At 38.1% G+C, this 115,343-nt stretch carries 101 protein-coding genes, 12 tRNA genes, 10 pseudogenes and 1 riboswitch (2 of these 124 running past the window's edge); of the genes and pseudogenes, 48 read left to right on the forward strand and 75 right to left on the reverse strand.

Going from position 1 to position 115,343, the window contains the following annotated elements:
* A protein-coding gene (locus tag AAFX60_008590) for an efflux RND transporter periplasmic adaptor subunit (protein XDF76821.1) crosses the window boundary here: on the reverse strand, positions 1-212 show its 5' portion. It extends 835 nt beyond the left edge of the window; 212 of the gene's 1,047 nt are visible here — the first part of the coding sequence; its start codon is at positions 210-212; its stop codon lies off the left edge, out of view.
* Positions 213-516: 304 nt separating this feature from the next.
* Between AAFX60_008590 and AAFX60_008595 the strand changes: the two genes are divergently transcribed.
* The 7 genes from AAFX60_008595 (at position 517) to AAFX60_008625 (ending at position 1,821) form a co-directional block, all read left to right on the forward strand.
* Positions 517-600 (forward strand) — tRNA-Tyr (locus tag AAFX60_008595).
* Between the two features lie 82 nt (positions 601-682).
* Positions 683-766 (forward strand) — tRNA-Tyr (locus tag AAFX60_008600).
* Between the two features lie 82 nt (positions 767-848).
* A tRNA-Tyr gene (locus tag AAFX60_008605) sits at positions 849-932 on the forward strand.
* An 82-nt stretch (positions 933-1,014) separates the two neighbouring features.
* Positions 1,015-1,098, forward strand: a tRNA-Tyr gene (locus tag AAFX60_008610).
* A gap of 82 nt (positions 1,099-1,180) precedes the next feature.
* Positions 1,181-1,264 (forward strand) — tRNA-Tyr (locus tag AAFX60_008615).
* 82 nt (positions 1,265-1,346) lie between these two features.
* Positions 1,347-1,429 (forward strand) — tRNA-Tyr (locus AAFX60_008620).
* Positions 1,430-1,632: 203 nt separating this feature from the next.
* Positions 1,633-1,821 (forward strand): hypothetical protein, encoded by a 189-nt coding sequence (locus AAFX60_008625; protein ID XDF76822.1) that lies wholly within the window; start codon positions 1,633-1,635, stop codon positions 1,819-1,821.
* 378 nt (positions 1,822-2,199) lie between these two features.
* Here AAFX60_008625 and AAFX60_008630 read toward each other — a convergent pair whose 3' ends face one another.
* From AAFX60_008630 to AAFX60_008690, 13 genes are all read right to left on the reverse strand, one after another.
* The gene (locus AAFX60_008630; GenBank protein ID XDF76823.1) at positions 2,200-4,917 is read right to left on the reverse strand and encodes an NB-ARC domain-containing protein; all 2,718 of its coding nucleotides are present in this window, start codon (positions 4,915-4,917) and stop codon (positions 2,200-2,202) included.
* Between the two features lie 224 nt (positions 4,918-5,141).
* Positions 5,142-7,028, reverse strand: a complete 1,887-nt coding sequence (locus AAFX60_008635; GenBank protein ID XDF76824.1) for a hypothetical protein — start codon at positions 7,026-7,028, stop codon at positions 5,142-5,144.
* 35 nt (positions 7,029-7,063) lie between these two features.
* Positions 7,064-7,204, reverse strand: coding sequence for a GpE family phage tail protein (locus AAFX60_008640; protein XDF78908.1), 141 nt, complete (start codon positions 7,202-7,204; stop codon positions 7,064-7,066).
* On the reverse strand, positions 7,204-7,473 hold the full coding sequence (locus AAFX60_008645) for a phage tail assembly protein (protein ID XDF76825.1): 270 nt from the start codon (positions 7,471-7,473) through the stop codon (positions 7,204-7,206). Before AAFX60_008645 ends, AAFX60_008640 begins: the two co-directional genes overlap by 1 nt.
* A complete protein-coding gene (gene gpM / locus AAFX60_008650) occupies positions 7,466-8,170 on the reverse strand; it encodes a phage terminase small subunit (protein XDF76826.1) in 705 nt (234 codons plus the stop codon). Before gpM ends, AAFX60_008645 begins: the two co-directional genes overlap by 8 nt.
* A gap of 16 nt (positions 8,171-8,186) precedes the next feature.
* Positions 8,187-8,552 (reverse strand): phage tail tube protein, encoded by a 366-nt coding sequence (locus tag AAFX60_008655; protein XDF76827.1) that lies wholly within the window; start codon positions 8,550-8,552, stop codon positions 8,187-8,189.
* Positions 8,553-8,573: 21 nt separating this feature from the next.
* Positions 8,574-9,707, reverse strand: coding sequence for a phage tail sheath subtilisin-like domain-containing protein (locus AAFX60_008660; GenBank protein XDF76828.1), 1,134 nt, complete (start codon positions 9,705-9,707; stop codon positions 8,574-8,576).
* Positions 9,704-9,874, reverse strand: a complete 171-nt coding sequence (locus AAFX60_008665; protein ID XDF76829.1) for a DUF2635 domain-containing protein — start codon at positions 9,872-9,874, stop codon at positions 9,704-9,706. Before AAFX60_008665 ends, AAFX60_008660 begins: the two co-directional genes overlap by 4 nt.
* Positions 9,875-10,396, reverse strand: coding sequence for a phage virion morphogenesis protein (locus AAFX60_008670; protein ID XDF76830.1), 522 nt, complete (start codon positions 10,394-10,396; stop codon positions 9,875-9,877).
* Positions 10,387-10,860, reverse strand: a complete 474-nt coding sequence (locus AAFX60_008675; GenBank protein XDF76831.1) for a phage tail protein — start codon at positions 10,858-10,860, stop codon at positions 10,387-10,389. Before AAFX60_008675 ends, AAFX60_008670 begins: the two co-directional genes overlap by 10 nt.
* On the reverse strand, positions 10,860-11,309 hold the full coding sequence (locus tag AAFX60_008680; protein XDF76832.1) for a head completion/stabilization protein: 450 nt from the start codon (positions 11,307-11,309) through the stop codon (positions 10,860-10,862). Before AAFX60_008680 ends, AAFX60_008675 begins: the two co-directional genes overlap by 1 nt.
* Positions 11,310-11,411: 102 nt before the next feature.
* Positions 11,412-12,464, reverse strand: a complete 1,053-nt coding sequence (locus AAFX60_008685) for a phage major capsid protein, P2 family (protein ID XDF76833.1) — start codon at positions 12,462-12,464, stop codon at positions 11,412-11,414.
* A 58-nt stretch (positions 12,465-12,522) separates the two neighbouring features.
* Complete coding sequence (locus AAFX60_008690; GenBank protein XDF76834.1) at positions 12,523-13,341, reverse strand: GPO family capsid scaffolding protein; 819 nt, start codon at positions 13,339-13,341, stop codon at positions 12,523-12,525.
* Between the two features lie 133 nt (positions 13,342-13,474).
* Here AAFX60_008690 and AAFX60_008695 point away from each other — a divergent pair, with 133 nt between their 5' ends.
* Together AAFX60_008695 and AAFX60_008700 are read left to right on the forward strand one after the other, a co-directional pair.
* On the forward strand, positions 13,475-15,238 hold the full coding sequence (locus AAFX60_008695; GenBank protein ID XDF78909.1) for a terminase family protein: 1,764 nt from the start codon (positions 13,475-13,477) through the stop codon (positions 15,236-15,238).
* 41 nt (positions 15,239-15,279) lie between these two features.
* Entirely contained in the window at positions 15,280-16,221 is a 942-nt protein-coding gene (locus AAFX60_008700; protein ID XDF78910.1) for a phage portal protein, read from the forward strand.
* A gap of 29 nt (positions 16,222-16,250) precedes the next feature.
* Here AAFX60_008700 and AAFX60_008705 read toward each other — a convergent pair whose 3' ends face one another.
* On the reverse strand, positions 16,251-16,727 hold the full coding sequence (locus AAFX60_008705; protein XDF76835.1) for a hypothetical protein: 477 nt from the start codon (positions 16,725-16,727) through the stop codon (positions 16,251-16,253).
* A gap of 244 nt (positions 16,728-16,971) precedes the next feature.
* Between AAFX60_008705 and AAFX60_008710 the strand changes: the two genes are divergently transcribed.
* Complete coding sequence (locus AAFX60_008710; GenBank protein ID XDF76836.1) at positions 16,972-17,295, forward strand: hypothetical protein; 324 nt, start codon at positions 16,972-16,974, stop codon at positions 17,293-17,295.
* 59 nt (positions 17,296-17,354) lie between these two features.
* Here the strand turns inward: AAFX60_008710 and AAFX60_008715 are convergent, their stop codons facing one another.
* The 23 genes from AAFX60_008715 to AAFX60_008825 form a co-directional block, all read right to left on the reverse strand.
* A complete protein-coding gene (locus tag AAFX60_008715; GenBank protein ID XDF76837.1) occupies positions 17,355-18,116 on the reverse strand; it encodes a hypothetical protein in 762 nt (253 codons plus the stop codon).
* Between the two features lie 291 nt (positions 18,117-18,407).
* Positions 18,408-18,752, reverse strand: a complete 345-nt coding sequence (locus tag AAFX60_008720; protein XDF76838.1) for a hypothetical protein — start codon at positions 18,750-18,752, stop codon at positions 18,408-18,410.
* Positions 18,753-18,762: 10 nt separating this feature from the next.
* Positions 18,763-19,101, reverse strand: a complete 339-nt coding sequence (locus tag AAFX60_008725) for a M15 family peptidase (protein ID XDF76839.1) — start codon at positions 19,099-19,101, stop codon at positions 18,763-18,765.
* A 297-nt stretch (positions 19,102-19,398) separates the two neighbouring features.
* On the reverse strand, positions 19,399-20,094 hold the full coding sequence (locus tag AAFX60_008730; GenBank protein ID XDF76840.1) for a hypothetical protein: 696 nt from the start codon (positions 20,092-20,094) through the stop codon (positions 19,399-19,401).
* A complete protein-coding gene (locus AAFX60_008735; GenBank protein XDF76841.1) occupies positions 20,094-20,459 on the reverse strand; it encodes a hypothetical protein in 366 nt (121 codons plus the stop codon). The genes AAFX60_008730 and AAFX60_008735 overlap by 1 nt, the downstream gene beginning before the upstream one ends.
* Positions 20,459-21,217 (reverse strand): phage tail protein, encoded by a 759-nt coding sequence (locus AAFX60_008740; GenBank protein ID XDF76842.1) that lies wholly within the window; start codon positions 21,215-21,217, stop codon positions 20,459-20,461. The genes AAFX60_008735 and AAFX60_008740 overlap by 1 nt, the downstream gene beginning before the upstream one ends.
* A complete protein-coding gene (locus AAFX60_008745; GenBank protein ID XDF76843.1) occupies positions 21,214-21,681 on the reverse strand; it encodes a hypothetical protein in 468 nt (155 codons plus the stop codon). The genes AAFX60_008740 and AAFX60_008745 overlap by 4 nt, the downstream gene beginning before the upstream one ends.
* Positions 21,682-21,691: 10 nt before the next feature.
* Positions 21,692-22,714, reverse strand: a complete 1,023-nt coding sequence (locus AAFX60_008750; GenBank protein XDF76844.1) for a baseplate J/gp47 family protein — start codon at positions 22,712-22,714, stop codon at positions 21,692-21,694.
* Positions 22,711-23,097 carry a phage GP46 family protein gene (locus tag AAFX60_008755; GenBank protein XDF76845.1) on the reverse strand — a complete coding sequence of 129 codons (387 nt, stop codon included), beginning with the start codon at positions 23,095-23,097 and terminating at the stop codon, positions 22,711-22,713. The genes AAFX60_008750 and AAFX60_008755 overlap by 4 nt, the downstream gene beginning before the upstream one ends.
* Entirely contained in the window at positions 23,094-23,291 is a 198-nt protein-coding gene (locus AAFX60_008760) for a hypothetical protein (protein XDF76846.1), read from the reverse strand. The genes AAFX60_008755 and AAFX60_008760 overlap by 4 nt, the downstream gene beginning before the upstream one ends.
* 14 nt (positions 23,292-23,305) lie before the next feature.
* On the reverse strand, positions 23,306-23,803 hold the full coding sequence (locus tag AAFX60_008765) for a phage baseplate assembly protein (protein XDF76847.1): 498 nt from the start codon (positions 23,801-23,803) through the stop codon (positions 23,306-23,308).
* Positions 23,796-24,737, reverse strand: coding sequence for a phage tail protein (locus tag AAFX60_008770; GenBank protein XDF76848.1), 942 nt, complete (start codon positions 24,735-24,737; stop codon positions 23,796-23,798). Before AAFX60_008770 ends, AAFX60_008765 begins: the two co-directional genes overlap by 8 nt.
* The gene (locus AAFX60_008775; GenBank protein ID XDF76849.1) at positions 24,734-25,930 is read right to left on the reverse strand and encodes a DNA circularization N-terminal domain-containing protein; all 1,197 of its coding nucleotides are present in this window, start codon (positions 25,928-25,930) and stop codon (positions 24,734-24,736) included. Before AAFX60_008775 ends, AAFX60_008770 begins: the two co-directional genes overlap by 4 nt.
* Before the next feature lie 259 nt (positions 25,931-26,189).
* Entirely contained in the window at positions 26,190-26,426 is a 237-nt protein-coding gene (locus AAFX60_008780; GenBank protein XDF76850.1) for an ogr/Delta-like zinc finger family protein, read from the reverse strand.
* 121 nt (positions 26,427-26,547) lie between these two features.
* Positions 26,548-28,101 carry a hypothetical protein gene (locus AAFX60_008785; GenBank protein XDF76851.1) on the reverse strand — a complete coding sequence of 518 codons (1,554 nt, stop codon included), beginning with the start codon at positions 28,099-28,101 and terminating at the stop codon, positions 26,548-26,550.
* Positions 28,020-28,544 carry a hypothetical protein gene (locus tag AAFX60_008790; GenBank protein ID XDF76852.1) on the reverse strand — a complete coding sequence of 175 codons (525 nt, stop codon included), beginning with the start codon at positions 28,542-28,544 and terminating at the stop codon, positions 28,020-28,022. Before AAFX60_008790 ends, AAFX60_008785 begins: the two co-directional genes overlap by 82 nt.
* Positions 28,541-28,738 carry a hypothetical protein gene (locus tag AAFX60_008795; GenBank protein ID XDF76853.1) on the reverse strand — a complete coding sequence of 66 codons (198 nt, stop codon included), beginning with the start codon at positions 28,736-28,738 and terminating at the stop codon, positions 28,541-28,543. The genes AAFX60_008790 and AAFX60_008795 overlap by 4 nt, the downstream gene beginning before the upstream one ends.
* Positions 28,735-29,037 (reverse strand): hypothetical protein, encoded by a 303-nt coding sequence (locus tag AAFX60_008800; GenBank protein XDF76854.1) that lies wholly within the window; start codon positions 29,035-29,037, stop codon positions 28,735-28,737. Before AAFX60_008800 ends, AAFX60_008795 begins: the two co-directional genes overlap by 4 nt.
* The gene (locus AAFX60_008805; GenBank protein ID XDF76855.1) at positions 29,034-29,264 is read right to left on the reverse strand and encodes a hypothetical protein; all 231 of its coding nucleotides are present in this window, start codon (positions 29,262-29,264) and stop codon (positions 29,034-29,036) included. The genes AAFX60_008800 and AAFX60_008805 overlap by 4 nt, the downstream gene beginning before the upstream one ends.
* Before the next feature lie 2 nt (positions 29,265-29,266).
* Complete coding sequence (locus tag AAFX60_008810; protein XDF76856.1) at positions 29,267-29,404, reverse strand: hypothetical protein; 138 nt, start codon at positions 29,402-29,404, stop codon at positions 29,267-29,269.
* Positions 29,401-29,676, reverse strand: coding sequence for a hypothetical protein (locus AAFX60_008815; GenBank protein ID XDF76857.1), 276 nt, complete (start codon positions 29,674-29,676; stop codon positions 29,401-29,403). Before AAFX60_008815 ends, AAFX60_008810 begins: the two co-directional genes overlap by 4 nt.
* 10 nt (positions 29,677-29,686) lie before the next feature.
* Entirely contained in the window at positions 29,687-30,226 is a 540-nt protein-coding gene (locus tag AAFX60_008820) for a phage regulatory CII family protein (GenBank protein ID XDF76858.1), read from the reverse strand.
* 35 nt (positions 30,227-30,261) lie between these two features.
* Positions 30,262-30,663 carry a hypothetical protein gene (locus AAFX60_008825; GenBank protein XDF76859.1) on the reverse strand — a complete coding sequence of 134 codons (402 nt, stop codon included), beginning with the start codon at positions 30,661-30,663 and terminating at the stop codon, positions 30,262-30,264.
* A 289-nt stretch (positions 30,664-30,952) separates the two neighbouring features.
* On the opposite strand from AAFX60_008825, the gene AAFX60_008830 reads away from it, so the two are divergent.
* From AAFX60_008830 to grxB, 8 genes and pseudogenes are all read left to right on the forward strand, one after another.
* Positions 30,953-31,561 (forward strand): S24 family peptidase, encoded by a 609-nt coding sequence (locus AAFX60_008830; protein ID XDF76860.1) that lies wholly within the window; start codon positions 30,953-30,955, stop codon positions 31,559-31,561.
* Between the two features lie 52 nt (positions 31,562-31,613).
* Positions 31,614-32,504 carry a BRCT domain-containing protein gene (locus tag AAFX60_008835; GenBank protein XDF76861.1) on the forward strand — a complete coding sequence of 297 codons (891 nt, stop codon included), beginning with the start codon at positions 31,614-31,616 and terminating at the stop codon, positions 32,502-32,504.
* A gap of 2 nt (positions 32,505-32,506) precedes the next feature.
* The gene (locus AAFX60_008840; protein ID XDF76862.1) at positions 32,507-33,271 is read left to right on the forward strand and encodes an ion transporter; all 765 of its coding nucleotides are present in this window, start codon (positions 32,507-32,509) and stop codon (positions 33,269-33,271) included.
* Between the two features lie 479 nt (positions 33,272-33,750).
* Positions 33,751-34,791 (forward strand): tyrosine-type recombinase/integrase, encoded by a 1,041-nt coding sequence (locus tag AAFX60_008845; GenBank protein XDF76863.1) that lies wholly within the window; start codon positions 33,751-33,753, stop codon positions 34,789-34,791.
* Positions 34,792-35,518: 727 nt separating this feature from the next.
* Positions 35,519-36,573 (forward strand): annotated as a pseudogene (locus AAFX60_008850) (thiol-activated cytolysin family protein).
* Between the two features lie 72 nt (positions 36,574-36,645).
* Positions 36,646-36,987 (forward strand): thiol-activated cytolysin C-terminal domain-containing protein, encoded by a 342-nt coding sequence (locus AAFX60_008855; GenBank protein XDF78911.1) that lies wholly within the window; start codon positions 36,646-36,648, stop codon positions 36,985-36,987.
* 387 nt (positions 36,988-37,374) lie between these two features.
* A pseudogene (gene xthA / locus AAFX60_008860) lies at positions 37,375-38,180 on the forward strand (exodeoxyribonuclease III).
* A 74-nt stretch (positions 38,181-38,254) separates the two neighbouring features.
* Complete coding sequence (gene grxB / locus AAFX60_008865; protein XDF76864.1) at positions 38,255-38,905, forward strand: glutaredoxin 2; 651 nt, start codon at positions 38,255-38,257, stop codon at positions 38,903-38,905.
* A 330-nt stretch (positions 38,906-39,235) separates the two neighbouring features.
* Here grxB and AAFX60_008870 read toward each other — a convergent pair whose 3' ends face one another.
* The 4 genes from AAFX60_008870 to AAFX60_008885 form a co-directional block, all read right to left on the reverse strand.
* Entirely contained in the window at positions 39,236-39,913 is a 678-nt protein-coding gene (locus AAFX60_008870) for an ABC transporter permease (protein ID XDF76865.1), read from the reverse strand.
* Positions 39,914-39,915: 2 nt separating this feature from the next.
* Entirely contained in the window at positions 39,916-40,656 is a 741-nt protein-coding gene (locus tag AAFX60_008875) for an ABC transporter permease (protein XDF76866.1), read from the reverse strand.
* A gap of 126 nt (positions 40,657-40,782) precedes the next feature.
* A complete protein-coding gene (locus AAFX60_008880; GenBank protein XDF76867.1) occupies positions 40,783-41,559 on the reverse strand; it encodes an ABC transporter substrate-binding protein in 777 nt (258 codons plus the stop codon).
* A 73-nt stretch (positions 41,560-41,632) separates the two neighbouring features.
* The gene (locus AAFX60_008885; protein XDF76868.1) at positions 41,633-42,403 is read right to left on the reverse strand and encodes an ABC transporter ATP-binding protein; all 771 of its coding nucleotides are present in this window, start codon (positions 42,401-42,403) and stop codon (positions 41,633-41,635) included.
* A 615-nt stretch (positions 42,404-43,018) separates the two neighbouring features.
* On the opposite strand from AAFX60_008885, the gene AAFX60_008890 reads away from it, so the two are divergent.
* From AAFX60_008890 to AAFX60_008905, 4 genes are all read left to right on the forward strand, one after another.
* Positions 43,019-44,527 carry a DUF3360 family protein gene (locus tag AAFX60_008890; protein XDF76869.1) on the forward strand — a complete coding sequence of 503 codons (1,509 nt, stop codon included), beginning with the start codon at positions 43,019-43,021 and terminating at the stop codon, positions 44,525-44,527.
* A 286-nt stretch (positions 44,528-44,813) separates the two neighbouring features.
* Positions 44,814-47,090, forward strand: a complete 2,277-nt coding sequence (gene pflB / locus AAFX60_008895; GenBank protein ID XDF76870.1) for a formate C-acetyltransferase — start codon at positions 44,814-44,816, stop codon at positions 47,088-47,090.
* A 162-nt stretch (positions 47,091-47,252) separates the two neighbouring features.
* On the forward strand, positions 47,253-47,990 hold the full coding sequence (gene pflA, locus AAFX60_008900; GenBank protein ID XDF76871.1) for a pyruvate formate lyase 1-activating protein: 738 nt from the start codon (positions 47,253-47,255) through the stop codon (positions 47,988-47,990).
* Between the two features lie 65 nt (positions 47,991-48,055).
* The gene (locus AAFX60_008905; GenBank protein ID XDF76872.1) at positions 48,056-49,204 is read left to right on the forward strand and encodes a cupin domain-containing protein; all 1,149 of its coding nucleotides are present in this window, start codon (positions 48,056-48,058) and stop codon (positions 49,202-49,204) included.
* A gap of 104 nt (positions 49,205-49,308) precedes the next feature.
* On the opposite strand, the gene oppF is transcribed toward AAFX60_008905, so the two are convergent.
* From oppF to AAFX60_008930, 5 genes and pseudogenes are all read right to left on the reverse strand, one after another.
* The gene (gene oppF / locus AAFX60_008910) at positions 49,309-50,304 is read right to left on the reverse strand and encodes a murein tripeptide/oligopeptide ABC transporter ATP binding protein OppF (protein ID XDF76873.1); all 996 of its coding nucleotides are present in this window, start codon (positions 50,302-50,304) and stop codon (positions 49,309-49,311) included.
* Entirely contained in the window at positions 50,304-51,269 is a 966-nt protein-coding gene (locus AAFX60_008915) for an ABC transporter ATP-binding protein (protein XDF76874.1), read from the reverse strand. The genes oppF and AAFX60_008915 overlap by 1 nt, the downstream gene beginning before the upstream one ends.
* Before the next feature lie 50 nt (positions 51,270-51,319).
* Positions 51,320-52,222, reverse strand: a complete 903-nt coding sequence (gene oppC / locus AAFX60_008920) for an oligopeptide ABC transporter permease OppC (protein ID XDF76875.1) — start codon at positions 52,220-52,222, stop codon at positions 51,320-51,322.
* Positions 52,223-52,236: 14 nt separating this feature from the next.
* Positions 52,237-53,156 (reverse strand): annotated as a pseudogene (oppB, locus tag AAFX60_008925) (oligopeptide ABC transporter permease OppB).
* A 105-nt stretch (positions 53,157-53,261) separates the two neighbouring features.
* Entirely contained in the window at positions 53,262-54,926 is a 1,665-nt protein-coding gene (locus tag AAFX60_008930; protein ID XDF76876.1) for an ABC transporter substrate-binding protein, read from the reverse strand.
* Between the two features lie 614 nt (positions 54,927-55,540).
* Between AAFX60_008930 and AAFX60_008935 the strand changes: the two genes are divergently transcribed.
* Positions 55,541-58,078, forward strand: a complete 2,538-nt coding sequence (locus tag AAFX60_008935; GenBank protein XDF76877.1) for a glycosyl hydrolase family 18 protein — start codon at positions 55,541-55,543, stop codon at positions 58,076-58,078.
* Positions 58,079-58,164: 86 nt separating this feature from the next.
* On the opposite strand, the gene AAFX60_008940 is transcribed toward AAFX60_008935, so the two are convergent.
* Both AAFX60_008940 and cysS read right to left on the reverse strand, forming a co-directional pair.
* Positions 58,165-58,743, reverse strand: coding sequence for a thymidine kinase (locus AAFX60_008940; GenBank protein ID XDF76878.1), 579 nt, complete (start codon positions 58,741-58,743; stop codon positions 58,165-58,167).
* Between the two features lie 81 nt (positions 58,744-58,824).
* Positions 58,825-60,210 (reverse strand): cysteine--tRNA ligase, encoded by a 1,386-nt coding sequence (gene cysS / locus AAFX60_008945; GenBank protein XDF76879.1) that lies wholly within the window; start codon positions 60,208-60,210, stop codon positions 58,825-58,827.
* A gap of 148 nt (positions 60,211-60,358) precedes the next feature.
* On the opposite strand from cysS, the gene AAFX60_008950 reads away from it, so the two are divergent.
* From AAFX60_008950 to AAFX60_008965, 4 genes are all read left to right on the forward strand, one after another.
* The gene (locus tag AAFX60_008950; protein ID XDF76880.1) at positions 60,359-60,856 is read left to right on the forward strand and encodes a peptidylprolyl isomerase; all 498 of its coding nucleotides are present in this window, start codon (positions 60,359-60,361) and stop codon (positions 60,854-60,856) included.
* A gap of 59 nt (positions 60,857-60,915) precedes the next feature.
* Positions 60,916-61,641, forward strand: a complete 726-nt coding sequence (lpxH, locus tag AAFX60_008955) for a UDP-2,3-diacylglucosamine diphosphatase (GenBank protein XDF76881.1) — start codon at positions 60,916-60,918, stop codon at positions 61,639-61,641.
* A gap of 113 nt (positions 61,642-61,754) precedes the next feature.
* Positions 61,755-62,957 (forward strand): HDOD domain-containing protein, encoded by a 1,203-nt coding sequence (locus AAFX60_008960; GenBank protein ID XDF78912.1) that lies wholly within the window; start codon positions 61,755-61,757, stop codon positions 62,955-62,957.
* 12 nt (positions 62,958-62,969) lie between these two features.
* Entirely contained in the window at positions 62,970-63,368 is a 399-nt protein-coding gene (locus tag AAFX60_008965; GenBank protein XDF76882.1) for a YchJ family metal-binding protein, read from the forward strand.
* Between the two features lie 60 nt (positions 63,369-63,428).
* Here AAFX60_008965 and AAFX60_008970 read toward each other — a convergent pair whose 3' ends face one another.
* Positions 63,429-64,853 carry a sodium-dependent transporter gene (locus AAFX60_008970; GenBank protein XDF76883.1) on the reverse strand — a complete coding sequence of 475 codons (1,425 nt, stop codon included), beginning with the start codon at positions 64,851-64,853 and terminating at the stop codon, positions 63,429-63,431.
* A 305-nt stretch (positions 64,854-65,158) separates the two neighbouring features.
* On the opposite strand from AAFX60_008970, the pseudogene cls reads away from it, so the two are divergent.
* Positions 65,159-66,611, forward strand: a pseudogene (gene cls / locus AAFX60_008975) (cardiolipin synthase).
* Between the two features lie 92 nt (positions 66,612-66,703).
* Here the strand turns inward: cls and folE are convergent.
* Positions 66,704-67,356: pseudogene (gene folE / locus AAFX60_008980) on the reverse strand (GTP cyclohydrolase I FolE).
* 154 nt (positions 67,357-67,510) lie between these two features.
* On the opposite strand from folE, the gene moeA reads away from it, so the two are divergent.
* The 6 genes from moeA to pstB all read left to right on the forward strand — a co-directional run bounded on the left by moeA (position 67,511) and on the right by pstB (position 73,272).
* Entirely contained in the window at positions 67,511-68,755 is a 1,245-nt protein-coding gene (gene moeA, locus AAFX60_008985) for a molybdopterin molybdotransferase MoeA (protein XDF76884.1), read from the forward strand.
* Positions 68,756-68,765: 10 nt separating this feature from the next.
* Positions 68,766-69,515 (forward strand): molybdopterin-synthase adenylyltransferase MoeB, encoded by a 750-nt coding sequence (moeB, locus tag AAFX60_008990; GenBank protein ID XDF76885.1) that lies wholly within the window; start codon positions 68,766-68,768, stop codon positions 69,513-69,515.
* Positions 69,516-69,772: 257 nt separating this feature from the next.
* Complete coding sequence (locus tag AAFX60_008995; GenBank protein XDF76886.1) at positions 69,773-70,594, forward strand: phosphate ABC transporter substrate-binding protein; 822 nt, start codon at positions 69,773-69,775, stop codon at positions 70,592-70,594.
* A 75-nt stretch (positions 70,595-70,669) separates the two neighbouring features.
* Positions 70,670-71,596, forward strand: coding sequence for a phosphate ABC transporter permease subunit PstC (pstC, locus tag AAFX60_009000; GenBank protein XDF76887.1), 927 nt, complete (start codon positions 70,670-70,672; stop codon positions 71,594-71,596).
* Between the two features lie 4 nt (positions 71,597-71,600).
* The gene (gene pstA / locus AAFX60_009005) at positions 71,601-72,458 is read left to right on the forward strand and encodes a phosphate ABC transporter permease PstA (GenBank protein ID XDF76888.1); all 858 of its coding nucleotides are present in this window, start codon (positions 71,601-71,603) and stop codon (positions 72,456-72,458) included.
* Positions 72,459-72,522: 64 nt separating this feature from the next.
* A complete protein-coding gene (gene pstB, locus AAFX60_009010) occupies positions 72,523-73,272 on the forward strand; it encodes a phosphate ABC transporter ATP-binding protein PstB (GenBank protein XDF76889.1) in 750 nt (249 codons plus the stop codon).
* 124 nt (positions 73,273-73,396) lie between these two features.
* On the opposite strand, the gene AAFX60_009015 is transcribed toward pstB, so the two are convergent.
* Complete coding sequence (locus AAFX60_009015) at positions 73,397-74,224, reverse strand: hypothetical protein (protein XDF76890.1); 828 nt, start codon at positions 74,222-74,224, stop codon at positions 73,397-73,399.
* A 337-nt stretch (positions 74,225-74,561) separates the two neighbouring features.
* Here AAFX60_009015 and AAFX60_009020 point away from each other — a divergent pair, with 337 nt between their 5' ends.
* From AAFX60_009020 to AAFX60_009030, 3 genes are all read left to right on the forward strand, one after another.
* Positions 74,562-75,080 (forward strand): porin family protein, encoded by a 519-nt coding sequence (locus AAFX60_009020; GenBank protein XDF78913.1) that lies wholly within the window; start codon positions 74,562-74,564, stop codon positions 75,078-75,080.
* Positions 75,081-75,171: 91 nt separating this feature from the next.
* Positions 75,172-75,801, forward strand: coding sequence for a DUF2057 family protein (locus AAFX60_009025; protein XDF76891.1), 630 nt, complete (start codon positions 75,172-75,174; stop codon positions 75,799-75,801).
* Between the two features lie 24 nt (positions 75,802-75,825).
* The gene (locus AAFX60_009030; GenBank protein XDF76892.1) at positions 75,826-76,386 is read left to right on the forward strand and encodes a prepilin-type N-terminal cleavage/methylation domain-containing protein; all 561 of its coding nucleotides are present in this window, start codon (positions 75,826-75,828) and stop codon (positions 76,384-76,386) included.
* Between the two features lie 47 nt (positions 76,387-76,433).
* Here the strand turns inward: AAFX60_009030 and AAFX60_009035 are convergent, their stop codons facing one another.
* Together AAFX60_009035 and torS are read right to left on the reverse strand one after the other, a co-directional pair.
* Complete coding sequence (locus AAFX60_009035) at positions 76,434-78,074, reverse strand: methyl-accepting chemotaxis protein (GenBank protein ID XDF76893.1); 1,641 nt, start codon at positions 78,072-78,074, stop codon at positions 76,434-76,436.
* Positions 78,075-78,206: 132 nt separating this feature from the next.
* Positions 78,207-81,083: a TMAO reductase system sensor histidine kinase/response regulator TorS gene (torS, locus tag AAFX60_009040; GenBank protein ID XDF78914.1), complete on the reverse strand. Its 2,877-nt coding sequence runs from the start codon at positions 81,081-81,083 to the stop codon at positions 78,207-78,209.
* A gap of 73 nt (positions 81,084-81,156) precedes the next feature.
* Here torS and torT point away from each other — a divergent pair, with 73 nt between their 5' ends.
* Positions 81,157-82,158, forward strand: a complete 1,002-nt coding sequence (gene torT, locus AAFX60_009045) for a TMAO reductase system periplasmic protein TorT (protein XDF76894.1) — start codon at positions 81,157-81,159, stop codon at positions 82,156-82,158.
* A 92-nt stretch (positions 82,159-82,250) separates the two neighbouring features.
* Complete coding sequence (locus tag AAFX60_009050) at positions 82,251-82,706, forward strand: methylglyoxal synthase (GenBank protein XDF76895.1); 456 nt, start codon at positions 82,251-82,253, stop codon at positions 82,704-82,706.
* Positions 82,707-82,758: 52 nt separating this feature from the next.
* On the opposite strand, the gene helD is transcribed toward AAFX60_009050, so the two are convergent.
* Positions 82,759-84,822 carry a DNA helicase IV gene (helD, locus tag AAFX60_009055; protein ID XDF76896.1) on the reverse strand — a complete coding sequence of 688 codons (2,064 nt, stop codon included), beginning with the start codon at positions 84,820-84,822 and terminating at the stop codon, positions 82,759-82,761.
* 192 nt (positions 84,823-85,014) lie between these two features.
* On the opposite strand from helD, the pseudogene yccS reads away from it, so the two are divergent.
* A pseudogene (gene yccS / locus AAFX60_009060) lies at positions 85,015-87,223 on the forward strand (YccS family putative transporter).
* 102 nt (positions 87,224-87,325) lie between these two features.
* Complete coding sequence (locus tag AAFX60_009065; GenBank protein XDF76897.1) at positions 87,326-87,823, forward strand: ACT domain-containing protein; 498 nt, start codon at positions 87,326-87,328, stop codon at positions 87,821-87,823.
* A 417-nt stretch (positions 87,824-88,240) separates the two neighbouring features.
* Here the strand turns inward: AAFX60_009065 and AAFX60_009070 are convergent.
* The 12 genes and pseudogenes from AAFX60_009070 to AAFX60_009125 form a co-directional block, all read right to left on the reverse strand.
* Positions 88,241-88,316 (reverse strand) — tRNA-Gly (locus AAFX60_009070).
* Between the two features lie 33 nt (positions 88,317-88,349).
* Positions 88,350-88,436 (reverse strand) — tRNA-Leu (locus AAFX60_009075).
* A gap of 77 nt (positions 88,437-88,513) precedes the next feature.
* A tRNA-Gly gene (locus AAFX60_009080) sits at positions 88,514-88,589 on the reverse strand.
* Between the two features lie 33 nt (positions 88,590-88,622).
* Positions 88,623-88,709 (reverse strand) — tRNA-Leu (locus AAFX60_009085).
* 77 nt (positions 88,710-88,786) lie between these two features.
* A tRNA-Gly gene (locus AAFX60_009090) sits at positions 88,787-88,862 on the reverse strand.
* A gap of 18 nt (positions 88,863-88,880) precedes the next feature.
* A tRNA-Cys gene (locus AAFX60_009095) sits at positions 88,881-88,954 on the reverse strand.
* A 313-nt stretch (positions 88,955-89,267) separates the two neighbouring features.
* A complete protein-coding gene (pgsA, locus tag AAFX60_009100) occupies positions 89,268-89,822 on the reverse strand; it encodes a CDP-diacylglycerol--glycerol-3-phosphate 3-phosphatidyltransferase (protein ID XDF76898.1) in 555 nt (184 codons plus the stop codon).
* A 45-nt stretch (positions 89,823-89,867) separates the two neighbouring features.
* The gene (gene uvrC, locus AAFX60_009105; GenBank protein XDF76899.1) at positions 89,868-91,694 is read right to left on the reverse strand and encodes an excinuclease ABC subunit UvrC; all 1,827 of its coding nucleotides are present in this window, start codon (positions 91,692-91,694) and stop codon (positions 89,868-89,870) included.
* A complete protein-coding gene (gene uvrY / locus AAFX60_009110) occupies positions 91,694-92,338 on the reverse strand; it encodes a UvrY/SirA/GacA family response regulator transcription factor (protein XDF76900.1) in 645 nt (214 codons plus the stop codon). Before uvrY ends, uvrC begins: the two co-directional genes overlap by 1 nt.
* A gap of 175 nt (positions 92,339-92,513) precedes the next feature.
* Positions 92,514-94,881: pseudogene (locus AAFX60_009115) on the reverse strand (DNA polymerase II).
* Positions 94,882-94,885: 4 nt separating this feature from the next.
* On the reverse strand, positions 94,886-95,662 hold the full coding sequence (locus AAFX60_009120; protein XDF76901.1) for a nucleotidyltransferase domain-containing protein: 777 nt from the start codon (positions 95,660-95,662) through the stop codon (positions 94,886-94,888).
* Between the two features lie 108 nt (positions 95,663-95,770).
* Positions 95,771-97,356: pseudogene (locus tag AAFX60_009125) on the reverse strand (Na+/H+ antiporter NhaC family protein).
* An 81-nt stretch (positions 97,357-97,437) separates the two neighbouring features.
* A riboswitch (Lysine riboswitch) is annotated at positions 97,438-97,621 on the reverse strand.
* Positions 97,622-97,864: 243 nt separating this feature from the next.
* Between AAFX60_009125 and AAFX60_009130 the strand changes: the two are divergent.
* Positions 97,865-98,269 (forward strand): H-NS family nucleoid-associated regulatory protein, encoded by a 405-nt coding sequence (locus tag AAFX60_009130; GenBank protein ID XDF76902.1) that lies wholly within the window; start codon positions 97,865-97,867, stop codon positions 98,267-98,269.
* 276 nt (positions 98,270-98,545) lie between these two features.
* On the opposite strand, the pseudogene AAFX60_009135 reads toward AAFX60_009130, so the two are convergent.
* Both AAFX60_009135 and fadR read right to left on the reverse strand, forming a co-directional pair.
* Positions 98,546-99,297: pseudogene (locus tag AAFX60_009135) on the reverse strand (MipA/OmpV family protein).
* 149 nt (positions 99,298-99,446) lie between these two features.
* Positions 99,447-100,289: a fatty acid metabolism transcriptional regulator FadR gene (fadR, locus tag AAFX60_009140; GenBank protein ID XDF76903.1), complete on the reverse strand. Its 843-nt coding sequence runs from the start codon at positions 100,287-100,289 to the stop codon at positions 99,447-99,449.
* A 446-nt stretch (positions 100,290-100,735) separates the two neighbouring features.
* Here fadR and nhaB point away from each other — a divergent pair, with 446 nt between their 5' ends.
* Positions 100,736-102,328: a Na(+)/H(+) antiporter NhaB gene (gene nhaB / locus AAFX60_009145; GenBank protein XDF76904.1), complete on the forward strand. Its 1,593-nt coding sequence runs from the start codon at positions 100,736-100,738 to the stop codon at positions 102,326-102,328.
* A gap of 68 nt (positions 102,329-102,396) precedes the next feature.
* The gene (dsbB, locus tag AAFX60_009150; GenBank protein XDF76905.1) at positions 102,397-102,906 is read left to right on the forward strand and encodes a disulfide bond formation protein DsbB; all 510 of its coding nucleotides are present in this window, start codon (positions 102,397-102,399) and stop codon (positions 102,904-102,906) included.
* A gap of 71 nt (positions 102,907-102,977) precedes the next feature.
* Here the strand turns inward: dsbB and AAFX60_009155 are convergent, their stop codons facing one another.
* Positions 102,978-103,592, reverse strand: a complete 615-nt coding sequence (locus AAFX60_009155; protein ID XDF76906.1) for an SEC-C metal-binding domain-containing protein — start codon at positions 103,590-103,592, stop codon at positions 102,978-102,980.
* A 101-nt stretch (positions 103,593-103,693) separates the two neighbouring features.
* Here AAFX60_009155 and AAFX60_009160 point away from each other — a divergent pair, with 101 nt between their 5' ends.
* The gene (locus AAFX60_009160; GenBank protein XDF76907.1) at positions 103,694-104,251 is read left to right on the forward strand and encodes a type II secretion system protein; all 558 of its coding nucleotides are present in this window, start codon (positions 103,694-103,696) and stop codon (positions 104,249-104,251) included.
* A 50-nt stretch (positions 104,252-104,301) separates the two neighbouring features.
* Entirely contained in the window at positions 104,302-105,243 is a 942-nt protein-coding gene (dusC, locus tag AAFX60_009165; GenBank protein ID XDF76908.1) for a tRNA dihydrouridine(16) synthase DusC, read from the forward strand.
* 47 nt (positions 105,244-105,290) lie between these two features.
* Here the strand turns inward: dusC and AAFX60_009170 are convergent, their stop codons facing one another.
* The 4 genes from AAFX60_009170 to AAFX60_009185 all read right to left on the reverse strand — a co-directional run bounded on the left by AAFX60_009170 (position 105,291) and on the right by AAFX60_009185 (position 111,816).
* Positions 105,291-106,763 carry a diguanylate cyclase gene (locus AAFX60_009170; protein ID XDF76909.1) on the reverse strand — a complete coding sequence of 491 codons (1,473 nt, stop codon included), beginning with the start codon at positions 106,761-106,763 and terminating at the stop codon, positions 105,291-105,293.
* A gap of 124 nt (positions 106,764-106,887) precedes the next feature.
* Positions 106,888-107,709, reverse strand: a complete 822-nt coding sequence (locus AAFX60_009175; protein ID XDF76910.1) for a DUF5718 family protein — start codon at positions 107,707-107,709, stop codon at positions 106,888-106,890.
* A 79-nt stretch (positions 107,710-107,788) separates the two neighbouring features.
* On the reverse strand, positions 107,789-109,732 hold the full coding sequence (locus AAFX60_009180) for a DNA topoisomerase III (protein XDF76911.1): 1,944 nt from the start codon (positions 109,730-109,732) through the stop codon (positions 107,789-107,791).
* Positions 109,733-109,812: 80 nt separating this feature from the next.
* Complete coding sequence (locus AAFX60_009185; GenBank protein ID XDF76912.1) at positions 109,813-111,816, reverse strand: NADPH-dependent 2,4-dienoyl-CoA reductase; 2,004 nt, start codon at positions 111,814-111,816, stop codon at positions 109,813-109,815.
* A gap of 218 nt (positions 111,817-112,034) precedes the next feature.
* Here AAFX60_009185 and sppA point away from each other — a divergent pair, with 218 nt between their 5' ends.
* Positions 112,035-113,891, forward strand: coding sequence for a signal peptide peptidase SppA (gene sppA / locus AAFX60_009190; GenBank protein ID XDF76913.1), 1,857 nt, complete (start codon positions 112,035-112,037; stop codon positions 113,889-113,891).
* Between the two features lie 91 nt (positions 113,892-113,982).
* Positions 113,983-114,996, forward strand: a complete 1,014-nt coding sequence (gene ansA, locus AAFX60_009195; GenBank protein XDF76914.1) for an asparaginase — start codon at positions 113,983-113,985, stop codon at positions 114,994-114,996.
* A gap of 80 nt (positions 114,997-115,076) precedes the next feature.
* Here ansA and asd read toward each other — a convergent pair.
* Positions 115,077-115,343 (reverse strand): annotated as a pseudogene (asd, locus tag AAFX60_009200) (aspartate-semialdehyde dehydrogenase) (it continues 848 nt past the right edge of the window).

A 115,343-nucleotide genomic window follows, 5' to 3' on the forward strand; every position in this document is an offset into this window, starting at 1 on the left:
TCAATCTTTCCAGCAACCTCAGGAGAGATCACAACAGACTCAGAAGCCTTTAGTTTTCCGATTAATGATAATGATTGAGATATTTCATGAGTTGCCACTTCTTCAGAAAGAACAGCAACCGACTGATTTCCTCTTGTTTTCTTAGCATAAGAAGGAGTTGATAAAGTGCATGCTAATAAAACAACAAGAGCGATAGACTTAGTTTTATTCATATTGATACTTATAATCTAAATGATGGAATTAATTTCTGGTCATAGTTTACCAAGGTAAAGACCTTTTGTTCGTCAATGAATGTAAAGATGACGAAATAAACTGTAAAAACAACTGCTTCTATATGACTGATATTGAGTTATTTTGTTCCGATATGGCGAATTTTACTCCTTTTTGACGAAAAACCCATCATTCAAACCAAAAATCAAAGAAAAGTGCTTTACAGAAAAACGAAGTTTGCTATTATTCGCTCCGCACTTGGCAAGGTCGTTGGGAAAACTCTCGCTAAGTATAAAAATTCTCGTTGGAGGGGTTCCCGAGTGGCCAAAGGGAGCAGACTGTAAATCTGCCGCGAAAGCTTCGATGGTTCGAATCCGTCCCCCTCCACCATTATTCAGTTAATTGATACGTCAGTTAACACACTTGATTACTCCTTTGGGAAAAGAGTTAGTTAAGTATAAAAATACCCGCTGGAGGGGTTCCCGAGTGGCCAAAGGGAGCAGACTGTAAATCTGCCGCGAAAGCTTCGATGGTTCGAATCCGTCCCCCTCCACCATTATTCAGTTAATTGATACGTCAGTTAACACACTTGATTGCTCCTTTGGGAAAAGAGTTAATTAAGTATAAAAATACCCGCTGGAGGGGTTCCCGAGTGGCCAAAGGGAGCAGACTGTAAATCTGCCGCGAAAGCTTCGATGGTTCGAATCCGTCCCCCTCCACCATTATTCAGTTAATTGATACGTCAGTTAACACACTTGATTGCTCCTTTGGGAAAAGAGTTAATTAAGTATAAAAATACCCGCTGGAGGGGTTCCCGAGTGGCCAAAGGGAGCAGACTGTAAATCTGCCGCGAAAGCTTCGATGGTTCGAATCCGTCCCCCTCCACCATTATTCAGTTAATTGATACGTCAGTTAACACACTTGATTATTCCTTTGGGAAAAGAGTTAATTAAGTATAAAAATACCCGCTGGAGGGGTTCCCGAGTGGCCAAAGGGAGCAGACTGTAAATCTGCCGCGAAAGCTTCGATGGTTCGAATCCGTCCCCCTCCACCATTATTCAGTTAATTGATTCATCAGTTAACACACTTGATTACTCCTTTGGGAAAAGAGTTAATTAAGTATAAAAATACCCGCTGGAGGGGTTCCCGAGTGGCCAAAGGGAGCAGACTGTAAATCTGCCGCGAAAGCTTCGATGGTTCGAATCCGTCCCCTCCACCATTATTTATCTCGTAAGAGATCGGAAGGCCAATTCAGAAATGAGTTGGCTTTTTTTGTGCCTGTAATACCTACCTATCAATTATCCTCCGCAATTATCTGAATAGCTATTGGTATAAATTTTATCCCTAAATACCCCTTGCCAAAATAACTGTATAAATATACAGTTACTCTGTTTTATTAAATATAGAAATAGAGGCATTACAATGCACATTGCACAAGTTCAAAAGCAGCAAGAACCGTCACAATGGAAAACATGTAGCTTATGTAATAAAGAGGCTTTTTGTCATCCTTCTACTAGCGTCACAATGGCTTGGATAAAAGCAGGTTTAGGTCAACAAAAATGCACGTGGCGCTGTGAGACATGCCAGCCAAGCGCTAGATTATTAAACTAAACTTACATGATTTAATGCCAAATAATGTTAGTATCATTATATTAGAGATCCTTGCTCAACTAGGATTGATTATATTTATAAGGACTTGATAACCTAATGAAAGTAATAAGCTTTAATATAAACTACATATCAAAAACCAATACTTTCAATTAGTTAAAAAGGAAAACAAACAATATTGCCACAAGAATGACTACACCTTAAACTTCTTATACAAAAAAGCCCCTCAAATTAGGGGCTTTTTTATTTTATAACGTTATGTTTTTAATGAAGCAATAAAATTATAGTAAGACTGCATAAAAACACACTCAAAATACCAATAGCTATCAGCTGTAATTAGGGCTTATTATGTAGGTTCATAAGCCCTATTTTATTTCTCTACTAGTTTAAAATCTCAATATCTTCAGCAGTGAAGCCCTTATCATTTTTACCTGTTGTAAAACAGACTTCTATATTTTCTTCAACATTACGGTTGTCTAATATTGTTTTTGGCATCAAAGAGCTTCGGCTGAAAAAGTATCTAATGCTTTGAGAGTCTTCAGCAAAACCATATGATATTCCGCAATGACCTGGTACTAAGTTAACAATCTTACCATTGACTCTAGAACCAACTTCTTTAGTAAGAAGAGAATTAGATTTTATTAGAAATTGTTGTAACTTATATGAATTTTCTGTTTTATCTATATCTAATAAAATATTCAAGTGCTGCTTCAGCTCTCTTAAACAATCGATATTAAATTTTTCTATATGCGTATCAATAATGAATAAAATATTATTACTTACTGTATTGTCATCACTAAATTTGTAATACGATATGCTATCTTTGTAGGTTTTACATAATTTATCAATAATCGACTTATCGTAGTCATCTTCATCTAATGAACGTCCTATTATATCTACAGCTTTAGATAAGTTATTTTTTGCTTCAGTCCGATCTTTATGGCTTATATATTGTTCAGATGCTCTTCTTCGGCAATCAGATGATTGGTCGTATAAACTGATTCTGAATTTCTTATGTTTTGATATTTTTTTGTCAGATAGTATCTCATCATAAATTTTATTCGCTCCCTCATAGTTTCCCATGACTTTTAAAATAAATGCCAACTGGCTTTTACAAGGAATTGAATCTGGCTCAATTTTCAAAGCATACTGCAAATGTTCAATAGCATCTTCATACTGCTCTTCACTATTCAGAAATTTAGCATATGAATATCGAGCAATCATCGATTGTTCATTGTATTCAATGGCTGTATCGTACTCAGCTTGAGCTAACCATGGTTGGTCTTTTTGCAAAATATAACCATGTACACGGTAGCATTCGGAAAAATCAGGCATTAGAGCTTTGGCTTGTCTTACCTTTTCAATAGCATCTTCTATTTTTCTATTTGCATATAAAGTAAGTGCAGCACTTAAATAAGTAGCACAGATTTTTTGATCATTTGTATCCCATACAATATTTTTTGGATCAAACTCATAACTATGTTTTGATACGCCTTGCTCAGCTATGATGGTTCTTAAATTAGCTCGTCTTTCCTTAACAAGGTTATATATATCTTTCGTTATCGCGTTAATACTCTTTAAATAGCTTTCAGCTACGTTAGTTAGAATAAACTTTTGCTCATCAAATTTATCATCATCTGACGACATCAACATACTCGAATTTCGTAGTCTGTGAATAACTTCTTCTAGGGCAATATTGTGCATATCATCTAAAAAGAATCTCAACTCAACTAATGTTAAAGGCTTTCCGATACAAGCAACTACTAGTATTATTTTCTTTTCATCAACAGTTAACTTTTCATATAAGTTTTCAAAACAAAAACTTAAAGCATCTTTAAAGTTATCACTATTTTTATTTATGAGTTTTTTAGGATCAGCACCATAAGCATATGAACGAACATACCATCTAATTAACAATGGGTTATTAAATAGCCTCAAGCAAAGATCTTCTAGTTGTGCGTTATTCTTCTTAACTAAATCATTTACGTTCAATATTTTAGACATATTTCTAATTAGATTAATAGAAGATCGCTTGTCTAACTTATCTAATTTATAACGAAACTCTAATTCACCTAAAGCCATACGAGTGGTTATTAATACTTTAGAACCATCGGGAATATTAGCTAAAAAATGTCGAATTTTACTTGTAGAAATAGTTTCTAAGTTATCAATACAAAGTAAAACCTTAAACTCCCTCATATAAGATAAAATTTCATCTAGCATATCATCCATACTTTCAGTTTCAGTTTCATTCGCTAAAAAGTTACTGACGTGCTGAAATAACCCCATGCTGTCCGTAATGGCGTTATTTATTTGCCTTGCTCCATTTACTGTAAGTTCATTTGCTTTCAGTGTAACCCAAGTTATGATTTCAAACCTTGGCGAGTCATTTGAGTACTCTTCACATAAATCAAGCATGTCATACAAACATCGTTGAGATAATGCTGTTTTACCAATTCCTCCTTCTCCAACAATTGTGATAACTCTAGTATCAGAATGTAATAATTTATTGATAGAGTCTCTATCACTCACTCGCCCTAAAAATCCAGTATCATCGAATTCAACCATAGGTAAATTATGAAAAATTTGTTTCTTTTTTTCATCCCATGAATTTGGTGTACCAACAGTTGAAAGGTATGCTCGGTTATCTAGGTTATTTAAAACATTTTTAATTTGTCTAAATGTATTTGGAGGTGATTTTTTAAGTAATTCTGATGAAAACTGTCGTAATTCGAAAAAGTCTGTAGATTCTAGTGGCCTACTATGGCAAACCCGATTACGACAGGGAGATAGTAAATCAAGGTGTTCGCATATGAATACGATTATACTTTCACTTAATATTGCCTGATGTTTTTTTAGTTTATGCAGTATTTTTTGAGTATCTGAAAAATCAATATATTGGAGTAAATCTATTAACTCTGGTGAACTATTTTTTTCTTGTTCATGATCTCTGATATAGCGTTCAGATACTTTAACTTGTATATCTTGTGGGAGGCTTTCTACTTGCTCCGTTATCCTAAGTATAAAGTCACGTAAGTCTTGCTCAATAGAAGATATTAAACCAAAACATGATAGCCTGACGGTTGTTGTGTCACTCACATTTATTCCTTAATTTATCATAGTTAAGAATTATTATAACCACAAGATATCATACCATTAAGAATCATTCGCATTCCATATAAATATTATTATTTTAGGCGCGAGAATTTTTTATCATCGGCTGAATCTCCCTTCCCTCTTGTATACAGACAAATTCATTTATCACACTTCAAAACTCAACACCGAGGAGGGTCACACTCCTCGGCACTTTCAGCTTTGTTCTGTTAATAACTCATACTCATATTACCCACGTTCAAGCTTAAATCTGTGCCCTTCTCGCCTTTTGCTTTATCGATAGTGACTGGCTTATCTGATTTGATAGTAAGTGCCACTTCGGCTTGGCTTTTCACTGTTTGGTTGGTTAATGGAGTTGCTTTAGACATTGGGATTATGTTGCCTGATAAGCTTTGTTTTGGCTGATTATGATATGACGTTGCAATGGTTTGGTGTTGGCTTTCTGTGGTTGTGATACCTAGCTTCGTATTCTTATCCTTCATCTTACTCAGTTTGGTACTGAGCTTATCCACCTCTTTTCCGGCATCTTCCACTGAGGTTTTCCAACCATCAGGAATGAGTGCATCAGGCAGCATGTTTATCATGGATTTAATGCCATCCCATACCCAACCAATGGCTTGATTTACCGCTTTTAATATCACATCAAAACCAATGAACTTATCAATCAAGTAAGTAATAGCGACAGCTGCGGCACCAATGGCCGCCACCATTAACCCTATAGGGTTGGCCATGATGACCGCGTTTAATGCAATCAATGCCACTTTAAAAATGGCGACCGTCGCAATGATCCCTTTGAAGTGTTGAGAGGTGAACAAAATAATATTGCCTAAGAACTTAAAGCTCTCATAAAGGCCATTAACCGTTTTAATGATTTTCTCAATTAAGTCCGTGCGCCATTTGGCGTTCTTAAACTTAGTCGAGAACACGGTAAATGCTTCGGTAATTCTCTGCATCACAGGCGCCAGAGCGGCGAACTTGATAGAGCGAAGACTCTCTTGCACTTTTTGCAAAGCATCGTTATACGCTTCGGCCTTGGCAGCATCATCAGCTTTCGCTCCACCGCCAAGTGCATTGAACTCTTTTCGAGCTGCACCTAATCCTTCGGTCCCTTCACGAAGCATGATTAACATTTTACGACCATCTTGACCAAAGGCCGCATCCGCAAACGCCATTTGCTCTTGAGTGGTTTTTAGTTTTGAAAATGACACCAGTAATTTGTCGTATGCATCTTGAGTATCTTCGGCACTTTGCAACTCTCGATACAACGGGCTTTTCCCATTTTTCAAAAATGAGCCCATTGCACCTCGCCCTGTTTCTTGCAGCACACCAAGGCGTTTTGTAAATCGCACCATGGAAGCGCTCAAGGTATCAGAGCTCACCCCTGCGTGCTCTGCTTGTGATTGCATGGCTTGCAACTCTGAAATCGGTAGATTCAAGGTGTTTGAAGTTTTGGCCAACTTATCCATTTCAGAGGCAGTGCTGTTTATCTCATTAAATAGTCCGCCCATGCTCAAGCCACCAAGTAGCGCCGCCCCTTTGCCAACCGCTGCGGTGCGAAGGTTTGGCAACTTGATGGCTTTACTGAGTTTTTGGATCGGTGCCATAGCGGTTTTCAATCGCTTGTATTTTTTGCTCACCTCATCCACACGCTTTGCATGACGCATTTGGCTTTTCGATAAACGCTCAAACTCGTTATCCAGTTTATTAACGTTCACCCCTGCTTTTTGCATCTGCTTGCTTGTGCTTTTAAGTGTCTCTTCGTATTTATTTTGTTTCGCAGAGAGCGTGGCCACTTTCTCGGTTTGTTTTGCCAACCGATTCGTCAATGCGGCACTTGGCTCTTTTGTGCTCGCCATTTGTGCTTGGAGTTTATTTAATTTCTCAGTGGCTTCTTCACTTTCAAGCGCGTTCTTATCCAACTCTTTTTGAATTTTTTGATAAGAGGCGATCATCGCCATGGCGCTTGAGTCGTCTTTTTGTGCCTCTTGAATGCTTTTTATTTTCTTAGCGTAATGATCTGAATCGCTGCTCATCTCTTTTAATGGCTTGGTGGTTTTGTTCACCATGTCCATGACGACTGACAAATTCATTTTCATAAACAATCCCTTTCTTTGGGTATAAAAAAAGAGAGCTAAGGGCTCTCTTTCTCGGTTCGAACTCGCGCCTCTTCTCGAAATAAAAGTAAATCATCAAGGCTGAGTTCGTCGATTTCACTGGGTTGCCAATGAAACACTATAGCGAGATCGGCATAATAGGTTTCTACTCGCTCAATTAGTGTTTCGTATCCACGAAAAAAGAGGCGATTTCCGTCATGATGGGTGCAAAGTTTTCACTTTCCATATTCAAGATGTCACGCTCATTAAGTTTAGAAATACGAGGAAGTAACACAGTGGCCGCATCAAAGTGCATTTCACACACTTGAACCAAATTCAAACCACGTAAATCCCCAGCCGTTGGTTTGCGAAGCTCTAACTCTGCCACTTCTTTTCCATCCACTTCCATGGGTATGGCTAATTTCACTTTGAATAGTTGTTTATTCATAACCGAACTCTTCTCTTAATTCTTTCAATTTGATTTTACGACCGCCTTTTTTAGGGTCGATTTTCATGACCATTTCAAACAAAGCCAACGCCTCTTTGTTATTGCCTGCTTCCAACAATAAATCACCGGCAAGACGAAACATTTTCACTTTCAATGGGGCATTGGTGGCTAATCGCCCTTCAATCAAATCGGTGACAGCATCACGTAAAAACTGAGCATTAAATGATTGCTTGGTTTTATGTGCATCATGCGAGTATTTAAACACCACATCTAAAAACGCTGTTTGGCCATTTGAGTTCCAACTTAACGGCGTGGTGAGTCCTTTAAATATCGCCTGTTTAAATGCATCATGAACCGATAGCAATAAACCGCAATCCACTTGCCATTGATAAAACCACCAAACCACATCCAATCCATCAAGACTCTCATGTGACTTAAGCAGCTTTCTCACCAATGGGGTGTATTTTTTAACAAGCTCTTTTTTGTATGGTATTTTCTCTTGTGAGCCAGCTAAGGTTCGTGAGTATTTCAAATCGGTTTTTAAGATGTGTTGCACTTCATCCCATGATTTATGCTCAAGTACATCACGAGCACCAGTTGCAGCCATCACGGGAATATTAAGCGCACTCTCTTGTTCAATTTTCATCGCTTGCGCTTTTCTTACTTTGGCTTGTCGCTTTAATAATAACGTTAACATTCCAACCCCTTTTCACTTATTGTGGGATTAATTCGGTACCCAAAAACAGCACTTCAAGTTGGCCATCTTTGATATTAAGCTCTAACGATTCACTCACCCACGCATCCATCAAGGTGTAGCTTTTTCCACTATTGGTATTGAGTGTGATGTTTTCACCTGTAAAATTTTTGATGTTGGTTTCATCAGTGGTCTTAGCATGCGCGATGGTTGCCTTGATAAAAGGCGCACCTTCAAACTCTTCACTAAATCCAAGAACGCCTGAATCGCCCATGACCGCTTCACGTTTTACGCCACCAAAGTTAATGGTTGCTCCTTCTTTAGTCGGTAAGCGTCCCAATGAGCCGGCATCTAAAAAACCACGACTGGTTATTGTTGTACTCATAAATGACTCCCAATCATTCTGTTACTTTCTAAATTGAATTTTACCTGCCGTAATGATCAAGCCATTGACGAACTGCGGACTGTCTAGGTAGTTAATGCGTGTTTTGTTGTTTTCATCTAACTCAACAATCAAGGTTTTTTTATACCCTTCAAAATCTTGAACTATCCCTTGATACTCCAAACTTTTATACAAAGTGAGTAATTCCCCTTTGATAATGCTTGGGGTCACAATCGCTTGTCCTGGAGCAAAGCTCGTTCCCTCTTTGGCTAATTTATGGCGACCAAATTTGCTTTGAATGAGTGAGCGTTGCTTCTCACGAAAATACATGGCGGTAGCCGGTGTCATCACATCCAGATAACTGTCATCCGCCGCCCCTGCTGCATTTTCCGTATAAGCGGTAACTGGTCGCTCAACTTGCACTTCTTTGGTTGAGGTAACGGTGTAGGTTCCCATCCCTTCATGCAGCAATAAATTGCGCTCATTCCAATCAAACTCACTGGAGGCAATGGAATACACCCCATTCATTTTTAGGGTTTGAAGTGGTCGGCATGGATCATTTGCCAATGAAGGCGCGACTTGACCTGCCCATGCTGCCACCGCTTCTGCATCAGATAATGGCTTGTTTGATGAGTCCGCTAACTCATTAATCGACATGAAGCTTATCAATGGGCAATTGGACATTGCACCATAAGTAATAAGCTCGGCGTGCGTGCCTTTTTTTGGAAGATAAGCAATGCCCGGGATCATTTCTAATGCCTTATAGCGCTCATCTAAAAACGTTCCTAAATCACGCACGGTGGTTTCATCATTGAGTGAGCAAAGAATATGATGATATTGCGTATCCCCAAGAGCTGCCAACGCGCTTGCTGTATCGGCAGCTTCAACACTCACCGCATACACTGGCATGCTTTCATCTTGCTTTCGAAAATACTTCAGCATGCTTGTGATATCAGATTCACCAAACTGCTCACGTGCAGAGTCCTCATCCATACACAACACTACGGTGTTGGGCGACACCGCCGCACCAGTAATAGCATTACCAATCACAAGCAGTTTTTGCAGCTCTTCTGCACTATTAGCAAGACTGTTATCAATTTCAATGTACACACCCGGAACGCGAGCATTGTTCGGCACTTCTGAAAAACTGATACTCATGATGTTTGCTCCTTCTTCGGCTCAATAATAATGGCTGAGCCCTCTTTAATTCGGCGTAGCCAATAGGTGTTTCGAGGTTTCGTTTCACCGACCATTTTTAACGGTACTCGGGTTAATGGATCACGTACTAGCAATCCCTTTTTCGGTTTAATTTTGATAGTGCGCATTTAACTCTCCACGCCTGCTGTAAATTGCTCTGCCACCATGGCAAGCAACTCTCGCTCAAGGGCAGGTGTCCAACCAATAAACGTTCGTTTTGGCATTTGGTAAAACTGTTTAACTTTGGTTCCGCCTTCCCATCGACTGGTTCGAGAGTTGTAATACCCTTTCGCTCTTGTCGTAAATGAGAGCGTTCTCCCCTCATTGTGATCACGTGCCATGTTGCCAACCACACCAGCAAGCCCCACTTCAAAGCCCTTATCATTCACTTGGGTTTTCAATGCTCGGCTAAATCCCATCAACATGTTTTTGTTGTCTTTGGCTTTATGGGTTTTGCTATCTAATGTGATTTTTCTTCGAGCTCGTTTTTGATAACTTCGCCCTTCAATGTCTCGTTGCAGCCGTATTTGAGAGCGAAAGTATTGTCGTGAGCGATTGGCTAAACGTCGATTTAAATCAAACTGCTCAGCGTCGCTTAATAGCAAGCCATCAATGATGCTCGTGAGCTGCTCGGGACTACTTAACTGCATGATGGAAAGTCATGTTCATGGCCACCAATAAATTCTAATGGCGGTAATTCATCTTCACTTAATGTGCGAGTGAAATTGCTGACACACTCATACCGAGTTTCATTTTGTAGCCAATTGCCTTGTGCGTTTTCATTCAGCGAGTAGCTTTCCTGAATATCCACTTTGAGTTTGATGTCGCATTTGCCGTTATCCAGTAACTCAGCGGCAAAGGATGGCGGTGCCAAGCCTTTTTCTTCTCGTTGGATATCAAATTTGTTTAACCATGACACCAGATGCATCATCAATATCTGTGGCTCGATATCGACGCCCACCATATTGACGTTCACGGTGTAAGTAATATCAAAGCCATCCACGAGTTGGCCTTGCGTACAAACTAACTCCCCATCTTCTGCCCATACATCAAAACTATGAGCATTAAGCACATGATGAGAAAATAACTCCGTAATACTTTGCAACGCTTTCATCACACCACCTCAAAACGATAGGTTTCTTCACCATTAAGTAATAAATCCATGGCACGGCGATATTGCACTAAACAATTATCCGCTTTGGCTTGAATGGCTTCTTGTCGCTCTGCCGCTTCTTTGGTGGCGTTCATACTCAATTGATTTTCAACTAAGAAGTTCGCCGTCATCGCAAACACCGCTTGTTTATACAAGATGGCTCCCGTATCAGTTTCACCAAAGCGCTCCACTGACAACGCATCCAAGTTATCAAACTCTTCCATGGTATCGAGTAGCTCTCGATGAATAGTGACTCTGGCCACCGTGGCATGATGTAAAATTCCCGCCTCTGTTTCATTACTCAAAAAATGAAACACAAGCTGAAACTCTGAAATTTTAAGCTCGGGGTATTGCTCGGTTGCAGGCAATACCGCGTCATACACTTCATTTTTATTGCCAACAAATTCCATATTCGCCTCTTAGGTGCAGGCTTCACACTGACTAATAACAACCCATCAATAGGTTGATAAAGCAGTGATCGCCTGCATGGGTTGGTGTTCAGTTGTACGCGGTTATACCCACGCGCCATCAATCCACAGTTTCACGTTGTCAAACTCAAGCGCGGCCGCTTTTGGTAATTGTTCAACCACATAAGCCATGTTCATTGATTCAAAGTTTTCAATTTGATCAAGACGGTCGTTCTTCTTCGCCAATGAGCGACGAATGGAATCTTTTTGAATGTACAAAGATAGGTTTTTAAAGCTAGTAACCAAGATCCCCGTTGGTGGGAACGATGGTGGACAAAACGCCGCTAAACCGCCATACGTGCCAATCACTTGCATGTCTTCAATGTGTGCTTTCTCTGTTGGAGTATTACCATGCGCGGCATAGAATTTGGCTTTATCATAAGAAAGTAAATCAGAGCCAACCAACGCCACTAAATCCGAGGCATTGGCACACGCATCATGCAATAAACCTTTCACGTTCATTACGGCTAAATCAAGGTTAATAAAGTCCCCTTTGCCTGCTGTTTCATCGCCCTCACCCAAACGAATTTCACCCGTTGTTTTGCCTTCAACAAGCATGGCATCGGCGTTATTATCACGAATGGCTTGGAACCATCCTTTACACACATCTTCGCCATTTGGGTTCGTCTCAGGATCCGTATTCGCTTCACAAGATGTGCCATAGAAACCGATGGTCACTTTGTTCATATCAATCTGCTCACGAGTTTGAGAATTGATAAGTTTGTTGAAATTCTTCAAATGAGCAAAGGCATCCAATTGATCGTAACGAATGTGTGAATCAAAGTTCACTTGCTCACACAGGTACGGCATCGGTTCCATGTTATAAACGGCTTTGGTTTTACGCTCATTGCCTGTTTTGGTGTTGGTACGGCTGGCAATCATGCCGGTTACCCCAAGTCCAATTGCTTCACCTTTTTGGTTTGCCACAGGCACAATATTAATCTTGCCAAGAAACCAGTTACTCTCACGAATTTGAGCAACAATCTTTTGTGTGGCATTAGGGGTCACACTGAATTTTTCAGTGACATCCTCAACCCCATTTTGTTTTGCGGCGGCTTTTTTATAGCCCTCTATCGCCAGTTTTGTTTTTTCTTGCATAATAAAATCCAGTTAAATAAATAGATTAAGAAGAAGGAAAAGCGTGATAAGCCAATGCTTATAAATACATTTCTTCGCTGTCTTCCCCTGCCAATTGTCGAGGGGTTTCGTCCGTGATGGAGCTCAGTTTTGTCACCACATCATCAAGTTTGCTTGATAGGGCTTCGACCTGAGTGGCTAACTCGGTTTGCTCTTCTTGCTCGGGCTCAGTCTCTTGAGGAAGGGTTTCTTTAATCGTTGCAGTTAAGCTTGTCACTTGACCTGTTAACGCTGTTATCTGCGCGGTTTGTGCTTGTAATAGCGCTTTTAGTTCTTCATTCATGTCATCGTTCTCTTCTTCTGGTGGGTCGGATGGCTCATCATGCGAGCGAAATAATTGAATAAGTCGAGATAACAATTTTTTGTCATCTTGAGTGGTTGGCTCTTCGGCCTCGATGAGCTCTTTTCCTACGGTAGCCCCTGAGCTCAAATAGACCTTGTCCTTATTTTTCTCTTTCGAGTTGGCTGATAAATGCATTTCAGTGGTGCCAAGCGATGCGGGCTCATCCGTTAATGCCAAGCCGGTTAAATAACTTTTTCCCGTATTGGCAAAATTAGGCGTAATTTCACAAGAGGTATGCAGAAGTTGACCTTTCTCAACCGTGCTCAATAACAATGAATTGGGTTTTAAAACACCCCACAATTCATCCCCTCTTTTTTCCACCGATAGCACCGAGCCAAACTTTTCACCCCATGCCCAATGCTCTTCATTGATGCGTGCGTTATAGCGTTTTGGGTCATACAGCTCGACAATATCGTCAATCACCTTTTGCTCGATAAACCGACCATCGACGGTTTCACCTGCGGTTAAAATACAAATGGGCTCTGACTGAAACATGCTGCTCTCTCCTGTGATTTCTGATTTTAATTTATCGAAATCCTGCCTCTTTTTGTATTCATCCCAATCCTAGAATGTGCATCTAGAACATGGACTTACTGAGGGATTAATTTGGTTATTGCACACTGTAATAATGAAAATGAGTCCGACTGCACCACTTGAAAAACCACTCTATACCCAAGCGCAAACTCATGCGCTTGGGTATTACTTACGCCAGTACAAAACCGCAGAAATTGCCGAGGCACTGGAACTGGCTCCGCGCACTATCCAACAATGGATCTCAAAATTTAAATGGAAACAGATGCGCGATGACGCCCCTGTTGAATTGATACTCAGACAGCGCATTGCGTATTTGATGTGGGTAGACAAAAAGCACGAATCACAACTCAAAGAGCTTGAAATGCTGCTTGAGCAAAAATACAAACGTGACGCAGCTGAACGACGCAAAAACAAAAGTCCAAAATCAGAAAATGGCTCAGAGAAAAAACGCGGCAGACCAAGCAACAAAAGCAAAAATGATATTTCAGGCATCACCGCTGAAATGCTTTCTGAGTATTACGAGAAAAAATACTTCCAATATCAAAAAGACATTCATGCTCATAAGTGTGATGACAGCATTAACGAACAACGCTTTTATTTAAAATCGCGTCAAATTGGGTTGAGTGATTATTTCTCGTTTGAAGCGTTTGAAGATGCGGTGTTAACTGGTGACAATCAGGTCTTTATTTCCGCCTCGCGTAAACAGGCAGAGATTTTCAAAAACTACATTCGCAAATTTGCGCTTGAGATTGGGGATATAGAACTCAAAGGCAAAGACAGCATCATTCTCAGCAATGGCGCTGAGCTGCATTTCATGTCCACAAACATTTTTACAAGCCAAGGCTTTAACGGTCATATGTATTATGACGAAGTATTTTGGATCCCAAGCTTTCAAAAACTCGATGATTACGCAGGCGGCATGTCCATCCAAGCGCAATATCGAACCACGTATTTATCAACCCCATCCACCACCGCGCACGAAGCGTATCCAAAATGGTCTGGAGTCAAAGAGCTTAATATCGATATTAGTCATAAAGCATTAAAAAATGGCTCACTTGGTGGCGATGGTATTTTCCGTCAAATAATCACTGTGGATGATGCGATTGAGCGCGGTGCCACGTTCTTCAACATGGATAAATTACACCGTAAATATCCTGATAAATCCGTGTTTGATAATTTGCTTCGTTGTGTGTTCTTAGATGACTCTTCATCGTTCTTTAGCATCAAAGCCCTACTGGCTTGTAAAACGGATACCAGTCAATGGAGTGATGTGAATTTTGAAGCGCTTTACCCTGTTGGCCGTCGAGAGGTATTGGTTGGTTATGATCCAAGAGGTGGCGGCCAAGGTGAAGGCTCGGATGATGCAGGCTTGGTGGTTGCACTCAAACCCATCATCAAAGGCGGTACATTTCGAGTTATTGAGCGCGTTCGCTTAAAAGGCTCAAGCTATGAAGACCAAGCCACCGCCATTGAAGCCATTTGCAAAAAATACAACGTGGTCTATTTGGCCATTGATGTTGGCGGTGTGGGCTCGGCCGTTGCTGAGTTAGTGAGAAAGTTTTATCCAGGACTCACTACCTTAGATTATTCACCAGAAATGAAACGCATGATGGCCTACAAAGCGCGCGAGATTATTAATGCTGGCCGTCTTCAGTTTGATGATGAATGGGATGACGTCGTGCATTCATTTTTGATGATAAAACAGCACACCACCAAAATGAGCAACCAAATTACCTTTATCTCAGCACGTAATAAAGTCGGCTCTCACGCTGATTTAGCGTGGGCAACCATGCACGTTTTACATTGGGAGCCTATCGATATTTTACGCGATGACTCAACCACCGTTTCGTTCCTATAAGAGAGGATATTTTGATAACTTTTTCTACCCCTGAAAGCGTAATGACGAGCGATATTCTCAGTTATATGGAAGTCGCTTTAATTGATGGTTTGTATGAGCCACCTATCCCTTTAGATACCTTGGCCAAAGCCGCGCGAGCCAATCCAATGCACGGCTCTGCCTTGTACGTAAAAAGAAACATGGCTTCAAGCTCGGTGAAGTTATCCACGCTACTCAGTAAGCGAGATTTTAAACGCTTCTTGGATGACTTCTTAACCTTTGGTAATGGCTATTTACTTGTGATTAAAAACGCCTTTAAAGAAGTGATTAAATTAAAGCACTTACCTGCCTTATACATGCGGGCACAAGAAACCATCGGTCGTTACACCTATAAGCCAAACGCCTATAACGATGATGGCCGCATTGATTATAAAGATGGTCAGGTTTTTCATTTAAGTGAGTACGATATTTGCCAAGAAATCTACGGTATGCCGCAATACATTGGTGCGCTGAGCTCTATCTGGCTCAATGAAGATGCAACCTTGTTTCGTCGTAAGTACTACATCAACGGCGCTCATGCAGGTTACTTGCTTTACATGAACGATCCAAACCTTACCGATAAACAAGAAAAAGAAATTGAAGACAAATTAAGAAAGCAAGCTGGCCTTGGTGCTTTTAAGAATTTGTTCATTAACGGCAAAGGCAAAGATGGAAAACCGCCAGAACTAACTCCAATTGGACAAGTTGAAGCCAAAGATGCATTTAAAGATATTAAAGGCATGACCACCAATGATGTGTTGGCCAGTCATCGAATTCCATTGGATTTAATGAGTATTGTTCGAGAGGGGTTCAGCTCTAGCAGTGACTTAAACAAAGTCGATCGCATCTTCTACAAAAACGAGTTAGTGCCGTTACTAGAATCGGTGTGTGAATTGAATAACTTTGTTGGACAGGAAGTTGTGAGAATTAAGGAGTATGAAGGATTGGAGCCTACGCTTGCGTAGACTCATTTAAAAGTTTCACATCACAATATTTAACTACTAGCGCGGCTCAATGCAATTGCTTCTTCAGTATACTGAACTATTTGCTGCGCTGTTTTCATATCTTTTAATAAATAACCAAGCCAATTACTTTTACAAGTAGGAGTAGAACGATACTGATTTCTATTACCAATCAGAGGAACTTTTTTTTCACCTCTATAACTTAATAAAACAGTATTCATTTCACTCAATTCTACTTTTATTTCACAATCATGATTTTGAGCAGTAAACCAATCATTCTCTTGGTCTTTTAGTTCCCAATCTCGACTAGGTAAAAGGTGAAACATTTCTAATTTAAAAGCAAGAAAACTCGATTTAGTTGCAGGTAATGTAATTTTTTCCTTATTAACATTATCATCTAATTTCCAGTCACTAGATGCGTTCGCTATGGTACTAAAGCCAACTAAAAGGATGATACATAATTTTTTAAAGAACGTAATATTACGCTCTTTGTTCATTATTTCGTACATCGTTAATTCCTAACCATTCATAAATAACAAAGAACATATCATAAGATATATTCAATGTTCATTACGTCCATTTTCTTGGAATTTCTATTAACTAAAATTAGCGATACTTTCTAACCTCATTTCATGATTTGTTGATTAAACACCTTAACGTATACATGATATTTTAAAACAAGACATTTATCGCATTTCTTTAGGAAAAAAGAATTTATCATTGCGACCAATACTTAACTAGCAATAAATAAACATGATTCATTTTATTAAAACCACCATTATTTTTTCTTTATTCCTTTCTTTTAGTGCAATAGCATCATCATTATGTGAAAAATGGGAAAATTCAGGCCGACTAGATACATTAACCGATGGTGCTGAAATGGTTTTAATACATAAAAAAGACAAAGAAGATAGTCTTGAAATGATTGCGGATTCTTACGCCCAAACGGTATCGCACTCAATAAAAGAAAAAATGCCTCAACACCAATGTTATGTATTAATGAATGTTGCAGCTTCATTAGTTGATAGTGAATTAGATTTTTCAGCACTTGAATTGTGTGAAATTTATAACGGTTAATGCGATATAATCGAAATAAAAATAAAGCTTCTTATATAGAAGCTTTATTTATGAGTGTATTATTTAGGTTCTGATACACAAGATACTGCAAATGATCTTAACATAACAGTCATCCCATCTTTTATCGTACTTGATTTTTCTTTATACCATGGTTGAGTCGTATCCCACACATAAGGTGCTTTTTCTGAGTAATCAAATAAAGTAACAAGCCCTGTAGTTGCATCGATTGTTGGATGTTCCAAATCAGTCCACCCATACATTGAGCGCATGGTTTCATCGTTAGATAAAGCTGAATTTAGTATATTAAAAATATCAACTGATTGTGGTAATTTCCAATTATCTCTATCCGCAACTTTATATTCATTCATTGTTTCACACCAATTCCAAGCCTGTGAACCATATCCTTGATCTGCCGAAGTCGTTTGAGTGATATCATCATAATCAGCAAAACCAAATTTTGTAACACCAAAAATAGAACCAGAGTCAGAGTAAGAATATGTATACTTATTGTTCAACTTAAATTCTTCGACTGATGATCCTTGTCCATATCGATTATTAAATGATAAATAATCGTTAACCCATGGCGTTGGTGTTTCACTTAGTAATGTACCTAAATCATCACTAACGATTTTTATGCAAGTATTATCATTTGCATAATTACGACCTTCTTCGGTATTTAAATCAATGGATGAATCATTAATCATATTACATACAGAAACCTTCAATGTAGGGTGGTCTGGTTGAGTTGTTGCTGAATTTGAACCATCATTACATCCTGTCATTGCTGAGGTAATGAGTAATAATATTGTGTATTTGTTCATGTTTGCATATCTGCCTATAAATTTTGCTTTTGAAGTTGTAACGTAAGTTAAAGGAGATAAAACAATCAATCATTGCCATTTTATTTATGCGAAAAAGCAAGCAAAAATAAAAAGTGTAACTTAAAGTGGTAAGTAAGAAATTGATTCTCTTACTTGATTTTTATGCTTAGTTTCCGAAGAATATGTATAAGATTAGATATAAGGTAATTATATTGTGAATATTCTTAATCTCATGAGACTAAGAATGGTTTATATATTTTTAAAGCTATACTATAAGCCATTGTTGATTTATTAACGGTATTTACTGGGAATTAGCCCACCAGTTAAATACAACCCCACAGCTCCAAGTACAGGATATTGAAAGGCATCGTTAATGATAGAAGTGATACTTTTGAAATCATATCCATAAAGCTCGCCGATGATGACAATGGAATAAAAGAAAACATAAGGCACACAAAACAGAAGTACTAAAAAACGCTGGATAAGCTTAAAAGGCTCATAAGCTTTAAGTAATTCTATTTTTTGTTTTGATTTCTCTTCATCCGTAAACACCAAAGCATCTCCAGTGTTGGCAATTAAATCCATTCCTGATTTTATAGCTGAGTCACTACCAAAAATTTTATTAAATAACCCCATAATAAATTCCTTACTCACCCACTAACTCAAAATGCATTAAGTCATCAAAGCTATTATCTTTGAGCTCATTATCTCTATCCCAATCACCGCCCCAACGAATGGCAACACCCATTGATGCACCAACACCAATGACGATGCCTGCAAAATAACTAAAACGCTCACGGTCATCTTCATCATAAGGATATGGTGTCGCATCAACCGCTTTGCTTGGCACTGAGTTATGTTTGCTATTAGGAAAGCGAACTTGGGTATTGCTACTTGGAAGTGCATTTTGCTCTTCTTCGGTTCGATGACCACAAAGAATTGAGCAATCGCAATTACCGAACCAAAAATTAATCGAACTAACCACGTTCTATCTGATTCAAGCTTGTCTATTCTTTTTGAGTTGGCAACTTGAATCGTTTGGGTTTTAGTTAACGTGATTAACACCTTATTCAGAGTTTTATTTTGCTCACGCATCAAACTTGCAAGGTTGTTCATTGCGGCGTCAATACGTGCAATCTCTTTCTCAGACATGTTTTACTCAGACTATGAATTTGATCCAGTGTATCGCGCGCGTAGGTTAGTTAATATTGAAGGCTTTTCTATATGCCAGATGTAGAAAACCCAGTGATAACACTGGGCTTATTTAATGAATTTGAGTGAGTTATGGCCATGGGTTATCGAGTTGAATTTTCTCTCTTGCAGCAAGCGCTTGCACCTCTATATCTATTGCTTCCTGCTCTCTTCCCTGCATCCGCTTTACGCGAGCTTCAGCAAAAAGAGGATCACAAACTCGGCTGTATAAATCACGTCTTATATCATCCATTTGGTTAAAATCGTCAATGTATTTATTACTTTTGTTCGTCACCCATTGATTATCAATCCATTCATCAAAAAGCGTTGATGGCTCACTAAGTGTAAAGCCTTCTTTTATCTCGCCAACCTTTCCAACTTCTTCATATTGAGTACAATCATTGCAATCAAAGATTAACTGGCCTCGATGATCTTCTATTTGTTGCCACTCATCATCAACCAATTGAACCACAAATCCTTTATTCATCTCTGGTGGCTCAATTAAAGAATAGCTTTCAGGTAACTCTTGAGGATAAGAGTGAATACAATGTATTTGCGCCTTTTCATCCCAATAAAAGCGACCAATAAACAACGAAGTTACAACCCAAGCACCATCAATAAAATAACAACGCTCAAGCTCTTTATTGTGTTTTGGTAAGGCAATTTCTGTACTCTGAGCAGGCAGCCCCATATGAGCCCGTATTGTCATTGAACCATCATGAGTAAACTCACCGCTCTCATCAAAGTGATATAAATGAGCGATTCTATCTTTGTTTGAAAAATTCATTATGCTGCCCTCGTTATGTATAACCATCGAACCGAATTAGGGTTAGTTTCTACACCTGTACCAGTAATGGACCCATTTCCACTCATGATGCTATTTGCTGATTGATTTCTTATACCAACACCACGAGTGTAAGGTGTTGAACGACCTGTTGGTGTCGTACTAGACCAGTTATCATCAGGAACACTATAAGTAACGTTTCCTGTTGAGGTTGAACTTGGACTTGTTGAACGAATTTGAGTCGTTTTTTGGTATACCGCCGATAGAGTATGACTAAACCCCAACGGTTGAACGGATTGCCCTTTAATAGACAACGGCGTTTCTCCTTCCCCTAAACCTCGAATGTAATTTTTTCGCATATCAGGCATTACGCCACTTGGAAACGCTCTGCTAATTTGGTAAACACGGTTTTATCAAAAGATTGACCAATATAAGCGATAAATTTAGGCGGAGCTTCTGCCGCAGGGTATGGGATAGGACAACCAACCGGATAAATTAACTCGGCTAATGGAAGCCATAATTTATCTAAAACAAACTTTTGTATTCCACGCCAGAGTTGCGGTAATTGAATGAACTTAGGCTCATTTGACTCAGTATCAATATCGTCATCTGTTGCGGTGTTATCTTTCAGCTTTTTAGGGGTGACTATGGTTTCATCATCATCACTGTTCATTTTATCTATTGTCGTGATTTTTGCGATACCGGCTAATTCTTCAGTGGCATAGGGAGCACCCATTAGCTCAACCGTAATATTCTTAATGCTTGAACCTGCAAGATTAAGCTCAAACGATTCAGTAATAATGGTATTACTTCGCTTTAGAGACATGATTTCACCATCACGGCTATCAACCGCAAAGAGAGTTCCGTCTTCTAAAAAGTAACCAATTTCTTTACCATCAAAAGATGTGTTTCCTGCAAACACCGCTTCAAAATGCAACTGACCAAGCGCAGGAACTGAGCCGCGACTCAATGCTTCACGCACCACTTCACTTTTTAATTGCGTTTGGTCTGCACTAGGCTCATACCCATCAAGACCAATCCCTATATGCGTGATTTTATAATTGACACCAAGTGCTTCGGCTTCAATTGAGGCGGCAATACCTGCATCCGTAATTAATAAACTCATTGAGTGACCTCATATTGATAAAGGGTTCGAGTGTGGCTTGCGTTAGCGACTTGAGTGTGAACAGTAATGGTGCTGTTATATATCCACTGAATTTCAGTATGAGGAAGACGCACTTTTTCAAATTCAAACCACGCTTTTTCACACCGCTCATTCGAGGCAAGTGACACATAAATCAAGTTGGGTTTATTTCGTGTATCACTCACCACTCCTTGCCCACCGGAGCTAATAAGTAATGCTTGATAATCACTGAGCTTCCAACCAAATAAGCTTTCATTAAAATCCGTTAACAGTGCCAATTGGATTTCATCATTGGTCACTTTAAAGTCGGCGGCCATCCCTAAAATGGTATTGGTTAGCTCGATATTATCCGCCTCTTGCCAGTAATCCCCTTGAGGCAATAGATTACGGATAGCATCAGCAAAATCGGCTTCACTGTAATCCACAATTAAGTCAGAGGTGTCCATGTCACCTCCCCTAAAACATGAATTTCACTGTCCGCAATAAATTGCTCTTCGGTTGGCTGCTTAACGATGTAATTACTGGTAATAGGGCAATGGCAAGCACTATTTCAGTAGGGGTAATGGACACTTGTTTTGGTGGATTCACCGATTCATCACGTTGCCCCATTTTGTCTTTAAATAATTCCTGAAGTGCCACAATTACATCCGCTCTCACCTGCTCATCTTGAACATTTTGAATTTCAACATCGACCGCTTTATGCGTTGGAATAGCCACTAAAGGGTGGCACCCTGCCAACCGCTCTTTATCAATAAACGTTTGTACCGTTGTGATGACTTCTAAAGATAACGTGGGATCATTTTCTCTCGCACCAATGTAGACTTGAACCATGCCACGCTCAGGCGTGTTATCTAACGCCCATGCAAAATCTACATCAGCATGAGCTGAACGCGCCCAACTTTCATAATCGTCTCGTCGTCCCACTTCTTGACCTTTATTGAAAGCCGTGCAGATTCGTTGACGCCAATGCTCTAACTCTTCAATGTCAGCACCGCCACTAAAACCAAGACAAAGTACATTATCAGGGTTCACCCCATTAATACTTTTTGATAATCGAAGCACCGCGCCACTTGGTAAGTTTCCAGACACACCAGCAATGAGCGCAATCACTTCCACATCTTCATTACTGTACTGAGCTCGAATGGTTTGGTATTCACTGCCTGTAATATCAATAACGATTGAACCTTTAGGAATAGAAACCACACCACCTAATTGTTCAAATTGAATGAAACCTTTAGCGAACGTAGGAAGAAGTCGTTCAACATCATGACGCTCAGCGTGTAAATACAACCAAGGCTCAGATGCAGTTTCAGGATGCAACTCTCGAAAGAGCTGATCTTGATATCCATACTGACCATAACTAACCCCGGCAATGGCGCACGCAATAGCATCAATCGCCGGGTTATGTTGGCCTGTTTTCGCAATTAATGTGGCGGTTGCTCTATCAATTAACGCGCTTAGACTGCGTTGTGTGCTCATGGTGTCACCTCTAATTTTGCCCCATCATTAAGCGTTAATATGACGTTTCTCGATAACTTGCTTGAACCAAGTCTCTTGACCTCAACCGTTACCGATTGCACATGTTTTTCATCAACTAACCAAGCCAACGCCTCTTCATAAAAACGTTTTACTCGTCCAATGGTTTGCTTTGTCATTTTCTCGCGCTTAAGCGTCCAATCACGAGAGCCGATACTTCGAATATACTCATCATTCCAACAACCGCCACGTTCCCTATTCTCCATACGGGCGCGATCATTTTTGGTCGCTTCTGCATGATTCAACACACTTTGAAGTACAGCATGAGTGAGCCCTTCTTTGGTATTTATCGGGGCAGTAATGGCATTCAAATTAAAATACGTCATGACACTTTGTAAGTCCCTGCTGAACTGCCTTTATCAATGATCACTTCTGCATTTTGCGTTCTTTCTTTTACCACGGCTTTTGCAACCGCTTTGGCAAACTTACCAGCCATTGCAAATTCACTATCAAGAACAAAACCTTCAGCTTTAAGCTCTTCTTCTAGAAATGCTTGTAAATCTTTATCATTTGAAGCCATCTTTTATCCTGCCTTTACTTTTTTTGATGCCACAGCATGCGGTGCACCTGAAAAAGCACAACCATCACAATCCCTAACAACACCACCTTCAGCCCATTGAGCTCAATTAGTTGAGCCGTCACAATGGCTTTACCATCGGCCTTTAGCGTGACGTCTTTTTTGGCATTTACCTCAACCGCACCAAGCGATGTAATGGAAATGCCATTTTTCGTAAAATGAACCACATTGCCTTTATCATCCATCATGGCCACTTCACCCTCTTCCAATTCCATTTCATAACGTTCATCTTCGACGCAAAATGAAAAACCTCGGCTCATCACGCCACCAAGAAAAAGAAGGTATGCACGAGAGCCCACTTTAGGGCGACTGACAAAACCATAGTTATGTAACCGTTTAATGCGATCATTGGTTTTGCTCGTAGATGTTTTTATCTGCAACACTTTGGTGTTGGCCCCCGTCACACTACCAATCGCCACCATGTTTTTAATGCGACTCATCAACCGGTTAAACATTCGCTTTCTCCTTAAAGGGTCTAAAGAACTCCACTTTAGTTTCAGCACTGGTTTCGGTTACGGATAAATCCAACGTTTTGACCAACAGCATTTCACTGAAATCTTGTGTTTTATCGATGACTCGGATAGTTCGGTTTATGGCTTGTCCAGTTAACTCAACAAACACATCACCAATGGATGTGGATGCACTCAATCCTTTTGCAATCGCTAAATCTCGCTCATATTCCGCACGTGATTGGCAAGCTTCTGCGGTTTGAAGTTGGTCTGAAATAAAAACCGTTCGTCGCTGAGTATTCGCCGGTGCATAAGTCACGACCGCGTTGGCATCATCCCACTGACCTTGAACTTCAATATGGTAAAATTGCTCAGTGAAATTTTTATCAATCACAAGCTCTTCAATATTTTTACCCACCTCAAGCGCTACTCCATCAAGTGTGGCTTGTGCAGGATTTTCAATCGTAAGTACGCCATCACGCTCAACAAGAATAAAACCTTGCTCTTTAATGAGCTGAGCAAAATTATCAACCGGCGATTCACCATTGATTTGAAATTCTGAAATAGGCACTAATGCACTCTTATCAATAGAGCAGTGAACCCCGAGTCCAAATTCTTTTGCGATGGCATGTAATAAGCGGTCAATGGTTTGGCCGTATTGCGCATCCATCGTAATGCGTGAATCAATCATGTTGGCACTTTTAGAGCGCCCACTTATCGCCATAGAATGTTCACTGCTTGTGGTCGTGTTCGTCGCTCTATCGATCATCCCTGTAAAAATACGTTGGCCATCCAACTTAAATTCAATCGACAATGGACGCTCTATCACCATAACGGGAATGCGACAGTTAAACTCATGCGCTAGCTGCTCGATGGAATAGCGAAGGTTCGCGCTAAAAAATACGGTTGGCTTATTATCAATCAATAAGGTTAACTTCATTTCATCGCCCTCATGGATAACTTGCCATTCATAAATAATGGATGTTTTTGCGGATTCAGCGCCGATATTAATGCAGTATCGGTATATGTTTGGTGAGCTAAAAATAACGCAGGAATATACCGCCCACGTTCAATAAAACGTTGTGCTTCACTGCCCATTTTTACTTTGTTGTATTGCGTTTCTATTCCTTCTTTTAAGCCTGTCAGCGCATAAAACAGTTCAAGACTTTCCAATGTTGAGTTCATCGTTACTTCATTAATTCGTTGTGAAATAGCAACGGTGAGCTGTTTCAAATCACTCATCATGATGCTTGGTTGCCCTTTCGCATTCACAATATCAAATTCCTTTTCCTGCTCTAACGTTGCAACGGTTTTACTCATTTTCACTGCGGCGGTAACCATCTGAACATTGTAGTGAGCACTTGGGGCATTAGGATCAATTGCTGCCAACATGCTGCTTTGTGCAGCCCTTGAATTGTCTATCGCTTCATTTTCAGAATCAGGCTCAGAGCGCACCGCATCAGCAACGCTATCAACGGTTTTACTCAACTGTTCAGCGAATTGCTCAGGGGCATTGGCAATACTTGAAATCGCAACCAAAGCACTATTGAGCTCTTGGTTTAAAGCTGAGAGGGTTTGGCTTGGCACGTTCAACTTGGTGGATATACCAACCAACTGATTAATGGCGTAAGTAAAGCGCCCCTGTAAGCTACTCACTTGAGCTGCATCCATCTCTTCAACATCTTGAACAAAGGTTTTTGTTGAACTCGCTTCAACCTCAGAGGCTTGCTCTTTTGAGCTCACGGTGATGGACGTCGACGAACTTAACTGTGGGGCTTTCCCATCACGTAAGAACTTAAGAGATAATTCAACCACGCCACGCTTGGTACTGATTTTTTGAGAAAACGTTTCAAAGACAAGCGGCAACTCACCAAGCCATGGGTGCTCCAACTCTCCTTTAGGCGATGCGTTAAGACTCGCCAATAGATTATTGGCTTCAACCAGAGACGCTTTACCAACAAGCAAGACTTCTAAATCAATGCTGTCTGCAGCACTTCCCATCACTTTAATGCTAGGTAAATCAACATAAGGAATTTCACTCACATGAAGACGTTGGCCACCATCGATGGACGTCGTTAAGATGTTCAATTCAAGGCCATTCCAACGCCCTTTCTCGTACTCTCTTTCCCACATGACGTGACATTCTCTCAAGTTAAATAAAAACCAATCGTGTTATGCAAAAATCCTGAATATTTCATCGCAGGGGTCAGCGATTTAGGCTCGCTCGGACTCACCCTCCCCTCCACACCAAAATTCAACACAACAATAAAACGAAAAATAAACGCAAATTATTTATGCAACTCTATTAAACCCAAGTCTTTGTTTGATTTAAACTAATTGCATTTCTAGCTGATCGTTCTAGAGATCCTTTTAGATCGTTTTCTTGCGTTTTTTATAATTCGTCGAATATATCCATTTGGCTTGCATCTTTACACAATTCAGGTTGTAACTCGGCATCCGGCTTTTGACCTGTTGACTCAATAAAATGCGAAAATAATGTGTGTGCGACGAACACTTTTCCGCAATTTAAGTTCAAGCATTGGCAGTACAATTCGCGTGTTTCTGGTGAAATAGCGCGTGATGTAGCAATACGTGTTTTGGTTAAGCATTTTGGGCATGTAATTAACATTCTCAGCTCTCCATTTTCTAACGTAACAGTGGGGTTAATCGCCCCTCTAAATAATCCGCAGTAAAACTCTTCCAATAACTCAATTCATTTTCATCAGGCGTTTCAATGGGGATGGGGTCATTCAACACGGCTTGCCAATACGCTTGTTTATCTTTGAATTGAATAAAACGATCATGATAAAAACCATCGGCTTCATTTTCAGCTCAGATAAATCCATATCACGACAATCCATTCCCCAACCGCGCGCACCAGCTGCCCACATCAAAAAGTCATCCAATTTATCTTTGGCTTCTTTGCCATCAAACGAGATTGAAAAATTGTTGGCCGTGGAGACATGCACTTGTCGTGACTTCATTTCTTTTTTCACATTGAGCGCCTGTTTTTCCAATCGAATAATGCGACTTTGCATTTTCTTCAATTTGTCTTCAGGCTCTCCCTTTTTGATGGCCGTCGCTTTGGCTTTAATGGTTTGCCTTTTCTGATAGGACAATCGATTTAATGTGCGCTCCAATGGTTTTTTCCATCGTTCTAATCGGTAACCCAATTCTTTAATAATTGCGGTAATGTTATCGGCTTCAAAAGAGGCGATGCATTCCCAAGCCGGTGCGCGCGAGCACTTCGCAATGTTATAGCGATTACCTCGAATTAATCCTTGTTCAGCATTGTCACCTTTGGCCGCATAACCCACCGCTTTGATGATGTAACTGCCTGCGGCTTTTGGCTCTCGAATCCGCTCTAATTTCGCAAAGCCATGTCCCCAAATTTTTTCAAATCGTTTTGCCCATGCACTGAACAAATGCGGTTCCACAGTCCATCTCAATAAAACGTGAACGTGTGGGTTTGGTTCCCCATCTTCATTAGCTGGGCACTCGGCTACCCAAATATAATGAAAATCGTCTTTCATGAACGATGGTCCGAACTCTGTGGGTATTGATTTGAAATGAGGTGGCACTTGTTCGTGAGTCAAATCGCTGTATTTAGCATGCGAGTGTTTATCCGTTTGCACGGTATGATCTGCAAGCCAACCGCGTTGATACATTTTCTTTAAACCATCGAGCAAGCGTGACACTTCTTTGCCAACCGTCGTTTCAAGTGTTTTATCAATGGTAAATTCAGCTTTAGGCTTTTGAGATAACAAACAGTAATCCCCTGCAATATCGCCACTCGCATTCATTAATTTTGGTATCTGGCCATCAATGGCAATCGAGGTATAAGCTCCTCCGATATTACAAACGGGTGACTCGGTTCGCTTTACAAATTCCGATGATTTATACGTCACCATATTGCGACGAAAACGAACGGGGTGATGAGCACCAATTGAGTTCACATCACTTGGGTCAGCTAAACCACCAAAAATCCGCAAACGCTGCTCTTTGTTAAACGTCAACGTTAAGAACGTAGTAAAGCCACCATGGCATGTTGAGGTATAAGCCGCACTTTCAAATATTTTAGATACCGACCTGGAGGTGAGTTTTTCAGAAAAACGCTCTCCGGCATTTGCATCTGGTGCATTACTTACTGGTGTTTGCGTTACCACTTGGCCACGATATTGACCACTCCACTCTCGGTGCTGAACTTGAAAAGAAACAGGCGCTAATTTTGATTCATCATCATTTCGCTTCCCTTTTTCATGCAAAATGGCAGCAGTACTTTGGCTTGTAGAGCCATATAACACGTCTTGACTGAAATGTGACTCAGTGGATGCCAACTCAATTGGGTACGGAGTACACGCCCTAGAACTCGCAGAGTGCTGCGAATATCCCACTTTCTTGAGTCCATTTTTTGTGTCGGACTTTTGCGCCCATTGACAAGCCTATAGTCTTCGGCGATTCTCGCCGCCGCTTCGCGGACGTGTTTAGGTGGTCGATTTAACTTTTCAAAATGCTCTGTGGCAATTTCAACTTCAGTGACATGTTTAGATTTTCGATTTAAGACTCGATCATAAACAGGCAGTTTTTTGAACAATCCTGCCTCTAAAAGCTGCATTTCTTGCTGAGAATAAGGCTGAACCTGAATTTTTGAACCTAAAAAACCCGCTCGAAAGCAGGCATCATTTTTCTTAATTTCATCTTGGGGTCGTATTGACCCCACGACATAGAGTAAATCTTTCTCTTTCATCGGTGCATCAATGCTCTTTTTGATTGAATTTGAAAGGTTCTGGAATAACGAAAGTCTGAGCAATAAGTTTTCAATCCATCCACTTTTGGTTTTACGATGGATTTGTTTTTATTGATTTCTTTCTTTAAGCGTTGGATCCAGTGAAGACCTAAGCTTTTTGTTTCTTCAGATAAGTACACTCGTTCATCATTCATACTTTCACCGACATTTTTTCTTTTACTTGAAATGGAAAGAAACAATGCTTTTCTGCTGAATGTTGACCTCCAGCCTGAAAACAAACCTTCATTACTGAACGCTCTTTCCCTCTGATAGTTTTCTTAACCTGTTTTTTACTAAGAGTGGAGTTCCAAAGATTTATGCCTAATACGCGTTCAATGTTTGTTAAATCACCACTACTCATACAAACGTAACCTCTACCTTCTGAATGAGTAATTGCATCCAAAATAGATCGCATATCATCAATAGCTTTTTGTTCCTGTTTATTTAATTTCATAACTCAGCAAACTCCTGCGTATCACAAACCATAAAACCACCAGTATGATCACCACGAACAATCACACCTTTAGTAATATGTTCACAATTCAACTGGACGCATGCGTTATCAATTGCCACCTCTTTTGATTCGAATTCACCGAGCTCTTCTATTCGTATTTCATCCGTCTTTGCATCACGAACAACCCCACCGCCACTATTTAAAACCACAGCAAGAAAACGCAACATAATCACACCTCCTGATCGCCATAAGCGCTGAGTTCAACATACAAATCAGCCCATCCTTCAAGGTGCTGCTCTGTTGGGGCTTGCCCATGATTTTGCATGTAAGCAATGACCATTTTTGCTAAAAACTTATCCTTAGTCATACTGCTACCTCGGCATAATCTTTAGCTTTGATAATCAACTCAGCGAGCTCAGCTTCAACCTCAAGTAAATCTTGAAGTCCTTTGTTAATGTCATTGAAATAGACCATTTGATACATCAACACTTCATTCTCTTGACCGTAAACGTTAACGTGTAGCGATGGTAATATTGAACGATAATTCACATTAATGGCTAAAGACTCAGGCGCATCAAACGCCATTTCTAAGAGAGAGTTAATAACTAATTTAATATCTTGAGATGTTAACTTGCTCATGACTACATCCTTATGCAAATCCCGGCAATGGTGCACCAGAAGTAATAAAATCCACGCCCATAGAAAGATAAGAAACCGCATTAGGTGTGCGTCCTTCAATATCGTTAATTAGTAAGACTAAGTTTCCTATTGAGGCTTGGGCTTTTTTGATAATGGTTTGTTTGCTTTGGTGAGTGATTCGAGTTTGACCTGCATGATCTAGCGCTTCTTTTGCCAAGTCCCCTGCATGCATAGAGTTCTCTAATGCTCGTTTAGCAAAAGTCTCTTCACTTGCATCAATAGGAACATTCGCAGTAACAACACCAAGTCCACGTAATAAACAATTTACGATGGTGTAATCACCTGAAACTTTGGCAACCATAACCATTTCTACACAGGTAAGAACGTGCGGTTGTTCAGGATTAAGTTTATTTCGAAGCATTGTTGGTGACATTTTTAATGACTCAGCAATTGCCGTCATGTTTTCATTACCACGAAAGGCATAACATGCTTCTTCAAATGCCTTTTGTTTGGACTCGCGAAAATCGCACATTGTTGTTTTATCGGACATATCAGATACTCAACAGGTAGCAAATGAAACGTAAACTAAAACTTGGCTTCTAAAGCATGTTTAGTTAACAAAGCAAGGTTAATAAGATTAAGTTCACGTGAGCCCTCTTTAGGCAATACTGGAAACTTTTTCGCACTAATCTTTCTTTCAATAGTACCGGGCTTAATACCTGATATTTCTGCATATCGCTCTGTCGTAACGTACGGTGCAGCAATAGCGATAATGATTGTTGACTGATCCATGTTTATTGCCTCATTTTTAGTTAATAGAGCTAAGTTAATAAGGGTCATTTCCTTGTTGCCACTTTTAGGCATCACCGGAATTTTTCCTTCACGGATATGCTTTAAGACCGTGTTTCTGTTCTTTTTTGTTATTTCAACGTAACGTTCAACAGTGACGTAAGGCGCTGAAATTGCTAGAACATAAGGTTCTTTCATCTATCACCTCTTAGCTTCATTTTGTTCACGGGCAATCACAACTGGCTGGAACCTTAGTTGATTGCCCACTCCTTTCTCCTGCACTTGCTCACAAATGCATTCATAAAGTAATCATGTCGTTTGTTTTTAACTTCAACCTGTGCAATTCTTGCTTAAATGACCAAATAAAAGCATATATCGACAAATAACGCTAAATAAGAACTTCAAATTAACTTTATGTCATCATTCTTGATCACATTTAATTACCTTGCAAGGCTTATTTGTAATTATTTATAAATTGAGTATAAAAATGAGCAAAGATTTAGACGCGCAAATTGATGAATTAAAACTACTAACTGGTACATCAAAAATAACAGAACTAGCTCAAGCTCTAGGCGTTGCTAGAAACACAGTTCAAACTTGGAAGATTCGTGGAAAGATTCCTGACCGTATTTTTATCAAAGCAAAGCAAGTCGCTGAAGGTTTAACAAATAGCGAAACTAAGTACATTGAATTAGATTTTTATGATGTAGAAGTGAGTGCAGGTTCAGGAACATTAGTTGTTCAAGAGAATCAGCCTGAAGGCATCGCTTTTAGTCGTAATTTCATCACTAATGAAATTGGTGTACGACCAAACAATATATTCTTGATGCCCGTTCGTGGTGATAGTATGACTCCAACGCTACAGAACCAAGCTGTAATAATGGTAAACCGCATTGAAGATTTCACAGGTGATGGAATTTATGTTTTCCGTTTCGATGGTCAATTGATGGTCAAACGCCTTCAATTCACCAAAGCAGGTTTAAGTATTGTGAGTGATAATGAAACTTACGAGAAATGGGAACTAACAAGAAAAGAAATGACTACCTTTGATTTTGAAATCATCGGTGAAGTAGTGTGGGCTGGGCAGAAAATCTAAACCCACATCATCCATAAAATACAAATAATTAATAAAATATAGGCTAGGAAAAATGACAAAATTAGATCAACACGGACAACCGATAAATACCAATTTCTGTCACCATGAAAACAAAGTTAAAGCTCTTTTAGCTTTAAGAGGTATTCTGCAAGGTGTAACAGCCGACACAAAATTGAATGATACAGAAGTCCTATTCTTGGATGTTTGGCTAAAAAATGATGACACGCTCAAAAGTGATGGTGATTTTCTCGATCTTAAAGATATTATCGAAGATGTATTAGAAGATGGCATTATTGAACAGCATGAATTAAACGAAATTCAAGAAGTTATGAATGATGTTATTCAATATGGATATCAAGATATTTGGAATATTGATGCTCTAACAAACCAATTATTGGGTTTCCTTCAAGGCATAACTTCTGATGATAATTTAAATGATAAAGAAATCATAAAACTAACTAATTTATTAAAGGAAAATAATGAAGTAACTGAGAAATGGCCTGGTAATGTTATTAAAGCACGTTTAAATAACGTTCTTGCAGACGGCATAATCGATGAAGAAGAGCGTGCAGATTTGCTTCTAATGCTTAAGGGGATTTGTGGTCAACAATTTACTGATACTGGTCTTGCAGAATGTGCCGCAACAGATTGTTTCTCTAAAGATATAATTATTGAGTCAATCGAAAATAAACACATCTGTTTTACAGGTAAGTTTATGTCTGGAAATAGAAAAACAATAGAGTCGATAGCCAAAAAACACAAAGCAAATACTCGTAAAGATGTTGTTCAAGCTCTTGATTATTTAATTATAGGTTCAATGGCAAGTCGTGATTGGAAATTTACTAGTCATGGAAGAAAAATAGAAGCTGCTTTATCCAATCAACAAAAAGGACTACCTGTTCAAATTATCACGGAAGAAACATGGGTTAAATACATTAAATAATTATGAATAACCTAACTAAGAATGAAGCGGCGAAAATTGGGCCGTTTCAATTTTTCACTCTTATATTATCAATTTATGTACTACTCGCTTTATTTGTTGAAAGTGCATTTACTTTATCACCAGATATTGTTGAAATTCTAAGAATCACCGATAACTTTATTTGTTTCTTTTTCTTAACTGATTTTTTCATCAGACTTAAACAAGCTGAAAATAAAAAAACATTTATGAAATGGGGATGGATTGATTTTATATCTAGTATTCCAATGCTAGATATTTTCCGTTACGGAAGAATTGTTCGAGTTGTTCGAGTTCTTAGACTTCTTCGTGCGGTTCGTTCTACCAAAGTAATGCTAAGCTATGTTTTTAGAAACAGAACTCAAGGAACTTTTTCTTTAGTCTCAGCAGTTTCTATTATTCTAGTTATATTTGGATCAATTGCTGTATTACAACTAGAGCAAGGCGTCGAAGGCGCAAATATTCAAAATGCGACTGACGCATTATGGTGGGCATTTGTAACTATCACGACTGTTGGTTATGGTGATTTTTATCCAATAACTTTCGAAGGTCGAATTATTGCAGCTATATTAATGACTGCTGGTGTTGGTTTATTTGGTACTTTTACAGGCTTTGTTGCTTCATGGTTTTTAGAAGAATCAGAAGAAGATCAAGGACAGCATATTATCGCAAACCTAAAAAATGAAGTTTCTGAATTAAAGAATGATATTCAAGAACTGAAAGAATTAATCAAAAAGCAAACTGATAAATAATTTAAATCACTGACCTTGCATGATTAAACTATGCAAGGCCAGACCTTGTCATTACTTAAGCGCAGTTATAATCGCTGCAATTGCATACAACATTTCAGGCGTCACATTGAAATGAAAAAATAAATCTATTGCCATAATTTTCCTTAAATATTAAGCCTTAACTACAGCACGTAGGTAAGTACTTTTTTTAAGTCTAACAGCTTAATTTGCTCGTGCACGGCACAAAAATTATAACAAATATATCCCCTAAAACATTTCATCAAATTATATAAAAGATCAATAAACTTTAGTTAACTTAAGCCTCATTACAAAATCACAAAAAACCTTTTAGAAACAGAAAAATAGATAAGCAAGTGTGATATTAATCCCAAATATAACATTAATATTAATCTTCGAATGTTTGTCTCCGTTTATTTAAAACATTGAAATTTATATCGCAATCAAATACTGTTCATATATACAGTTATTTGGTGTTATATATGACAGTTCGTAAATTAGATGATGGAAAAAAGAACCCTTGGCTTTGTGATGTATACCCCCAAGGCCGTAAAAGTAAACGAGTTCGAAAGCGCTTCGCCACTAAAGGTGAAGCTCTTGCTTATGAAAAATTCATTTTAATTGAATCAAACGATAAACCTTGGCTTACAGAAAAGTTGGATAATCGACGTCTATCTGATCTTATTGATATATGGTTTCAATTACATGGTAAACACCTTAAATCTGGTGCTCATGTTAAGCGTCGGTTGGAAATAATTAGTGAACAAATGCTAAACCCCCTAGCAAGAACGCTAACCCCTGCTGATTTTGTTCAATATCGCGCAGCTCGAAAAACAATATCAAAGCATAATGGCCGTCATGGTGAAGAACTTTCTTCTAGCTCTCATAATTTCGATCTACTAATACTACAAAGCATGTTTAATTTTTTAATCGAGATTAAAGAATGGCTCCAACCTAACCCTATTCATGGAATTAAGAAAATTAAAAAAAATGAGCATGAATTAGCGTTCTTAACTCACGAGCAAATTGATGAGTTATTTAAAATTATAAATAAAAGCCCTATTGCAGATCAGTTGGCTGCTATTTTTAAAATTTGTTTATCTACAGGTGCTCGCATAATGGAAGCTGTTAATTTGCAAGGTTCTCAAATCTCACCATACAAAATAACTTTTACTCAAACGAAAGGTAAAAAAAATCGAACAGTTCCTATTTCTGAAGAGTTATATAGTGAAATTTATAAACCAACATCTGGCCGAATATTTACATGCTGCTATGGCGTAACCCACAAATGGCTTACCACAGCCCTTCCTAATTTACCCAAAGGACAGGCAACACATGTACTAAGGCACACTTTTGCTTCTCATTTTATGATGAATGGTGGCAATATCATTGTATTACAGAAAATCCTTGGGCATGTGGATATTAAGCAAACAATGGTTTACGCTCATTTTTCACCAGATCATCTAAATGATGCCATTGAGCTAAACCCTTTGTATCGCAGTCAAAAAATGACTACAAAATGACTCAAAAAAATACCTTTATATTGAATTATATGTTTATATATACAGTAACGAAAAAATATAAGTCATTGTAAAATAAGAAATCAATTAAAAATCAAAAGGTTAAAATTCTGATGAAAGTAATCTCATTTAATATTAAATAATTATTTAATGCGTTTACTTTCATCTAGTTACAAGAGATAAAGATTAATACTGACACAAAAATGACTACAACATCATCTTTATCTATATTTACCGTTAGTTTTTATTCAAATAATAGTTGTTCTAAATCAAAAGTTATATTTAGTAATAATATAACTAATGCCTAACATTGCATTAACCATTGTGATGCAACATTCATTATAACCACTAATATAGAAGTAGTTTATCACTTAGAACCAAAAAATATAGGATGATATACCGTCAAACATATCAATTACATTCCTCTTAGATATCCTTCACAGTATAAAAAACTCGTATCTATTGATATTTTACACATCAAAAAACCAGGCTCATTGTATATTCAATTGAGATGCCAGTTATCTCAGTTTTAGATTTTTAGCTTATGTTTCAACGGAAAGAAGGTATTGTCCTTCTGTTTATATCGATGGCAATGTAGATCGTATAGAACTCATGAATCAAGTAAGAATAAAATTGATTATCAAAGATTTAATGTGAACATACGATGGTTACCTGATCTGCGGTTATATACTTCACCGTAATCAGAGCATATTTAATAAGGAAAATAAATATGGACATAACAGCAGAAATTAAAAAATCAACAACTCCAACCTCTTTTACTTCTAAAATTACAGATATAGATAAGGGTATATTTGGTTTATCATACGACCCGAATAAAGTTTTATCCTATGATGGAGAAACTATTACAGATTTTATTCCTGCAAAAGGAACTTGGGAAAATGATAAATTCAGAGTCACTACAAAAAACAAACGGCATATCGAAGATAAAATGTTTGATATTTCCGAAATTACAGGTAATGGTAGTAAACTTTATTTAGGCGGTATATTACTTGCAAACCAAAGATTAATAGAAAATATGCCAACAGAAGTAGCTTGTGATAAAAAACCAATAACAATAAGAGTTAATAATTTGTTTGGTTTACCATCAGAAGAATCAATTGCCAAGATCGCTAACCCGTCACACAGTTCAGTTATGGCTAAAATTGATGATATAGCTAAACTATGGATTGACAAATATAGTTCTAAATATCAACCTAGCACTATTTTAACATATAAAGAAGATATGCTTCACTCTGAAGCACAATTAATTACTCACTTTGGTTTGGAATCAAAAAACTTTCTACAACACTAAGCATTGATTTCTCAATGACTGAAAATAAACAAATTTATATATGCCGTATTAAACAGGTATATTATTCAGCAACAATGGATAGTGTAACCCTACCATCAACTTTAATCAGCGATAGCGTAAATTGGTCTGAATTAGTAAAAAAAGGGGTTAATGATAAAAACCCACCTGTATACGTTAATAATATTGATTTTGGACGTATTATTTATGTCAAAATGGAAACATCAAGTACAAATATTAAGGCAAAAGAAGCTTTCTCAGCAATCATTAAAGGTGTTGATATATCTCAAGATGCAGAATTAAAAAGTATAATTGAAAATTCATCATACAACCTTGTTGTCCTTGGTGGAGGTATTCATAGCGGTGCTGGAATTTCCTCTATTGAGGAAATTAAAGATATCATTCAAAAAGGTATGTCATTTAGTGCGCAAAATACAGCTTACCCAATATCATATTCAACAACTTTTTTAAAAGATAACCAAACTGCAACGATTACAACTCGTACTGACTATGTTGAGACTAAAAATGAAATCTATACGTCAGGAGAAATAAACTTAAAACTTGACGGAGCCTATGTTGCTAAATTTACAGTAGAATGGGATGAAATTTATTTTGATGACAAAGGTAAAGAAAAATCAACTCGAAAATATTGGGATGGTAACGGCGTAGAACGAACATCTCTTTACACTACAGTAATTCCACTAAAAGCAAATTCAAAAAATATTCATATAATGGCACAAGGTGCAACAGGGTTACTTTGGGAACCTTGGAGAACTAGTTTTAATAAATTCCATATTCCTCTAGTTAAAAACAGAAGTGTTGCTCTTTGGGGACAACACTTAATCAAGTTTCTTGGGTTGAACCAAGTAATGACTTATAAACATTTTTAGATATATGTAATATATTCATAATTCTTAATTAATATCAGTCATAGCATCTGCAGTTATCTTATCAATAACGACATTTGCTATGGCTTATAGTTGATAAAGAGAAAAACGAAAGTTTATATTTGTAAAAATTGTCCGTAAATATATTCCAGAATTCAAATTTACATATTTAATACAGTAAACCTCCTAAATATCTTAATACTAAATCACAAGACTTCGAATCTTCGCTCACGTTCCTAAAGAATTAACCCACCACAATCAAAAAATGACTACAAAATGACTCAAAAAAATACCTTTATATTGAGTTATATGTTTATATACACAGTAGAGAGAAAACATAAGTCATTGTAATATAAGAAATCTATTTAAAATCAAAAGGTTAATATTCTAATGAAAGTAATAAGCTTTAATATAAATGGCCTTCGTGCTCGCCTTCACCAATTACAAGCTATCATTGATAAGCACAACCCTGATGTTATTGGTCTTCAAGAGATCAAAGTTCATAATGAAATGTTCCCAGTCGAAGCAGTAGAAGCGATGGGCTATAAAGTGTACTTCCATGGCCAAAAAGCACATTACGGTGTGGCTATGCTATGTAAACAAGAACCAATTTCTGTGCAATATGGTTTTGATACGGATACAGAAGAACATCAAAAGCGCATGATCATGACAACTCATCAGCGTGAAGACGGCTCAAAAGTAACGATAATGAATGGTTACTTTCCGCAAGGTGACAATATTAAGCACGAAACAAAATTTCCTTATAAGCGTCAATTCTACAAAGATTTGATGACTCACTTGCATACACACCATACTAATGATGAAGAGATCATCGTCATGGGCGATATTAATATCAGCCCTATCGATGCAGATATCGGTATCGGTGAACCAAACGCAAAACGTTGGTTAAAAACAGGCAAATGCTCATTCCAACCAGAAGAGCGTGAATGGTTACAAACATTAAAAGATTGGGGTTTGAAGACACGTTCCGTAATATTCACCCTGAAGTAACCGATCAATTCTCGTGGTTTGATTATCGTTCAAAAGGGTTTGTAGATAACCGTGGTTTACGCATTGATGTCATTATGGCAACACCAACATTAGCAGTAAAATGTACAGAATCTGGCATTGATTACGAATTACGTGGTATTGAAAAGCCTTCTGATCACGCACCAATTTGGTCAACATTCAAATAATATGTTTAGCCCTCACCTATTTGTGAGGGCTTTTTTATCCCAATCAATGGCACGATTGGTATTAAGGAAATACAATGAAATTATTCATCTTTGATCACTGTCCATTTTGTATGAAAGCAAAAATGGTTGCAGGTATAAAAAAGCTACCCGTTGAATTTGTTTATCTTCAAAATGATGATGTGAATGCTCGCATTGAAAAAGTGGGAGCTAATATGGTGCCTATTTTAGAGAAAAATGATGGTAGCTATATGGCAGAAAGTCTTGATATTGCAAGATATTTAGATGAGCATGATCACCATCCAATCATTGAAAAATCAACACACGAAGAAGAGATCTCTGAGTGGCTAAACGCAGCAAGACCACTGTTTGCTAAACTTACTTTTTCTCGTTGGACTCAACTTGATTTACCTGAATTCGCTCGACCTGAAGCCATTACTTGGTTTACAGAGAAAAAAGAAGAGTTCATTGGGATGAGCTTTGAACAAGCATTGACGAACAGTAATGAATATATCAATGCATTAAATCCACTATTGGTTAATGCGAACTTCATTACTCTTCCTTCAGAGAAAGGAAATCAAATCACATGGGATGATATTAACTTTTTCCCATTTATCCGTAATTTAACTGTTGTTAAAGGACTAGATTTTCCACCACACTTAAAAAACTATCTGGAAGAAATAAGTGAATTAACGGGGGTTCACCTATTTTTTGATGTTGCGGTGTAATAGCCATCTATTTTTAACAAAAAAAAGAGCACATTAACGTGCTCTTTTTCTTATCAAAATCATGAAAACCAACGTTGATACCAAAGTATTTCCCCATGTTCAATAAAATCAAACACACTCAAAAACAATGCACAAATAAAGACTAACTTTACGACTCTTATCAATATCAACGATAAACTCATCACTACTTCCTCTAACGAATATTCTATTCATATATACACGATATCTACTTAAATGGATATTAATACCAATCGTCGTAACTAACTGGTTATCCTAGTTTGTTTATCTACTCGATAACTGTGTTGGAATTGTTGACTGTGAATAAACTAATTAACTTAATGGCCTCATAAATCTGAGCATTCGAGTTTCCAATTGCTTAAATATAAAAATAATAATAAATGTTAAGCACATATAAAACATGCCGGCAGCAATATAGGATTCAAATGGAGCGTAATATCTTGAATTTACTAAACGTGCAGCACCAGTTAAATCCAGTAAAGTAACAATTCCTGCAATGGCTGAACCATGAAGCATGAAAATCACTTCGTTACTATAAGCTGGCAATGCTCTACGTAACGCACTAGGTAAAATAATGCGTTTATACGTTTGGAATTGATTCATACCATACGCTTTGGCTGCTTCAACTTCTCCTTGTGGTAAACCATTAATAGAACCACGTACAATTTCAGCTGTATAAGCTCCTGTATTTAAAGCAAAAGCAACAAGAGCACAAAATGAAGCGTGTTCCCATAAAGTATCTTTAACAGGGAAAAATTGATCCATACCATAATAAATAAGATACAGTTGAATCAATAAAGGCGTACCACGAAAAAAGTAAATGTATGCCCAAGCTGGTAACCATAAAACTGGGTTATTGCTGTTTCTTGCTATCGCTGTTGGTACAGCAATACACAAACCAATCACCAAAGATACCGCTACTAACCACACCGTTGTCCATAAGCCTTCAAGATAAACAGGAAGGCTCTCAATGATAATTGAAAAATCCATATCTACCTCATGTGAATACTAAATTTACGTTCAATAAGTTTTAACGCACCAGTTGAAACTGCTGTGAAAAATAAGAAAATACAAGCAACTGTCATATAAAAAGTAAATGGCATCTTAGTTGTTCCAGCAGCCATTGAGCTAACACGAACCATATCTTCTAAACCAATAATCGAAACCAAAGCGGTGGTTTTAAGTAGAACTAACCAATTGTTACCAAAACCTGGCAACGCATGACGGATCATTTGCGGAAACAAAATACGACGAAATGCCATTATGCCACTCATACCATAAGCTTTTGCTGCTTCCATTTCACCACGATCTACCGCCATGATTGCACCACGAAATGTCTCAGCCATATACGCGCCAAAAATAAAACCAATGGTTAGGACACCTGCGATAAAGGGACTAATTTCTATATAATCAGGAAGATAAGAAACCCATTCATGATCTGGATTTGAGTTTGTCATCCACTCATTTATCCATTCATTACTCGCATACAACCCATTGTTTAATAGCATTTGTCCGCCAAAAAACAGTAGCATCATCAATACTAAATCAGGGATTCCTCGAACGATAGTGGTATAAAGTGTGGCAATAGATCGAGCCCAACGATATGGAGCCATTTTCGCCAAAGCACCAAGTAAACCAAGAAATACGGCTAAAAGAAGAGATAGGAGCGCAACCTGCAGCGTGACCAATGCTCCATCTAAAATGGAGGATTCATATCCTTGTAAATCTAACATACTACTTCCAAGCTTTCGCTTTAATAACAACGCCAATAAATATCAAGAACCCTTCACTGACGTTGTTATAACTATTAGAATGAAAGAGGGATATTCCACCCTCTTTCCTTAAGGCTGATTCAACAATTACTCGCCATATACATCATAGTTAAAGTATTTCGCAGCAATTTCTTGGTAAATGCCTTTTTCACGTAAAGAATCAATTGCAGCATTTAATTGCTCAGTTAGATCCTTATCTTGTTTACGTGTTGCGATACCAAAACCTTCACCAAACCATTTTGGATCAGTTAGTGACGGACCAACAAATTCATACTCTGTACCGCCAGGTTTATTAAGAAGACCTTCTTCTAGTGCTGATGCATCACCTAAAACCGTATCAATACGACCCGCCTTCAGATCTAAATAGGCTTCATCAAATGAACCGTAGCGCTTAAGATCAACACCTTTACCAAAGTTATCCGTTAGGTATTTATCATGTGTTGTTGCACGTTGAACACCAACAGTAACCCCTTTAAGGCCTTCTTTAGTCATTACTAATTTCGTGCCTTTTTTAGCGACAAATTTATTTGGAATAAGTGCATATTTTTCTGTGAAATCAATCTTCTTTTTACGCTCTTCTGTAATAGACATTGCGGCAATAATTGCATCATATTTACGAGCAAGTAATGAAGGGATAATACCATCCCAATCTTGAGCTACGATTTTACAACGTGCTTCCATTTCCTTACATAACGCATTAGCAATATCCACATCAAAACCTTTAAGCTCACCTGAAGGTTCTGTCCAACTAAATGGAGGATAAGCGCCTTCAATACCAAAACGGATTTGTTTCCATTCTTTTGCTTGAGCTGCGCCTGTTAGTGCTGTTGATGCAACAACTGCTGCTAATAACCATTTTTTCATTTCCTTACTCCTGTAACTTTTATTCCGTTTAATTGATTTAATTTTTATTGGTAGTGTTTGCTTTACAATATGTTTAATAAATAGATGAAATAAATTGCTGTAAACGTTCTGATTCTGGGTTAGTAAACAACTTCGCAGGATCTCCCTGCTCTTCAACTAGTCCTTGATGCAAAAACATTACATGATTTGAAACATCGCGAGCAAAAGCCATCTCATGAGTAACAACCAACATAGTTCGTCCTTCTTCAGCGAGATCACGCATTACACCTAAGACTTCGCCAACTAATTCAGGGTCTAGAGCAGAGGTTGGCTCATCAAACAACATAACTTCAGGGTCAACCGCCAATGCTCGTGCTATTGCAGCTCGTTGTTGTTGACCGCCAGATAAATGTCCAGGGTAATAATCTCTGCGCTCATATAATCCAACTTGTTTCAAAAGTTGTTCCGCTTTTTCAATTGCTTGTGCTTTTGGCATACCTAATACATGTACTGGTGCTTCAATCACATTCTGCAGTACCGTCATATGGGACCAAAGATTAAACCCTTGAAAAACCATAGCCAGACGTGAGCGAATTCGCTGAACTTGCTTTTCATCAACAGGAACGGATTCACCTAAACGATTATTTTTCATTTCTATCAGCTCACCATTTACCCATATTTCGCCTTTACTTGGCGTTTCGAGTAAGTTTATACAGCGTAGAAAAGTACTCTTACCTGAGCCAGATGAACCAATAATAGAAATCACATCACCTTTATTTGCTTCTAATGAAATACCTTTTAGTACTTCATTTTGGCCAAAATGCTTGTGTAAATCTTTTATTTCTAGCGCGACTGCATCCTTCATGCGCCATATACTCCTAATTCAGCTACACATTAATCGTTTGCTTTTTACTTTATTCTTAGAATTTAACACTCAAAATTATCACAAGCAACAATTTATTAACCAAAGCATATTGTAGGGACGTAAATTAAACAAGGATTGAATTCTTATTCAAATTAAATAATGAGAAGCAGTATATTATTCTTTATTTGAAAATTCATATTCAGTCAATAATTAACATTATGTAAACAAGTAAGTTTAGTTCATTATTACTTTAAAAATACGGCTTATAGCACAAAGAATACGTATTACATGTAAACGAATTACTGCTATTATTTATGCTTTATTAAGAATTATTAACAAGTTCAATATTGTTGATACCATTGAAAAAATGCATCAAAAACACTGTAGTGAATTGATATTTAAGGCGTTTTTGATTGATATTTTTATCATTAACATAATAACACCAAAGTGTTAACGGTCTCATTTTGTAGTTTTCTTTCATATACAATTATATAGTGATCGAGATCAATCATTGGCTTAATTTTCGTGTGCTACACTCGGCGAAAATAACAAGAACAAGCTTCAATACCTACTGTATTGATTCATTATTTACTTTAAATTCCATATGAGGATTCTATGTCTACAGACAAAGAACTGAACGAAAAAAGCTATAGCGAATTACACCGCCCTGCTTCTGAGTTCGCTAGCCGTTCAGATTACTTAGATCATGAACTTCAAATCATGAAACCACGCCGTTTTGGTTTAAACTTACCAGGTCGTGATTTCCGTTTTGAACTAGAAGATCTTGTTCCTGCTCTAGCGGGTACGATTGGTATCATTGCAATGTACTCTGCTGTAATGATGTCTTGGGCTGACGGTCTAACACAAGCATGGCCTCACATTACTTTAGGCAAAGATTTTGCTATCGAAGTTGCTCGTGTTGAAATGCTTATCCCTGCTTTCTTATTCTGTATCTTAGCTTCTGGTTTCTTTAACCCTCGCGCTAACCTTGCAGGTAACCATGGCCCTATGATCCCACTAATCGGTGCGATCGCGTTAGCTGGTGCACACCCTCTTGCTCTTGCCATTTTACTAGGTGTATTCGGCTTACTATTAAGTTACTTTAAAGGTGGCTCAAAACTGGTTAACCTGACTTCGGAAGGGGTTGCCGGTGGTCTACTTGTTTTCTTAGGCTTCAGCGGAGCTATGGGACAAATTAGTAAGATCCAATCTTGGTCAACAGGCTTAGAAGGCAACTTTGGCTATGTTGGTTTGATTGTATTAGCTGTGAACATTGTTCTGTACGCTTACCTTGCTCGTATCAACAAACGTTGGTTAGCAATCCCAGCTTGTGCGTTTGCAGGCTTAGCTGTAGCTCTTGCTCTAGGTGCTGGTTTTGACCTTAAGTTTGAAACTGAAATGGGTCTTCCTAACCTAAACCCTGTTTACTGGTGGGGGTCAACTGAAGAAGGGTGGATGCTTGGCTTACCAAACCTACAACACTTCTTAGCGTCTTTACCATTTGCTATTCTTGCTGTTGCTATGTGGTCTCCAGACTTCCTTGGTCACCGTATCTTCCAGGAACTGAACTACCCTCGTCGTACTGAAAAAGTATTAATGGATGTTGATGACACGATGACTATGTGTTCAATCCGTCAAATGGTAGGTACCGCTGTTGGTGGTGGTAACATCACTTCTTCTTGGGGTACATACATGATCCCAGCAGCGATTGCTAAGCGTCCAATCCCTGGCGGTGCTATCCTTCTTGGTACTATCGTTATGATTATCGCTATCCTTGGTTTCCCAATGGATGTAGCAGTATGGCCACCAGTTATGTGTATGGCTTTGTTAGTAGGTGTATTCCTACCAATGCTTGAAGCTGGTGTTCAAATGGTTAAAGAGAACAAAGATGCACAATCTGCAGGTATTTGTATCTTTGCTGCAGCTGTTGCAAACCCTGTTTTAGCATGGGCAATGACAATGCTTCTTGATAACAATGGTTTAATCGGTGATAAAGAACGTCCTAAGAATCTTTCTTTTGTTGACCGTATCGTTATTCCTGGCGGCGTATTAGTAATTTGTTTAATTGCAATGCTTGCTGTAGGTATGCTTGAAGGCCAATATGGCATCAAGGCACTACTATAGTAGTCAAACCTAACGTATAATACTTATGGGGTAACCAAAAATGTTACCCCTTTTTATTAAAAAAATTGAAAATTTATTGATTTAGTTTAAGGTTTGCAAAAAAAGTTTAAGGTAATCTTGAAAAATAGAGTGGTTAGTCGCAATATATATGCTTATAAGCTAGATTTTGTAATCATTTATATTGTTATTAAATTGAGTGTACTATTTTGCCTTCTGACGAAGGATATGGGTATCTCAAACCCATTTTAATAGTACGTATTTTTTCTACTAAAAAGGTAGGTATATCATGGCAGAGCAATTTGCTAAAGCTTGGACAGGTTTTGCAGACGGTGAGTGGCAAAACGAAGTTAACGTTCGCGATTTCATCCAAAAGAACTATGCACCATATGAAGGTGATGAAGAATTCCTAGTTTCTGAAGGTACTGAAGCAACTAACAAGCTTTGGGCTAAAGTAATGGAAGGCATCAAACAGGAAAACGCAACTCACGCACCTGTTGATTTTGATACTGACGTTATCTCTACCATCACTGCTCACGATGCTGGTTACATCGAAAAAGATCTTGAAACTATCGTAGGTCTACAAACTGATGCTCCTCTAAAACGTGCTATCATCCCTAACGGTGGTATCCGTATGGTTGAAGGTTCATGTAAAGCATACGATCGTGAACTAGATCCTTCAATTTCTAAAATCTACTCTGAATACCGTAAAACACACAATGCTGGTGTTTTCGATATCTACACTCCAGACATCCTAAAATGTCGTAAATCAGGTGTTCTAACTGGTCTTCCAGATGCTTACGGCCGTGGTCGTATCATCGGTGATTACCGTCGTGTAGCACTTTACGGTATTGATTTCCTAATCAAAGACAAACTAGCTCAATTCACGTCTCTACAAGAGCGTTTTGAAAACGGTGAAGATCTAACTGCAACTATGCAACTTCGTGAAGAGATTGCTGAGCAACACCGTGCACTAGGTCAAATCAAGCAAATGGCTGCGAAATACGGTTACGATATTTCTGGTCCTGCTACTACTGCTCAAGAAGCGGTTCAATGGACTTACTTCGGCTACCTAGCTGCTGTTAAATCTCAAAACGGTGCTGCAATGTCTCTAGGTCGTACTTCGACTTTCCTAGACATCTACATCCAACGTGATCTTGATGCTGGTCTTATTACTGAAGAACAAGCTCAAGAAATGATCGACCACTTCGTAATGAAGCTACGTATGGTTCGTTTCCTACGTACTCCTGAATACGATGAGCTATTCTCTGGTGACCCAATCTGGGCAACAGAATCTATGGGTGGTATGGGTCTTGACGGTCGTACACTAGTTACACGTACTAACTTCCGTTTCCTAAACAGCCTATACACTATGGGTCCTTCTCCAGAGCCAAACATCACTGTTCTTTGGTCTGAGCAACTACCTGATGGCTTCAAACGTTTCTGTGCGAAAGTATCTATCGATACTTCTTCTATCCAGTACGAAAATGATGACCTAATGCGTCCTGACCTACAATCTGATGACTACGCAATCGCTTGTTGTGTATCTCCAATGGTTGTTGGTAAGCAAATGCAATTCTTTGGTGCTCGTGCTAACCTTGCTAAAACTATGCTTTACGCAATCAACGGTGGTGTTGATGAGAAGCTGAAAATGCAAGTTGGTCCTAAAGAAGCGCCAATGGCTGACGAAGTTCTTGATTACGCTAAAGTAATGGATCGTCTAGATCACTTCATGGATTGGTTAGCTAAACAATACGTGACTGCTCTAAATAGCATCCACTACATGCACGATAAATACAGCTACGAAGCGTCTCTAATGGCTCTTCACGATCGTGACGTTCGTCGTACAATGGCTTGTGGTATCGCTGGTCTTTCTGTTGCAGCTGACTCACTATCTGCAATCAAATACGCTACAGTTAAACCTGTACGTGACGAAGACGGCATCGCGATCGATTTCGAAATCGAAGGTGATTACCCTAAATTTGGTAACAACGACCCACGCGTTGATGATATCGCATGTGAACTAGTTTCTACGTTTATGGGCAAAATCCGTAAACTGAAAATGTACCGTAACGCTATCCCAACTCAATCTATCCTTACTATTACATCTAACGTTGTATACGGTAAGAAAACTGGTAATACACCAGATGGTCGTCAAGCAGGTGCTCCTTTTGCTCCTGGTGCTAACCCAATGCACGGCCGTGATGAGAAAGGTGCTGTAGCATCTCTAACTTCAGTAGGTAAACTACCGTTTGCTGATGCACAAGATGGTATCTCTTACACATTCTCTATCGTACCTAACGCTCTAGGTAAAGACGATGACAACCGTCGTTCTAACCTTGCTGGCCTAATGGATGGTTACTTCCACCACGAAGCAAACATCGAAGGCGGTCAACACTTGAACGTTAACGTTCTTAACCGTGAAACTCTAGAAGACGCAGTTAAGCACCCAGAGAACTACCCACAACTAACTATCCGTGTATCGGGTTACGCTGTGCGTTTTAACTCTCTAACTACTGAACAACAAAAAGACGTAATCGCACGTACTTTCACTGAATCACTATAATTCAGCGTTAATTAAGTAGAATTGAGCCCTGCCATTTTGGTGGGGCTTTTTTATTGCCTTATTAAATTAAAGTTTATCTCCCCTTTCTCTTCTTCATTACTACTTAATTGACCGCTTTTATAATAAAATAACCCCATAATTATAGTTCGGAGAAATGTCGTCATGTCTGTAGGTCGTATTCACTCTTTTGAAACATGTGGAACTGTTGATGGTCCTGGTATTCGCTTTATTGTTTTCTTGCAAGGCTGTTTAATGCGTTGTATGTATTGCCACAACCGTGATACTTGGGATACACATGATGGTAAAGAAGTGACTGTTGCTGAATTGATTGAAGAAGCAAAAAGCTATCGTCACTTTATGAAAGCCTCAGGAGGCGGTATTACTTGTTCAGGCGGTGAAGCAATGTTACAACCTGAATTTGTACGTGATTTTTTCCGTGCAGCTCAAGCAGAAGGCATCCATACTTGTTTAGATACCAATGGGTATATTCGTAAACACACTGATGTGATTGATGAAGTTTTAGAAGCATCAGATCTTGTTATGCTTGATCTAAAACAGATGAAAGATGACGTCCATAAAGAATTCATTGGTGTATCAAATACTCGAGTTCTTGATTTTGCACGTTACCTTCATAAGATTGGCCAAAAAACATGGATCCGTTACGTTATTGTTCCTGGCTATACTGATGACGAAGAATCGGCACACCTTCTAGGTGATTTTATTAAAGATATGAATAACATTGAAAAAATAGAATTACTTCCGTACCACAAATTAGGTGCCCATAAATGGGAAGCTTTAGGCCATGACTACCCTCTTGAAGGCGTTAATCCACCATCAAAAGAAACGATGGAAAAAATGGTCGAAATCCTAAGCCAATACCACAACAACGTAAAATATTAATTACGTCGTTCCCTTTTTAAGCAACACCAATGCCCGATCTTCGGGCATTTTTATTGGAAAAAATAATGTACCAATTAAGTTTTTCGCTACAAGAGTTCCTATCTGAGTATTGGCAAAAGAAACCTGTGATCATCAAAGGCGGATTTGAGAACTTTCAAGATCCTGTTACTCCAGAAGAACTAGCAGGACTGACCTTAGAAAACGACGTCGATTCTCGATTCATTTCTAACGCTAATAACGAATGGAAAGCAGAGCACGGGCCTTTATCTGAAGAGCTTTATGAAACTCTTGGAGAGACCAATTGGTCTATTATCGTCCAAGCAGCTAATCACTGGCACGAAGGCGCAGCAGAATTGTTCAAGCCTTTTAAACAAATGCCCAATTGGTTATTTGATGACATCATGATCAGCTACTCAGTGCCTCATGGCGGTGTTGGTCCACATATTGATCAATATGATGTATTTATCATTCAAGGTCAGGGAAAACGTCATTGGCGTGTTGGCGATATCGGTGAATATCAAGAAGAACATAGACATTCTGCATTGAAACAAATTACTGGATTTGAACCGATTATCGATCAAATTCTAGAGCCTGGTGACATTCTTTATATTCCACCAGGCTTCCCACATGATGGCTACGCCTTAGAGCCATCTATGAGTTATTCAGCAGGTTTTCGTTCTCCAAAAGAACAAGAGTTAATCAGTAATTTTGCTGACTTCATTATTGAAAATGAAAAAGGTGATGTTCATTATCATAACCCTGAACTCTCGACACAAAGTCATGGTAGCGAAATCACAACAAGAAGCTTTGCAGACTTAAAAGCGATGATGTTAAACGCAATGTCAGATGAACAAACGCTAAAGCAGTTTATGGGAGAGTACTTAAGTAACTCTCGCCATCATTTAAATATCATTCCAGATTCTGAAAAGTGGACAACTGAAGAGTTGCTTAATTACTTACATTCAGGTCAAGCATTGATCAAAGTAGCAGGCGTCCGCTCGTTTTACCATGAAGTAGAATCATGTGAAGAAAACATGACTCTTTTTATTGATGGTGAAAGTTATGTTTTCCCATTAAAAATGAAAAATGATGTGGTTACATTATGTGAAGCTAATAAGGTAACACTGAACAATATTGAACAGCTTTTACTAGACCCTCATTCAGTCGCTAATTTACTTCAACTGGTAAATATCGGTTATTTTTACGCGGAATAGCTACAAAAAAAGCGCGATATAAATTGCCTATCGCGCTTAAGCCTGTCACAGGCTGAATTTAAATACATTTTTTAACCCATCATAAATATTATGATGGGTTTTTATTAAATGTCTGTTACCGCCAAACACGATACTGCATGTACATCGTTGCCTTTTAGTTCAGGCTTTGTTTCTGCACATGCATCTGTTGCTTGAGGACAACGTGTACGGAACACACATCCAGATGGTGGATTGATTGGAGATGGTAAATCCCCTTCTAGCATTTCAATCGTTTTTGCTCTTTCTAGCTTTGGATCAGGAATTGGAACGGCTGACATCAAGGCTTTTGTATAAGGGTGTTTAGGATTACTAAATAACGCGTCAGACTCACCAAGTTCAACTTCGTTACCTAAATACATAACTAGAACACGATCTGAAATATGCTTCACAACCGATAAATCATGAGCAATAAAGACTAAGCTTAAACCAAGTTCTTTTTGAAGCTCTTTAAGTAAGTTGACTACCTGTGCTTGAATTGATACATCCAAAGCCGATACTGGCTCATCACAAATGATCATCTTAGGTTTTAAAATAAGCGCTCGTGCAATACCAATACGCTGACATTGTCCGCCAGAAAATTCATGAGGATAACGGTTTATCACATTAGGTAATAATCCCACCTTAGCCATCATCTCTTTAACTCTATCCTTCACTTCATCTTTTGTTAACTTTGGATAAAAAGTTTGTAATGGCTCAGCAATAATATCACCAACTGTCATACGAGGATTTAATGATGCCAAAGGATCTTGGAATATCATTTGTATTTCTTTGCGCTTTTGACGAAGTGGTTCATCTTCTAATTTAGTCAGATCTTCTCCTAACCAAACTACTTCACCATCTGTCGCTTCAACTAAACCAATAATGGCACGAGCAAAGGTTGATTTACCACAACCAGATTCACCAACAACACCCAGTGTTTCACCTTCATACAAACGAACGTTAACACCATCAACCGCTTTTAAGTTTGCAGGTTTAGCCCAAGGCCATACTGATTTCGCTGCAATACTAAAATGCACTTTAAGGTTCTTTACATCTAGAATTAAATTTTTATCTGCTGACATTACCACGTCTCCTGATCAGAAAAACAAGCACGTAAACGATCTTGACCAAACGGCAATAAGATCGGAGCTTCTTGCTTACAACGGTCCATAACACGATGACATCGTTCTTGGTAAGGACAGCCGGTAGGTAAACGGAGTAAATTGGGTGGGTTACCTGGAATAGTCGGTAAGATTTCCCCTTCCGTATCTAAACGAGGAATCGCTTTTAATAACCCCTCAGCATAAGGGTGGCTTGGTTCGTAAAATATTTCATTTACTGTGCCGTATTCCATTGTACGACCAGCATACATAACAAGCACTTTGTCACAAGAACCAGCAACAACACCAAGATCGTGAGTAATCATAATAATCGCTGTATTAAATTCACTTTTCAGCTCATTCAATAATTCCATTATTTGTGCTTGTACCGTTACATCTAACGCGGTAGTTGGTTCATCAGCAATAAGGAGTTTCGGACGACAAAGCAATGCCATCGCAATCATCACACGCTGGCGCATACCACCCGAAAATTCATGTGGGTACATTGTAATACGTTTACGAGCTTCTGGTATTTTAACCGCTTCTAACATTCGAACAGACTCTTCAAATGCTTCTGCTTTACCCATGCCTTTATGTAGCATGAGCACTTCCATTAATTGCTCACTTACTTTCATGTATGGGTTAAGTGACGTCATTGGATCTTGGAAGATCATCGCCATCTGTTCAGCACGAATACTGTTCAGTTCTTTTTCTGGAAGGTTAAGGATCTCTTTTCCTTCAAATTTTGCGCTACCAGTAATAATACCGTTTTTAGCTAATAATCCCATTAAGGCAAATACAGTTTGTGATTTACCTGAACCTGATTCACCAACAATACCTAATGTCTCACCTTGTTTTAGTGAGAAGTTTAAATCATTTACTGCCGTTACATTACCATCTTGTGTGGTGAACTCTACTCGCAGATCTTTTACATCTAATAAACTCATAATTCTTTCCTGCTCAAATTTGTTTAATAATTAACTGTCCACACAGAGGATTATCTGTCTTTTGGATCCAGCGCATCACGTAAACCATCACCTACATAGTTAAAGCAGAACAAGGTAACGACCATAAATAAAGCTGGGAAAGTTAACTGCCAAATTGCCACTTCCATAGTTTGAGAACCTTCTTGAAGTAAGGCGCCCCAACTAGTCATCGGCTCTTGAACACCTAGACCAAGGAAAGATAGGAAAGATTCAGTTAGGATCATACTCGGGATAAGTAATGTTGAATAAACAGCAACAATACCTAGTACGTTTGGTACGATATGACGAGTGATGATGCCCCACTTACTCACACCACACACGTGTGCTGCTTCAATAAACTCTTTACTACGTAAGCTAAGTGTTTGACCACGAACAATACGAGCCATATCAAGCCAAGCAATTGCACCAATAGCAACAAAGATAAGAACGATATTACGCCCAAAAAATGTTACTAATACGATAACCAAAAACATAAAAGGCACAGCGTATAGGATTTCAATAAAACGCATCATTACTCGGTCAACTTTACCACCAACAAAGCCAGATGTTGCTCCGTAAAGCGTTCCAATTAGTACAGCAACTAATGCACCTAGAATACCAACCATCAATGAAATTCGTCCGCCAACTAAGGTACGAACAAATAAATCACGACCTAAGCTGTCCGTTCCAAATAAGTGTGACATGCTTGGACCTTGGTGTAGTGCATACCAATCCGTATCATCATAAGCATATTGACTAAACATCGGCAGGAAAATTACAGCCAAAGTCATCAATGTAAGAATAAACAAACTGATCATTGCCGCTTTGTTTCGCATAAAGCGGATTCGTGCGTCTTGCCATAGACTGCGACCCTCAATCTCCAAACTTTCAGAGAATTTTTCAATCGCTTCTAAATTTTCTTTTTTCGTTAACATGCGTCCATTCCCTATTAATAACGAATTTTCGGGTCGATAATTGCTAGTAATACATCAACAATTGCGTTGAATAAGATAAATAGGAAACCAATCAGAATGGTTACCCCATTACTAACGAATAATCACGGTTAAATGCTGCATTGACGAAAAGCTTACCAATTCCAGGTAGACCAAAAATCGTTTCAATAACAACAGAACCGGTAATAATGCCGACAAATGCTGGTCCCATATAAGAAACAACAGGTAACATTGCAGGCTTTAGTGCATGTTTAATAATAATGTAGCGATAACTTAATCCCTTCGCACGAGCAGTTCGAATAAAGTTACTGTTTAATGTTTCAATCATGCTACCACGAGTAATACGAGCAAAAGTCGCAACATAAAGGAATGACATACCTAGAATTGGTAAGAACATGTATTTAAATGAGCCATCATGCCAGCCACCAGCAGGGAACCAGCCAAGCTCAATAGAAAAGAGATAAATCAGTGCTGGGGCCAATACAAAGGATGGCATCACCACCCCCACCATGGCGGTGGACATAATCGTATAATCAAGCCATGTATTTTGCCTTAATGCGGCTAAGGTACCGACAGTAACCCCAAGTATCACCGTAAAAATAAACGCAAAAAAACCAACTTTAGCTGACACTGGTAATGCTGCTTCAACCAATTCATTTACTGTATAATCTTGATATTTAAATGAAGGACCGAAATCACCTTGTAGGATATTACCAAGATAAGTCGTATATTGTTCAAATACCGGTTTATCTAAACCGTATTTTGCATTGATATTCGCCATAACTTCCGGAGGAAGTGGGCGTTCTGTTGAAAATGGATTGCCAGGGGCAAATCTCATTAAGAAAAAAGAAATGGTGATCAAAACCAACATTGTTGGAATTGCTTCAAGTATCCGTTTGATAATGAATTGAAACATAATTCACTCTTCCAGTCTGTGACAAAAAATATTAAAAGATGGATCTAGTCACTACACGCGATCCTGCGTGTAGTGACATTTTTTATAATTTTATTTTGCTAATAATTACTTAGCTTTAATATATAGATCTTTCGAGTAGATTTTTTCTTCCGCATTGCCCGTTGGGAAGCCACCTACTTGTGGGGATAATAAACGAGATTTAACATACTGATAGATAGGAGCAATCGGCATATCTTTAGCTAGTAGTTTCTCTGCTTCTAAATAGATAGCATTACGCTCTTCTTCAGAAGTTGATGCTAATGCTTTTTCAATCAATGCATCATACTCTGCACTACCGTAATGTTGGCCACCAGTCGTATTTTTACTTACCATTAATGTTAGGAAAGCTGAGGCTTCATTATAATCGCCACACCAACCCGCACGAGCCACTTCAAACTGACCTTGATCTTTAGAATCTAGGTATGTTTTCCACTCTTGGTTTTCTAAAACAACTTCTAGCCCAAGTGTCTTTTTCCACATAGAGCCAGCTGCCACAGCGATCTTCTTATGGTTTTCAGAAGTGTTGTACAGCAGTGTAAATTTAAGTGGATTCTCAGGACCAAAGCCCGCTTCTGTTAATAAACGTTTTGCTTCTGCATTACGTTCATCTTGAGTCATTTTGCCATAAGCAGGAAGTTCAGGATTGAAGCCAGCAGTAATCTCAGGTGTTAAGAAATAAGCTGGTTTTTGGCCTTGACCTAGAATTACGTCGGAAACAATAGAACGGTCAATAGCGTAAGAAATCGCTTTACGGACACGAACATCATCAAACGGTTTTTTCTTAGTATTAAACGAGTAGTAGTAAGTACATAAGCTACCTACAACAGAAACTGAATCAGGTTCTTCTTTTTGTAGACGTTTAAAGTGTTCAACTGGAAGTTCATTAGTAAAGTCTAACTCTCCAGATAAGAAGCGGTTCATTTCTGAAACCTGATTTTCGATAGGTAAGAACGTAACCTTAGTTAATTTAGTATCTTTGTTGTCCCAGTATTGTTCATTACGAACAAGTTCTAGGCGTTCATTTACAACCCAGTCATTAACAACGAATGCACCATTACCAACAAAATTACCTGGTTTAGTCCATTGATCTCCAAATTTTTCAATTGTTGCTTTATGAACAGGCTTCACTGTCGTGTGGCCCATCATTTTTACGAAATAAGGAACAGCAGTCTCAAGTTGAACTTCTAGAGTATGAGCATCAATCGCTTTAACGCCAAGTTCACTCTTATCTTTCTTACCAGCAACAATGTCTTTTGCATTTGCCATCTTAGTATATTCCATATACCAAGAGTATGGTGATGCTGTCATTGGATCGACTGCTCTTTGGAAACTGTATACAAAATCATCAGCAGTTACAGGATCACCATTTGACCATTTAGCATCTTTACGTAAATGGAATACAAATTTTTTGTTATCTGTTGTTTCCCAACTTTCTGCAACACCTGGGATCGTATTACCGTCAGCATCTTGATTTACAAGACCTTCTAATAGATCACGGATAACGTGAGATTCAGGAACACCTTGGGATTTATGAGGGTCTAAAGTCGCAACCTCAGTACCATTACCACGAACCAACTCTTGTACATCTGCATATACGACTTCAGTTGATTCAGGTTTTTCAGCAGGTTTCGTTTGTTTGACAGGTTGCTCTGCGGTTTTATCTCCACAGCCAGCAAGTGCTAGTGACAGGCCACCAAGCAAAATCGCTTGTGTAATTTTATTCTTATACATGCATTAACTCCAATACATTCAATTTGCATCCATGACATTCTTCGGGCAAAACGACTCGCCAATCATTTAAATCTAAAAAACGTTAAATACGCCTAAAAAAGATTAAATCCTTCGAAGAATTGTGGGCAACATTATCAATCATTGAAGTAATTTGCCACATTTTTGTCACAAAACACCCGATAATTTTTAAAATCATCACAAATAACCGAATAATTAACCAGATTATTTATCCTTTATGGATTGAACGAATACAAAGCTTAATAAAGGTAGAATCCCCTACTATTTTGTCTAGTTTCTCATCAATAAGCCACATATTAATCCAACAATTTCGCAACAAAAAAATATAATATCGATGAGATTTTAAACAAAAAACCTTAAAAACTAAATTCAAAGCACAAATAAACATCTATTTTTATAAAGCAATAAAAAAATGACATTCTTTAGGGCAGTCCAACATTCTTTTTTTGTAATTGCATTTAAAACATGTGAATACCTAAGGTTGATGCCAAACTAAGCACTTCTTCTGGCAATTTATAAATTATAAACAAAGATAATATGGATGCTGTAATTTCAGCAGTAATCCAACTTGGATTAATTTATCAAGGATGTTATTTATGTTTAAAAAGAAACTTGGACTGTGCTCAGCAGCCGTAACTCTTGCCCTTTCAGCCCCAACTTTTGCGGCGGCTCCAGGGCAAGCGATCATCTCTTGGATGGAAACTGATTTTTCTATTATTGAGATCGATCAAGCAGCCACCTCATACAAAAGTCTGGTAACAGTAAAAGATTTTGCTGAAGTTCCTGTTACATGGGATCGTTGGTCTGGAGAGCCTGCTGAAAAATGGCGTGTGCTATTAAATGGTGTTGTTGTTCATGAAGAAAGTGTTTCTCCTGCGGCTTCACAAAAAGCGTCAACAACTCTACAGGTTCGTCAAGGTGGCCAGTATGAAATGACGGTGCAGCTTTGTAATGGCTCAGGTACAACTGAAGAATGTAGCACTAGTGCTGCAAAATCAATTGTAGTAGCAGATACTGACGGCAGCCATTTAGATCCATTGCCAATGAATGTCGACCCAGCAAACGGTAATTACACTACACCGGCGGGTATGGTTTCAGGTGCCTATTTTGTTGAATGGGGAGTTTATGGACGTAAATTTGCTGTAGACCAAATCCCCGCGCAAAACTTAACTCATATACTTTATGGTTTCATTCCAATTTGTGGCCCTAACCCATCGTTAGGAGAGATTGAAAATGGAAACAGCCTAGCAGCTCTTAACCGTGCGTGTGCAGGTACTCCTGATTACGAAGTAGTTATTCATGATCCATGGGCAGCGGTTCAAATGCCACAACCACAATCTGGTCACGTTCATAGTACTCCTTATAAAGGAACTTACGGCCAAATGATGGCACTTAAGCAACGCTATCCAGACCTAAAAATTGTTCCATCGATTGGTGGCTGGACATTATCTGACCCTTTCTACGATTTTGTTGATAAATCAAAACGAGATATTTTCGTTGCTTCAGTTAAAAAGTTTCTTAAAACATGGAAGTTTTATGATGGTGTAGATATTGACTGGGAATTCCCTGGTGGCGACGGTGCAAGTGCTACTGGTGGTGATCCTGTAAATGACGGCCCTGCTTATGTTGCATTAATGCAAGAGCTAAGAGCTATGCTTGATGAATTAAGTGCTGAAACAGGAAAAACCTATGAGCTAACATCAGCAATTGGTGCTGGTTATGACAAAATTGAAGATGTTGACTACGCTGCTGCATCACAATACATGGACTATATCTTTGCAATGACATACGACTTCTACGGCGGTTGGAATAACGTTGTAGGTCACCAAACTGCACTGAATTGTGGCTCACATATGTCTCAAGGTGAATGTGACGGTACTGGTCTTGATGATAAAGGTGAACCGAGAAAAGGACCTGCATACACAACAAGTAATGCGATCGATTTGTTATTAGCTCAAGGTGTTGATGCTAAGAAGCTGGTTGTTGGTGCTGCTATGTATGCACGTGGTTGGACAGGTGTTACACGCGAAAGTATGACAGATCCAACAAATCCTATGACAGGTGTTGGTAACGGTAAAGTGGCAGGTTCATGGGAAGCTGGCGTTATCGATTATAAAGATGTGGTAACTCGCTACGTAGATAAAGCTGGTGTTGAAGTTGGTTATGATGAAGTAGCTCAAGCGGCTTACGCTTATGATCCAAGCAATGGTGATTTAGTTACTTATGACAATAAAAGATCGATTTTAGCTAAAGGGGACTATGTTCGTTCATTAGGCTTAGGTGGTCTATTTGCATGGGAAATCGATGCTGACAATGGTGACATTCTAAATGCAATGCAAGAAGGTCTTGCTGGTGATGGTACAGTTACGCCTCCTGCAAACAAAAAACCTGTCGCTAATGCTGGTGTAGATGTTTCAGTTATTGCACCTGCATCTGTACAACTTGACGGTTCATTATCCTCGGATAGCGATGGTTCGATTGTTTCTTATGCATGGACACAAGTTTCTGGACCTAACGTAACACTAATTGGCGCAGATTCAGTTAACCCAAGCTTTGCTACTGATACTTTTACTCAATCTGAAACACTTCAATTCATACTAAAAGTAACAGACGATAAAGGGGCTACTGCATCTGATTCAGTCGCAGTATCAGTAACCGTTGAAGGAACAGAACCGGTAAATAACCCACCAGTAGCCGTTATTGTTGCTCCAACATCAGTAAATAAAGGCGATGTGGTTACGCTTGATGCATCCACATCAACTGATGCAGAGAATGATCCGTTAACATTCACATGGGTAGTTCCTGCAGGTGTTGATGCAACTGTTGTTGGTTCTCAGGTTACCTTTACAGCGGCCTCTTACCCTGTTGATACACCTTTTACTTTCTCTGTCACAGCAAATGATGCTCAAGCATCAGACACAGCAAATGTTACTGTTACTGTACTTAAAGATGCTGGTGATCCACCAGTAACTTGTGATAACGCATGGGATGCTTCAGCAGTCTATACTGGAGGTGACCAAGTTTCTCAAGCTGGTAAAGTATGGGAAGCGAAATGGTGGACAAAAGGTGATGAACCATCAAAATCTGGTGAATGGGGAGTATGGAAAGAAGTCGGTATTTCTACTTGTAACTAATCCTTTCATTTAAAAATAAAAAGACCAAGCTCATTTATCTGAACTTGGTCTTTCTTTTCAAACCGTACAAGCTAATTAAGTAAACTCTATTTACCTAGCGCTTCTTTATAATGGCGTCGACATACTGAAACGTACAGCTCATTACCACCGATAGCAACTTGATCCCCATCCGCAATAGCTACACCATGCTCATCCGTACGAATCACCATGTTTGCTTTACGTCCACAGTGGCAAATGGTTTTTAGTTCAACCAATTTATCAGCCCAAGAAAGTAAATATTTACTTCCCTCAAATAGCTCTCCTAAAAAGTCAGTTCGTAAGCCATAACAAAGTGCTGGGATATTTAATTTATCAACGACTTCTGTCAGTTGATATACTTGTTCTTTCGTTAAAAACTGACATTCATCAATTAAAACACAATGAAGTTTTTCTGCTTCATGCAACTCTTTAATTGCATCGAATACATTCGTTTCTTTATTAAACAAGTGTGCTTCTGCATGTAAACCAATTCGAGAACTTACTTTACCAACACCATAACGATCATCAATCGCTGCCGTAAAAATAGCAGGATTCATACCGCGTTCTTGATAGTTAAATGATGATTGAAGAAGTGTTGTTGATTTCCCTGCATTCATTGCAGAGTAATAAAAATACATTTGTGCCACAAATGTGTCCTCTATTAAAGTTTAAAAATTTGGTAATAAAAAAGGCTGGAAATACCAGCCCTTTATATAAAACTGTTTGTATTACTTACGACGCCACGTTGTTCCTTCAGGGCCATCTTCTAATACAATATTTAATGCAGCAATCGCATCACGAGCGGCATCTGCTGCTGCCCAATCTTTTGCTGCACGAGCATCATTACGCGCTTTAATTAACGCTTCGATTTCCGCAACATCATCATTGCTGCTTCCACCTTGTAAGAATGCTTCAGGCTCTTGTGATAATAAACCTAATACATCAGCTAGTTCACGCATTAATGCACCTAATTTAGATGCAGTATCTATATTTTCAGTTTTAAGACGGTTCACTTCGCGAGCCATTTCAAATAATACTGAATACGCTTCTGGTGTATTAAAATCATCATTCATCGCTGTAGAGAAACGACCAACAAACTCTTCACCACCAGCAGGAGTCACTGATAGATCAAGACCACGTAGCGATGTGTATAAACGCTCTAGTGATGCACGAGCTTGATTTAGATTCTCTTCACTGTAGTTTAATTGGCTACGGTAGTGACCAGACATTAAGAAATAACGAACCGTTTCTGAATCGTAATGAGCAAGAACGTCACGAATAGTAAAGAAATTACCTAATGACTTAGACATTTTCTCACGATCAACCATCACCATTCCACTGTGCATCCAAGTATTTACGTATGGTGTATCATGTGCGCAGCAAGATTGAGCAATTTCATTTTCATGGTGCGGGAACATCAAATCAGAACCACCACCGTGAATATCAAAATGATCACCAAGAATAGATGAGTTCATTGCTGAACATTCAATGTGCCAACCTGGACGGCCTGGTCCCCATGGAGATTCCCATGTTGGTTCACCTGGTTTTGACATCTTCCATAAAACAAAATCCATTCCGCTACGTTTTACACTTGCTTCTTCTAATGTAACACGGGAACCAGCTTGAAGTTGCTCAAGATCTTGACGAGAAAGACGACCATATTCATCGTATTTTTTCACTTCGAACATTACATCGCCATTCGATGCCACATAAGCAAAGCCACGCTCAATTAATCGCTCAACCAATGCAATGATTTCTTTAATGTACTCTGTTGCACGAGGTTCCACATCTGGGCGTTTCATGTTTAACGCATCAAAATCAGCATGCATGTCAGCAATCAAACGCTCAGTTAATGCATCACATGTTTCACCATTTTCAGCGGCACGTTTAATGATTTTGTCATCAATATCTGTGATGTTACGAACAAAAGTTAAATCGTAACCAAGAAAACGTAAATAACGAGAAATAACATCAAAAGAGACAAATGTACGACCGTGACCGATATGACACAAATCGTAAATGGTAACCCCACACACATACATACCGACTTTACCTTCGGTAATTGGCTTAAATTCTTCTTTTTGACGTGTAAGTGAGTTATATATTTTCAACATGCTCTTTTTTTACTCATTATTTGTTTAAAGGATATATATAAGCTATTAGACCTATATTAAGTGCTGATAGCAAGAAAATTCCCTGTAGATTCTGATTAATCTTAGGTAAAATCAAATTCTATTTAAATACAATTACAAAGGTAATTCCATGATCATCCTACATACATCATTTGGTGACATCACAGTTAAACTTCACGAAGACAAAGCACCAGCAACTTGTGCTAACTTCCTACAATACTGTAAAGATGGTTTCTACGACAACACTCTTTTCCACCGTGTAATTGATGGTTTTATGGTTCAAGGTGGCGGCATGACTTCTGGTCTTGAAGAAAAAACTGGCCGTGCAACTATCAAAAACGAAGCAAATAATGGCCTAAGCAACAAAGTAGGTACATTAGCAATGGCTCGTACTATGGAACCGCATTCAGCAAGTTCTCAATTCTTCATCAACGTTAACGACAACAAATTCCTAGATTTCAAATCTGAATCTCTAGATGGTTGGGGTTACTGTGTGTTTGCTGAAGTGGTTGAAGGCATGGACGTTGTAAACAAAATCAAAGGTGTTGCTACTGGTAACTACGGTTACGTACACCAAGATGTTCCTGTTGAAGAAGTATTCATCACAGGCACAACAATCACAGAATAATTCTGTTTTTTGCCAGCTTTATTCAAAGCTGGCATTTTCTCATTACCAATAAAGTATTTATGACTATCTTATTTATTTCTGATCTTCACTTATCCCCTCTTCGCCCTGACATCACGGACTGTTTTATTGATTTTATGCAGAATGAAGCCATTCATGCTGAAAAACTCTATGTATTAGGTGACTTATTTGAGTTTTGGATTGGTGATGATGATAATTCTCCATTTAATGTTTCAATCAAAAATGAGTTTAAGGCATTAACGGAAAAAGGAGTCAAATGTTACTTTATTCAAGGTAATAGAGATTTCCTGCTTAATAAACGCTTTTGTAAAGAAACAGGAGTTGAACTTTTAGATGATCACACGGTTATCGAACTTGATGGTGAAAAAGTTCTTATTATGCACGGTGATACCTTGTGCATTGATGATATAAAATACCAAGAATTTAGAGCTAAAGTGCACAAACCATGGCTTCAATGGGTCTTCAACCGAATTCCACTTTTCATTCGCCAGCGTATAGTAAAAAACGTTCAGGATAAGATTAAAGAGAAAAAACAAACTAAAACTCTGTGCATCATGGATGTTACTCAAAGTGAAGTTGAACGTGTAATGCAAGAAGAAGGTGTTCAACGTCTTATTCATGGACATACTCACCGACCAGATACGCATACCTTTATCAGCAATAATAAAGAGATGACTCGCATTGTATTAGGTGACTGGTATAGCCAAGGTTCAATTCTTGAGTATTCAGATAAAATCTACTCACTTCACAAAAAAGAGTTTAAATAATTATTTTTAATCGTTTGCCTTTAAATGTCTCAAACAAGAAACATAGTTTTTTTACTGTAAAGCGTTTATTATGAGCGCAGTTCCGATTCAACACGCTGTAGAGAAAAGTTGTTATATACACATATGTTGCTCGTCAACCAATCTTAGACCTAAGTAAAAATACGATTGGTTACGAATTATTATTTCGAGACGGTCCAAAAAACACTTTTCCACTTGTTGAAGCAGAAGAAGCAACGAGCCGACTTTTATCCGATCATTTTTTAAGCTCATACTGCAATGCAACAAATGATAAATTAGGCTTTGTTAATTTCCCTCAACAAAGCTTATTAAATCTAGTTCCTACGCTTTTTAATCCAGATAACTTAGTAGTTGAAATACTAGAAGACTGCATTCCAAGTCCTGAATTATTAGTAGCAATTAAACGTCTTGCCAAGCTAGGTTACAAACTTGCTCTTGATGATTTTGAGCCAAACCCAGATTGGACCCCTTTTCTACCGTACATTGATATCATCAAGTTTGATATGCGTACAATGCCAATTCTAAAAGCAAAGTTATTCATTCGTCATTGTGAGAAATACAATATTAAGTTTTTAGCTGAGAAAGTAGAAACTTACGAAGAATTTGAGCAGGCAAAAGAAGCAGGCTTTACTTATTTCCAAGGCTATTTTTTCAGTAAACCTGAAATGCTTCAGCAACGAGCAATTCAACCAAATCAACTTGCGATTATTCAGTTATACCAAGAGATCTCTGCACCTAGTGTCGATTTCAATACCGTAGAAAAATACATCACTCAAGATGTTTCACTTTCTTATAAACTGCTGCGATTTGTTAATTCATCTTCTATTATTGACAAGCCAATCACCTCTTTTAAGCAAGCATTAGTCTATTTGGGTGAAACTAAGCTTCGTCAATTTGTATCATTAGTCGCTGTTGCTCATGCAACTCAACACAAACCGCAATCTCTATACACGTTATCAATCCACCGTGCTAGATTGTGTGAATTAATCGTAACTAAAACGGATATTGAATTAGAACCAAGCCAAGCTTTTTTAGTTGGACTGTTTTCTTTACTTGAGCCTTTACTAGATCAACCGCTTGAAACACTGATTCAGCATTTACCTATTTCTATTGAAATAAAACAAGCGCTCACTGACCGTAAAGGATTATTAGGAAAGCTGATATTAGCCATCGAGAGCTATGAAAAAGCAGATTGGAGCGTCGTAGCCGAATGTTGTCGAGCTCTAAATATTACAGAAAAAGAATTTACCGCTTGTTATAAAGAATCTGCCAAATGGGTAGATGAGATAGCAAAATAGAGGCGTCTGAATATGTCAAAATCAAATCATTGCCCTTGCGGTACAAAAAAAAATTATTCTGTTTGTTGTGAGCCTATTCATAACAATCATTCACTAGCGATAACGCCTGAACTTTTAATGCGATCTCGTTACAGTGCTCATGTTAAAGAATTAGTGCAATATATTATTGATACCTACCACCCTTCTTGTAATGCGGAAGAGTTTAGAGAAGGTATTATTGACTCTGTAGAGTTAGATTGGCGTAAACTTAAAGTTATCGCTTCTTCATTATCAAAAGAAAATGCTAATGAAGGTTTTGTGACATTTAAAGCGATCTATTCAGAAGATGGTCAATTGCATCAATTAAAAGAATGCTCTCGCTTTGTTAAAGAAGATGGTAAGTGGTTCTATATTGATGGTGATGTAGAGTAAAAGACATAAAAAACGAGAGCACTTGCTCTCGTTTTTTATTTTCAATACTAATTTCTTAAATTAGAATTTTTTCGATATCAGTGCAGCACCTGCAATAATACCTACACCAAGCAACATAATAGCGCCTTTACCACTATCAAATCCTGATGAAATCCCCATAAATGCAACAATTGCGATTGCCACAGGGATGATAAACTTAACTAAAACATACCATAGACCAAATAATGGGAATTTCACTTCACCACCATTAGTGATCTCATCTTCTAGATCTTCACGTTTCAATCTCCAACCTGCAAAGATACATACCAACATACCGCCAACGGCTAAGAAGATTTTATCTGTTAACAAGTCAAAAATATCAAAGGCACCAGTATCAAATAATGTTGGTCCAACGCCACCTAAAGATAGAGAAGCAAAGATACATAGAACAGCCATTACCGAACTTGCTGTAATCACCGCTTTAACACGTGATAACCCTTTTTCATCAATTAAGTAAGACACAACAACTTCTAATAAAGAAACAGAAGATGTCAGTGCTGCAACACTTAAACCAATAAAGAACATAAGAGCTAAAAGAAGACCGATAATTCCGCCCATTTCAGCAAATAGCTGAGGTACCACAACAAATACAAGACCCGGCCCTGCTGTTGGTGCCATACCAAATGCAAACATTGCAGGGAACATTGCTACACCAGCAAGGATTGCGACACCGGTATCCATTGCTGTAACCATTGCTGTTGTTTGTACTAGATTTTCTTTTTTCTTCAAATAAGAACCGTACGTCATCATACAACCCATACCTAAAGATAATGAGAAAAAGGCTTGGCCTAAAGCAGCCAAAATAACGTTACTATCAATTTTTGAAAAGTCAGGACTAAATAAAAACTCAAGGCCCGCCATTGAACCAGGAAGCATTAACCCTTTTACTGAAACAATAATCAGGATAATGAAAAGCAATGGCATTAATATTTTACCTGCTTTCTCAATACCGCCAGAAATACCTTTCATTACAATGACGATATTTAAAAATAGATAAAAAGCCATCCACATTAACGGTTGAATTGGATCAGAAATAAATCCACCAAAACTATCACCAATTGCTTCTGGAGCGTTTAATAAGCCCGTACCAACTTTAGCAATGTAAGCAATTGCCCAACCACCTACTACAGGGTAGAAACCCATGATCAATAGACCACTTGTTACACCGATGACACCAGCAAAGGTCCAACGGCGATCTGTAGATTTAAAAGCACCTACTGCTGATTTTTGTGTTCGACGACCAATAGCAAACTCAGTCAACATCACACTAAAACCGATAAAAATAACGAAGAACAGATAGATAGCAACAAATGCACCACCACCATTATCTCCAGCTGTATATGGAAACTTCCAAATATTACCAAGGCCAACAGCTGATCCTGCTGCCGCCATGACAAACCCTAACTTTGAACCCCAATTGTCGCGGGGCTTCGTAGAAGCGCTCATACCCACGTTTATCTCCAAACTATCCATGCTGTGTTAATAAATTTACGCCAAAAATGTTGTGTACATATTTTTGTACATTCTAAAAATTGGAATGGCGTACCATCAATTGCAAGTAAAACAGTTTAAGAATAAAATTGGAACCCCAGAGTTGCATTTTTTTAACATGTGACACCTTTTTGTGTCCTATATGTTTACAATTTCATCAATAATTTTTATTTTGTAAATTTTTGCATTCCTATCTACTCTTTTCTTATCACTCCTGATTTAATAGAGATCCTCTTACTTTTTTCACTGACAGAGCGCTAATGGATAAATTTTATCAAGCACTTACAATTGTTAGCTTCGTTTTATATTGGCTTCTCGTAGCAGGCGTAACAATTCGTGTTGTTTTCAAACCAAGACCCGTAGGCGTATCATTAGCTTGGCTTATGATTATTTACATTCTTCCTGTTATTGGGGTCATGGCTTATTTTTTAATTGGTGAGCTAAACTTAGGTCGAACTCGTGGTGAGCGTGCACGAGCTATGTTTACGCCTTATGAACAGTGGTTTGCACAAATTCATCATTGCCAATATCACCAACCACATTCGATTTCCCATCGTATCTCAGCAATTCACAATTTATGTTCTAATCGCCTCGGGATCCCTGCATTAAGTGGCGATACACTCTCGCTATTAAATACCCCTTCAGAAATTCTCAATGCGATTATTTCTGATATAGAAAAGCCGAGCATGAAATAAATATGGAGTTTTATATTTGGCATCACGGTGGGTTAGCTGACAGTGTTGCAAGTGCATTAATTGTAGCTGCAAAACGAGGCGTAACTGTCAATGTGCTGCTTGACTCCGCTGGTAGTATGGATTTCTTTAAGAGCCACTGGCCTAAATTACTCAAGCAATCCGGTGTCAACATTGTAGAAGCTCTAAGTGTTAGTCCATTTCGTATGTTCTTTCGACGCCTAGATCTACGCTTGCATCGAAAATTGTTGTGATTGATAACCGTATTGCTTATACCGGCTCAATGAATCTGGTTGATCCACAGTACTTCAAACAAAATTCAGGCGTTGGCCAGTGGATTGATGTAATGGTTCGCCTTACAGGACCTAATGTTGCCATTTTAAATACTATTCATGCATGGGATTGGGAAGTAGAAACGGGTATTCGTGAGCTACCTCATTTACCGGAATGCCCTGCGTCTATTGACCCATTTAATCATACAACTCAAGTGGTTCCTTCTGGTCCAGGTATGCCAGATGACATTATTCAACAAGTGCTTATTACTGCTATTTGCCAAGCAAGAAAATCCATTACCATCACCACGCCATATTTTGTGCCAAGTGAAATTTTATTGCACACCTTAAGAACCACTGCACACCGTGGTGTTGAAGTGAAACTCATACTGCCTAAGAAAAATGACTCATTAATGGTGAACTGGGCATCAAAATCTTTTTTTGAAACCCTCTTAAAAGCCGGAGTTCAAATACATGAATTTAATGGTGGCTTATTACATACAAAATCGGTCGTTATTGATGAAAGCCATTGTATTATTGGAACCGTAAACTTAGATATGCGCAGCTTCTGGCTCAACTTTGAAGTAAGTTTGATCGTCGATGATCCTGAGTTTACAAAACAATTATCATGGGTTTTAGATGGCTACCTAGAGCAATCAACTCAAGTCTGTTTTGATACATGGCGTCATAGAAGTTGGGGAAATCGCTTTACCGAACGATTCTTCTCTATGTTCAGCCCATTACTCTAAAAACACATAAGAAAACGCCAGTGACCTCTTTGACAAGGTCACTGGCGTTTTTAATGTTTACTTTATTGTAGTATTTAACAAGATAGCTGTATTTAACGAATACCGCTTAAAAACTCGTGTCTTGTCGCTGGGTTTCTCTTAAAGATCCCACCAAGTGCTGTCGTTGTTGTACTACTTGTTGCATCCATTACACCACGAGACTTAACACAATAGTGCGTTGCTTCCATAGTAATAGCCACATCGTCACTACCTAATAAGGTTTGTAAAGCCACAAGTATTTGCTGAGTCATGCGTTCTTGAACTTGTGGACGTTGAGCGAAGAATCGAACAATACGGTTAATTTTAGATAATCCGATGATCTTTCCACGAGGAATATAAGCAACCGTCGCTTTACCATCAATTGTCACTAAGTGATGTTCGCAAGTACTGGTTAACGTAATATCATTCACACGAACCATCTCATCACAGTTCATCTTATTTTCAATCACTGTAATTTTAGGGAAATTGGCATAATCTAGCCAGAGAAAATCTCATCCACATACATTTTTGCAATACGGTGTGGCGTTTCTTCTAAACTATCATCACTAAGATCAAGACTTAATAGGGTTAGGATCTCACGCATATGCTCTTCAATGCGCTCTTTTTTCTCTTCTCGACTAACACCATTTTCTTTCATTGGCGTCTCAAGACCACGTGCAACAAGGGCATCACGCACTAATATGGCTGATTCACTAAGTGATGACATCGTATACTCCAAAATTCCATAATCAATTGAACTTCGCTAAGGATACCTCCTCTATCAAATAAATACACCCTGATTTTACTAGGTCTATTAGATGTTAAAGGCCAAAATATGGTAATGTTCAATCATTATTACGATTAATGTAGAGAGTACCCTAATGGATTGCTGCGCAACTCAAGGTTTAATTCCAGTAGAAACCGCTTTAGAAACCTTATTATCTCAAGTTTCTCCGGTATCAAATACCCATTCTTTAGCTCTTGCTGATGCAATTGGCTTTGTATTAGCTGAAGATATTCGTTCTCCTATTAATGTTCCTCCATTTGCTAACTCGGCAATGGATGGCTATGCGGTACGTATTGCTGATTTAGAGCAGTCATTAACTTTACCTGTTGCTGGTAAATCTTTTGCAGGCATTCCTTTTGAAGGTGAATGGCAGCCACAAACCACTATTCGTATTATGACTGGCGCAAAAATCCCTGAGGGTTGCGATGCTGTCATTATGCAAGAGCTAACCACTGAAACAGATGCAGGTATTACCTTCGAATTAAACCTTGCTGATGTAAAACCGCAAGCAAACATCCGTCCTATTGGCGACGATGTATCTCAAGGCCAAACTGTGCTAGCTAAAGGTCACCGTTTAACACCACGTGATATCCCGTTAATTGCATCATTAGGTATTAATGATATTCCCGTAGTAGATAAGCCAAAAGTTGCTTTCTTCTCTACTGGTGATGAACTTAAACCTCTTGGTCAACCACTAGAAGATGGTCAAATCTACGACAGTAATCGCTACGGTATTAAAGTATTAATTGAACGTTTTGGTTGTGAAGCGATCGATCTTGGTATTATCCCTGACTGCCCAGAAACTCTAAAAGAAGTATTCCTAAAAGCAGATAAAGAAGCCGATGTGGTAATTACTTCTGGCGGTGTAAGTGTTGGCGAGGCGGATTATACTAAAGATATTTTGGATGAATTAGGTCAGATCGGCTTTTGGAAATTAGCCATTAAACCAGGCAAACCTTTTGCTTTTGGTCAATTACCAAATTCTTACTTCTGTGGTTTACCTGGAAACCCAGTATCGGCAATGTTAACCATGTATGTGCTTGTACAGCCAATGCTTGCAAAGCTTGCGGGCCATACAAAGTGGGAAGCACCAAAATCAATTCCTGCAAAAGCAACATCTACATTTAAAAAACACCCTGGCCGTACTGACTACCAACGTGGTATTTATTCTATTAATGAACAAGGTCAATTTGAGGTATCGACGACCGGTAATCAAGGTTCTGGTGCCTTCAGTTCAATGAGTATTGCCAATTGTTTTGTTGTATTAGAGCGTGAACGTGGCCGCGTTGAAGCAGGTGAAACAGTTAACATCGAACTTTTCAACGCATCACTATACTAAGAGCTTATTCATGAGTGAATTAACTGATAATGAAATGCTTCGCTATAACCGTCAGATCATCTTACGTAATTTTGATTTTGATGGCCAAGAAGCATTAAAAGCAAGCTCCATACTGATCATTGGTGCGGGAGGTCTGGGTTGCGCATCCAGTCAATATTTAGCCGCAGCGGGGGTTGGTACTCTAACGCTTGTTGATGATGACACCGTTGAGCTTTCAAACCTGCAACGTCAGGTATTACACTGTGATGAAACCATCGGTGTAAAGAAAGTTGTGTCAGCTAAAATGGCGTTAAATCGAATTAACCCTAATTGCCACATCAACACTGTAGATAAGCGTCTATCTGATGACGAGTTGCGCTCATTCATTACATCTCATGATCTAGTACTTGATGGTACTGATAATGTTGATACACGTAACCAATTAAACCGCTTATGCCACGAATCGAAGACACCATTGGTTTCTGGTGCAGCGATTCGTATGGAAGGCCAAGTAAGTGTTTATACGTATCAAGATGATGAGCCTTGCTACCAATGCTTAAGCAGTTTATTTGGGCAACAAGCATTGACCTGTGTTGAAGCAGGAGTAATGTCTCCTGTTGTCGGTATTATTGGTTCTGTTCAAGCATTAGAAGCGATAAAAGTATTAACTAACTATGGTCAACCTTTAATCAGCAAACTTCTTATTCTTGATGCCCTATCGATGAATTGGCGAGAAATGAAATTGGCTAAAATGCCTAATTGCTCAGTTTGCAGTCATTAAATACACGTTTATTTTCAATTTGAAGGCGATAAAAACACATGTTTTATCGCCTTTTTTTATTTCCTAAACACAAAAAAATCCCCAATAAAAACAATAAGAAATAACCAAGCATACTGTTTTACACACCAAAGCCAAGTCTAAAATCCCTCTCCATGTAATACACATTTAAGAAAAGTGAAATATAACTGTCACATAACTTTCCTAAAGTGACCTCGTCAACTTAATTACGGCATGAATGCCAGACAAAGGAAATGAAAATGAAAAAGTCAGTAATCGGCGCACTAGCAATTATTAGTTCAGTAGTAGCAGCACCAACTTTAGCAAAGGAAACCATTTCTGCTGTTGGTTCAAGCAGTGTAACTCCACTTATGGAAGTGTTTTCTGAAACATACATGAAAGACCATTCAAACGTATTTATCGAAGTTCAAGGCCCGGGCTCTTCTGCTGGTGTTAAAGCGGCAAAAAATGGCTCAGCTGATTTAGGCATGTCTTCTCGTAACTTAAAATCAGATGAGAAAGATCCTGCACTTAAAGAACTTATTGTTGCTCACGACGGCATCGCTGTTGTTGTAAACCCAAATAACAAACTTAAAGGGTTAACATCAGAGCAAGTAACGGCTATCTATAAAGGTGAAGTTAAAAACTGGAAAGAAGTGGGTGGCGCAGACAAGCCTGTTGTTGTAATTACTCGTGATACTGCATCTGGTACTCGTGGCGCATTTGAAGACATCATGAGCCTGAAGAAAAAAGTATCAGGTATGAAAGTATCAGCGATTTCACAACGAGCTCAAGTTGCTAACGGCAACGGTGCATTAAAAACAATGGTAGCAAGTAACCCATACGCAATTGGTTACATCTCTTTAGGTACCGTTGATAGCTCTGTACACGCACTAGCAATTGATAACGTAGAACCAAGTGTTGCTGACATCAAAAACGGCACTTACAAAGTATCTCGTCCATTCCTTGTTCTATACAAAGAAGGTAAACCATCAGCTGAAGCTCAAAAATTCCTTGATTGGATGACAGCTGAAACAGCTCAAAACCTTGTTGAAAAGAAAGGCTACATCTCAGTTAACTAATTTCTACCCTATTGCCTGACCTGCGAAGGTTGGGCATTTTTCCATTTCGAATTTTTCGACATGTGAGTATTTATTATGACCATCGCAATGAATAATCAAAGCACAGAAAATCAAGTAAAACCATCTAACAATCCACTACGAGAAAAAAAGCGCGTGGATTGGAGAGAACGTATTTTTCACGGTTTATTTTTAAGTTGTGCTGTTATTGGTATTGTTTCACTAGCGACTATCGCTTACTTCATCATTAAAGAAAGTATTCCTGCATTTCAACAAGCTGGTGTAAGCGGCATTGTATTAGGCCAAGATTGGCTACCGCCGGCATTATATGGTGTATTCACCATGATCGTCGCGTCAATTGTATCTACTTTTGGTGCAGTATTAGTTGGTGTTCCTGTTGGTATTTTAACGGCTATTTTTATTGCAGAAATAGCACCAAAACAAGTCGCTGATATTATTCGACCTGCCGTTGAGCTATTAGCTGGTATACCATCGGTTGTATACGGCTTCTTTGGCCTAGTTATTATTGTTCCATTAATTCAAGACATATTCCAAGTCCCTGCAGGTAACACCATTCTTGCTGGTATTATCGTTCTTGGTGTAATGATTCTTCCTACTGTAATCACCGTATCAGAAACGTCTATTCGTGCAGTACCGTCAACATACAGAGAAGGATCATTGGCACTTGGAGCTTCTAAAATATTCACGATTTTCCGTATTCTTCTTCCTGCCGCTCGTTCAGGTATCATGACCGGCGTTATTCTTGGTATCGCTCGTGCACTGGGTGAAACCATGGCAATCATCATGGTAATGGGTAATGCCCCAGCAATGCCTGAAGGAATTTTAGATTCAGCACGAACATTAACCGCAAACATCGCAATTGAAATGTCATACGCAAGTGGCATTCACGCCAACGCTCTGTACGCTACCGGTGTGGTATTGCTTGTATTTATCATGTCTCTTAATGGCATTCTTCTTTACTTAAACCGTGAAACGGCGAAATAAGATCATGAATAAATTAAAAAAACAGCGTCAAATAAAAGACCAAATTGCTTCAGGGTTCATTTGGTTATCAGCTGCTATTACTGTAGGTTTCCTATTTTGGATTATCTGGTACATCCTTTCGAATGGCATGCAACACGTAAGTTGGTCATTCATTACAGATAACTACACTCGAACAGGTGAAGAGCACGGTATCTTCCCTATGATAGTTTCAACGTTATACATGGTACTTGCTTCAATTGCTGTCGCAGCACCACTTGGTATCATGACAGCTATTTACCTAACCGAATATGCAAAGGTAGGAAGCAAATTAGTTAAAGCGATTCGCTTCTGTACTGAATCGTTGGCTGGCATTCCATCGATTATCTTTGGTCTGTTTGGTATGACTTTCTTTGTCGGTATTTTAGGTCTTGGCTTCTCTATCTTATCTGGTGCTTTAACACTGAGTATTTTAATACTACCCGTTATCATTCGTACAACAGAAGAAGCGTTAATGGCTGTACCTCAAACATTTCGTGAAGGTTCATACGGACTTGGTGCATCAAAAATTTATACAATTTGGCGCTTAATTTTACCAAGTGCAATGCCAGGTATTCTGACTTCCGTTATTTTAAGTATTGGTCGTGTTATTGGTGAGTCTGCACCCGTGTTTTTGACCGCTGGTATGGTTGCACGTATTCCCGATTCATTACTGGATTCAGGGCGTACACTAACCGTTCACCTTTATAAGTTAACCACTGAATTATTTACTATCGACGAGTGGAACCAAGCTTACGGAACTGCAACCGTACTGATCGTTCTTGTTCTTGTCATTAATATGCTAACCAAGCTATTGGCTCGAAAAATTAATAAAGCATCTTACTAAAATATAACGTTATCAAATTAAATCAGTGGCACGACAATAAGTTGCGGCTGATAAGGAAAATACAATGAACAAATTTAATATTGAAAACCTAGACCTTTTTTACGGACAAAACCAAGCGCTTAAAAACATCAACTTGCCAATTCCAGCAAAACAAGTAACGGCACTAATTGGCCCTTCTGGCTGTGGTAAATCAACATTATTGCGTTGTTTAAACCGAATGAATGATTTGATTGAAGGCGTAAAAATCACAGGTCTTGTTAACCTTGATGGTAACGATATTTACGGAAACATTGATGTAGCAGATCTTCGTATCAAAGTAGGTATGGTATTCCAAAAAGCAAACCCATTCCCAATGAGCATTTACGAGAACGTTGCTTATGGCTTAAAAGCTCAAGGCGTAAAAGATAAGAAAGTGCTAGATGCAGTAGTCGAGAAATCATTACGTGGTGCTGCACTATGGGATGAAGTGAAAGATCGTCTTAAATCTCACGCTTTTGGTCTATCAGGTGGTCAACAACAACGTCTTTGTATTGCTCGTACCATTGCAATGGAACCAGATGTCATCCTAATGGACGAACCAACCTCAGCTCTTGACCCAATTGCAACGCATAAAGTGGAAGAGTTAATGGAAACACTCAAAAAAGATTACACCATTGTTATCGTAACTCACTCAATGCAACAAGCTCGTCGTATCTCAGATAAAACTGCCTTCTTCTTAATGGGTGAACTTGTTGAGCACGATGACACACAAATCATTTTCTCTAATCCAAAAGATGACCGTACACAAGGTTATGTTAACGGTGATTTTGGTTAATTGATTCAAAGAATAATAACAAAGCGATGGAAACTCTTGCCCCTCTAGTTAGGGGCTTTTTTATGTTATAACCTTATGTTTTTAATGAACTAATAAATTCACACGTCCACATATTGACCACGAGTTATAATTCATATTTCTTAAAATAATATAAATTTCGATTATATCTACCTACATAAGGAGCTTTATTTCGCCATGCCGAAGGATGAGAGGTTTTATATATCAAGGTTTCAGTATTGTTATACACGGAATCAATCACGTACATAACAAGACCAGATAAGCTAATATCTCCCATAAAAATCAGAGGGGGTTCAATGTCATCTAAACGCTGAGTTTCTACATACTGGAATTCTTTTTCTAATAGTTCTCTAAAATTCCGATTGAACACACTTCTATTCGTTCCATCGACAGCCCCTTTCATTGTTAATTCACCAGAATCCGCTTTTAAATAGAAGTCACCTGCAGTACAAGCATTTATAATTGCAATAGGATTCCAATTTTGAATTCGTCTCTCAAAATAGTCCATTCTATTTGGCCAAAGCTTAATAAAATTTCTAGTTCTCAATCGTTTTGGGTTCTGTCCTTCAGAGCACTGTTCTTGTAACGCATTAATAACGACTAAAGGATATAATCCATCAGGCAACGTTATTGATAATCTTTGTAAAATATACAGTCCATATTCTTCAATTTTACTGCCAGAAAAACCATTAACAGGCCGTGAATTTACAGGTAAGCCCGTCGTTAAGTCTTTTAAGCCATTGACGACAAACTCATCAACATGAGGGCTTTCTGTCACAATAAGAATTGGTCGTTGGTATATATTTATATGTTTTTGGTATTCATTCAAACCAACAAAAATACTTTTATGATTTAAAGTTCTCCTAAACTGGATATTGCTATTTTTTACTACAAAAACACCAAATATTTCATCATCACAAACTTTAAATTTCATAAATAACACCTAACCACGAACATAATAGAAAAACGTTGAACACCATAAACGGTTACACTTCTTCTGAATGATCAAATATTACATTAGTAATATAAGACTAATATGCTGAAAAATTCACATATTAAGCATTACGTCTAAAAACTCGCTCCGCTTTAAAGACCTAAGAGTTGTACTTTTTGTTAAAACATGTAATTGAATAGTTATTTTAATGGACTTATTATATCAAATATGAATAATAACCATGGCTACATTGAAATTACGGATAATTATATGAAGTTATTGAGTTTTCTATTATTTATTTTCTATTTCAGCTCATGCTGATAAGTCAGGATATTACATAACGACTAACCTAGAAAATTCTTCTGTTACTTTTCTTGGCGTTCAAACCGATCTCGATCAAGGTTATAACATAAAAGGAGGTTATGACTTTCCTATCAGTGAAACCTTCTATATGTCTGTTGAATTAGAATACAACAACATGGGAGCCTTCGATTACGATTGGGCTGATGATAACGAATTTGCCAAAAGTCATATTGATGCACACTTCTTCGGCGCTAATTTGAAGTATCGAGCTTATGTTTTTGACTCCGACTTTTTCATCACTAGTATGTTTGGTTACGGTTATTATTATTTAGATATGGATGTTAACTTCTATCTAGAAGATGGTGGAAAAGGCTACATCGCGAATGGTTCTCAAAGCCGCAGTGCTCTTGGCCTATCTTATGGTTTTGAAGCCGGTTATGATTTTACTGAACACCTTGCTTTAACTGTCGGTCACAATATTGCTAGAGCTATCATGGATGGTATTGGTTACGACTTTGGTACGTCATACCTAGGCTTAAGTTATAAATTCTAACGTCCTCCCGACATAACAAGTTGTTTGGATCATTTCATTCCATTTAAAATATGAGTACACTTGTTTTAATTATTACAACAGGTGTACTCCAATGAAAATACAATCTATTTTTGCTGCTAGCTTTTGTCTTCTTTCATCTATTTCTGCACATGCGGCTATTCAATTAACTGTACCTGACGAAGTTGAACTGATTCTTGTTGATAACCAAGAAGTAAAGCTTGAGAGTTCATTCTTTTCTACAACATCAACGCTTGATTTAGAAAATGGTAAACACCAAATTGTTTTTAGATATAATCCTGTATTCAAGCAAGGTAAAGATAATATCATTGTATCAAGCGACATCATCGTCTCGACATTTTCTGCAGAAGATAAAGAAATAAGCTTTAAATTCCCAACCTATAACTCTCCAGAAAAAGCCAAAGCATTTAATCGCGATCTAAATTGGGAGTTAATAGATAAAAACAATAATAGTATTCCTTTCGCTCAGTCACAATTGATCTACAACGGAATGCAAGTTGGTCGAAATATTCAATTCGAAGTCGCAAAATTTAATACTACAGAGCACCCTGCTGCCTTTAAAGAAGGTATGGTTACCGTAACTCATAAAGAAATTAAAAATGAGCAAGGTGATAATACAGCAGAACAAATGCTGCATTATTGGTATGAGAAAGCCGATCAAGCTACAAAAGAACGCTTCTTAAAATCAATTACTAATAAGTAAATTTATCCACATCAAAGGAATTGTATGGGTAAAAATGGACTTGGATTTACCTTAATCGAACTCGTTATTGCGATTACTGTTGCGGCAGTAATTGCAATTATCGCTATTCCAAAATTTTTTAGCTACACCTCAGAATCCTACATTGCGCAAGCAGAAGGGATTGCTCAAAATTTTGAACAAAGTGTTCGATTAACCCAATATCGATGGATTGCTAATGGCAATTTACAGTCAGGAAATGATGTTCAAGGTTTTGCTAATGATCAACTTGATGTAAACCTAAATGGCTTTCCTATTGGTATTAATAAAAACAACCCAATGGCACAACCAAATAACATTGGTAGAGGTAAAAAAGGATGTAATGATCTTTGGAATACACTCTTAATTGATCCACCTAGTGTTTCTCATAAAAAAAAGACTGACTCTGATTTTCTATCAATACGTTATAGCAGTGAAGACAGTAGTTTTCAGGACGCTTGCTACTACATAAATAAGCATTACCAATACACAGCAGATCCGCTTACTTCTGGCATTGTTATTTCATATAACTCAACAACAGGTAAAGTTATTGTGATAACACATTTATAAAAAAAGGCTTATCAACAATGATAAGCCTTTCATTCTTATAGTTAATATTACACTCTAAATTGTGACACTAATTGATCTAATCGCTCACATTGCTCGGATAATAAAGCACAAGCGCTTTCTGATTGGTTTACCATTTCAACCATTTGTCTACTGTTATCAGTAATTCGTTGAACGTTATTATTAACATCTTCGCTCACTTGGCTTTGTTGATTAGCAGCCGTTGCAATATGTGTATTCATATCGTTCATAACAATAATGGCATTGGTAATTTGAGCTAAAGATTGTGATGCTTGATTAGCTAACTCTATTGTTTCAACACCACTCTGATTACTCGCATTAATCGCTTGTACCGCTTCTTTTGCACCTAGTTGAAGGCGCTCGATCATTTTTTGAATTTCACCAGTGCTATCTTGAGTCTTACTTGCTAACGCTCTTACTTCATCAGCAACAACAGCAAAACCTCTCCCTTGTTCACCCGCACGAGCAGCTTCAATCGCTGCATTAAGTGCCAACAAGTTGGTTTGCTCAGCAATACCTTTAATCACATCTAAAATAGAGGCAATATTTGCAACATCAGTATCTAATGTTTGAATCACTTTGCCAGCCTGATTTATCTCATCCGCTAAGCTCTGAATTGACCCCACAGTTTGTTGAAGAATATTATCAGTAACCTCAGCTTCCGCTGTCGCTCCTTGACTCGCCTCTGCAGCATCATTCGCATTTTCATTAACCGTCGAACTTGTTACTTGCATTTCATGCACTGCAGCAGCAACCACTTCACTTTCTTGTTGCTGATTCATCGAGAATTGAGCTACGTTTTGAGTTTGTGCTTTAATACTTTCCATTTCAGCACGTACAGCATTAGATGAAGCTATAACCTCTTGTACTGTTCCGTGAATTTTAGAAATAAACTGATTGAACGCTTGAGCTAACTTTCCTAGTTCATCAGTAGAATCAATGCTAATTCGTTTTGATAAATCACCTTCACCAGAGGCAACATCTGACATTGCACTTTCAAGTGAGCGAATTGGTTTTACGATCCAATTAATCGATAGCCAAAGGGCTAACATAGCAACAATAATCGCACTAATCGCACTAACTTGAGAAACCAGTTTCCCAAACTCTATACCTGTTTGACTTTGTTCTCTTAGCTTAACTTGTTCCGCCATAATTAAACGACTGATAGATTTTAGTTGTTTTCTAATGACTTTAAATTGTTTCTCTAGCTCTGCACTATTTTGAGCATAATAAACTTGAGCAGTTTCAGGGTGCTCAAATAACGGTTCGTAAAGTTGAATCCATCTTTGAGTTGCCGTTACCAAAACAGTCAATTCTGATGCCGTATTCATAGACAGAATCTGGTTGTCATATAAATCTTGTACTTTTTTCATTCTAGGAACGGCTTTATACGCATTATCTTTGAATTCAAAAGTATGATGATCAATATCCGCTTGAGACTTTGACAACATAAGACCTTGAGTTGCAGCGATAACTTGATAAAGATCGCGATAGGCATCTTCCAGGCTATCGTTAACAGGTTCTACTAACTCAACAAGCGTGTGATTCATTTCTGTCTGTTTATTTAAATTCACAATATTCAAAACAGAAATAACACTAAATAGTAAAACAACAGCAATAATCGGCATTGCTATTTTGTAACTGATTGATAAACGTCCAATTAGCTTCATAACCTCTCCTAAGGCAAACCAGCACTAATATTTTTTGGATATTATCAAATAACATTACAAACATAATTATAAATAACATGAATATATGAAATGAATTTCATTCACCATTATTTTAAACGCGCAATTTATTTCTTATTTAAAAAAAGCATCCAGTGCCAAAATAGCAGCGCCATAAACCTGACTTATTTCGTCATTTCTGCACAAAGATATATCGTTATTTTTACCATATTGCTCATATTGGTGACATAACGTATGTAGCTGCATTAAGCCCATACTACCTGCTGAACCTTTTAGTTTATGGGCTAATTGATTCACTTGATAACAATCTTGATTTGAAATTGCCGTTTGTAACTCCTCTAAATTTTCTTTGGAAGACGTTTTAAAAACACCGACAATTTTACGCATTCGGTCTTCACCTAATACGTTAATATCACCTTGCAATACTTTTTCATTTAATATCATTTCATTTTCCTCTGTTTCGATTCCAGCTTCCATCTCTAGTTGTAAACTCGGAATAATGACGGGAGCTTTCAAATTTGACTTCCCATCATTTAAGATGCGATTCAATGTGCTTACTAATTGATTTTCAACTAATGGTTTTGCTAAAAAGCCATTAAAACCAGCAGAAAGATAACTCTCTACATCTTCATGAAAAACATGTGCCGAAACCGCTAACATTGGGAGTTCGTCTTGGTGGTCGTCTTTTGTCGCATAAATTTCTCTTAGACGTTTTTGTAAGGTCACACCATCCGTATCAGGTAAATTAATATCTAACAGAAGTAAATCAAATTGATGCTTTTCAATGGCTTCTTCGGCTTTTTTACCTGTATCTACAGCAATAACATGATGTCCTAGACGTTCTAGAAAACCAATGGCAACCATCTGATTGACTGGATTATCTTCCACTAAAAGAATATTAACAGGTGCAATATCTATTGCTGTTTTATCATCATTCAATGATTCAACAGGCTGACCTTCATCAAGCTCAAGAGAGAACCAAAATGTACTACCTTGACCTTCTATAGATTCGACACCAATCTCGCCATCCATCGCTTCAATTAGGCGTTGACTAATGGCTAGCCCTAACCCTGTTCCACCACTAACTTTCATGCCCTCTTCAGCTTGAGTGAATACATCAAACAAAGTATCTATTTCATGCTCAGCAATCCCAACACCAGTATCAATGACTTCAAATAAAAGTGTTGTGTCCAAAATAAGGCTTAACTGAATTGTTACGCTACCTGTATGAGTAAATTTAATTGCATTCCCAACAAAGTTATTTAATACCTGACGAATACGTGAACAATCACCGCTCCACCACTCAGGGGTATCAACAGGCACATTAACCGATAATGTAATTCCTTTTTGTTGAGCTCGAGAGCTAAATAAATGATGTACATCCGTAATCATTGATTGAACACTAAAGTTCTTCTTACGAATGGATAAATGTCCAGCTTCAATTTTTGAGTAATCCAGTATGTCATTCAATAAATCCAATAAGTTTTCACCACTACGATTAATGATATCAACATACTGTTTTTGTTGAGCAGTTAAACCGCTCCCACGAAGCAGCTCACCGGTTCCAAGTACACCATTTAAAGGAGTTCGAATTTCATGACTCATAGTTGCAAGGAACGCTGATTTTGCTCTGTTTGCTTGCTCAGCAAGATCCCTTGCTTTATCGTGGTTAATAATCTCGACATTAAGTCGTTCATTGCTCGACTTAAGCTCTTGGGTTCGTTGTGCTATTTGTAATTCTAAGCTGTCTTTATATTCTTTCAGTTCTTGAGCTGTATCCCTGGCAATAAGAATTGAACGTCCCATACGAGCTAACTCATCGTCACCAGTAGTATCCAATTCTATATCTAATTGCCCATTAGCTACGTTAGTGATTGCTTCTTCATATTGATTTAATCGTGTAATCACACGTGCATAAACATAACGCCACATGATGTAGATAACGAGGCATAGACCAAGCATTGTTATTGATATCAATAATTGCTGTACGACTTTCAATACAAAGTTAACATCAGCGACCGCTTGTTGAGTTACATCATTTGCCTGTTCAAGTAATTGTGAAATAGTTAAATTAAGCTCTTGAAATTTATGAACGTTTTCATCACCTAACAACTTTAGCTTTTGATTTATATCAACCAGCTGAATTAATTCATTAAACAAACGCTCACTCTTTGTTAAATCATTAGCTAAATCAAGCATTTGCTTTGTTCGACTTGGATCTTCTACCGCTTGTACCCTACGAGTTATAATGGTCATATCACGAGTAAAATCTTGTCGTAATTTCTCTACTTTTTTGATGTTATGACTGTTTCTTGCATCATCTATCGTATTGACCACTTTAAATGTAAGTAAGCGTAATTCATGCAAACGCTCTGCTAAATCCAAATCCGTTTCTACCAGAGTATCCAGTGCTTTATAAACCGCTTCTTTTTCGCCATTTTCAACTAAGTCATATATTTTCACGACATTAGCTATCGTAACGGTATTTGAATTTAATACTTGCGAGCGTGATAACTCCTCCAAACGAAGAGCGGTTTCTGTTAACTTCTGGCTCTTCTCTTGAATCGTTCGATGCAGGACTACTTTCTCACCAACGCTTTCACCCATTGTTGCCAAATTATCGACAATGTCTTGAACTTGAAGATCTAAACGAGCTAATAATGCTTTATCAAATGGATAGACACCTAAACCTTTTAAACGGTGATATAGACTCTCTATCGACTCAAACAGGTCTTTACCGTATTTTTTTCTATCGTCTTCAGAATCAACTTGTGAGAGTAATTGAGATGTTGAAATGATCTTTGTGCTTAAATCTGAAATGTAACGCGCTTCAATAACGGCAGGTATTGCCGAATCAATTACCGTTCTTTCTGTTTTTTCTACGTATGAAAACCCAAGAACACCAACAACCGATCCAAATGCCATAAGCGCAATCATCACCATGAATGTGATAAGCAGCTTGCGACCGATCCCTGTAGAAGCAAATAACATAATATTGAAACACTTTGGAAAAAGAAGTAATGCAGGTATCATATCACCAACCTAAAGCCAGTGCGAAGATACCATGAAGCTTACTTTTCATCTTATATACATTATTTTATTCTCTGTCTTTTTATCGCCTCTTGCCCACGCAAAAACACCTTGGAAATTGTGTGCAATCTACCCACATTTAAAAGACTCTTACTGGTTATCTGTTAACTATGGAATGGTAAAAGAAGCTAAAGCTCAGCATGTTGAATTAACCGTCTATGAATCTGGTGGTTATCCTAATGTTGAACGACAAACTCAACAAATCGAGCAATGTGTATTGAATGGTTCTGATGCAATCATTTTAGGTACCGTTGATCCTATGGCTTTTCAAGCTAACCTTATTACGCTTACAAAAGGCATACCTGTTTTTGCTACCGTAAATCAGCTAATTAGTTCCTATCCTCCAGCCACCCCAGTTCATCATGGTGAAGTCGGTGTTGATTGGTATGAAATGGGCTATAAAACTGGTGAATTTTTAGCTAAAAGACACCCAAAAGATTCTGGTATCACTTATATTGGGTGGCTCCCTGGTCCTAAAACTAGAGGTGGAACAAAACCCGTCACCCAAGGTTTTAATGATGCGATTAAAGACAGCGATATTATCGTCAGTGCAACGTACTGGGGTGATAACAGTAAGGAATTACAACGCAACTTAATTCAAGATGCTTTGCAAACAGAAAAATTGGATTATTTGGTTGGAGGTGCTGTCGCAATTGAGGTGGCAATCAGTGAAGTCGCAAGCCGAAAAATGCAAAATCAAGTGGGTTTAGTCTCTACTTACTTAAGTCATGCAGTATATCGCGGTTTATTACGTAATCGCGTGTTATTCTCCCCCACTGATAAAATGGTATTACAGGGACAGCTGAGTATTCAACAAGCGGTGAGTTATCTTAATAAACACCCACTGTCTTTTCAGTTATCACCAAAAATTGAAGCATTAACACCGCAGCATTTACCAAAAAAAGTTCTCGAAGAATCACTCTCACCTGCAGAGTATCGTCCTACTTTTTTCGTATCAGCTGAGAACAATAATTAAAACAACGCTTATATATTGTCATAAAATTGAGGTATAGACGTTGTACCCTCTACAAATTGTACCCTGCTATAAAATAGGAATAAGGAATATCAATGAATAAAACAACAAGGGTCATGCCTGCACATAAACACATTGCATTAGTTGCTCATGATAATTACAAACCAGAATTATTACGTTGGGTAAAAGAGAATAAAGATGCCTTACAAGGTCATTTTCTTTATGCGACGGGAACAACTGGCCGCATTCTAAGTAAAGAAACAGGTTTAGCAATAAAGAGTTTATTGAGCGGTCCTATGGGGGGAGATCAGCAACTTGGCGCTCTTATCTCTGAAGGAAAAATCGATATGATGATTTTCTTTTGGGATCCTCTAAACGCCGTACCGCATGATCCTGATGTAAAAGCGCTTCTACGCATTGCAACAGTATGGAATGTTCCCGTAGCAATGAACCGTGCAAGTGCCAAATTTATGATTTCTGCTCCTCAAATGGAAGAAGAAGTATCAATCGAAATTCCTGATTATGATGCTTATTTAGCTGAACGCGTTTAGCTTAATAAAAAAATAGCCGCTATTTTCGAGCGGCTATTCTATTGTCCTTAAGTTATTCAATTATCACTGGATAATCTTTATCCACGATCTCTTGTACAAATGGAGATGGTTTACCATGATAAACAATCCATACCTTTTTCTTTGCACGAGTTAAAGCGACATAGAATAGTCGTCGCTCTTCAGCATATGGAAAGCTTTCTGCATGAGGAAGTAAAGCCGTATCTAATGACTCCGCTCGCTCTTTCATCGGGAATTGTCCATCCGTCATCTCTACAATAAAGACATAATCTGCTTCAGTCCCTTTACTAGCATGACATGTATTATATTCCAAATTCAAACCAGGATAGAACTTAACCCACTCGTCAAAGCTATCAGGCTTATGATTATGGTTACGGCCAAGAATCACGACTTTTTCGCCATCACGAATATTTTTAGATAATGATAAGAGCTCTTTTTCTATAGATTGATGCTCTATTACTTTCACTGCCTTTCTTTTCTTTTTAGTGAAACTATTTAGCTCTTTTTTAAGCTGCATAGGGTTCTCTTGAACAAAGCGATTTGCTACCGCCCCTATTTGATCATTAAAACGATACGTTGTCGATAAATGAGCAATTTGTGTCGATTGAAAACGATTTTCAAACCCTGTAGTTAGCGACACATCTGCACCAGCAAAACGGTATATCGCTTGCCAATCATCACCAACAGCAAATAGCGTAGCCTTAGTTTGATGTTTATTTTCGGTGTGACAAATGGCTTCAATCAAATCTAAACGTTGCGGTGAAATATCTTGATATTCATCAACCATTACAAATGACCAAGGCAATTCATACTTGTTATCAGCAATGTATGCTCTAGCCTTAGTAATCATTGATTCATAATCAATCGCATCTTCTTGTTTCAGCGTTCTTTCATACGCCTTAAAGAATGGCCAAACAATATTCAATTCACTTTTTAAGCGCTGCGCATCAGGATGAAACTCAATCTTTTCAACAATGCTTTTCTTATCTAATTGCAGACTATTTAATTGGCAAATTTGTTTATAAAGCCATTCTTGTAACTTTTCATTGTGCGATTCTTCTCTTAAATCGACATCACCACGCAAATAAGCAATTGGCCATTTCTTAAGGTGCTTCTTCCAACGGTTCATCGCTGTTGCATTTTTCCATTCGGAATCCAAAACATGCACAAACCATTCTTTACGTGCTTTAACATCAGTAACTAAACATGATAGCTTTGGCTGTTGATATTCAACATGACGAATAATATCTAAGCCCAATTGATGAAAAGTAGCGACTTTGACTCGTTGGCCTATTTCAAAACCGAGTTTATCAATAATACGCCCTGACATTTCTTGTGCAGCTTGACGACCAAAAGCCAATAACAAAATTTCGTCGGCTTGAGCTTGTCCACTTTGAATTAAATAATTTACACGGGCAACCAATACACTTGTTTTACCTGAGCCTGCTCCAGCTAAAACTAAGGTGTGATCTTCATTTAATAGCAAAGCACTTTGCTGAGATTCATTTAGGGGCTGTGATTCACACTCAGAAAAAAACGTTTTCCATTCTACTTTTTGCTCTTCTAACCAATTATCATTCAAGACTTTTAATTGTTCTTCTGGCTCAGTAAGCCAATCAATAACAGGGGCAATACAATCAGGTTGAAGCTGTTCAGCTAAAGGAATGGAAATCTTCGTCTGCTCGAAAAGATCATATAACTTTTCGACCATCATTAAAGCTTCTGTTTGCTTTAAAAAGCGCTTGTTTGCACTAAAATTTTCGATTAATTCAATCATCTGTGGTTGCAGCTGATTTAACAGCAATACTTTTGATTCTTTCCAATCAGCATAAGCATTTAACACTGCATTAATTATGGCATCACACTCTTCCCATGGAAGTCCAGATACTCGCCATGCCACTTGTTCATTGCGATTATAAAAACAAAGCGCTCCCCAAATAAGGCCTCTTTCAAAAGTCACTTTTCCACTCCATTTATCAAATGGAACAGATACTTGATATTTATGTGAGGTAAACAACAGCTGCTCTTGCTCTAATTCAAGTTGATAAAAGTCACCTTGAACTAACCACTGAGCGAAAGGGGTTGCTTTGATCTGCATGATTCAATACTACCTAATTAATATGACACTATGAGAGTGTTTCATTCACGAATTTGCTGAAGAGGTCATAGGATATCAGGTTCTTTTTTTGTTGTCTCAGATCAGTATTAAGACAATGATTCAGATTTAGACTCTTTCTTCTCCGTATGACTTTGTTATGATAGGTTTTTTCCCTAAGCAGAAAGTAATATCGTGACTTATCGCCAGATTTTTCGCCAATATTGGGCCAATAAAACCATCAATTATAGTATCAGAGTATTACTCGCTCTTGTTGGTGCTGTTATTCCTTGTTGGTACCTTGAGCAAAATACGGCAATTACTCCACTCATTCTTGGGATTATTGCGGCCGCATTAGCTGAAACTGACGATAAACTATCCGGAAGACTCAAGGCCTTATTCTTCACTTTCATCTGTTTTGCTATTGCCGCTTTCTCCATTGAAATTCTCTTTCATACACCAATTTTATTTGCTATTGGATTATTTTGCTCAACCATTGCATTTATTATGCTTGGAGCTCTAGGGCCTCGCTACGCTAGCATTGCTTTTGGCTCACTACTTATCGCTATCTATACCATGCTAGGCGCTGCCGAAAGTCCAAATCTTTGGTATCAGCCAACCCTTTTACTAGGGGGTGCAGCTTGGTATTACACTATCTCGTTAACATGGCAAATATTTTGGCCATTGCAGCCAGTTCAACAAAACCTAGCAACTGTATTTGAAACCATGGCTACGTACTTAAATAGTAAAAGTGAGTTATTCCATCCTGTAACCAATCTAGTTCCACAGCCTTATCGCCTTCAAGAAGCCAAAAATAATGCTCAAATGGTGACTGCACTTAATAATAGTAAAGCATCGTTATTAACAAGAGCGAAGCGTGGTCATGTGGTTGGTGCTAGCGATAAGTTTTTAAAAATATATTTTATTGCACAAGACATTCATGAGCGAGTGAGTTCTAGTCATTATCGTTATCAAGATTTAGCTAATACGTTTAATCGCAGCGATATTTTATTCCGCTTTAAACATTTACTGCATAGCCAATCATTAGCCTGTAAAGAAGTTGCTCGCTGTTTATCTCTTGGTTTACCTTATCAACATGATAACGCTTCTATTTTGCTTTAGATGAATTACAGCAATCACTTATTGCATTAAAAGAGCAACAAAAACCAGAATGGCGGTTATCTCTTATTCAATTGGATTACCTGTTTAATAACTTAGCAACGGTTGAGCGCCAATTTGCTAATATTAGTAATCCAGAAAGGGCGTTAGAAACAGAAGAAGATACAGTCTTAGCAGATCAAGGCGCTCACACGCCTAAGGCCATGTGGCAACGCTTAAGAGCAAACTTAACTACAGATTCAGTCTTATTTAGACACGCTATTCGCATGGCGTTAGCCTTAACTGCTGGTTATGGCATTATTCAAGCATTTGAATTAGAACGTGGTTATTGGATTTTGCTCACTACCTTATTTGTTTGTCAGCCAAACTACAGCGCAACTAAAGAAAAACTTGTGGCACGAGTTGCTGGGACTTTAATTGGTTTATTGGCAGGAACCACCCTACTGGTTCTATTTCCATCTCTAGATAGCCAACTCGTATTAATGGTTATTTCTGGCGTATTGTTCTTTGCGTTCCGCCTTGCTAACTATGGATTTGCGACTGCCTTTATTACAATGCTTGTTTTATTCTGCTTTAACCAATTAGGTGAAGGCTACGCAGTGATTCTACCAAGATTGGGGGATACACTCGTTGGCTGTGCTCTTGCGGTATTAGCGGTAACCTATATTCTTCCCGATTGGCAAGCAAAACGTCTAGATAAAGTTATGTCTGATACGGTGCATGCTCACCAAGATTACTTATCGAATATCATTTCTCAATATCGAGCAGGAAAGAAAGATTCTCTTCAGTATCGTTTATCACGCCGTGAAGCTCATAATAGTGAGGCTGCACTTAGCTCGGCGATCAGTAACATGTTGATTGAACCCGGTAAATATCAAACAGCTGTCGATGAATCCTTCCGCTTTTTATGCCTGTGTCATGCGATGTTAAGCTATATCTCCGCACTTGGGCTCATCGTATGCGTTTAAAAGATGAAGAAACGCATCAATTAGTTGCTGAATCACATCGTATTATTCACGCTCATTTAAATCAGATTCAATGCCAACTAAACAATACTGATTGCAGTGATAAACTAAATACCGTTAAAGAAGAGAGTATCGAAAAACGTCTTTCAGAATGGCGTGATGAAGATGAAAACTCAATTAGAATGGTATTGCAGCAATTGCATTTAATTCACCAAATATTACCTGAAATGCATACTTTATCAGCTTCACTAAGCACACAAATTCACAAAATGAAAACAAGTGCTAAAGTTTGCAGTCGATCTGTTATTCCGATCGAATAATTGATGTTTCTCAATTATTTTTAACGCAAGACGCCTACACTATTATTAAAGGGAGTTCATATTTGGACTCCTCAATTACCAATAATAATTGGAGGCGCCATTATGAAAAGTATATTTATTGCTGCTTTTGTTGGAATTTCAAGCCCTGATCTTATCAAACGTCTAGCGTCCGTTACTCATGAAGAAGGCGGCAAATGGCTAGTAAGTAAAATCCACTATCTAGATACACATATTTCTGCCGTAATTAAAATTGAAGTCCCTTCCGAGCATAAACAAGCCGTCCAAGATTATTTTTTATCTCAAGATGATCTAATGGTGACCTTTAGTGATGTTATTGATACCACAGTTCAAGATACACACAGCAAATTAAAAGTCGACTCTGAAGATAGAGCGGGTATCGTTAACGATATTAGCAATATTCTTCAAAATGAAGGTATTGAGCTAATCGATATGGACAGCCATCGTATAGGCGTTCCTGCTAGCGGTACAAGCGTATTTACTGCAACTCTTAGCCTCAAGTTACCTGCAGCCGCAAACATTAATGATCTTGCTGCTGAAATTGAATCCTTAAGCGAAGACATGGTCGTCACTGTTATTTAATTTACTATATCGCAAACGTAAAAAAGCCCGTTCATTTCTAAACGGGCTTTCCAGTTTTTGGTATGAGCGGAGCGACACACGAGGTTCCCGATCTTCAAGGCATTAGGAGTGACCTCAACCTTAGCAAGATTGCGCTCTACCAGCTGCCCCCTCGATTCAAAGAGCATGAATCGAACCTCTTTTAGCTATATCACAAACGTAAAAAAGCCCGTTCATTTCTGAACGGGCTTTCCAATTTTTGGTATGAGCGGAGCGACACACGAGGTTCCCGATCTTCAAGGCATTAGGCGTGACCTCAACCTTGGTAAGATTGCGCTCTACCAGCTGCCCCACAACTCAGAGAACATAAATCGAACCTCTTTTAGTTTTATTACAAACGTAAAAAAGCCCATTCATTTCTGAACGGGCTTTCTTGTTTGGAGCGACACACGAGGTTCGAACTCGTGACCTCAACCTTGGCAAGGTTGCGCTCTACCAGCTGAGCTAGTGTCGCATTTGCTGCTCTTTCGAGTCAGACTTTAATAGATGGTGCCCCGGGCCGGACTTGAACCGGCACAGCGCGAACGCCGAGGGATTTTAAATCCCTTGTGTCTACCAATTCCACCACCAGGGCACGCAATTTCTCGCGATGCCGATTACTGAAAAGTAAAACACCATCTGTAATTATCGCTATTGCAATAATTTTTAATTTGGAGCGACACACGAGGTTCGAACTCGTGACCTCAACCTTGGCAAGGTTGCGCTCTACCAGCTGAGCTAGTGTCGCATTTGCTGCTCTTTCGAGTCAGACTTTAATAGATGGTGCCCCGGGCCGGACTTGAACCGGCACAGCGCGAACGCCGAGGGATTTTAAATCCCTTGTGTCTACCAATTCCACCACCAGGGCACGCAATTTCTCGCGATGCCGATTACTGAAAAGTAAAACACCATCTGTAATTACCGCAATTGCAGTAACTTTTAATTTGGAGCGACACACGAGGTTCGAACTCGTGACCTCAACCTTGGCAAGGTTGCGCTCTACCAGCTGAGCTAGTGTCGCATAATCATTCATAAAGAATGGAGGCGCCTCCCGGAATCGAACCGAGGTCCACGGATTTGCAATCCGCTGCATAGCCACTCTGCCAAGGCGCCTTTGTTACCTTAAGTATTCAGCAACTTAATTCAGCGCCTTCCTCTTGGGTACGGGATGCATTCTACTGATTCAGCACTTAGAGTCAACACTATTTTTCTGTTTTTGTTTCGTTTGAATAAAATGCGATCAAAATGAATAGAAAACAAACGAAAACAGGCTTATTTAAGATGTTTTTTTTCTGAATAACTGCTCTTTTATCATTCTGAGATTAAAAAATCAAAACGATAAAGTCTGTAATATCAGCTGACTATGCAAAATAATATTTCAAATATAAAAAAGCGAACCTAAGTTCGCTTTTCAATTCATTTATATCTATTCATCTGCATTAAGTAGATCATCTTTTGCTGCAGCTAAGTACTGCACCATCGACCAATATGTCAAAATAGTTGCAATATATAGAGCGGCATAACCTAACCAGATCATCCAATCATCGTAACGCCAGATAAGAACCCAAAGCGCAAACATTTGAGATACAGTTTTTACTTTACCAACCCAAGATACGGCAACACTTGCTCGTTTTCCTATTTCAGCCATCCACTCTCGTAATGCAGAAATAATAATTTCACGTGCAATCATTGTAATCGCAGGGATGGTGATCCAAATTGTATGATAATGCTCAGTAATTAAAATTAAAGCAGCAGCCACCATGACTTTATCAGCAACTGGGTCTAAAAAAGCACCAAAGCGAGAAGTTTGCCCCAGTTTACGAGCTAAAAGTCCATCTAACCAATCAGTAAAACCTGCAACCCAGAATACCATTGCAGCAGCTACAGCTGACCATTCATAAGGCAAGTAGAACACAACAACAAACACAGGGATCAGTGCTAGTCGGATAAACGTGAGTATATTTGGTATTGTTAATCGCATAAATAATTCTTAAGTTTTGGTCCGCGAGTGTATGGTGCGCTTTTTTTATCCGTGTTTCAACGCATCATGTATTTTTTCTGCCAAAGAATGGCTAATGCCTGGCACTTTGGCTATTTCTTCGACACTTGCACTTTTTAATTCTTGTAGGCCACCTAAATATTGCAACAATGCTTGTCTTCGTTTTGGACCAACCCCATCAATATTTTGAAGGGTACTCGTTTTTCTTACTTTAGCACGCTGTGCTCGGTGTCCACCAATAGCATGGTTGTGACTCTCATCACGAATATGCTGTATCAAATGCAAAGCAGGAGAATCACTTGGCATTGAAAACTCTTCTCCACTAATTTTCACTAGTGTTTCTAACCCATGTTTACGAGTAACACCTTTTGCGATACCTAGTAATAATGGCTGCTTAGGCCAATCTTCCCAATGCTTACTGATAACCTCATAAGCTCGATTCAATTGCCCTTTACCACCATCAATAAAAATAATATCAGGGATTTTATCAATATCTAATTGTTTACTGTAGCGTCGTTCAAGAACTTGCGCCATAGCAGCATAATCATCACCACCAGTAATACCTGCTATATTATAACGTCGATACTCTGATTTTACTGGTCCTTCCTGATTAAAAACAACACACGATGCAACTGTTTTCTCTCCCATGGTATGACTAATATCGAAACATTCCATACGCTGAATAGAAGATAATACTAACGCTTCTTCTAATTGTTTAAAGCGCTGATACATTGTGAGTTTATGATTTGATTTACTGGTTAAAGCTGTTAATGCATTGGTATCTGCTAATTTTAAATAACGCCCTTTCATCCCTTTAGGATTTAATTGAAAAATAACTTTTCGCCCAGATAACTCAGTGAGTGCTCTTTCTAAATCTTCACTATTAAATTCAAAACTAGTGACCACTCGATTAGGAATCGTTCTACCCTGTGTATGATTTAAGTAGTATTGAGTCAGAAAGCTTAAAAAGACTTCTTCTTTGTCTGTGTTAGCTGGTATCTTCGGGAAAAAACTGCGACTACCTAAAATCTTCCCTTGGCGAATCATCAATAAGTGAACACACCCCAAGCCATTTTCAATTGCAAACCCTAAAACATCAAGATCATCACCACTGTCATCAGAGACATATTGTTGCTCCTGCACTCGTCTCATGGCTTGAATTTGATCTCGAATGATCGCTGCTTTTTCAAAATTCAAGGATTGACTGGCTGACTCCATTTGTTCGACCAGTGTTTGAATAACTTGCCTATCCTTACCTTGCAAAAACAAGCGAATAAAATCAGTCTGTTCTTTATATTCTTCATCACTAACAATCCCTTTAACACAAGGGGCTAAGCAGCGTCCAATTTGGTGCATTAAGCATGGTCTATGACGATTTGCATATACCGAATCTTCGCATTGGCGAATAGGGAATAACTTTTGGATGAGGTGAAGACTTTCTCTAACGGCTCCAGAATCAGGATAAGGGCCAAAGTACTCACCTTTTTTACGTTTCACACCACGGTGGATAGAGATCCTTGGATGCTTATGTTGTGAAATGAAAATATAAGGATACGATTTATCATCTCGAAGAAGCACATTATATTTAGGTAAGTATTGCTTAATATAATTGTGTTCAAGGATGAGAGCTTCTGTTTCAGAGTGAGTGACAGTAACGTCAACTTGATGAATATGGCTAACTAATGCCTTAGTTTTTTCCGAAGGTACATTACTACGAAAATAACTGGATAAACGTTTTTTTAAGTCTTTTGCTTTACCTACATAAATAACGTCAGCCTCGGCGTTATACATTCGATAAACGCCAGGCTGATGTGTTACAGATTTTAGGAACGCTTTTGAATCAAAGGAAGGCACTACAGCGTCTCAGCATCTAAAATACCATGACGAATAGCTAGATGAGTTAATTCAACATCTCCACTTATATTTAACTTACTGAATAAACGGTAACGATAGCTGTTCACTGTTTTAGGGCTTAAATTCAGTTGTTCGGAAATATCCGTCACTTTTTCGCCTTTAGTGATCATCATCATTATTTGTAGTTCTCGCTCAGAAAGCTCTTTAAATGGATTCTCAGCATCTGGCGTAAATTGACTTAGCGCCATCTGTTGTGCAATTTCTGGTGATAAGTAGCGTTGACCACTTTGTACCATACGAATCGCATTAACCATTTCGTCAGGACCTGCACCCTTAGTTAAATAACCAGCAGCACCGGCTTGCATAACTTTAGTCGGAAATGGGTTTTCAGTATGAATAGTCAAAACTATAACTTTCACATCTGGGTTAAATCTTAAAATCTTTTTGGTTGCTTCTAAGCCACCAATGCCAGGCATGTTCATATCCATAAGAACAATATCTGCCTGCTCTGTTCGACACCATTTAACGGCATCTTCACCGCTGTCAGCTTCCCCTACTACTTTAATTCCACGGACGTCTTCAAGAATACGTCTAATCCCTGTGCGAACCAGCTCATGATCATCTACAAGGAATACTTTAATCACAACTGACACTCCGATTTAATCTACAGCCACCTCTATGTAGAGGTCTTAACTAACTGTCTATTTTACCTTAAAAAACAGATAAAAGCATATTGATTATGCGTTAGGCCGCAAAGTTTTGCTATTAAAAAGCTATTGACTTTGATCCGGTTTCTTCAATATACAATAAAAATAATTCTTAAAATAGACCTAATTGAGAGTTAGATAATTCATTAAAATCTAAACCGATAAAAGGGAGAATTCCATCCGCGATCGGTTTCAATTGTTTCTCTACATAATGGTCATAATCAATCGGATTATTTATATATTCAACCGGTTCAGGTCCTGCAGTGGTAATGACATACTCTATCCATCCACCATATTGATATTGAGGCCTTTTTCCTATTTGTTGATTCCGATAATCTGCTAATCGTGCCGCTTTAACGTGAGGAGGAACGTTCTTTTGATATTCATCCAACTGTCTTCTCAAACGCTTTCTATAAATGAGCTGCTTATCTAACTTGCCCTGCTTAGTATCATCAACATATTGTCGAACGTATTCTTTTACATCTTGTTGATGAAATACTTTATGGAATAATGTTTTCTGAAATTCTTGTGATAATGGAGTCCAATCCGTTCTAACTGTCTCTAATCCTTTAAATACAATTTCTTCCTTACCTTCTTTTTTTACTAAACCAGCATAACGCTTTTTAGACCCAGTTTCTGATCCTCGAATCGTCGGCATTAAAAACGTTCGATAATGAGTTTCATATTCAATATCTAATGCTGAATCAATTGCGTATTTTTCAGATAAGTGGGAAATCCACCACTGATTTATCTTTTCAACCAAAGATGAACCAATAGCGTCAGCTTCTTTAGATGACATTGATTCCCGAGAGTAACAAACGTAGAGTCAGTATCGCCGTATATAACTTCATAACCCTCCTCTTCAATCAATTCACGAGTCATTTTCATAATTTCATGCCCACGCATGGTTATTGAAGAAGCCAATCGATGATCAAAAAAGCGGCAACCTGACGAACCTAGCACACCATAAAATGAGTTCATTATGATTTTTATTGCTTGAGAAAATGCCTTTTCATTATTTCTTTTTGCTTCATCTCGAGCAGACCATAAATTTTCAATTAATTTAGGTAAGAAGTGTTTAGAACGATGAAATCGTCCCCCTCTAAAACCATCAATGGCTTGATTATCTTCTGTACCTACTTCTTGTTTTAATCCTTCAATCAAGCCTAAAGGATCAATATTAAACGTACGAATAATAGAGGGATAAAGAGATTTAAAATCAAGAACGATAACAGATTGATATAAACCTGGCTTAGAATTCATTACATAGCCACCAGGACTTGCAACCCAATTCTCACTCTCTAAATTAGGTGCAATATACCCTGCTCTGTGAAGCCTTGGTAAATACAAGTTAGTAAATGCAGCAACTGAACCTCCAACACGATCAAGCTCAACCCCCGTTAATTTCGTTCGCTCAATCAAAAACTCTAAGAGATGAGTATGTTCAAATATACGAGTAACCAAAATACAATCTTGAAGGTTGTATTTAGCTAAAGAAAGTTTATCTTCTCGATACATTCGATTGATCTCAGACATTTTATCGCTTTGATCATTAATCGATTTACCTTCTTTCAATAACTCTTGAGCTACTGATTCAAGTGACCAACTAGAGAAATGATAAGTCGCAGTTTTCAGAGCATCAATACCGTCTAGCACAACGCGCCCAGGAAAAGATAAAAAACCTTGTTGCCGATTTTTATCGGAATCACGCCAATAAAGCGAACTGTTACCCCGACCAATACGAAAAGGTAATTTGTGCCATTTTGCTCTCTGAATTAATAATCGAAAATCAAAATTAATCACATTCCAGCCAATAATAATGTCTGGATCAAATTGATAAAACCAAGACTCTAAAGCAACAAGCAGTGCTTTTTCATTTTCCACCCATTGAATAGACAAATTACTGTCTTGTGAGTCGCCCACCATAATAATACGTGTATCGAGTTCACTATGTAGAGCGACGGAATATAGAATGCCTTTTTCTGAACACTCAATATCTAATGAAACCATACTAAATTTAGGTGAACGATCCGTCGTTTTGACTTTTACATTACGATATTCAATATGGTCTTTTTTTGTATTGGGTTGCCAATAAATGATAGACCACCACAAATAAAACGCTCCATTAAATAACGATCAGCTAAGCGAATATCGCTTTCATATATAGGTAAATGTAATTGTTCAATAAATTGAGTCGCTGCTCGTTTTTGGTAGGTATTTTTAAAATACAAACCGAGCACGGAATCATGATTAAATGTGGATAATGCCGTCGGTTTTATATGAAAAGGGATATTTTCTTTCTGTAAGCAAGCTTCATACTGAGAGCGCTTATCCTCTAATATGAAAGTAACTGCATCTTCATTCTCAATAAGTAAGTGTGCAATATGATCATCACACTTAACCCAGAGGTCGACTAAACTTTGATTATTAATTTCTCTAGTTTGACGTGTAAGCAAAAAACCCTGTTGAGGTGAATTCAAGTTATTAACCTATTTTTCGTTCAATTTTATTAAATTCAGCCACAACCCAATCTCCAAATTCATTAAGTAAAGCAAGAACAGAACGTTTTGGAACTTTACGCCCTTTTAATAATAAAACCACGCGTTCTATTTCAGTCTGTTTTTCTGGGTAATATTCCAAAAATTTTCGAGCACAAAGTACAGGATGATCGTACCAACCTTTATCTCGATGCATAACTAAAGAGTAGCAGCTTCTTAATAACTTTTTAGCGATAGTTTTTTGTTGCTCCACCTGAACGGCCATATCTTGGCTAGTAGCTATTTTTTTAATATAAACACCTAACCATTCTTCAATATCCATGTTCATATTTTTCGCTATTTCCCAGCTAGGCTCAAAATCACCAAAACGTTCTGATAGATCATCACCATAGATACAAACACAACAATGTCTCAACCAAAAACCCCAGCTAAAAATCGACTCTAATTGCAACGCATCCGCCGCCTCACCAATGTTAAATGTAACACCGGTAATTTGAGGGTATTTAGATTGGAAACGAATTTTAATGGTATTAATTAGCGTTTGTTCTTTATTGGTCAATGGTGCAGATGTAATAAGGGTAACGTCAAGGTTAGAGCGACCAACAATAGCTTCACGTCTAGCAACGCTGCCATATAAATAAATACTATGAACGGATTTCGGTGCAGCAGAGCGAACATGAGTAATTAAATCATGAATTACCGGTTCAAACTCATTTTGAAATGGAGAGTGTTTATCAATAATTGGTAAAGTAAAACGAGACAAAATGCACCCCAAATAAAGAATATTAAGGGACTTATGATCGCGATTTAACGTCAAAAAAGCAATAAAAAACCGGCCATTTAAAGCCGGTTTATTTTAAAATCTAACAAGTTATGCTGTTGCTGAGCGTCTTTTCGACATCATCATTAAAGCAAAACACGCTAAAACAAACGCAACACTTGCACCTGCAAATGCAACCAATACTGAACTTGTAAAACCAAGTACGATATAGCCAACAGCTGAAACCGCTGCAATTGATAATGCATAAGGCAATTGAGTTGATACGTGATCAATATGGCAACAACGAGCACCTGTCGAAGACAGAATCGTAGTATCTGAAATCGGCGAACAGTGATCACCAAATACTGAACCAGCTAAAACTGCACCTAACATAGGAAGAATTAATGCAATATCGGTGGCACCAGCCATATCACCAGCGATTGGTAACATAATGCCGAAAGTACCCCATGATGTACCAGTACTGAATGCCATAATTCCTGATAATAAGAACAAGATTACAGGGATCCAGTGAATACCAATGCTACCTTGTGCCAAACTAGATAAGTATGTACCAGTTTTCATATCACCGATAACTGAACCAATAGTCCAAGCAAAGAACAGAATTAGAATAGCGCCAAACATTGATTTCGCACCAATCCACATTGTCATACCTATATCTTTAGCTGACAGACCTTGACGGAATACAGTAATTAGCGCAGATGCTAGACCAATTAAACCACCGTAACAAAGTGAAGCACCAACATCGGTATTTTCAAATGCACCTAAAATATTAAACGCTTTACCATCTGCTGCTAACGCTTCGCCACCGGTATAAACCATGAAAGAGATCGTTGCGACAATTAACGTAATAATTGGGAAGATTAAATCTGAAACTTTACCAGTTTCACTCTCAACAATATTCAGCTCTTCATTTAAATCTTTTGATTCCGAATTAACACTCTGGTCATCAAAACCATTTCCACGAGCGGCTTCATTTTCATGATGACGCATTGGACCAACATCAAGTTGGAACCAAACAACAGCAAATACCATTAATAGCGCAAATACCGCATAAAAGTTCATTGGAATTAAACGAACATAAGCACCCAAAGCAGAATATTCAGTCACACCATGTGAAACTAAAATGCCACCAATAATAGTAATGATGTACGCCCCCAACTTGATGCAGGCATTAATACACACATTGGAGCTGCTGTTGAATCTAGAATATAAGCTAACTTAGCACGTGATACATAAAAACGGTCAGTAACAGGGCGGGATATTGAACCAACGGCTAAGCTATTAAAGTAATCATCAACAAAAATAAACACGCCTAAAAAAGCAGCAAGTAATTTTGCACCGCGTTTACTTTTAATTCTCGTTTGTGCCCATTCAGCAAAGGCACGAGTGCCACCTGAAAGAGTTAATAAAGCAGTTGTCATTCCTAACAAAATAAGGAAAGCAACAATACTCATGTTCCATGAATTAATAGAATCGCCATCGATGAAAACACCTTTGACAGAACTAAATACATAAGAAGCGGTTCCTGATACGGAATAATTAGACAGTAAGATTGCGCCTAATACGATACCTACACCAAGAGAAAGTAACACTCGGCGAGTTAAAATTGCCAAACCCAGAGCTATAAGCGGGGGCAAAATTGAAATTGGAGAATTTGAAAAATCAGCTAAGTTCATGATCTACAACAACCAGTCTGGTTGGAGATCTACTGCAGATACGATAGATATCGTTATTAAGGAAGTGAATGAATAACATTCCCCTACAGTAGCGCTCCATAGTTAAAAAATAAAATTGACTATGGCAGTGTTATTCCTCTTCGAAATAACCCCAGCTAATACGCTCGATTAACGTAATTAACTTCGGCACCGACTCCTTTCAATTGTCGTCATAAGTATCACCCTCTTACAATTTACTCTTAGGCGGTGCGCCTCTACCCTTTTAGGTGCGGTTATTGTACGGATTGAAAACAATTTTGCAATACTATATCTGAGTATTTTAACATTAAGTTATCTAGCTAATTAGAATGAAACATTTTAAAGTTATTTAGTAGCAGTCTTATCCTTAAGAATGGATATTATTAATATTAATATCATTAATATTTTTTTATTCCTTTATCTAGAAATTTGTTATATTATTTTTCTGTTATATTATAATCATATTATCAAAATAATTATGGAATCAAATATGTCTGATACAATTAAAACGCTGCTTAACCTACGCAGCCTACGTGCTTTATCTCGCGAAATGACTTTAGAACAATTAGAAGAAGCATTAGAAAAACTTCAATCTGTTGTTGCAGAACGTCAAGAATCTGAAGCAGAAGAGCGCGCTCAACTAGCTGAAAAACAAGCTAAACTTGAAGAGTTCCGTCAAATGATGATCGACAGCGGCATCGCTCCTGAAGATCTATTAGACACTATGTCTGCTACAACAGTAAAAACAAAACAAAAACGCGCACCTCGTCCTGCAAAATATAAATTCCAAGATCACGCTGGTGAAGAGAAAACATGGACAGGCCAAGGCCGTACTCCTTCAGCTCTTCAAGCACAGCTTGATGCTGGTAAAAAACTAGAAGAGTTTTTAATCTAATAATACTCTTTAAAAAGTATATAAAAAGACCACTTACTCTAAGTGGTCTTTTTTTATTTTCATTTTATTACATTTAGAAACGTATTATTGCTCGAAACTTTAAACTAACTAAGGGTCACCTGAATAAGATAAAACTGACAAGGTTTTTATCGAATAATTACTTAATCATTGTTTTTTTAATACACCAATATTAATACTATTATTAATAGTAATCTTTTCTATAAATCATAAGCTCTTACTCATTAATAAAACGAACTAAATAATATATAAAAATTCCTAGAACACGTACGCTATACCGACGTTACCTGTTGAACTTGTTGTATGCTCAATCATTGGACTATTTTCTAGGTTCCCCTCAAGGTTCACATAACGCAAACCGCCAGTCACTCGAACATTTGGTGTAATGTGGAAATAAGTAGATAATCCAATAAAAAACTGTCCATCCCAATCTGCATTAAATTGGTCAACTCCAGTTCGTAACGCTTCTTCATTGGATACTCCATATAAATGATTATTTAATTTCTCACTATTATATGAATACCCTAATGATGGTGTTATTGCCCACCCTCTCCCTCTTATTGGTAAACGCCAAGCCGCTTCTGCATAAAGACCATTATGAGTACGACCTACATCAGTTTCTCCTGTAAACTCGATAATCCCAACATGAGTAATCAACTGATAGCTCACCCCACCAAGCACAGTACTCTTACGTTCATCTAATTTTTGCATTGCTGCATCATTTGAATCATTAGGCTTAAACGTTCTAGGATCATAGACAAATCGAAATATTATATTTTGAGGTGAACCTACTGGTTTTAAGCGATAACCACCACTAAACCCTCTAAGGAATAGATGTTCCCCTCATAACCAATCATAGGAATAATGGTTGTATTCGAAGGCGTCTCTTTATAAAAGGAAGGGGAATATGCAGCGGCGGCACCAAGAGACCATTGTGAAATTTTTGCATTAGCACTGCTATTGAATAACACCAAAAGACAAAAAACAGAGCGACTTATTAACTTACTCACAATGACAACCTTATATAACCACAGAATTAACAATACAACGTACGATTATACATAACCACACACCATTTCATAGTTATTTAGGTTTTTTTGTTTATTTTAGATATAAAAAAAGCAGGCTAAGTGCCTGCTTTATTCAATTTTAAATCGGATTAACTATCATCTTCTCTAAAGTTGCTTGGTAAATTTAATTTCATTTCATTCCAAATCAAATTACCTTCCATACCGTACTGGCGCATTCTTGGCATTACAGCATCTTTACGTTCTTCTTCACAAATAAGCTTTAAGTCACGATAAAATTGTAAAGCTAACTCTCGAGCTTCAGAGTTAGAGAAGTAGTAACTACCAACTCGCGCATAAAGCTTTTTCAAACCATTAAAGATAAGCCCATAAATTTGATTGCCAGATTTAAAAGCAACACCTTGGAAAAGCATATAATCATAATAATTGAAGGTTTTAGCAATCAAGATCTCTTCACGTTTGGCAGGATCTTTTTCGTTATCTTCTTTCACTTCAGCTTTAATTTTTGTTCCGAATGGGGATGCCTCTATGAAACTGTCCCAACTTTCTGCAGCAAGTAACTGTTCACACGATTCAATGACACGATTAAGTGTTCTTAAAGAGCCTTCTTTATTTGTCTTGAATGCTTGTCTCATGAAAATACAACTAATGTTAGTTCGAGCAGCCAATAAGTCTTCAACAATTGAAGTGGCATTATTTGCATCAACTAATGTCATTAGTGTATCTAAAATATGCAAACCTGAGGTTTCCATATAATTGTTCACTTTTGTTGGTTTACCATGTTGAATTGTCAACCAACCATCACGAGCCAAACGTTGTAATACTTCTCGTAATGTCGTTCTCGTTACACCGATTAATTCAGAAAGCTCTCGCTCAGCTGGTAAAATTGAGCCTGGTGGAAAACGACCATTCCAAATACTTTCAATAATGTACTTTTCAGCGAATGCTGCAGGACTTTTTGCCTTAATAACCATACAAGTTTAAAATCCGTTCTTTAAATAAGATAACTGCACTCATCATACCACCAGTTCAATAAATCCTTAACTATTTATTAAATTTACCTGTAATTTAGAAACACATTTCCAATTTTTAAGCCTTAATCTCCCTAATAAATCAAGAACTCTGCTACCTTTTTTCTATACATTTCTTTAGTTTTATTAATAAAACCGAGCAAAGGCACATTTTGATCAATTTACTTCTTTCCAAATATTGACTATTAAGGAATTAAGAGTAAAGTTCAGGCGTTTGGTATATAAGGTTAGGTATATATAGGTAGTTATTTGGTAAAGCAGTAAAATAAGCCTTGTTGTTTTTCTAAATAGTTGTTTATCTTTACTAATAACAATATGTTAGGCGATTATTATCAACTCCCTACTTAACCTTATTTTTAGAATTATCGTAATAATGTAGAGAGCATCACATGTCTATTTCGCTAGGGAATGCATTTATCAAAAACTTTCTTGGTAAAGCCCCCGATTGGTACAAAATCGCAATACTTTCATTTCTTGTAATCAACCCACTTGTCTTCTTCTTTGTAGATCCGTTTACTGCAGGTTGGTTGCTGGTTGTTGAATTCATTTTTACTCTTGCAATGGCGCTAAAATGTTACCCATTACAGCCTGGTGGTTTATTAGCTATAGAAGCAATAGCCATTGGTATGACAAGCCCTGAGCAAGTAAAACATGAACTAGTAGCCAATATCGAAGTACTTTTACTACTCGTATTCATGGTTGCTGGAATCTACTTCATGAAGCAATTGCTTCTATTTATCTTTACTAAAATACTCATTGGTATTAAGTCTAAAACTGCTTTATCAGTGGCATTCTGTTTTACCGCTGCATTTTTATCAGCTTTCCTTGATGCCTTAACTGTAATTGCTGTTGTAATTAGTGTTGCTGTTGGTTTCTATGCAATTTATCACCGTGTTGCATCTGGCCAAGGTGGTTCACAAACTCATGATCATACTTGTGATAGCGATGTTGATGAATTAACACGTGAAGATTTAGAAGACTACCGTGCTTTTTTACGTAGCTTATTAATGCATGCAGGTGTTGGTACCGCTCTTGGTGGTGTAATGACAATGGTGGGAGAACCACAAAACTTGATCATTGCGGACCAAGCTGGTTGGTTATTTGGTGAATTCATTATCCGTATGCTTCCAATTACAGCGCCAGTATTTATCTGTGGTATTTTAACTTGTATCGCTGTTGAAAAATTAGGTATTTGTGGCTACGGTGCAAAATTGCCTGAAAACGTACGTAAAATCCTAGAAGACTACGAAGCAGAAGAACGTAAAAACCGTACTAATATCGATAACGCTAAATTAATCATTCAAGGTTTAATTGCGGTATGGCTAATTGTTGGTTTAGCACTTCATCTTGCTGCCGTTGGTCTAATTGGTTTATCAGTGATTATCCTTGCAACTGCATTTACAGGTGTGATTGAAGAACACTCTATGGGTAAAGCGTTTGAAGAGGCTCTGCCATTCACCGCCCTATTAGCCGTATTCTTTGCCGTTGTAGCTGTAATCATTGACCAAGAGCTATTTAAACCAATCATTGACGCTGTACTTGCAGTAGAAGATAAAGGTGCACAATTAGCACTGTTCTATGTAGCAAATGGCTTACTTTCTATGGTATCTGATAACGTGTTCGTTGGTACAGTTTACATTAATGAAGTAAAAGCAGCATTAATGGATGGTGTTATTACACGTGATCAATTTGATCTACTAGCTGTAGCTATCAATACAGGTACAAATTTACCATCTGTTGCTACACCAAACGGTCAAGCAGCTTTCCTATTCTTATTAACGTCTGCTCTTGCTCCGTTAATTCAATTATCATACGGCCGTATGGTATGGATGGCTCTTCCTTATACAATTGTGTTAGCACTAGTTGGTATGTTTGGTATCATTTTCTTCCTTGAACCTATGACTGCAATGTTCTACGATCTTGGTTGGATTGCACCTGGAACAATAGAAAGTGCAACTTCTGCGATTTCTAGTGGTCATTAATAAGGTAAACTACTTTTGATAGCAAAGGCTCTGTAGATACGGGGCCTTTATTTTTATAAGGAATAAAAATGCAAGCCCTTAATCATTTCTCACGCATTCGCCTATCTTGGTTTCTGCTACTACTTTGTATTATTTTTTTCGAAGCCTCCGCACTGACCTTTCAACACATAATGAAACTTCCACCTTGTGTTATGTGTATTTATGAGCGTGTTGCAATGATGGGGATAGGTGGCGCCGCTATTATTGGGTTATTAAACCCAAATAACCTTATTATTCGTTGGTGTGGTTTCATTGCATGGGGGATCAGTGCTGGGTGGGGGCTTAAGCTTGCGCTTGAGCATGTTGATTTCCAATTAAACCCTTCACCATTTTCAACCTGCGATTTATTTGTAACCTTCCCTTCATGGGCACCATTAAATAAATGGGCACCGTGGATGTTTGAAGCTTATGGTGACTGCAGCAAGATCGTATGGCAATTCTTAACGCTAACGATGCCTCAGTGGCTAGTTATTATTTTTGCAGGTAACTTAATTGCTTTGGCTATTTTTGTTATCGCACAATTCTTCAATAAAAAATAATAGCAATATTGCTAATAGTAAAAAGCCGCCACTAATTACGTATTAGTGGCGGCTTTTTTATTTTTAGTGCTTTATTTACCACAGCATTGTTTAAATTTCTTACCGCTATTGCACGGACAAGCATCATTACGGCCAATATCTTTATATGGATTTACTTTCTGGCCTTTATAACCAATCTGCAACTCATCAGCAGCCATTGCGACTTCAAGAATCATCATATCTAATTGTGGAAGCATGCTTTTTAGAGTTGGAGGAGTCTCAATCCCCGCTTCTTTCATTTGAGCCTGTGTTTGCTCTTCATCAAGTGCAAGCATTAACGTTGTTAGTAATGCTGATAACATACGAGAAGTGCCATCACCAATGCTTACTTCAGCCCACATATCTTCAATTAAAGGCCAAACACTCATAAAACCTTCAGCGAAATCAGCCAATAAGTCAACGTTCTCAGTATCGATCAAATTGGCAATTTCATATTCATTACGTTTAAGTAATGTGTATTGCTGTTCAATTTGATGAATAACTGCATTTTTAATATTCAAAGTTACATCAGTACCAACAAGACCATTCAACCACACTTCTGGCTCTAAAGGTTTTGTTGCCATATTTGCGGCTAGCACAGCACCTTCAAGAAATACATTTGTGCAGGTTAAATCTGCATCACTTAGAGAAATTAATTGGTACTTCATTATTTTTTCACTTTTTAAATTAAGTTTTCGGCGTAGTATAGCGCAAATAATTATTAGAGCCTAAGTGCCGTTATTATTAATTTTTGCTTGTTGAGAACATTATGAAAAAAAATCGAGGATTTACACTCATAGAGTTGATCGTTGTTATTGTTATCTTAGGAATTTTAGCCGTTACGGCTGCACCACGATTTTTAAGCTTGCAAAACGATGCTCATAAATCTAGAGCTAAAGGTGTCTTTGCCGAATTCACCTCTGGAGTTAATTTGTACCATGCTGCTTGGTTAACACAAGGTGAACCATCAGTCAGTTCAGGTGTAGCTGTAGAGTACGGAGACGAAAAGATATTTCCATCTGCTGAAGGGTTTCCACTTGGTACAACAAACCATCAAGGCATTATTACTGGTGAAGGTTGTGGTGAGCTTTGGAATGCATTACTAAATCAAGACTTAACTATTTCTGAATATAAAGGTGATGATTTTATTACTTCTAGTACAGATATAGAATATTGGTATGGCTCACCTGTTACAGGTAAACCACAAGCTTGTATGTATTACTATACATCAGATATCACTAATAAAAATCATCAGGGTTATCGACTGAATTATTTCCCATCGACGGGAGAAACGATAATTACTACTTATAACAAAGGAAGTAAGTGACATAGGCTGCCTTTCCCCTACAATCCCACCTCCAATAAAAGAGGTGGGATATGCAAGTAATACTAGGCCCTATGGAGGGCGTGCTCGATCATTTAATGCGCGAGTTACTAACTGAAATTAATGATTACGATTTCTGTGTTACAGAGTTTGTTCGCGTTGTCGATCAACTGCTTCCCCCTCATGTATTCCATCGTATTTGTCCTGAGCTGCTAAATGACAGCAAAACCAAATCAGGTACCCCTATTCGTCTTCAGCTATTAGGCCAAGAGCCTAACTGGATGGCAGAAAATGCTGCGAGAGCAATTGAACTTGGCTCTGACGGCATTGATCTGAATTTTGGCTGCCCAGCTAAAGCGGTAAACAAAAGTCGTGGCGGAGCTGCGCTTTTAAAAGAGCCAGAGCTCATCTACCAAGTAGTTAAAGCTTGTCGAGATGCCGTAAGTAAAGATAAGAAAGTTACAGCTAAAATTCGTTTAGGTTGGGAAAATCCTGAAGAATGTTTTGTTATTGCCGACGCTATCAAACAAGCTGGAGCGAATGAACTAACCATTCACGCAAGAACCAAAGTAGATGGGTATAAAGCAGAAGAAATTAAATGGGATTACATTAACCAAGTTCGCCAACAGATTGATATTCCAATTATCGCAAATGGTGAAATCTGGAACTATGATGACGGCCAACGCTGTATTGCAGCAACAGGAATCGATTCATTAATGGTATGCCGTGGGGCTTTTAATGTACCCAACTTAGGTAACGTAGTTAAGCACAACCATTCAAAAATGCCTTGGCCTGAAGTCATTGCTTTGCTTATTCATTATTCGAAGCTTCAAATGGCTGGAGATAAAGGACAATATTACTCAAATCGAGTAAAGCAATGGCTCGTTTATCTTCGTCAAGAATATACCGAAGCAAAAGATATTTTTATGGATATTCGAAGTCATAAAAAATCAGAGCCTATCGTTGCCCGTCTAAATCAAGAGCTAGAAAAGTAAGCTAGCCTTATTTTTTCGCGCATATTTCCCCGAACCAATGACCGAGTTTATGAAAAGTAAACTCGGTTTTTACCATCTTGTTTCGCCTTATAAAGCAAGGCATCGGCTTTCTTAATCACATGTTCAAATGAAAATTCTTGATGTGAATCGATTACCGTTACGCCACCAGAAACAGTAAAACCACCTTTAACTACTTTTCCTGATGAATCCTGAATTGATTTTCTTACACGCTCACAAACACTTTCTAAGCTATTTCTTGATTCAGCATTAATACAGATAACAAACTCTTCACCGCCAAATCGAGACACAATATCACTATCACGCACACTCTTATTCAGCATTCTCGCGACATATTTAATAGCCTCATCACCCACATCATGTCCAAACACATCATTAATTTGTTTGAAGTCATCAATATCGTAAATTGCAAAACCAACGTACTTTTTCACGACACGATCTTGTAAGCTCATTTCAAAACCACGACGATTATATAAGCCTGTCATTGGATCTTGTTTAGCCAAATCACGATAGTATTTTTGAGATACTCGACTTTGGTAATAGAACATAGATAGTAAAGAGAGGATATACATTACTAACGTTAAAATTAACGAATTAGAGTCATGCACAAGAAAACCCTTCAACTCTTCTTTTATCGATGTTTTATAATATAAGAAATACGTAAAGTCAGTGAAATCTAAATTAACTGGCTGCATAAAACGATATTGTTCAAATCTCTTATACTCATCACTGTTTAACAACTGAATATGTTGCGATATTTCATTTGATGAACGTAAAAGTTTTTCAACTGAAAGGTCAATGACTAATACACCTTTGAATATACCTTTATAGTAAATAGGCGTTGAAAAAGTTAATACTTCAAGTCCATCAAAAAAAGCATCGGTATATGGAGGCGTAAACGTAATATATTTTTCACTGTCGTTTTTCATACTGTCTTTCCAGTATGGGCGCGAATAAATAACATCAAGCGTTTTTTGCGATAAATTCTCAGCAATTTCTTTTGGTGAAGAGATAATATAATTATATTTTGAAATGAAATAGATCCCATGAAGGTAACTTTCATAATCATGGATAAAAGAAATAACAGGGGCAAGGCTCACCTTCTTAGATGCAATTTCATATACTTCAGATGATGGATCGCATAAATCTTTTTTACCAGCGATACTATAATCAAGGCGTCCTTCTGCAACTGAAATGTCTTGTTCTGCCATTACTGCATCTAAATTTTCGCTTGGACGAATAACACAAAGCCCACTATCTTTCTTAATTTCAAAGTTGTGATTATAAAAACTACCTTGATTTTGCTTATATAGCTGCGAAATATTGTAATCCAAAGAAATAATTACTTTAATTGAACGTTGAAGTGAATTTATAATACGATCATACTCTCGGTTAACTTGACGTTGTACGGAGTTCATGTGGTTATTTAAAATAAAACCTACGATCAACACTAGGAATAGTGTTGGTATAAGAAAGATATGTTTTAAATTAAATTTCGGCATGTATAAATTCTTTAACACGAAGTGAACAGACTATATTACATACATTTTTGTGCTATTTCTTCCAAAAATGTCAGTTTTAACAGACAACTGACATTTTTATAGGAATCACAATAATGAATAACTCTTAGATAACCTGTTGACTTAACAGAGAAATACCTGATTTTTCAAACGAATTCATTTTTGCCATTGTTTCGATTTCGTCACTTGTATATTTATCACCATCATAAACGACAACAATGCTTTGATCACCAGACTTTAAAAAGTTAATCTCGCCGTATGGAGTGTATCTTGTCGCTCCAATACTAATAATTGCCTGCTTAGGGTAACTAGCATTAGCCAAATAAATAGATAAATTTTCTGCAGGTCCTTCATCTTTTTGATTATTCATTTTATCGATAATCCAATCATTTAATTGCTCATGAAAATAGCTGTAATCAATTGCTGCGCTGTCTTCACCGTAGCGATTCAATTCACCATTTCTCATATGAAAACTTGCAATACGATATTTATCTAACTCACAACCTTTAGTAAATGATGACAATTTGATGAAATCTTGAGAAATACCTTTCGTCTCCGCCCCCCAATTTTTCTTCTCACTGATTTTTTTTGCATTGGGTTTTCTTATTGAGCAGTCATTGTATGCAGCAAATTTAACTGGTGTCAGTGCCACTACTTTATTGTCTTGGTAGCTAATATCAAAGACGATTGCAACTTCTGGTTCAATTTGCAGATTATCCGCATCATTTGGCGGAATAATGGTATCAGAAGATAATGGGTATTGAGATAGAAAGCCTGCATGTTGTGATGGGACATAAAAAGGAAACAATGCTTTAGGTTGAATATTATTCTCAACTTTAACATTCAAAAAATCAGTTGCTTCGCCCGCTTGCTCTAAATGACCAGCGAAATTACCTGCCACCCCAAAACCGATTACATCTTTAAACATATTGCGCCTTTTCATAAATAATAAATATCAGGGCACAATAGTGTATTCTTAAAAATGAATCGATGATGGGGATCGTATTTTAAGATTTCTTTGCTTTTCTTTTACGTTTAAATTGTGGCTTAGCTGGACTTTTTAATGTTCTTAATGACTCTGGTACCGGGCCTTGCTGAACACCTTGCATAAAATTAGTCACTTTTATTTCTAATTCCGACATAAAAGGTCGATAAGCGTGTGTTTTCTCTGTCATACCTTGAAGCTGAAATTCCCAATGAGCGGTCATGTCCGGGTAAGTTGCTTCATTTGGTAAAGCATGAATAAGCCCTCTACCAGCTTCACTGGCATGAATGGACTTTCCATTTCTAGTTAATAACTGACGTTTAAATAATGTATCTAAAATACCCGCACGAGTCGCTTCTGTTCCCAAACCATCCGTATCTCTTAGTATTTTTTTCAGTTCTTTATCTTCCACAAAGCGTGCAATACCTGTCATTGCTTGCAAAAGCGTCGCCTCAGTAAAATGTTTTGGCGGTTCTGTCATGCGATGTTTTATTTCACCTTCTCGACAAGTGTGAACCTCACCTTTTGATAATGGCGGAACTTTACTCGCTACATCGTCATCACTATTTTGAGATTGCACTTTGCCAAGCAGAACTCGCCAGCCAGCAAACAGCATTTGCTTTCCTTTTGCAACAAACACCCCACCAGCAATATCAAACACCAATTCAGCCTCAGCATAAACCGCAGCAGGATAAAATTGCATTAGGTATTGACGAGCAATCAAATGATACACTTTCTCTTCATAGCCAGATAAGCCCGCTGAACCACTGGATTTCGGTGTTGGAATAATAGCATGGTGAGCATCCACCTTACTGTCATTCCAAGCTCGCGATTTCAGTGAAAGGTCGGCTTTTGTAACAGCTGTTGATAATTGCTTATCATTATTTCCTATCGCAGCACACACTTGCTCACGCTGTTTATAATGGTCTTTTGGTAAATGACGACTATCTGAACGTGGATAGGTTATTAACTTATGCTTTTCATATAATGCCTGACACGCATCTAGCACTTGCTGTGCACTTAATCCATAACGTTTTGCCGCATCGATTTGAAGTGATGACAAAGAATATGGCAAAGGCGCATTTTGTTTCGTTTCTTTATTTTCAGCTTTAGTTACTGTCGCCGGTTGATTCGCTATGCGCTGAGCGACATTTTCAACCAGTTTAAGATTAAGAACTCGTCCCTCTTCATCCTGCCATGGCTGACACGCTTCACTAGGTTTCCATTTTGCTCTGATATCAAAAGGAACACCGTCGTTTAATTGATCATTCTGATAAGGAATAAGGGCATCTAGCGTGTAATACGCTTTTGGTACAAAATTAGCAATTTCTTCATCACGGCGAGTAACTAAGCCTAAAACCGGAGTTTGTACTCTTCCTACTGATAATACTCCTTGATAACCACCTCGTTGACCTAATAACGTGTAGGCACGTGTCATATTCATACCATATAACCAATCGGCACGAGAGCGTGCTAAGGCCGAAATAGAAAGAGGAATAAACTCTTGATTACTACGCATAGAAGTCAACGCACGCTTCACCGCAGGCAGGTTTAAATCACTGATCAATAAGCGTTGAGTCGCCGCTTTTTTCGTTTTAGATAATTTTAAATAATCCAACACCTCATCCACCAGTAACTGACCTTCTCTATCAGGGTCTCCCGCATGAACGATCTGCGTTGCATTTTTTAACAACTTTCGAATTACCGTTAATTGCTTACTGGAGGCTTTTCTTGGTCTAAGTTGCCACTGATCTGGCACGATAGGTAAATGCTCCATACGCCATGATTTATATTTATCATCATATGCATCGGGTTCAACTTGCTCTAATAGGTGACCAATACACCATGTCACAATATCTCCATTGCCGCATTCGATGTAACCTTGTTGGTTTTTTTGTGGTTTTGCTAGGCCTGCGGCAATCGCTCTGCCAAGGCTTGGTTTTTCGGCAATAAATAATCGTGACATAAAAAATGCTGATGTTGTGAATAACATCAGCACTATACCTGTATGAATAGACAGTTATCAAGTTTTTGTTTATTAAGAGGCTATAACTTTGAAGCCAACTCTACTCCTTGACGAATCGCTCTTTTTGCATCCAGTTCACCTGCATAATCAGCGCCACCAATAACATGATGATTAATTTCATTTATTGTTAATGCTTCAGCTAGCTCATTAACAGACACCTGCCCTGCACACATAATGACATGGTCGACATCTAACAACTTAACCTCTTCATTATGTCGAATATAAAGACCATCATCATTCACTTTTAAGTATTCAACACCTGCTAACATATTCACGCCACGTTTTTCTAATGTGCGCTTATGAATCCAACCAGTTGTTTTACCTGGGCCTTTACCGATACTTCCTTTTTTACGTTGCATTAACCATACTTCTCGAGTTGGTTTATAGGTATCTTGGGGCTTTAATCCACCTTCAAATTCAATATTTTTATCAATATCCCAGTCTTGCAACCAAGTATCTAATGTTTGATTTTCCTGTTCAGTTATCATTGTCGCAACATCGATACCAATACCACCAGCACCAACCACTGCTACTTTTTGGCCTAATGTCGGTTGGTTTTTAATGTAGGTTTGATAATCAATCACTTTAGGATGTTCACTTCCTTCCAATTGAGGAGCTCTTGGTTTCACACCTGTTGCCACAATCACTTCATCAAATTGACGTAATTCATCCATTTCAACGCTGTAATTTAACTTCACGACAATGTTCTGGTGATCGAGTTTATTAGTAAAATAACGAATGGTCTCTTTAAACTCTTCTTTACCTGGGATTTGCATCGCTAAATTAAATTGACCACCAATACGCTCATTACGCTCGAAAACCGTGACCTGATAACCTCTCTCTGCTAATGAAACCGCACAAGATAATCCTGCCATTCCTGCACCAATGACACCTATAGATTTCGTTTTATCACTTGGTTCTAAGACTAATTCTGTTTCATAACACGCTTGCGGATTAACTAAACACGTCGCTCTTTTCGCCTTAAACACGTGATCTAGGCAGGCTTGGTTACATCCGATGCACGTATTGATAAGCTCGGCTTTATTTTGTTCCGCTTTATTGACAAACTCAGGATCCGCTAAAAATGGACGAGCCATTGACACCATATCAGCCTGACCTGTTGCTAATATATTTTCTGCTACTTCTGGCGTATTGATTCGATTACAAGTAACCAAAGGTATCGATACTTTATTTTTTAATTTTTCAGTTACCCAACTAAACGCGGCTCTTGGTACTTGGGTGGCGATGGTTGGAATACGAGCTTCATGCCAACCTATTCCGGTATTTAATATAGTAACGCCTGCTTTTTCTAATTCTTGTGCAAGCTCAACGACTTCATCAAATGTGCTACCTTGCTCAACTAAATCAAGCATAGATAAACGAAAAATAATAATGAAATCTGCACCTACTTTTTCTCTTATGGCTTTAATGATTTCGAGAGGAAAACGAATTCTATTTTGATAACGCCCTCCCCAATTGTCATAACGAACATTAGTACGAGCACAGATGAATTGATTAATTAAGTACCCTTCAGATCCCATGATTTCAACACCATCATAATTTGCCTGCTTAGCAAAATAAGCGCTATTGGCAAAATCACGGATTGTTTTTTGAATTTGACGCTCACTCATTTGCGATGGAGTAAACATCCCAATGGGGGCTCTAATGTCTGAAGCACTTAATGCAAGTGGATGCATGGCATAGCGACCTGCATGCAATAACTGAAGGGCAATCTTACCACCGTTATCATGCACAGCTTGCGTTAGCGCTTTATGCTTTTCTGCCGTACGAGACGAACTAAATTGCGCACTAAATGGAGTTAATCGCCCTCGAAAATTTGGAGCAAAACCACCTGTGACAATGAGTCCAACACCACCTTTTGCTCTTGCGGCATAAAAAGCAGATAACTTTTTAAATCCATCATTACTCTCTTCAAGACCTGTATGCATGGAGCCCATCAGTACTCGATTTTTTAATTGAGTAAATCCTAAATCTAACGGCTGAAACAGATGTGGGTAGCTCATATCAATCCATCGCTTATAATTATTGTGGTCTGACCAGAATAGTATCAATATACGTTTGTTACAATTACCTTTTTACAATTATGCAACATTCATCAAATCTTTTACTTATTACGCATAAATCGTACTAATTCTTACTTAGACCTTTCGGCCTAGTTACTTTATTTACTACTTAGAGTAGGATATAGACATAGATCATAAAATGTATAATAAGGAAATATATGAAAGGGTTATTCCACTTCATAGGCAAATGTTTTCAAGCGATATGGAAGTTACTTTCCTTTACGCGCCAGCTCGTACTTAATCTGTTTTTTCTCATTTTTATTGGCGTCATTGCTTTCGCATTCTTAGATAGCACTCCCCCATCAACAGAAGATAAAATTGTTGAACCAAAAGCATTAATTCTCGACTTATCTGGCCCAATTGTTGAAGAAAGCAAATTTAGAGAGCCATTAGAACGAATTACTTCGGATGTTTTAGGTAGCCAAAAATCACAAGAAAATGTGTTATTTGATATCGTCGATACAATTCGTTTCGCAGCACATGACAATAATGTGTCTGGTTTGGTGCTGCATTTAAAAGAAATGAATGAAACCAGCCTCACTAAACTGCGCTATATTGCTAAAGCGATAAATACCTTTAAAGCCGCAGGCAAACCTGTTTATGCAATTGGTGATTATTACAATCAGAGCCAATATTACCTTGCAAGCTATGCTGATAAAGTATTCATGGCTCCTGATGGTACTGTTTTGTTGCGTGGCTATGGTGCGTATACGCTTTACTACAAAGAGTTGCTAGAGAAACTAAACGTATCTACTCATGTATTCCGTGTGGGTACATATAAATCTGCTGTTGAACCCTACCTTCGTAATGACATGTCTGATGCTGCAAAAGAATCAGCTTCTGCTTGGTTAACCCAACTTTGGGATGCGTACTTAGATGACGTTGCGACCAATCGCCAAATCGATCCAAAAACACTGACAATGCCTATGGATCAATTCATCGCTAAATTAAAATCAGTGAATGGTGATCTATCGCAAATGACGGTAGAACTGGGTTTAGTCGATAAACTAGCGACACGACAAGAAGTTCGTAAAGATTTAATTGAACAATTTGGTTCAAATGGTTACGACAGCTTCAAACAAATCAGCTATTACGATTATTTGTCTCAAGTTCAACCAAGTGTTATTCCTGACGCACAAGATATCGCTGTTGTTGTAGCAAGTGGTGCCATTATGGATGGAACAGAACGCCAAGGTACAGTGGGTGGTGATTCTACAGCAGCACTTCTTCGTCAAGCTCGTGGCGACGATAAAGTAAAAGCGGTGGTACTTCGTGTTGATAGTCCAGGAGGAAGTGCTTTTGCTTCTGAAGTCATTCGTAATGAAATTGATGCATTAAAAGAAGCAGGAAAACCAGTGGTTGTCTCTATGTCTAGTGTAGCGGCTTCTGGTGGTTATTGGATTTCAGCAAGTGCTGATAAAATTATTGCTCAGCCAACAACAATTACTGGTTCTATTGGTATTTTTGGCATTTTAACGACATTTGAAAAAAGTTTAGAGAAAATGGGGATCCACAGTGATGGGATCTCAACCTCTCCTTTCAATGGCGTTAGTATTACTCGTCCTTTAAATGATGATGTTGCTCAAGTTATGCAATTGGGTATTGAACATGGTTACCATCGTTTCATTAAACTTGTCAGCGATCATCGTAACCTATCATTAGAGGCCGTAGACAAAGTGGCTCAAGGCCGAGTTTGGACAGGTAAAGATGCGTTAAAACATGGTCTTGTTGATCAGCTGGGTGATTTTGATGATGCTGTGCAAACAGCTGCTCAATTAGCAAATATGGAATCATACAACCTATATTGGGTAAAAGAGCCACTAACGCCAATGGAGCAATTCTTAGAAGAATTAAGCATGAACCTAAATGCGAGCGTCAGAACTGAGTTATTTTCATTCGCTCCTGAAGCTTTGCAACCAACAATCAATAAAGTTGCAACAGATATCAACATGTTAAATAACTTTAATGATCCAAAAGGGCAATATCTCTTCTGTTTAAACTGTAGCAATCTTTAAAAGCATGACGAGCCCGACACATGTCGGGCTTTCTTTATGCCAAATGCACAGTATAATCCCCCACCTCCCATAACTCTGTACCGTTGTTATTATGGAAAGAAAACACATTTACATCGCCTATACTGGCGGCACAATCGGCATGATAAAGTCTGATGATCATGGTTATGTTCCAGCTGCTGGATTCATGCAACATCAACTTAAACAAATGCCAGAGTTCCATCGTGCAGAAATGCCAATTTTCACCATTCACGAATACGATCCTTTGATTGACTCTTCAGACATGACGCCTGAAGACTGGCAACGTATTGCTGACGATATTCGTGCTAATTACGACAAATACGACGGATTTGTGATTCTTCATGGTACGGACACCATGGCCTACACAGCATCGGCTCTTTCTTTCATGCTAGAGAACCTTGGAAAACCAGTTATTGTTACTGGCTCTCAAATTCCTCTAGCAGAACTTCGTTCTGATGGCCAAAGCAACTTATTAAATGCATTGCATATCGCAGCAAATTACCCTATCAATGAAGTAACATTATTCTTTAATAACAAATTGATCCGTGGTAATCGCAGTACTAAGTCACATGCAGATGGTTTTGATGCGTTTTCTTCACCAAACTTACCACCTTTATTAGAGGCTGGTATTAATATTCAAATTAATGGTGCAGAAATCAACAAACAGCCTGAAGGTGAGTTCACAGTAAATAACATTACACCACAACCAATCGGTGTCGTGACAATGTATCCTGGGATCTCGGCAGAAGTGATCAAAAATACACTACGCCAACCAGTCAATGCGATGATCTTACTGACCTTTGGTGTGGGTAATGCGCCACAAAACCCTGAGCTTCTTGCACAATTAAAAGAAGCATCTGAACGTGGCGTTGTCGTGGTTAACTTGACTCAATGTTTATCTGGAAAAGTAAACATGGGTGGCTATGCAACAGGCTGTGCTCTAGCTGAAGCTGGAGTAATTAGTGGTTATGATATGACACCAGAAGCCGCTCTAGCTAAACTTCATTATATTCTAAGCAAAGAATTACCCTATGAAACCATGCGTACTATGATGCAACAGAATTTATGTGGTGAATTAACGCATTAATTACGATTTACGTAATACAAAAAAGGCTTCCCTGAATTCTCATGGGAAGCCTTTTTTAATTCTAGATAATTAACCGTAAATTATCTTTTTTCGTTCAAAATAATACGTAGGGTACGACGAAGTGGCTCTGCTGCGCCCATAGTAATTGGTCACCAACCGTAAAGGCATTTAAAAACTCATTACCCATCGACATTTTGCGTAAGCGACCAACTGGAACAGATAATGTCCCTGTTACTTTTGCCGGAGTTAATTCCTGTGCCGTAATATCACGCTCATTAGGGATCACTTTAACCCAATCATTATGCGTTGCGATGATCTCTTCAATCTCATCCATTGGAACATCTTGC

The sequence above is a fragment of the Aliivibrio fischeri genome, from assembly GCA_038993745.2.
In the GTDB taxonomy this organism is placed as follows: Bacteria; Pseudomonadota; Gammaproteobacteria; order Enterobacterales; family Vibrionaceae; genus Aliivibrio; species Aliivibrio fischeri_B.

Excerpts from the sequence above, each read along its gene's own strand:
- AAFX60_008625 (XDF76822.1), top strand. The coding sequence starts at position 1,633 with ATGCACATTGCACAAGTTCAAAAGCAGCAAGAACCGTCACAATGGAAA.
- AAFX60_008635 (XDF76824.1), bottom strand. The coding sequence starts at position 7,028 with ATGAAAATGAATTTGTCAGTCGTCATGGACATGGTGAACAAAACCACC.
- AAFX60_008645 (XDF76825.1), bottom strand. The coding sequence starts at position 7,473 with ATGAATAAACAACTATTCAAAGTGAAATTAGCCATACCCATGGAAGTG.
- gpM (XDF76826.1), bottom strand. The coding sequence starts at position 8,170 with ATGTTAACGTTATTATTAAAGCGACAAGCCAAAGTAAGAAAAGCGCAA.
- AAFX60_008655 (XDF76827.1), bottom strand. The coding sequence starts at position 8,552 with ATGAGTACAACAATAACCAGTCGTGGTTTTTTAGATGCCGGCTCATTG.
- AAFX60_008660 (XDF76828.1), bottom strand. The coding sequence starts at position 9,707 with ATGAGTATCAGTTTTTCAGAAGTGCCGAACAATGCTCGCGTTCCGGGT.
- AAFX60_008665 (XDF76829.1), bottom strand. The coding sequence starts at position 9,874 with ATGCGCACTATCAAAATTAAACCGAAAAAGGGATTGCTAGTACGTGAT.
- AAFX60_008670 (XDF76830.1), bottom strand. The coding sequence starts at position 10,396 with ATGCAGTTAAGTAGTCCCGAGCAGCTCACGAGCATCATTGATGGCTTG.
- AAFX60_008675 (XDF76831.1), bottom strand. The coding sequence starts at position 10,860 with ATGAAAGCGTTGCAAAGTATTACGGAGTTATTTTCTCATCATGTGCTT.
- AAFX60_008680 (XDF76832.1), bottom strand. The coding sequence starts at position 11,309 with ATGGAATTTGTTGGCAATAAAAATGAAGTGTATGACGCGGTATTGCCT.
- AAFX60_008685 (XDF76833.1), bottom strand. The coding sequence starts at position 12,464 with ATGCAAGAAAAAACAAAACTGGCGATAGAGGGCTATAAAAAAGCCGCC.
- AAFX60_008690 (XDF76834.1), bottom strand. The coding sequence starts at position 13,341 with ATGTTTCAGTCAGAGCCCATTTGTATTTTAACCGCAGGTGAAACCGTC.
- AAFX60_008695 (XDF78909.1), top strand. The coding sequence starts at position 13,475 with ATGAAAATGAGTCCGACTGCACCACTTGAAAAACCACTCTATACCCAA.
- AAFX60_008700 (XDF78910.1), top strand. The coding sequence starts at position 15,280 with ATGACGAGCGATATTCTCAGTTATATGGAAGTCGCTTTAATTGATGGT.
- AAFX60_008705 (XDF76835.1), bottom strand. The coding sequence starts at position 16,727 with ATGTACGAAATAATGAACAAAGAGCGTAATATTACGTTCTTTAAAAAA.
- AAFX60_008710 (XDF76836.1), top strand. The coding sequence starts at position 16,972 with ATGATTCATTTTATTAAAACCACCATTATTTTTTCTTTATTCCTTTCT.
- AAFX60_008715 (XDF76837.1), bottom strand. The coding sequence starts at position 18,116 with ATGAACAAATACACAATATTATTACTCATTACCTCAGCAATGACAGGA.
- AAFX60_008720 (XDF76838.1), bottom strand. The coding sequence starts at position 18,752 with ATGGGGTTATTTAATAAAATTTTTGGTAGTGACTCAGCTATAAAATCA.
- AAFX60_008730 (XDF76840.1), bottom strand. The coding sequence starts at position 20,094 with ATGAATTTTTCAAACAAAGATAGAATCGCTCATTTATATCACTTTGAT.
- AAFX60_008735 (XDF76841.1), bottom strand. The coding sequence starts at position 20,459 with ATGCCTGATATGCGAAAAAATTACATTCGAGGTTTAGGGGAAGGAGAA.
- AAFX60_008740 (XDF76842.1), bottom strand. The coding sequence starts at position 21,217 with ATGAGTTTATTAATTACGGATGCAGGTATTGCCGCCTCAATTGAAGCC.
- AAFX60_008745 (XDF76843.1), bottom strand. The coding sequence starts at position 21,681 with ATGGACACCTCTGACTTAATTGTGGATTACAGTGAAGCCGATTTTGCT.
- AAFX60_008750 (XDF76844.1), bottom strand. The coding sequence starts at position 22,714 with ATGAGCACACAACGCAGTCTAAGCGCGTTAATTGATAGAGCAACCGCC.
- AAFX60_008755 (XDF76845.1), bottom strand. The coding sequence starts at position 23,097 with ATGACGTATTTTAATTTGAATGCCATTACTGCCCCGATAAATACCAAA.
- AAFX60_008760 (XDF76846.1), bottom strand. The coding sequence starts at position 23,291 with ATGGCTTCAAATGATAAAGATTTACAAGCATTTCTAGAAGAAGAGCTT.
- AAFX60_008765 (XDF76847.1), bottom strand. The coding sequence starts at position 23,803 with ATGTTTAACCGGTTGATGAGTCGCATTAAAAACATGGTGGCGATTGGT.
- AAFX60_008770 (XDF76848.1), bottom strand. The coding sequence starts at position 24,737 with ATGAAGTTAACCTTATTGATTGATAATAAGCCAACCGTATTTTTTAGC.
- AAFX60_008775 (XDF76849.1), bottom strand. The coding sequence starts at position 25,930 with ATGTGGGAAAGAGAGTACGAGAAAGGGCGTTGGAATGGCCTTGAATTG.
- AAFX60_008780 (XDF76850.1), bottom strand. The coding sequence starts at position 26,426 with ATGTTAATTACATGCCCAAAATGCTTAACCAAAACACGTATTGCTACA.
- AAFX60_008790 (XDF76852.1), bottom strand. The coding sequence starts at position 28,544 with ATGAAAGAGAAAGATTTACTCTATGTCGTGGGGTCAATACGACCCCAA.
- AAFX60_008795 (XDF76853.1), bottom strand. The coding sequence starts at position 28,738 with ATGAATGATGAACGAGTGTACTTATCTGAAGAAACAAAAAGCTTAGGT.
- AAFX60_008800 (XDF76854.1), bottom strand. The coding sequence starts at position 29,037 with ATGAAATTAAATAAACAGGAACAAAAAGCTATTGATGATATGCGATCT.
- AAFX60_008805 (XDF76855.1), bottom strand. The coding sequence starts at position 29,264 with ATGTTGCGTTTTCTTGCTGTGGTTTTAAATAGTGGCGGTGGGGTTGTT.
- AAFX60_008810 (XDF76856.1), bottom strand. The coding sequence starts at position 29,404 with ATGACTAAGGATAAGTTTTTAGCAAAAATGGTCATTGCTTACATGCAA.
- AAFX60_008815 (XDF76857.1), bottom strand. The coding sequence starts at position 29,676 with ATGAGCAAGTTAACATCTCAAGATATTAAATTAGTTATTAACTCTCTC.
- AAFX60_008820 (XDF76858.1), bottom strand. The coding sequence starts at position 30,226 with ATGTCCGATAAAACAACAATGTGCGATTTTCGCGAGTCCAAACAAAAG.
- AAFX60_008825 (XDF76859.1), bottom strand. The coding sequence starts at position 30,663 with ATGAAAGAACCTTATGTTCTAGCAATTTCAGCGCCTTACGTCACTGTT.
- AAFX60_008830 (XDF76860.1), top strand. The coding sequence starts at position 30,953 with ATGAGCAAAGATTTAGACGCGCAAATTGATGAATTAAAACTACTAACT.
- AAFX60_008835 (XDF76861.1), top strand. The coding sequence starts at position 31,614 with ATGACAAAATTAGATCAACACGGACAACCGATAAATACCAATTTCTGT.
- AAFX60_008840 (XDF76862.1), top strand. The coding sequence starts at position 32,507 with ATGAATAACCTAACTAAGAATGAAGCGGCGAAAATTGGGCCGTTTCAA.
- AAFX60_008845 (XDF76863.1), top strand. The coding sequence starts at position 33,751 with ATGACAGTTCGTAAATTAGATGATGGAAAAAAGAACCCTTGGCTTTGT.
- grxB (XDF76864.1), top strand. The coding sequence starts at position 38,255 with ATGAAATTATTCATCTTTGATCACTGTCCATTTTGTATGAAAGCAAAA.
- AAFX60_008870 (XDF76865.1), bottom strand. The coding sequence starts at position 39,913 with ATGGATTTTTCAATTATCATTGAGAGCCTTCCTGTTTATCTTGAAGGC.
- AAFX60_008875 (XDF76866.1), bottom strand. The coding sequence starts at position 40,656 with ATGTTAGATTTACAAGGATATGAATCCTCCATTTTAGATGGAGCATTG.
- AAFX60_008880 (XDF76867.1), bottom strand. The coding sequence starts at position 41,559 with ATGAAAAAATGGTTATTAGCAGCAGTTGTTGCATCAACAGCACTAACA.
- AAFX60_008885 (XDF76868.1), bottom strand. The coding sequence starts at position 42,403 with ATGAAGGATGCAGTCGCGCTAGAAATAAAAGATTTACACAAGCATTTT.
- AAFX60_008890 (XDF76869.1), top strand. The coding sequence starts at position 43,019 with ATGTCTACAGACAAAGAACTGAACGAAAAAAGCTATAGCGAATTACAC.
- pflB (XDF76870.1), top strand. The coding sequence starts at position 44,814 with ATGGCAGAGCAATTTGCTAAAGCTTGGACAGGTTTTGCAGACGGTGAG.
- pflA (XDF76871.1), top strand. The coding sequence starts at position 47,253 with ATGTCTGTAGGTCGTATTCACTCTTTTGAAACATGTGGAACTGTTGAT.
- AAFX60_008905 (XDF76872.1), top strand. The coding sequence starts at position 48,056 with ATGTACCAATTAAGTTTTTCGCTACAAGAGTTCCTATCTGAGTATTGG.
- oppF (XDF76873.1), bottom strand. The coding sequence starts at position 50,304 with ATGTCAGCAGATAAAAATTTAATTCTAGATGTAAAGAACCTTAAAGTG.
- AAFX60_008915 (XDF76874.1), bottom strand. The coding sequence starts at position 51,269 with ATGAGTTTATTAGATGTAAAAGATCTGCGAGTAGAGTTCACCACACAA.
- oppC (XDF76875.1), bottom strand. The coding sequence starts at position 52,222 with ATGTTAACGAAAAAAGAAAATTTAGAAGCGATTGAAAAATTCTCTGAA.
- AAFX60_008930 (XDF76876.1), bottom strand. The coding sequence starts at position 54,926 with ATGTATAAGAATAAAATTACACAAGCGATTTTGCTTGGTGGCCTGTCA.
- AAFX60_008935 (XDF76877.1), top strand. The coding sequence starts at position 55,541 with ATGTTTAAAAAGAAACTTGGACTGTGCTCAGCAGCCGTAACTCTTGCC.
- cysS (XDF76879.1), bottom strand. The coding sequence starts at position 60,210 with ATGTTGAAAATATATAACTCACTTACACGTCAAAAAGAAGAATTTAAG.
- AAFX60_008950 (XDF76880.1), top strand. The coding sequence starts at position 60,359 with ATGATCATCCTACATACATCATTTGGTGACATCACAGTTAAACTTCAC.
- lpxH (XDF76881.1), top strand. The coding sequence starts at position 60,916 with ATGACTATCTTATTTATTTCTGATCTTCACTTATCCCCTCTTCGCCCT.
- AAFX60_008965 (XDF76882.1), top strand. The coding sequence starts at position 62,970 with ATGTCAAAATCAAATCATTGCCCTTGCGGTACAAAAAAAAATTATTCT.
- AAFX60_008970 (XDF76883.1), bottom strand. The coding sequence starts at position 64,853 with ATGAGCGCTTCTACGAAGCCCCGCGACAATTGGGGTTCAAAGTTAGGG.
- moeA (XDF76884.1), top strand. The coding sequence starts at position 67,511 with ATGGATTGCTGCGCAACTCAAGGTTTAATTCCAGTAGAAACCGCTTTA.
- moeB (XDF76885.1), top strand. The coding sequence starts at position 68,766 with ATGAGTGAATTAACTGATAATGAAATGCTTCGCTATAACCGTCAGATC.
- AAFX60_008995 (XDF76886.1), top strand. The coding sequence starts at position 69,773 with ATGAAAAAGTCAGTAATCGGCGCACTAGCAATTATTAGTTCAGTAGTA.
- pstC (XDF76887.1), top strand. The coding sequence starts at position 70,670 with ATGACCATCGCAATGAATAATCAAAGCACAGAAAATCAAGTAAAACCA.
- pstA (XDF76888.1), top strand. The coding sequence starts at position 71,601 with ATGAATAAATTAAAAAAACAGCGTCAAATAAAAGACCAAATTGCTTCA.
- pstB (XDF76889.1), top strand. The coding sequence starts at position 72,523 with ATGAACAAATTTAATATTGAAAACCTAGACCTTTTTTACGGACAAAAC.
- AAFX60_009015 (XDF76890.1), bottom strand. The coding sequence starts at position 74,224 with ATGAAATTTAAAGTTTGTGATGATGAAATATTTGGTGTTTTTGTAGTA.
- AAFX60_009025 (XDF76891.1), top strand. The coding sequence starts at position 75,172 with ATGAAAATACAATCTATTTTTGCTGCTAGCTTTTGTCTTCTTTCATCT.
- AAFX60_009030 (XDF76892.1), top strand. The coding sequence starts at position 75,826 with ATGGGTAAAAATGGACTTGGATTTACCTTAATCGAACTCGTTATTGCG.
- AAFX60_009035 (XDF76893.1), bottom strand. The coding sequence starts at position 78,074 with ATGAAGCTAATTGGACGTTTATCAATCAGTTACAAAATAGCAATGCCG.
- torS (XDF78914.1), bottom strand. The coding sequence starts at position 81,083 with ATGTTATTTGCTTCTACAGGGATCGGTCGCAAGCTGCTTATCACATTC.
- torT (XDF76894.1), top strand. The coding sequence starts at position 81,157 with ATGAAGCTTACTTTTCATCTTATATACATTATTTTATTCTCTGTCTTT.
- AAFX60_009050 (XDF76895.1), top strand. The coding sequence starts at position 82,251 with ATGAATAAAACAACAAGGGTCATGCCTGCACATAAACACATTGCATTA.
- helD (XDF76896.1), bottom strand. The coding sequence starts at position 84,822 with ATGCAGATCAAAGCAACCCCTTTCGCTCAGTGGTTAGTTCAAGGTGAC.
- AAFX60_009065 (XDF76897.1), top strand. The coding sequence starts at position 87,326 with ATGAAAAGTATATTTATTGCTGCTTTTGTTGGAATTTCAAGCCCTGAT.
- pgsA (XDF76898.1), bottom strand. The coding sequence starts at position 89,822 with ATGCGATTAACAATACCAAATATACTCACGTTTATCCGACTAGCACTG.
- AAFX60_009130 (XDF76902.1), top strand. The coding sequence starts at position 97,865 with ATGTCTGATACAATTAAAACGCTGCTTAACCTACGCAGCCTACGTGCT.
- fadR (XDF76903.1), bottom strand. The coding sequence starts at position 100,289 with ATGGTTATTAAGGCAAAAAGTCCTGCAGCATTCGCTGAAAAGTACATT.
- nhaB (XDF76904.1), top strand. The coding sequence starts at position 100,736 with ATGTCTATTTCGCTAGGGAATGCATTTATCAAAAACTTTCTTGGTAAA.
- dsbB (XDF76905.1), top strand. The coding sequence starts at position 102,397 with ATGCAAGCCCTTAATCATTTCTCACGCATTCGCCTATCTTGGTTTCTG.
- AAFX60_009155 (XDF76906.1), bottom strand. The coding sequence starts at position 103,592 with ATGAAGTACCAATTAATTTCTCTAAGTGATGCAGATTTAACCTGCACA.
- AAFX60_009160 (XDF76907.1), top strand. The coding sequence starts at position 103,694 with ATGAAAAAAAATCGAGGATTTACACTCATAGAGTTGATCGTTGTTATT.
- dusC (XDF76908.1), top strand. The coding sequence starts at position 104,302 with ATGCAAGTAATACTAGGCCCTATGGAGGGCGTGCTCGATCATTTAATG.
- AAFX60_009170 (XDF76909.1), bottom strand. The coding sequence starts at position 106,763 with ATGCCGAAATTTAATTTAAAACATATCTTTCTTATACCAACACTATTC.
- AAFX60_009175 (XDF76910.1), bottom strand. The coding sequence starts at position 107,709 with ATGTTTAAAGATGTAATCGGTTTTGGGGTGGCAGGTAATTTCGCTGGT.
- AAFX60_009180 (XDF76911.1), bottom strand. The coding sequence starts at position 109,732 with ATGTCACGATTATTTATTGCCGAAAAACCAAGCCTTGGCAGAGCGATT.
- AAFX60_009185 (XDF76912.1), bottom strand. The coding sequence starts at position 111,816 with ATGAGCTACCCACATCTGTTTCAGCCGTTAGATTTAGGATTTACTCAA.
- sppA (XDF76913.1), top strand. The coding sequence starts at position 112,035 with ATGAAAGGGTTATTCCACTTCATAGGCAAATGTTTTCAAGCGATATGG.
- ansA (XDF76914.1), top strand. The coding sequence starts at position 113,983 with ATGGAAAGAAAACACATTTACATCGCCTATACTGGCGGCACAATCGGC.